This is a genomic window from Enterobacter chengduensis (assembly GCF_001984825.2).
In the GTDB taxonomy this organism is placed as follows: Bacteria; Pseudomonadota; Gammaproteobacteria; order Enterobacterales; family Enterobacteriaceae; genus Enterobacter; species Enterobacter chengduensis.
Genome location: NZ_CP043318.1, coordinates 2,105,818 through 2,218,023 on the forward strand (window position 1 = coordinate 2,105,818; position 112,206 = coordinate 2,218,023).

The window sequence follows — 112,206 nt, forward strand, 5'->3', positions numbered from 1 at the left end:
CGGGTTAAGCCCGTTCTGCATCGTCTGGTTTCCGTGCTGGATAAGCCGGGCATCACCCCCGACGGCTTAACCCTGACCGGGTTTGCCGTTGGCGTGCTGGCGCTGCCGTTTCTGGCCCTCGGCTGGTATCCGGCGGCGCTGGTCGCCATCGTTCTGAACCGCCTGCTGGACGGTCTGGACGGCGCGCTGGCGCGCCGCAGAGGATTAACAGATGCGGGAGGGTTTCTCGATATTGCGTTCGATTTTCTGTTCTACGCCCTCGTGCCGTTTGGCTTTGCGCTCGCCGCGCCCGCAGAAAACGCGCTGGCGGCCGCCTGGCTGCTGTTTGCGTTTATTGGGACCGGCAGCAGCTTTCTGGCCTTTGCGGCGCTGGCGGCGAAGCACGACATCGACAACCCCGGCTATGCGCACAAGTCGTTTTACTATATCGGCGGGTTAACGGAGGGAACGGAGACTATCGCGCTGTTCGTGCTGTGCTGCCTCTTCCCGGCGCACTTTACGCTGTTCGCGTGGGTATTCGGCGCGCTGTGCTGGCTGACCACCACAACGCGCGTCTGGAGCGGCTACGTGACGCTGAGGTCACTCAATTCTTAGCGCTATCTGGCCCGCGTTCACCGGTGGTCACCGGGTTTTGCGGGTGGCTGCTCCATTCGTACCAGCCGCCGTCATAGACGGCGACGTTTTTCCAGCCCATCGCCCGGGCGTACATAAAGGTTTCGGACGCCCGCCAGCCGGTGCCGCAGTAAAACGCGACCTGCTGTTCCGGCAGGATATGCCACGTTTTCCACATGGCGGCGATGTCGTCAGCGCTGCGCATGGTGCCATCCGGGTTATGGAAATCCTCCATGTGGGTGGCATCGCTGCCCGCGTGACCCCAGCGGGCACCGGCAATCTCACCTTTTGGCTTGATGTAGCTGTAGCCGCTGGTTTCGCCGATGAACTCCGGCCACGAACGAATGCTGACCAGGGAGGCATCCTGGCGGTGCAGCATGCCGCGCGCCTGGTCCATATCGACCATCAGCTGCGGCTGGCCGGGGATCGGCGCGCCGAACTCGGGCGCAGGCGTCACGTTCGCGGGCGTGCCGCGCTCAACCGGCAGACCGGCATCTGACCACGCCTTCCAGCCGCCGTCGAGAATACGCACGTCCTTCACGCCCGCATACAGCATAATCTGCGCCACGCGCGCGGCGGCGTAGACGTCGCGGCCATACAAGATGACGGTGGTATCGTGGCGGATCCCGTGCTTCGCCAGCATTGTTTTCAGCCTGTCGTCGGAGACTTTATTCCACAGCGGCTCGCTTTCCACCTCGTTGGTATCGATATAGCCCGCGCCGGGAATGTGGCTCAGCAGGTAAAGCTTCGGCGCGCCCCAGGCGGCTTCAATCACTTTCCAGTCACCCGCAGGCGCGGCGGTCACGGTTTTACCCTGCTGGAGGCGCTGGATCCACTGCGGGTAAACCAGCTGTTCAAAATGGGGCAGGCGCTGAAGGCGGTCGGGCGTCTGCAGCGCGCCGCTGAGCAGCGAAACGTGGCGGAAACCGGCTTTCTTCAGGCGGGCTTTCACCGCCAGGTTATCGGTCTCGTCGCCGTAGAGCGCGATGGCCGCTGCGGGCGTCAGCTGATGCTGTTTTGCCCAGCGCGCAATCTGCTCGTCGCTCATTGCGCTAAGCCAGCTGGCCGCAAGGTTAAGGGCGGCGGGTTCATGCCCGGAGGGGCCGCTCAGGGTCTGCGGCCAGCCGTTGTAGAAGGCGCTGGCGCGGGTGTCGACGGGCGTGCCGTGCTGCGCCTGAAGCTGGGACAGCGTCATCGCGTTGGGCATATCAGCCGCTAGAGAGGAAAAAGAGGCGAGGCCGCAGAGCAGGGCCAGCGCGGTCAGTTGAGAAACACGTTTCATCGAATAGCCTGACGTCAGTAAAAGAGGGGGGCATTGTCGTCTCTCCCGAAACGGAAAACATTGCGTTAGCACATTATTGCCAGCGAGAAATCTCAATCAGCTCGCCGCCGGGCGGAATATCGTCCTCATCGTGCGTGACCAGCACCACCGGGATATTGCGCGCGCGCAGGGTGTCAAATACCCAGGCGCGAAACGTCGTGCGCAACGCTTTATCGAGGCGGCTGAACGGTTCATCCAGCAGCAGCGCCTGCGGCTCGGCGAGCAGGGCGCGCAGCAGGCTGACCCGGGCGCGCTCTCCGCCGGAAAGGGTGGCCGGATCGCTGGCGTAATGTCCGCTCAGCCCGGCGGAATCCAGCGCCTGCTCGACCGCTTCGCGCCGCGCGCGTCCGGCGATGCGCTCGGGCAAGGCCAGCAGCAAATTCTGCCCGACGCTAAAAGCGTCAAACAGCAGCGCGTCCTGAAAGAGAATGCCCAGCCCGCGGGATGCAACGGGAAGACCGTCGCAGCGCCGCGCGTCGAGCCACAGTTCGCCCCGCGCCTGAAAGTCGTCTGACAGCGCGCCGACCATCCAGGCAAAAAGGGTCGATTTGCCGCTGCCGGATGGCCCCATCAGGGTAACGATCTCCCCGCGGGGAACGCAAAAACTGACCCCGCGGAAAAGCGGTTCGATGGTGAGATTGTTGACCTTCAGCATTAACGTAACCCTTGTCGGTAGCGGCCCACGAGCCGGGATAGCAGGGCGGCAAGACCAAATACCGTGCCCGTGACCAGCAGCAATCCCAGCGCCCGGTTCGCGAGAATGGGGATACTGCCCCCGCTGCTGAGCGCGACGGTTTCGGTGGTCAGCGTGGCGAACCGCCCCGCGCCCAGCCACAGCGTCGGCATGTATTGCGCCATGCTGACGGAAAAGCCTGTGGCAAAGGCCAGCAGCGCAGGGCGCACCAGCAGAGGGCATTTCAGCAGTAAGAATATTTTTTCCCGTCGCCAGCCGAGCGTTCTGGCGGTAAGGATAAGCCGGGGATCGACCCTTTGCCAGGCGGGCTGGAGCACCAAAAGCGTCCACGGGAATACCCAAAGCAGGTGGCTCCAGAGCACGGCGGCATAGTGCCCGTCGACGACCAGGCGCAACGCAATCGCGTACTGGCCGGTCACGAGCGGCAGCGCCGGAAGGGCGAGCGGTGACCACACCCACAGCGCCCCGCGCTGCGGGCCCCATTCCAGCCAGAGCAGGCCGACGGCCAGAGCAATCAGGCCTGAAAGCAGGCCGAAGGAAAGGCTGGTCCCCACCGGGCCAACGTCATCCCGCTGCGCCAGCATCAGCAGCACCGCGGCGCAAAGTATCCCGCACGCGGGCAGAAAGTCGCCCAGTGCCCGCTCTGGCAGAACGAGCGGCGTCCGGGGACGCGTTCCGCTCAGATCGAGAAACGTGCGGCGCCATGCCTTCCAGAGGCCGTATCCGAGGAGGGCTAGCGCGGCCAGCAGCAGAAGGAGAAGCAGGCACAGCAGCGTCCCTTTTGCCTGCTGCTGCGCGTCGCCCTGGCTCAGCCACTGCCAGGCCAGCACGGCCAGGGTCGGCGGGTTGCCGGGGCCAAGAACGAGCGCCACGTCCACGACCGACAGCGACCAGGCCAGCACCGCCAGCATCACCGCGCCGAGTACCGGCGCGATCGCCGGAAGGAGGAGCCAGTTAAGCGCCTGAAAACGCCCGTAGCCGAAGGTTTGCAGAACGATCTTCTGCTGCGCGAGCCGTTGTTCCGGCAGCACGGCGTAAATGGCCCACAGAACAAACGCGCTCTCTTTGACCGCGAGCGTCAGGCCCAATCCGATGCCGTAGCGGTCAAATGGAGGCGAGCAGACGGTGCAGATCTGATAAAACAGGCCGCCTTCGGCAAACAGCAGCAGCGCGGCGGTGGCGAACGCCACGTGGGGGATCGCCAGCAGCCACGGCAGGCGCGTACTGAGACGCCGCCAGCGTTTGCCAGGCCAGAAAAGGGCCACGAGAGAAAGGGCGATAAACAACGCCCCCAGCGTGGCGATAAGCGTTGAAACCAGCGTGGCGATGGCGGCCTGAGGCAATTGTGGGTCGTTCAGCAGCCACTGCCAGTTAACGACAGAAAACGCCGGGGCAAGCAGCATGGCGCTGGCGGGCAGGAGCGGCAGATAAATGACCGCCATCGCCAGCCAGACGAGCCAGCTTAGCGGGTGCCGTAGCGACGCAGCCATTCCTGCTCCAGCGCGTTCACCCAGGCGGACTGCGGCTCGGCAAGCACCTTCGGCAGCCCCTGAGGCGTGTGGGCCAGCAGCCGTTTGGCTTCACCTTCGGGCAGCGTTTTCGCATCCAGCACGCTCGGATCGCCCCAGATGGCCGGGTCGGCCTTGCGGATCTGCGCCTGCGGCGACAGCAGGAAATTAGCGACCACCTTTGCCCCCGCGCTCGCGCCGGCATTTGCCGGGATCGCCACAAAATGGACGTTGCCGAGCATTCCGCTCTGGAAACCAAAGCTGTAGCTGTCGGCGGGCAGTTCGCCGCTCGCCACTTTCTGCTGGGCATGCGCCGGGTTAAAGGTCAGCGACAGGTTCAGGCTGCCGCTGGCAAGCAGGCTATCCATGCGCGCTGGAGAAGGCGGGAAATCTTTTCCTTCACGCCACAGCAGCGGGTGCAGTTTATCGAGGTAGGCCCAGAGCGGCGAGGTCACCTGGGCAAAGGTGTCATCGGGGGCTTTTTTCAGCGCCTGTGGATGCGCGGTAAGCGTCATCAGCAGCTGCTCAAGGAACGCGGTACCGGTAAAATCGGGCGGGCGAGGGTAGCTCACTTTGCCCGGGTGCTGCTGCGCGTAAGCCAGCAGCGCCTGAGGATCCTCCGGCGGCGTCGGCATGCTGGCTTTGCGGGCGATAAAGGTCAGCTGCGCGCCGCCCCACGGCGATTCCGCGCCGTCTGTGGGAAGCGCAAAATCCTCCGTGACGGGCTTGCGGGTATCGACATAGCGCCAGTTTGGCAACGTCTGCGCCCAACCGGTTTGCAGCAGGTTCGCCTCTTTCAGCGTGCGGAAGTTTTCGCCGTTGACCCACAGCAGGTCAACCGAGCCGTTGGTCTTGCGCCCCGCGGCGGCTTCGGTCTGGATCCGTTTTACCGCATCGGCAGCATCCGCCAGCGGGACGATTTTGAGGGTTATGGCATAGTGCGTTTGCATCTCACCGCTCACCCACGCCAGATAGCGGTTGACCGCCGGATCGCCGCCCCAGGCGTTAAGCCAGACGGTCTGGCCTTTGGCCTGTTGCTGAATGGCCTGCCAGCCGTCGGCGGCATAGAGAGGGGCGGCCAGCAGCAGCCCGGTCAGAAACGTGCAGAAACGCACACGGCGCATAATGCCTCACTTTTTGAACGAAGAGGTGTAACGGGAAAACAGCCAGCGCGTAGCCAGCGGCAATAACCCCAGTAGTGTAAAGGCGAATACAATGCCCGGCGACACAATATCGTGCAGCGATGCCAATTTCCCCAGCTCGCGCCCGGCGTTGAGAAAGACCACCGTCGCGGGCAGCATGGCGACCTGGCTGACCCACCAGTAGCGGTAAATGCGAATGCGGGTCAGGCCCATCAGCAAATTGACCAGGAAAAACGGGAACAGCGGCATCAGGCGCAGGGCAAAAAGATAGCCCGCGCCGTCACGCGCCATACCGGCATTCACCGTTTTCATCTGCTGAGCAAACCGCCGCTGGACAACGTCGCGCAGCAGGTAGCGGCTGGCGAGCATCGCCAGCGTGGCCCCGAACGTGGAGGCAAACGACACCAGCAGGGTGCCTTCCCACAGGCTAAATAACGCCCCGCCAAGCAGGGTGAGGATCGCCGCGCCGGGGATCGACAGGGCGGAAACCGCCACATAGAGCGCAAAAAAGATCAGCGCGCTTTGCAGGGGTTTCTGGTCAACGTGGGAGAGGAGCGCCTGCTGGTGCGTTTTAATCCCTTCCAGGGAGAGCGTGCCCGGGGGAAGCATGACAAACATAAGAATAAATGCGCCCAGAAGGGCGCACAGGAAGATCGTTTTTGGAATGTTCACGCGTCATTACAGCTTGAATTTAGCCCACACCGGCGCGTGGTCAGACGGTTTTTCCATGCTGCGGATGTCGTAGTCGATCCCGGTTTCGACGCAGCGCTCGGCCAGCGGCGAGCTGGCCAGCAGCAGGTCGATACGCAGGCCGCGGTTGTCGTCAAAGCCTTTTGAGCGGTAGTCAAACCAGGAGAAGCGGTCCTGCGTTTCCGGGTTGGCATTGCGGAACGTATCCACCAGGCCCCAGCCCAGCAGGCGCTCCATCCACTCACGCTCTTCCGGCAGGAAGGAGCATTTGCCGGTGCGCAGCCAGCGCTTGCGGTTTTCTTCGCCGATACCGATATCGAGATCCGTCGGGCTGATGTTCACATCACCCATGATCAGCACCGGATTGTCTTTGTTGAGCTCGGTGGTCAGATAGTCCTGCAGATCCTGATAAAACTTGGCCTTAGCCGGGAATTTGGTTGGATGGTCGCGGCTTTCGCCCTGGGGAAAGTAACCATTGATCACGGTAATGTTCCCAAGCGGGGAAGGCAGCTCCGCCATGATGATGCGGCGCTGTGCTTCTTCACCGTCGCCCGGGAAGCCGCGACGCACGGAAACCGGCGTCTCTTTGGTCAGCAGCGCGACGCCATAGTGACCTTTCTGGCCGTGATAAAAGACGTTGTAACCGAGTTTTGCCACCTCTTCGAGGGGGAACATGTCGTCGTGAACCTTCGTCTCCTGCAGACCAATCACGTCTGGCTGATGTTGCTCAACGATAGCTTCAAGCTGGTGGGGGCGGGCACGCAGGCCGTTGATATTAAAAGAGACAAATTTCATAGTCGCTGCCAGTGCAAGGTGAATAGTGCAAGGATGGTAGCAGAATTTGCGTCATCTGTTACCGGGTATGGCCAATAACTGCAACAGATCATGCCGGTGGTGCAATATTTGCACCATTCTGACGCGCTTCGCCCCCAAACGGAGCATAAATGGACGATAAATTTCGCGAGCGATCACAATTCCAGAATTATATTTGGCCTCTGCATACTCTTTCTGATTTTCATGCGGCAAAGCGCCGCTTGCCGTAAAAATATTCACTTTTTATGCACTAACAGTGAATAACTCCATATTGTAACTTATTGATATTCTGTTACCTCAACCCGTTTATGCATTTTTATCGCTGGCTGGCACGAAGTCTGCAATCTACATTCACAGTGCAAACACTCAATTATTTAACATTCAAATAACTTTTTATTTACCGGATGAGGTCGCTATGTCTCTGTCAATTACGCGTGAAAATTTCGATGAATGGATGATGCCGGTTTACGCTCCGGCGGCTTTTATTCCGGTTCGTGGGGAAGGCTCGCGCCTGTGGGATCTGCAGGGTAAAGAGTATATCGACTTTGCCGGTGGGATTGCGGTTAACGCGCTGGGCCATGCGCACCCGGCGCTGCGTCAGGCCCTGAATGACCAGGCGGCGAAGTTCTGGCATACCGGAAACGGCTTTACCAACGAGCCCGCGCTGCGCCTGGCGAAAAAGCTGATCGACGCGACGTTTGCGGAGAAGGTCTTTTTCTGTAACTCCGGGGCGGAAGCGAACGAAGCGGCGCTGAAGCTGGCGCGCAAATATGCCCACGATAAATTTGGTACCCACAAGAGCGGTATCGTGGCGTTTAAGAATGCCTTCCATGGGCGCACGCTGTTTACCGTCAGCGCGGGCGGTCAGCCCTCCTACTCGCAGGACTTCGCCCCGCTGCCGCCGGATATTCGCCACGGCGTTTATAACGATCTGCAGTCCGCCAGCGAGCTGATTAACGACACCACCTGCGCGGTGATCGTCGAGCCGATGCAGGGCGAGGGCGGCGTGCTTCCGGCGCAAAAAGCCTTCCTGCAGGGGCTGCGCGAGCTGTGCGATCGTCACAACGCGGTGCTGATTTTCGACGAAGTGCAGACCGGCGTGGGCCGCACCGGCGAGCTGTATGCCTATATGCACTACGGCGTCACGCCGGACGTGCTTTCCACCGCCAAAGCGCTGGGCGGCGGCTTCCCGATTGGCGCCACGCTGACCACCGATAAATTCGCCAGCGTGATGACCGTGGGCACCCACGGCACCACCTACGGCGGCAACCCGCTGGCGACCGCCGTGGCCGGACAGGTGCTCGACATCATCAACACCCCTGAGGTGCTGAAGGGCGTTAAGCAGCGTCACGAGTGGTTTGTTGAGCGCCTGAACGCCATCAACGGCAAGACCGGACTGTTTAAAGAAATTCGCGGCCTGGGGCTGTTAATCGGCTGCGAACTCACCCCTGAATTTGCCGGAAAAGCGAAACTGATCTCACAGGAAGCGGCAAAAGTGGGCGTCATGGTGCTGATTGCCGGCGCCAACGTGGTGCGTTTTGCGCCCGCGCTGATCGTCAGCGAGGAAGAGGTGCAAACCGGTCTGGACCGTTTTGCGCTGGCGTGTGAAAAGGTGAAGTCCGGGGTGTCATCATGATGGTCATCCGTCCCGTTGAGCGCGGCGATCTCGCCGGGCTCATGCAGCTTGCCGGTAAGACGGGAGGCGGGCTGACCTCGCTTCCTGCCGATGAAAAAACGCTGTCGGCGCGCATTGAGCGCGCCCTGCAAACCTGGCAGGGGACGTTGCCAAAAAGCGAACAGGGCTATGTGTTCGTGCTGGAAGACACCGACACGGGAACCGTGGCCGGGATCTGCGCCATCGAAGTGGCCGTCGGGCTTAACGACCCGTGGTACAACTACCGCGTCGGCACCATGGTTCACGCCTCGAAAGAGCTGAACGTCTATAACGCGCTGCCCACGCTGTTTCTCTGTAATGACCACACGGGCGCCAGCGAGCTGTGCACGCTGTTCCTCGACCCGGCGTGGCGCAAAGAGGGCAACGGCTATCTGCTCTCCAAATCGCGCTTTATGTTTATGGCCGCCTTCCGCGATCGCTTCAACGAAAAAGTGGTCGCCGAGATGCGCGGCGTGATCGACGACACCGGCTACTCGCCGTTCTGGGAGAGCCTGGGCGAGCGCTTCTTCTCGATGGAGTTCAGCCGGGCGGACTATCTCTGCGGCACCGGGCAGAAAGCCTTTATCGCCGAACTGATGCCGAAGCATCCTATCTATACCCATTTCCTCAGCCCGGAAGCGCAGGCGGTGATTGGCGAAGTCCATCCGCAAACCGCGCCTGCCCGCGCGGTGCTGGAGAAAGAAGGCTTCCGCTACCGCAACTATGTCGACATCTTCGACGGCGGGCCGACGCTTGAGTGCGATATCGACCGCGTTCGCGCCATCCGTAAAAGCCGTCTGGTTGAGGTCTCTGAAGGCCAGCCCGCGCCGGGCGACTGGCCCGCGTGTCTGGTGTCGAACGAAAATTACGCCAACTTCCGCGCCATGCTGGTGCGGACCAACCCGAAATGTGAACGTCTGGTGCTGACGGCTGCAGAACTGGATGCCCTGAAATGTAACGCCGGCGACACGGTTCGCCTGGTGCGTCTCTGCCCTGAGGAGAAAACAGCATGACATTATGGATTAACGGTGACTGGGTCACGGGCGAAGGCGAAGAGCGCGTAAAGCGCAATCCGGTTGGAAAAGAGGTGCTCTGGAAGGGGCATGACGCCAGCGCCATGCAGGTAGAACAAGCCTGCCGCGCCGCTCGCCGCGCGTTTCCGGCGTGGGCAAAACAGCCTTTCGCCGCGCGTCAGGCCATTGTTGAAAAGTTTGCCGGACTGCTGGAGGCCAGCAAGGCCGAGCTGACGCGCATCATCGCGTCTGAAACCAGCAAGCCGCGCTGGGAAGCCACAACCGAAGTGACGGCGATGATCAACAAAATCGCCATTTCGGTGAAGGCGTACCACACCCGCACCGGCGAACAGCACACCGAGATGCCGGACGGTGCGGCCACGCTGCGCCACCGTCCGCACGGCGTGCTGGCGGTATTTGGCCCGTATAACTTCCCGGGGCATTTGCCGAATGGCCACATCGTGCCCGCGCTGCTGGCGGGCAATACCGTCATCTTCAAACCGAGCGAGCTCACGCCATTAACCGGCGAGGCGGTGGTGAAGCTGTGGGAACAGGCTGGCCTGCCGCCGGGCGTGCTGAACCTGGTGCAGGGCGGGCGCGAAACCGGCCAGGCGCTGAGCGCCCTGACCGATATCGACGGCCTGCTGTTTACCGGCAGCGCCGGGACGGGCTACCAGCTGCACCGCCAGCTGGCGGGACAGCCGGAGAAAATTCTGGCGCTGGAGATGGGCGGCAACAACCCGCTGATTGTGGAAGATCCTGATGATATCGACGCCGCGGTGCACCTGACGATTCAGTCCGCCTTTATCACCGCCGGACAGCGCTGCACCTGCGCCCGCCGCCTGCTGGTGAAACGGGGCGCGCAGGGAGATGCCTTCCTGAAGCGTCTGGTCGAGGTGAGCGCGCGCCTGGTGCCAGCCGCGTGGGATGCCGACCCGCAGCCGTTTATCGGCGGGCTGATTTCCGAACAGGCCGCGCAGAACGTGCTGAAGGCCTGGCAGGACCACGTTGCGCGCGGCGCGAAAACCCTGCTTGAGCCGAAGCCGGTTCAGCCGGGTACCTCGCTGCTGACGCCGGGCATCGTGGAGATGAGCGGGGCGAACAGCGTGCCGGACGAAGAGGTCTTTGGCCCGTTGCTGTGCGTCTGGCGCTATGACGATTTTGATGCGGCGATTGCGATGGCCAATAACACCCGCTACGGCCTGTCGAGCGGGCTGATTTCGCCGCAGCGCGAGAAGTTTGAACAACTGCTGCTGGAAGCGCGCGCCGGGATCGTCAACTGGAACAAGCCGCTGACCGGCGCCGCGAGCACCGCGCCGTTTGGCGGCGTGGGCGCGTCGGGCAACCATCGCGCCAGCGCGTGGTATGCCGCCGATTACTGCGCATGGCCGATGGCGAGCCTGGAAACCCCGGCGCTGACGCTGCCGGAGACGCTTAATCCGGGGCTGGATTTCACCGGAGGGGATCGTCATGAAAGCGCGTGAGGTCAATTTTGACGGGCTGGTGGGGCTGACCCACCACTATGCCGGTCTCTCTTTTGGTAATGAAGCCTCGACGAAGCACCGCTTTCAGGTCTCTAATCCGAAGCTGGCGGCGAAGCAGGGGCTGCTGAAGATGAAGGCGCTGGCGGATGCCGGTTTCCCGCAGGCGGTGATCCCGCCGCAGGAGCGTCCGAACGTTACGGTGCTGCGTCAGCTCGGCTTTAGCGGCACCGATGAGCAGGTGGTTGAAAAAGCGGGCACGCAGACGCCGCACCTGCTCTCGGCGGCAAGCTCGGCCTCCTCAATGTGGGTGGCAAACGCCGCGACCGTCGCGCCGTCAGCCGATACGCTGGATGGCAAAGTCCACCTGACGGTGGCGAACCTGAACAATAAATTCCACCGCGCCACCGAAGCGGAAACGACCGAGCGCGTGCTGCGCGCTATTTTCAACCATGACGCCCACTTTGCGGTGCATTCGGCCCTGCCGCAGGTGGCGATGTTTGGTGACGAAGGCGCGGCCAACCATAACCGCCTGGGGGGCGATTATGGCGACCCGGGGCTGCAGCTGTTTATCTACGGACGAGAAGAGGGGGGCCACGCCGCGCCAGCCCGCTATCCTGCGCGTCAGACGCTCGCAGCCAGCCAGGCGGTTGCCCGCCTCAACCAGGTTAACCCTTCCCAGGTGGTTTTTGCCCAGCAGAACCCGCATGTGATCGACCAGGGGGTATTCCATAACGACGTCATTGCCGTCTCCAATCGCCAGGTGCTGTTCTGCCACGAGCAGGCGTTTGCCCACCAGGAGAAGCTGCTCGCCACGCTGCACGAGCGCGTGCGCGGCTTTACCCCAGTTCAGGTGCCAACGGAGGCGGTGAGCGTGCAGGACGCGGTCGAAACGTATCTGTTCAATAGCCAGCTGCTCAGCCGCGACGACGGCAGCATGATGCTGGTCCTGCCGCAGGAGTCCCGGGATCATCAGGGCGTCTGGCGCTACCTGACGGAGCTGGTGAAGGCCGATAACCCGATTGACGAACTGCGCGTGTTTGATCTGCGTGAAAGCATGGCCAACGGCGGGGGGCCCGCCTGCTTACGTCTGCGCGTGGTCCTGACCCAGGACGAGGTGCAGGCGGTGAATCCGGCGGTCATGATGAACGATACCCTCTTCGCGCGGCTGAATGACTGGGTCGATCGCTACTATCGCGATCGTCTGACGCAGGCCGATCTGGTTGACCCGCAGCTTCTGCGTGAAGGTCGCGAGGCGCTGGACGCGTTATCGACAATCCTGCAGCTGGGATCGGTTTATCCGTTCCAGCGCTAAAGGAGTGGATATGGAAAACTTACTGGCGCTAACCCTGGCCGATGAGACGCCGGAACAGACAGAGGGGCAGGGCCCCTCCTTTCGCTGGCGGTGGCTGGGGCGCGGGGTGCTTGAGCTGACGCCGAACGCAAAAAGCGATCTCTCGCTGCTGCTTTCAACGGGTATTCACGGCAATGAAACGGCTCCCGTCGAGATTGTCGATCTGCTGCTGCGCGCGCTCTTTCGCAATGAAATTGCCCTGACGTGCCGCGTGCTGGTGGTGCTCGGCAATCCGCCTGCGCTCGCGCAAAACAAACGCTACTTGGTCAGCGACCTTAACCGCATGTTCGGCGGGCGCTGGGCGCAGTTTCCGCAAAGTGACGAAACGGCGCGGGCCGCGTGGCTGGAGAACGTGGTGTCCGCGTTTTTTGCCGCTGCGGGGCCCGCGCGCTGGCATCTGGATCTGCATACGGCCATTCGCGCGTCCTACCATGTCCGCTTCGGCGTTATGCCGCAGCGCAATCAGCCGTGGGAGGAAGATTTCCTGAGCTGGCTGGGCGACGCCGGGCTGGAGGCGCTGGTGTTTCACCAGTCGCCGGGCGGAACCTTTACCCACTTTACCTGTGAGAACTTCGGCGCGCTGGCCTGTACGCTGGAGCTGGGAAAAGCGCTGCCGTTTGGCCAAAACGATCTCACCCGCTTTGCGCCAACGCATCTTGCCCTGCGGGCGCTGCTGGGCGGAACCGCTCCCGAGCACGCGCATCAGTCCGTCGAGCGGTATCGGGTCGTACAGCAGATCACGCGGCGCAGCGACGCCTTCCTGCTGCATATGGCCGCGCATACCCTGAACTTCACGCCGTTCCGCAAAGGGGCGCTGCTGGCGGAGGATGGTGATGAACGTTATGAGGTGCAGAAAACCACCGAATATGTTTTATTCCCTAACCCCACCGTGGCGTTTGGCCTGCGTGCCGGGCTGATGCTGGAAAAAATAACCTGAACCGTTCCCCTCTCATCATCCGGGAGGGGACGCTAAATATTTTTCTTAACGATTAAAGCGCGCTCGCGTATTTTGCAGAATATTCCTGGTGAATTGCTTTATTATTCACCTTCACTTCGCTATACTTCTGCTAAATTACTTTAAGATCATCGTATTGAATATTTTTGGTTGCAACTCTCCACGTTTTATCCTTATTTCCTCCACATTTGGCGAAAATTTGTTTTTTATACTTTCATTGTTTTACCGTTGCTCTGACTAATTGACGATAAACCCCGTAAAGTTAATCTCGTCAACACGGCATAGCGCCGAAGAATAACTGAAAGAAAGGAAATAAATTATGCGTAAGTTTACTGCACTGTTTGTTGCTTCTACCCTGGCTCTGGGCGCTACCAGTATGGCGTTCGCCGCAGATACTGCGACCACCGCTGCCGCGCCTGCTGAAGGCAAAATGATGATGCATCATAAAGGCCCGGGTATGCATAACGAGATGATGATGTTTAAGGATCTCAACCTGACGGATGCGCAGAAACAGCAGATCCGCGACATCCGGAAAGGCGAGCGCGACCAGATGAAACGCCCTCCGCTGGAAGAGCGTCGTGCGATGCATGACATCATCGCCAGCGACACCTTCGACAAGGCGAAAGCCGAAGCGCAGATCGACAAAATGGCCGAGCAGCACAAAGCCCGCATGCTGGCTCACATGGAAACCCAGAACAAGATCTACAACATTCTGACCCCGGAACAGAAAAAACAATTTAATGCGAATTTTGAGAAGCGTCTGACAGAACGTCCGGCGATGGCAGGTAAAATGCCAGCACCAACCGAATAATCGGTTCACACTCTTAAGACCGCCGGGATCCTGTCCACAAAAGCGCAAACGCTGTGGGCAGGACCGGCGGTTTTTCTTTTCTGCCCTCTTGTCTGCCGCCGCCAGCGCGGTATGCTCCTGTAGTCGCATCAGAGAACGTGTGTAGAGTCATGGCGTTAGAATTTTTATTAACGTTTCGCTAAGGCCTGCCCGCTCTGCTGCCGATACTGTGTCTGTGAATACCTAACGATAACAAACAAGACAGCAACGATAGCAATATCTTTGCCCTGGCACGGGTTGTGCCATTCAGGAGTGGTGATGGAGTTCTTTGATATCCGTAAGATGCCGGTCAGCCTCTGGCGCAATGGTGCGGGTGAAACGCGTGAGATTTGCTGCTTCCCGCCCGCTACGCGGGATTTTCAGTGGCGTGCCAGTATCGCAACTATCGCCAGCAACGGCGAATTCTCCGCCTTTCCCGGCGTCGATCGGGTGATTACCTTGCTGGAAGGGGGGGAGGTGACGCTGGATGCCGGTCAGGCGTTCTTTCATACCCTGAAGCATCATCAGCCCTACAGTTTTACCGGCGATTTACCGGTGAAAGCGCTGCTTTCCGGTGGGCGTATGGCGATGGACTTTAACATCATGACCCGGCGCGACTGCTGCCAGGCAAAGGTGCGGGTTGCTGACCGAACTTTTACCACCCTTGGATCGCGCGGGGGCGTGGTGTTTGTGTTAAGCGGGGCCTGGCAGCTGGGCGATAAACTGCTGACGGCCGATCAGGGTGCCAGCTGGCAGGAGGGGACCCACACGCTGCGTCTGCTCGAGTCTCAGGGCACCTTATTGTTCAGCGAAATCACGTGGCTGCCAGGTCATTGAGCACAACGATCTCAAACTTACCGGCTAGCACCGGTTTACAGAGAATTTTGTAGCCATCGTGGTCAAATCCGGCGGGCGTGCGCAGCAGGGTTGCCGCGTCGTTGATGTTGTCGACAGCGCCCAGCCAGAGCCAGTTGTTGACGATGTGATACTGGGTCATCGTCTCACCCACTTCTTTTAGCGCAACGGCACCTTCCCAGGGCCAGCAGTTCACGCTGATGGCCGCCAGACCGGCGAGGAGCCGGGCGTGGTGCGCCTCAACGCTCTCTTTTCCGCAGCAGGCACCGGCGCAGCGCTTCAGCGCGGAGCGGAAACAGGCACGCCCGCGCGTGGTGCCCTCTAATCCCAAAAGGCTATAGCAAAGCTGCAGCTCGTCCGCCAGGGTCTGCAGCGCCTGAAGTGCGGCACGTTTATTGGCGAACAGCCCATAGAGATTCGGGGCATGTGAAAAATCGACCTCGCGCGCGTAGACGACCTGCGGCTTGCCGTCGTCGATCTGCAGGGAGCAGAGCTGGCGGTTGCGGCGCAGGCGCTTGTTGAACAGCGGTTGCTGCTCTTTAATCAAACGCGCTTCAAGCAACAGCGCGCCCATTTCTCCCGCCGTCTGGAACCAGGTAATACGTCGCGACTGGCGCAGCATGGCGGCCTCGTCCGGCGTGCGAAGATGGGATAACACCCGGCTGCGAATGTTCACGCTTTTGCCGATATAGAGCGGCAGGGTGTCGCTTTCGCCGTGAAAAATGTACACGCCAGGCTGTTTAGGCAGCGCCTCAAGCCAGGGGCGAAGGTGCTCGGGATATTCATAGATAGCCGCCGCTTCAAATTCAAGACGCGGGGCGGATTGACGCCTGCTCACATATCACTCCGTATACTGTTCAGACATACAGTGTAGCAGGAGTGTGGTGGTTAAAAAAGAGCCGGGTGGCGGCACGCCTTACCCGGCCTACGAAAACGGGTTACCGTTTTGCGTTTATTTCCAGAAATCGTCAAACACCGTAATCGGCGTGTGGCGCTTGTGCTCGGTTTTCAGATACCAGCCTTCGATGATTTTCGCGATACCTTCATCCAGTTTTTTACCTTCCAGATAATCATCAATGTTGTCATAGGTGACGCCAAGGGCCGCTTCATCAGGTAGAGAAGGGCGATCGTCTTCAAGGTCCGCTGTCGGCGCTTTCTTATACAGATGCTCCGGGCAGCCCAGCGCGGCAAGCAGCTGCTTACCCTGACGCTTGTTCAGGCGGAAGATCGGGTTAATGTCGGTGCCGCCGTCGCCATATTTGGTGAAGAAACCGGTGATCGCTTCTGCCGCATGGTCAGTGCCGACGACGACGCCTTTAGTCATCCCGGCGATGCTGTACTGCGCTTTCATGCGCTCGCGGGCTTTCTCGTTGCCGCGAACAAAATCGCTCAGTTCAATGCCCGCTTCGCGAAGCGCCTGCTCGCTGGCCAGCACCGAGCCCTTAATATTAACGGTAAGCACGCGGTCAGGCTGAATGAAGGCAATCGCATCCTGACAATCCTGCTCGTCCGCCTGTACGCCGTAAGGAAGACGCACGGCGATAAACTGCAGCGTCTCATCGCCCGTCTCTTCGCGAAGCTCTGAAATTGCCATCTGGCAGAGTTTACCGGTCAGGGTAGAGTCCTGGCCGCCGCTGATGCCCAGCACCAGGGATTTCAGGAAAGCGTTCTTTTTTAAGTACGATTTTAAAAAATCCACGCTGCGGCGGATCTCTTCTTGTGCATCTACCGTGGGCTTCGCGCCCAGTGCCTGAATGATCTCTTGTTGCAGAGCCATCACGCCCTCCATATGCAGTACATAAACAGAATGTGTAGCTGTTAAAACTAACCCTTTGGGCGAGAAACGACAAGGATCACAGTTTCGAGTGCGCTAATTTGCGCCGATTTAGCAGGTTATCGTTGTTTTATTAGAATTTTCCGAAATTCGTCTGGCGGAACACGCAAAGTTGAACAATAGTACTTTTTATCCCATGCTTAGATAACACGCTGATAAACAAGAGGACGGAATATGAACAAGAACGTAGCAGGAATTCTTAGCGCAGCGGCGGTACTGACTATGCTGGCAGGGTGTACGGCTTACGATCGCACCAAGGATCAGTTTACGCAACCCGTCGTAAAAGACGTTAAAAAAGGGATGACCCGTTCGCAGGTGGCTGCGATCGCCGGCAAACCTTCTTCTGAAATAACAATGATTCATGCGAAAGGGACCTGCCAGACCTATATCCTGGGTCAACGTGATGGTAAGGCAGAAACCTACTTTGTCGCGCTGGATAATACCGGTCATGTGATGAACTCCGGTTACCAGACCTGTGCTGAATATGACACCGATCCGCAGGCACCTAAGGCGCAGTAACCCTGCTTGCCTGAGGATGTTAACTAACCGGCCTTTGGGCCGGTTTTTTTATGCATCATAAAATCTTATTTCTTTGCGCGAATTATTTGCCCGAAATGTGAAGGGAGTCAACAAGCCAGGTCAATGAGAGACAATTTGAGTCTGTTCAGAATTATCCCCCGTCTGTACCATTGCGTATACTCACTCCAACGATAAACAACAGTACGCAAGCTACCTGCCTGCCGGGACAGCGAGTCGAGTGATAGCGCGATGGCAGGTAGTCAGACAAGAGGGAAATTACGATGGAAAAGAAACATATCTACCTGTTCTGCTCAGCGGGCATGTCAACGTCGCTTCTGGTGTCCAAGATGCGTGCACAGGCTGAAAAGTATGAAGTCCCCGTGGTGATTGAAGCGTTTCCAGAGACGCTGGCGGGCGAAAAAGGCCAGACCGCCGATGTTGTTTTGCTGGGGCCGCAAATTGCCTATATGTTGCCAGAAATTCAACGACTGTTACCGAATAAACCGGTCGAAGTGATCGACTCCGGGCTGTACGGCAAGATTGATGGTTTAGGTGTTCTTAAAGCTGCTGTGGCAGCCATTAAAAAAGCTGCTAATTAATTTTTATTTTTCCCGTCAAAGAGTTATTTCACACACAATACGCCGTAACATGCGTTACGGCATTTAAGGGTATTTACCTATGAGTAAAGTCATCGCTTCACTTGAAAAGGTACTCCTTCCTTTTGCTGTTAAAATAGGAAAGCAGCCTCACGTTAACGCCATCAAAAACGGCTTTATTAAATTAATGCCGTTGACGCTGGCCGGGGCCATGTTCGTTTTAATTAACAACGTTTTTCTGAGCTTTGGTGAAGGATCCTTCTTTTATTCATTAGGCATTCGGTTAGACGCTTCAACAATTGAAACCCTTAATGGTTTTAAAGCCATCGGCGGCAACGTCTATAACGGTACGTTGGGGATTATGTCGCTGATGGCGCCTTTCTTTATTGGGATGGCGCTGGCAGAAGAGCGTAAGGTGGATCCGCTGGCCGCCGGGTTATTATCCGTCGCCGCCTTCATGACCGTGACGCCTTACAGCGTGGGGGAAGCCTATGCCGTCGGCGCCAACTGGCTGGGTGGCGCCAACATCATCTCCGGTATTGTTATCGGTCTGGTGGTCGCGGAGATGTTCACCTTTATTATTCGCCGCAACTGGGTTATCCGCCTGCCGGATAGCGTACCGGCTTCCGTTTCTCGTTCATTTTCCGCGTTGATTCCAGGCTTTATTATTCTCTCCATTATGGGGATTATCGCCTGGGCGCTCTCCCACTGGGGCACAAACTTCCACCAGATCATCATGGACTCTATCTCTACGCCGCTGGCGTCGATGGGTGGCGTGGTCGGTTGGGCGTATGTGATTTTCACCTCTCTGCTGTGGTTCTTTGGCGTGCATGGTTCACTGGCACTGGCCGCGCTGGACAGCGGGATTATGACCCCCTGGGCACTGGAAAACGTTGCGCTTTACCAGCAGTACGGCTCCGTTGACGCGGCGCTGGCGGCGGGTAAAACCTTCCATGTGTGGGCGAAGCCGATGCTTGACTCCTATATCTTCCTGGGCGGTACCGGGGCGACCTTGGGTCTGATCATCGCGGTCTTTATTGTCTCCCGTCGCGCTGACTACCGTCAGGTCGCCAAGCTGGCGCTGCCGTCAGGTATCTTCCAGATTAACGAACCGATTCTTTTCGGTCTGCCAATCATCATGAACCCGGTGATGTTCATTCCGTTCATCCTGGTACAGCCGCTGCTGGCCGCCATTACCCTGACGGCGTATTACATGGGCATCATTCCACCGGTCACCAACATTGCCCCGTGGACCATGCCGGCGGGTCTGGGCGCGTTCTTCAACACTAACGGCAGCGTTGCGGCCTTCCTGCTGGCGATATTCAACCTCGGGATTGCCACCCTGCTGTACATGCCGTTCGTGGCGATTGCCAACAAAGCCGCCACCATTATTGATGAAGAAGAGAGCGAAGAGGATATCGCCCTCTCACTGAAATTCTAAGATTGCCCGGCGCGGGGAAGCCCGCGCCAGCCATAAGGAGCTGAAAAATGTTAGATTTGGATAGTATTGTCGCAGACGACGCCGCTGAGAACGATCTCGAAGAAGTGGTGATGGGGCTTATCATCAACTCCGGACAGGCGCGCAGCCTGGCCTATGCCGCACTCAAGCAGGCCAAGCAGGGGGATTTCGCCGCCGCGAAAACCATGATGGAACAGTCCCGCACGGCGCTCAACGAAGCGCACCTGGTGCAGACAAAGCTGATTGAGAGCGATCAGGGCGAAGGCAAGATGAAGGTCAGCCTGGTGCTGGTCCACGCGCAGGATCACCTGATGACCTCGATGCTGGCGCGCGAGCTGGTGGCGGAGCTCATCGAGCTTCACGAGAAAATGCAGTAAGTCAGACTGGGTAGCAGGAGGTCAGCACGATGGAAATCAAAACCGCACTTGAACAGCAGCTGTTTAACGGCAAAAATTTTCACGTGGTCATCTACAACAAGACGGAGAGCGCCAGCGGTCTGCACCAGCATGACTACTACGAGTTCACGATTGTTCTGACCGGCCGTTACTACCAGGAGATCAACGGTAAGCGCGTTCTGCTTGAGCGGGGGGATTTTGTCTTCCTGCCGATGGGGTCTTATCACCAGAGCTTTTACGAATTTGGTGCCACCCGCATTCTGAACGTGGGCGTCAGCAGACGCTTCTTCGAGAAGCACTATCTGCCGCTGGTGCCATTCTGCTTTGTGGCCTCCCAGGTCTATCGGGTCAAAAACGAGTTTATGACCTGGATTGAAACGGTGATCGCCTCGCTTAACTTCCGCGACAATGAATTTGATGAGTTTATTGAAACGGTGACCTTCTACGTGATGAACCGGTTGCGCCATCACCGTGAAGAGCAGCAGGTGACGGACGATATCCCGCAATGGCTGCGCGGCACCGTTGAGCTGATGCACGATAAAGGCCGGTTCAGCGAAAATGCGCTGGAAAATATGGTCTCCCTGTCGGGCAAATCCCAGGAATATCTGACCCGCGCAACGCAGCGTTATTATCGTAAAACGCCCGTGCAAATTATTAATGAAATCCGCATTAATTTTGCTAAGAAACAGCTGGAAATTACTAACTATTCTGTCACCGATATCGCTTACGAGTCAGGATACAGCAGCCCCAGCCTGTTTATTAAAACCTTTAAGAAGTTAACGTCATTCACACCGAACAGTTACCGGAAAAATTTAACGGTAATTAATTAACCTTCGGCGGATTACCCGCCACGAATATTGCTTTAATGGCTTGCCCAAATAGCGGGAAGAGTACGCTATACCTTGCAGGCGATTAACCTGATACGCTAAGGGAGATATTATGCAAAAGAAATTAAAAGTCGTAACCATTGGTGGCGGCAGCAGCTATACCCCGGAATTACTCGAAGGTTTCCTGAAACGCTATCATGAATTACCGGTCAGCGAATTATGGCTGGTGGACGTTGAGGAAGGTCAGGAGAAGCTGAATATTATTTTCGACCTGTGCCAGCGCATGGTGGAAAAAGCGGGCGTGCCGCTGACCGTGCATAAAACCCTCGATCGTCGTCTGGCGCTGAAAGATGCAGATTTCGTCACCACCCAGCTGCGCGTCGGCCAGCTGAAGGCGCGCGAGCTGGACGAGCGTATTCCGTTGAGCCACGGCTATCTTGGCCAGGAGACCAACGGCGCGGGCGGCCTGTTCAAAGGCCTGCGCACCATTCCGGTGATTTTCGACATCGTTAAAGACGTGCAGGAGATCTGCCCGAACGCGTGGGTGATTAACTTCACCAACCCGGCCGGCATGGTCACTGAAGCGGTTTATCGTCATACCGGCTTCAAGCGCTTTATCGGCGTCTGTAATATTCCGATCGGCATGAAGATGTTTATCCGCGACGTGTTGGAGCTGACCGACAGCGACGATCTCTCCATCGATCTGTTCGGCCTGAACCACATGGTGTTTATTAAAGATGTCATCGTGAACGGAAAATCGCGCTTTGCCGAACTTCTCGACGGCGTGGCCTCCGGTCGCCTGACGGCGGCATCGGTGAAAAACATCTTTGACCTGCCGTTTAGCGAAGGGCTGATCCGCTCGCTGAATCTGCTGCCTTGCTCGTACCTGCTTTACTACTTCAAGCAGAAAGAGATGCTGGCCATCGAAATGGGCGAGTACTATAAGGGCGGCGCGCGCGCGCAGATCGTGCAGAAGGTCGAAAAGCAGCTGTTCGAGCTGTATAAAGATCCGAACCTGAACGTTAAACCGAAAGAGCTGGAGCAGCGCGGCGGGGCCTACTACTCCGATGCGGCGTGTGAAGTGATCAACGCCATCTATAACGACAAGCAGGCTGAGCATTATGTTAACGTGCCGCATCATGGCCATATCGACAATATCCCGGCTGACTGGGCCGTCGAGATGACCTGCATCCTGGGACGCGATGGCGCTAAGCCGCACCCGCGTATCACCCACTTCGATGACAAGGTCATGGGGCTGATCCACACCATCAAAGGCTTTGAAGTGGCGGCAAGCAACGCGGCGCTGAGCGGTGAATTCAATGACGTGCTGCTGGCGCTGAACCTTAGCCCGCTGGTGCATTCCGACCGCGATGCGGAGCAGCTGGCCAGCGAAATGATCCTGGCGCATGAAAAATGGTTGCCGAACTTTGCCGCCACGATCGAGAAGCTGAAGTTCAAACAGCACTAAGAGGACGCACAATGGAACACCTGCTGATCGTTAATGCTGATGATTTTGGCCTGTCGAAAGGTCAGAACTACGGCATTGTGGAAGCCTGTCGCCGGGGAGTTGTGACCTCTACCACGGCGCTGGTAAATGGTGAGGCGGTTGAACACGCGGCGCAGCTGAGCCGCGAAGTGCCGGAGCTGGGCGTCGGCATGCACTTTGTGCTGACGCTCGGGATGCCGCTGTCGTCAATGCCGGGCCTGACGCGGGACGGCCTGCTGGGTAAATGGATTTGGGAACTGGCGGAGCAGGGCGCTCTGCCGCTCGAAGAGATTGCCCGCGAGCTTGACTGTCAGTTCAACCGCTTCGTCGATCTGTTTGGAAAGTCGCCGACGCACATTGACAGCCATCACCACGTGCACATGATCCCGGCGATTTTCCCGCTTGTTGCCGAGTTTGCCCGACGCAAAGGCGTGGCGATGCGCGTGGATCGTGAGGTGCAAGGGTTACCGGACTGCGACGTCATAACCACGGCGGGGTTCAGCAGCGCGTTTTACGGCGAGGCGATCGACGAAGCGCTGTTCCTGAAGGTGCTGGATGATTCCGCCGCGCGAGGGGAACGGTCGCTGGAGGTGATGGCGCACCCTGCGTTTGTCGACAACATCGTGCGTAAAAGCGCCTACTGCTGGCCGCGACTGGCGGAGCTGGACGTGCTGACGTCGCCGTCGCTGAAATACGCGATTGCCGAGCGCGGGTATCGGTTGGGGACGTTCGGGGATCTTTGAGAAATTCCCCCTCTCCCCAAAGGGGCGAGGGGACTGTGCGGTGCGGTCTGTAATGCCAGCACAGGTCTGCATTTCTCCCTCTCCCTTTCAGGGAGAGGGCCGGGGTGAGGGTATTTTTTACGCCGGGATCTGATCGATCTTGCTACTGCGTGACCAGACGCGGTGCGCGGCGAGCAACTCAAACAGCTTCGTCATGAATGCATCGTCAACGCTGTCGCCCTCGACGATGCCGTCCTCACCCTTATCGGCCACCTTCAGCTGCGCCTTAAACTGACGCGCGTCGCCGGACAGCGCGATCGGTTTCAGGTGCTTATAGGCTTCCAGCAGGTAATAGACGGCGTCACCGTTGTTCAACAGGCTGGCAATATCCCCGCACGGCACAATCACCGCATCGACGGTCAGCGAAGGCGCACCGGCAAACGTCGCGGCCACCGGCAGCACGGAGCCGTCATCGGCGGTCACTTCCCCCATGCGGGAATAGAGCAGTTTGGCATGCACGCCCTGAGTTTTAAGCGCCTGCATAATCCCCAGCACGTCGCTGGCGCGGGTGCTGTCGTTCAGCAGAATGGCGACTACGCGACCTTTAATCGAGCCGCCAGGCACCGCATACAGGCTCAGCGACGGATCTTTCTTCACGCCGTTTACCTCTTTCGGCGGCGCAAGGTTACGTTGATCATCGGTCAGCGTAATGCCCAGATTATCCGCGACGCTCTGGGCAAGCTGGATATCGATATGCGCCAGCTGATCGACCACGCGCTCGCGAATGTAGGTGCGCACCACTTTACTCAGCTCAAAGCTGAACCCGCCGATGATGTGCTGTTGCTCAATCGGCGTCTGGCTGTTCCAGAACAGGCGAGGCTGGGCGTAATATTCGCCGAACGAGGGGCTGCGCTCGCGAATTTTATTGCCATCGACGCGCTCCTGATACGATTCGAATCCACCGCGTTTTGGTCCGGGAGGCGTTTCGCGCGGCCAGTTATCGTTGATGGAGTTCGGCTCATAGTTCGCCGGGTTGGTGTCAATATCCTGACGGTGCATGCCGTCGCGCTGGAAATTGTGGTACGGGCAGGTTGGGCGGTTGATCGGAATTTCGTGGAAGTTCGGTCCACCAAGACGGCTGATCTGCGTATCGGTATACGAGAACAAACGTCCCTGCAAGAGCGGATCGTTGGTGAAATCCAGGCCCGGTACGATATGCCCCGGGTGAAACGCGACCTGTTCGTTTTCGGCAAAGAAATTATCCGGGTTGCGGTTAAGCACCATTTTGCCCACCAGCTGAACCGGCACCAGCTCTTCCGGAATCAGCTTCGTCGGGTCAAGCAGGTCGAAATCGAACTTAAATTCGTCCTCTTCCGGAATGAGCTGCAGGCCCAGTTCGTATTCCGGGAAGTCGCCCGCTTCAATGGACTCCCACAGTTCGCGGCGATGGAAGTCCGGATCGCGGCCGGTCAGCTTCTGCGCTTCATCCCATACCAGCGAGGCTTTACCCGCCACCGGCTTCCAGTGGAAGCGGACAAACGTGGCTTTACCCTCGGCGTTGATCAAGCGGAAGGTATGAATGCCAAACCCTTCCATGGTGCGATAGCTGCGCGGAATGCCGCGGTCAGACATCGCCCACATCACGTTGTGTAAGGTTTCAGGCTGCAGGGAGACGTAGTCCCAGAAAGTGTCGTGCGCACTTTGTCCCTGCGGTATCGCCCAGTGGGGCTCCGGTTTTACCGCATGGACAAAGTCAGGGAATTTATGCGCATCCTGAATGAAGAACACCGGGGTGTTATTGCCCACCAGATCGAAAATACCCTCTTCGGTATAAAACTTGGTGGCAAAGCCGCGGATATCTCGTACGGTATCCGCCGAGCCCGCGCCGCCCTGTACGGTCGAGAAGCGCACAAACACCGGGGTGATTTTTTTCGGGTCGGAGAGGAAATCCGCTTTGGTGATCGCTTTCAGGCTCTTGTAGGGCTGGAAGTAGCCATGCGCAGCCGAGCCGCGCGCGTGAACGATACGCTCAGGGATCCGCTCGTGGTCGAAGTGGGTAATTTTTTCCCGCAGGATAAAGTCTTCCAGCAGGGTGGGGCCACGGCTCCCGGCGCGCAGGGAGTTTTGATCGTCGGCGATGCGCACGCCCTGGTTGGTGGTCAGCGCATGGCCTTCCCCCCCTTTACGATGAGGGTCAAGGGATTTCAGTTTTTCGTTCTTCGCATCGGGTGATTTGAAGCTCCCCGGTGCGGTAGGCTGTTCGCCGGGTGCAGAAGGGCCGGGTGAAGGTTGATGAGATCCGTCAGCAGGCGCGAGTGAGTCCATTCCCGGTTGCGATTCTTCAGCGCCATGAATGGGCGATCGATCGGTTTTATCTTTGTTCGACATTGCACGCTTCTCCTTTATCCATTGCTAAAAACCCTATTAAGGATAGAACATTGTCGTGAGAAGGTTCGCGAACTAAGAGTTTTCACATAACGCTATTGGCAAAAGACGCTATCTCACCCACTCGGGGCGCGACGGAAGGCTGCAGGATCGGCTATCATAGAGTTTTCCTGCTTCAAGAATTTGCTTTAGTGAACCAGTCGCTTATGAAACCTCTTCGTCAACAAAACCGCCAGGTTATTAGCTATGTGCCCCGCGTTGAGCCCGCGCCGCCAGACCATGCCCTGAAAGTGGAGGGTTTTCGCGATGTGTGGCTGTTACGGGGGAAATACGTGGCCTTTGTGCTGATCGGCGAGCATTTCCGTCGCTCTCCTGCCTTTACGGTACCGGAGTCCGCGCAGCGGTGGGCGATGCAGATTCGCCAGGATGAAGAGGTTGAAGAATAACAGCCATAAAAAAACCGCCGGTCAGGCGGTTTTTTTATTTCTACGGTAATTAACGGTGCGCCAGCTCGGCGTCGTCTTCACTTTCCAGGATTGCCTTGTCGGTCTGCTTCAGCCACTGGCTGGTCAGCGTACCGGCGGTCATGGAGCCGCTCACGTTCAGCGCTGTACGGCCCATGTCGATCAGCGGCTCAACGGAGATCAGCAGCGCGACCAGCGTCACCGGCAGACCCAGCGCAGGCAGCACAATCAGCGCGGCGAAGGTAGCACCACCACCGACGCCGGCAACGCCTGCGGAACTGATGGTCACAATCCCAACCAGGGTCGCGATCCAGACCGGATCCAGCGGGTTGATGCCAACGGTCGGGGCAACCATCACCGCCAGCATCGCCGGGTAGAGACCCGCACAGCCGTTCTGGCCGATGGTGGCACCGAAGGACGCAGAGAAGCTGGCGATGGATTCCGGCACGCCCAGACGACGGGTTTGCGCTTCAACGTTCAGCGGAATAGACGCGGCGCTGGAGCGGCTGGTGAAGGCAAAGGTCAGTACCGGCCAGACTTTACGGAAATATTTCAGCGGGCTGACGCCGTTCACGCCCAGCAGGATGCCGTGCACCACGAACATAATGCCCAGGCCCAGATAAGAGGCGACAACGAAGCTGCCCAGCTTAATGATGTCCTGCAGGTTAGAGCCGGCAACCACTTTGGTCATCAGCGCCAGCACGCCGTAAGGGGTGAGCTGCATGACCAGGCGCACCAGCTTCATCACCCAGCTTTGCAGCGTGTCAATCGCGGTCAGTACGCGTTCGCCTTTTGGCGCATCGTCCTTCAGCAGCTTCAGCGCCGCTACGCCCAGGAACGCGGCGAAAATCACCACGCTGATGATGGAGGTTGGGCTCGCACCGGTCAGGTCAGCAAACGGGTTCTTCGGAATGAAGGAGAGCACCATCTGCGGCACGGTCAGATCGGCCACTTTACCCACGTAGTTGGTCTGAATCGCGGTCAGACGCGCTGTTTCAGCGGTACCCTGCACCAGACCTTCTGCGGTCAGGCCAAACAGGTTGGTCACCAGCACACCCACCAGCGCGGCAATCAGCGTGGTGAACAGCAGCGTACCAATGGTCAGGAAGCTGATTTTTCCCAGCTGGGTCGCGTTGTGCAGGCGGGCAACGGCGCTCAGAATTGAGGCGAACACCAGCGGCATAACGATCATCTGCAGCAGCTGAACATAGCCGTTACCGACAATGTTGAACCACTGAATGGAATCTTTCAGAACTGGATTATCGGAGCCATAAATTGCCTGTAATGCCAGACCAAATACGACACCCATGGCCAGACCAACCAGCACCTTTTTCGCCAGGCTCCACTGTTTGTGGCGCGCCTGCGCGAGAAGCAATAGCAATACAGCGAACACAACGACGTTCGCGATGAGTGGAAAATTCATCCCCGTTCTCCTGATTTATTATTGGCTCGGCTTTTACCGATCCTGTTGGCGGAAGGTTAGCAGAAGTGTGATGTCGCGCTTATATCCAAATGGAATGGGTTATGACAAATGGGATAGTTTTGTCTGTTTACTGTTCAATCTGGTGATGAATAAAGCGATTGAACTGAAATTGCAGCGAATTAATCATCTGGGAAGACCAGCGGACTGCACTGTTTTCGGGCAGGGTTTGCGGCATCCAGACGGCGTAAGCAAACAGCGCCATGCACAGCACGCGCTCAAGCTGGTTCCCTTTCTGCGGGGCCAGGATGGGAAAACGGAAGCGCCAGCGGCAGGGCCACAGCAGCGGTACGCCCGCAGGCGTCAGCATATCGGCCAGGATATGGCTTAAATAGCCCAGCACCATCCCCTGGATGGCGTCGGCGGGGACGATCCAGCTTTCGGGCACTTTTAAATAGAAAAGCGTCAGCAGGCCAAACACGGCCAGCAGGCTGTGCGTAAACCCCCGGTGGCCGAACGCGCGGGCGATGGGTTTTGACACCCACTTCAGACGCTGTCCGAGGAAGGATTTAGGGTGGTCAATGTCGGGCAGCAGGCAGGTCAAAACGGCGGAAGGGACAACATGCCACCAGTCCCCCTGTGCCAGCACGGGGGTGAGTTCAGCGTTTTTGGCAAATACTGCGCACGCGATAGAAAAAAGCAGGTGGCCTTCCGCCGTCATGATAAAACCCACAAAACTGTCAATTCATACAGTATAGGGTTTTTATACAGTAGGCGGAAGAGGTGACGGTGTAACTGTTTGTCACAAACCGGAGAAGGGCGTTAACCGCCCTTGAGTGCCTGCGCCGTCAGTTCTGCCAGCGAATTCAGCTTCACATCGGCAAGCGCAAACCGGGGATCGTGACGGCCTTCTTCCGCAGGCACCACAATGGAGCGCATCCGCGCGGCTTTAGAGGCCACCATGCCGTTAACAGAATCCTCCAGCGCAACGCAGTTGAGGGGATCGAGTCCCAGCTTTGCGGCACAGTCCAGGTAGACCTGCGGATGGGGCTTGCTGTAAGGCAGCTTCTCCGCGGACGCCAGGGCGTCGAAACTGTCGCGCAGTTCAAACATCGTGAGCACTTTTTCCAGCATATGCAGCGGCGACGCCGAGGCCAGTCCCACCGTCAGCCCCTGTGCCTTGCACAGCGCCACGGCCTCGCGCACGCCGGGCAGCAGTGGTCTGTTCTCTTCCACTAAAGAGATGGCGCGGCTGATAATGCGCGCGGTCACCTCATCGCGGTCGGGACCCACCCACGGCTGTTGGGCAAACCAAAGGTCAACCACCATATCGATGCGCAGGCCCAGCGTATCGGGGAGTTCATTACGGCGGCTGATATCCACGCCCAGGCTGGCCATAACGTCCAGTTCGGCGCGATCCCACAGCGGTTCGGAATCGATCAGTAATCCATCCATGTCAAAAATTGCGGCAAGAATTTTGCGCGGTGTCGACATCACAACGTCTCCTTTTCCAGGGGGTTCGACAGACGATACGTGCTAAGCACACTCTGCAATTTAGCATATTGCCTTTAAAGAGCGGGCGAAATTGATGACCAGCAGGTAGACTTAGGCACAAATAACGCGTCTTTATGAAGAGGAACTGATGACGTATCAACAAGCTGGACGCATTGCGGTCTTAAAACGTATTGCTGGCTGGGTAATTTTTATTCCTGCCGTCATTTCTACGCTGATTTCCGTGCTCAAATTTATGTACGATCACAGCGAAAAACAGCCGGGCATCAATGCGGTAATGCTTGATTTCGCGCATGTCATGATTGAGATGATGCGTTTTAATACGCCATTTTTGAATGTCTTCTGGTTTAACTCACCCACCCCGGATTTTCATCAACAGCTGAATATCGGCTTTTGGGTGATATACGCCCTGATCTTTGTCGCGCTGGCCTTGCAGGCCTCTGGCGCGAGAATGAGCCGCCAGACGCGCTTTTTACGCGAGGGGGTTGAGGATCAGTTGATTCTGGAGCAGGCCAAAGGCCCGGAGGGCATGAGCCGGGAGCAGATTGAATCCCGCATTGTTGTGCCGCGCCACACCATTTTCCTGCAGATTTTCCCGCTGTATGTCCTTCCCGTGATTATCATTGTGGCGGGATACTTTTTCTTCTCACTGCTCGGTTTTCTTTAACCGATACGGGGGGCGGCAAGGCCACCCGTTCGCGTCTCAGGCGGCAAGCATGCGCTCAAGCGCCCGCTGGGCGTTAACCAGGTGTTCTCCGCCAAAAAGAATGGCACGGTTCATCAGCGTATAAAGCTGATACACCGGCTGGCGGTCGAGGAAGCCGGGCGGCAGAGGGGAGACAGACTGATATCCGTCGTAAATTTGCGGCGGCTGCTCAGGATGCAGCGGCAGCATGGCCAGGTCGCACTCTCTGTCACCCCAGTAGCAGGCCGGGTCGAAGATGTAAGGGCCGTTGGGACCCAGCGCGCAGTTATCGGACCACAAATCGCCGTGAAGCAGAGACGCCTGAGGCTGGTGGGATGCCAGACGCTGTTGAACGTGCTCGACAATCGCATCAATATTGCCAAATTCCAGCCCTTTCTCGGCGGCAAGCTCTAGCTGCCAGCCAATGCGCTGCTCGGCAAAAAATGTCGACCAGCGGCGCTGCCAGGCGTTAGGCTGTGGCGTGGTGGAGAGATCGTTGTCAAAATCGAGACCAAACTGCGGCTGGTCACTCCATTGATGCAGGCGCGCGAGCTGTTGGCCGAGGATAAAGGCGTTATGGGCATCCAGCGGGCGGGCGGGGAGATATTCCATGACCAGGAAACTGTAGTCGCGGTCGCTCCCCACGGCCAGAACCTGCGGAACCGTCACCGTTTTACTGCGCGATAAGAGCTCCAGCTGGTCGGCTTCGGCGGTGAATATCGCAAGCAGCTCGCGCTCGTCGCATTTAACGAAGAGATCGCGTCCTGCGTAGCGCAAATGCCACGCGGCGTGGATCTCACCGCCCGGCAGTTCGTTACGCAGTTCAATTTCACCTTCGCCAAGTTGCTCACGTAAAAGATGACTGATAGCCTGCCACATGTTGTCTCTCCCATGTTGTCTGCCAGATCATAAAGTTAGCGCATAACAGCGGTAAAAAAATACGAACTAACGCACACCTGAGCGGTTTACATTCATGCTGCGCACTTATTGTTCTTTTTTCCGCCAGTTCTCCCAGGTATCCACGTCAATGTCGGCAGGCTTGTCGGTCACGCTCTCCACCAGGCTGGCGGCCAGCGCATGAACCTCTTCCTGGCTCAGGGCGCTGATGAGACCAAATGCCAGCGTGCCTAAATCATGAATATTGCCCTCGTCATCCGTCAGCGTGAGGAGAAAATTAGCCCGGGTGAAGGCATTATTGAGCTCGTTGAGCTCGGTCAGGGATGCTTCATGAAGGTTGATGGCCACGACGTAACGTGTGATGTCACCACTGCTCATAATTCACCTCATTGTTATCATGGAAGTTTTCTTAGCATAGTCGATAGTTTGCGTTTGGCGACTCGGCGAGTGCATTCCCCTTCGTAAACACGAAGGGGAACCGGCGTTAATTTCGGGACAGGTAATCGACGATTTTTTGGGTATCGGCAAGCGAACAAAGGCGCGTGCCCTGGTTGATGGTTGCGGCGCTACCCGCCGCCACGCCGTAGCGCGTCATTTCCAGCAGAGAGGCGCCCTGCGCCAGTTTTAGCGTCATCGCGCCCACCATGCTGTCGCCAGCGCCAACCGTGCTCTGGCTCTTCATCGGCGGTGGGACAACCTGAACGGACGAGGTTTCGTCGACGGCCAGCGCCCCCTGAGGCCCGAGGGAGACGACGACGCGTCGCGCTTTGCCGCTGCGTACCAGCTCCTGCGCGGCAGTGCGAACATCATCAGGCTGCGTCAGTTCGCGCTTGACCAGCGCGCTTAACTCTTTCTGGTTTGGTTTAACCAGTTCCAGATTGCCCGGCACCAGCGCCGCCTCGAGGGCCTCGCCGCTGCTGTCGACAATGCAGCGGATACCGCGCTGCTGCGCGGCCTGAATCAGCGCCGTGAAATTTTCCGTACTAACGCCGGGCGGCAGGCTGCCGCTAACCACCAGCAGCGCGCCGCTTTCTATCGTCAACACTTTCTCTTCAAGCTGACGAAACTCGTCATCGCTCAGTTTTGCGCCCGGCATGACGAAACGGTACTGCTCGCCGCTTGATTCGACGTGGACATGCAGGTTTTGCCGCGTCCAGTCTTTGGCTTCGACGGTCTCGACGGCCACCTGTTCATCTGCCAGCAGAGAGACCAGGTGCTCACCGGTGGCACCGCCCGCGGGGAAAATGGCCGTGGCTTTGCCGCCGAGGTGCGTTATGGCGCGCGCCACGTTGATACCTCCGCCGCCGGGTTCAAAGACCGGGGCGCTACAGCGCAATTTACCTTCCGGGTAAATCTGCGGCGTCAGGGTAGCGGAGTCAAGGGAAGGGGAGAGCGTCAGGGTGTAGATAGAAACCATCATTACCTCCTTTTAGCATGGGTTACTTTTAGTCTGGCACCATTTATCAGGAAGGCAATGTAAATAACAGTATGATTTTAAATATGAATACTGAATAAAATTAAGGCTGGAGATATATAAAATAAAACGCTTTTTGGGATCGTTCTTATTCAAAAAATGAAATAAGAAATCATTGCTATGTTATTTGCGGCTTTTTATAATTTGTTACCTTTCTCTGGACGCCTTGTCATTGATCCTCAAGAAAGATTCCGGGACCGTGTGGTCTCTTTTTTTGTTGTACGGACTCCTTAATAAAATGAAGCTTTTAAAGACAGTGCCCGCTGCATTGATGCTGGCGGGTGGCGTGTTTGCGGCTATGAACGCGACCGCCGATGATTCCGTTTTTACTGTCATGGACGATCCTTCCTCCGCGAAAAAACCGTTTGAAGGTAACCTGAACGCCGGGTATCTGGCACAATCCGGTAACACCAAAAGCTCTTCTCTGACGGCGGACAGTACGCTCACCTGGTACGGTAACACCACCGCCTGGTCTCTGTGGGGTAACGCCAGTAATACTTCCGCTAATGACGAACGTTCTTCCGAGAAATATGCGGTTGGCGGACGTAGCCGTTACAACATGACCGACTATGACTACCTGTTTGGGCAGGCGAGCTGGTTAACCGACCGTTACAACGGTTATCGCCAGCGTGATGTGTTCACCGCCGGTTACGGTCGCCAGTTCCTGAACGGTCCGGTACACAGCCTGCGCTTTGAATTCGGTCCGGGTGTGCGTTATGACGAGTACACCAATGGCGATACCAAAACCCAGCCGCTCGGTTACGCTTCCGGTACCTACGCCTGGCAGATGACTGACAACACCAAATTTACCCAGGGTGTTTCTGTCTTTGGTGCCGACGATACGACGCTGAACTCTGAAACGGCGCTGAACGTGGCTATCAACGAACACTTTGGTCTTAAAGTGGCCTACAACGTCACCTGGAACTCTTCCCCACCAGAATCTGCGCCGGATCACACCGATCGCAGAACCACGGTTTCACTGGGTTATAGAATGTAATAAAGGCGGGCCGACGATAATGTCGGCCCGTTTAGTGTCTGGGGTCTTGTGGCGTCCCTTCTGCTGACCCGTATGCGCCCCTAGCCCCAATTCATTGCCGCCCAACGGAGTAGCAGCATTGCGCCGCAGATGGCAATCAGCACCAGCACCATTTTCCAGTGTTTTACGGCAAATCGTTTTGTTGGCATAACCTAATCCTTGTTCGTTGATATCCTCAGTCTACCAAACAGGGCCGAAATATGCCCCTTCTCAGGAACGATTGGGTTATGCCAGCGCAGGTTTTAGCTCAGAACCAGTGGAATCGTTCGGCGAGAATCAACAATAAACCGGTGGCGGAAAGGATGTTCAATATCACAACCGTTCTACTGGATACGTTCATGGTATGCACCTTTGGGTTTAAAGACCTGTTCAAGAGTAGCCCAGCATCGCGAGAATGCGAGGGGCGGGAATATGCGACCTGCAAATTCATGCGAACGTGCCAGCAGATCAATCTGCCGGCAGAGGGTGCAATCTCCCTTTTGTTAGTGTTAACATTGCAAGGCTTACCGTAAATTCGACGTTGTCTGATTTTTCGGCAGGTGAATGATGACGAACCAATTTGACGATTGTTGGTCAGATGGTGTCGTAATCTATTGTCAAATCACGATTATTTTCTTTGTATATGCTCTTATGTGTGGGGCATCACTGCAAATAAGGATATAAAATGCCTGTAATTACTCTTCCTGACGGCAGTCAACGCCATTTCGACCGTCCTGTTAGCCCAATGGATGTTGCCCTGGACATTGGTCCGGGTCTCGCGAAAGCGACTATCGCTGGCCGTGTTAACGGTGAGCTGGTGGATGCGTCAGATCTGATTGAAAACGATGCGACGCTTGCAATCATCACCGCGAAAGACGAAGACGGTCTGGAGATCATTCGTCACTCCTGCGCGCACCTGTTAGGCCATGCTATCAAGCAGCTGTGGCCAAACACCAAAATGGCGATCGGTCCGGTTATCGACAATGGTTTCTACTACGACGTTGACCTTGACCACACCCTGACTCAGGAAGATATCGACGCGCTCGAAAAACGCATGCACGAGCTCGCCGAAACCAACTATGACGTCATCAAGAAGAAAGTCAGCTGGCACGAAGCGCGTGAAACCTTCGTGAAGCGCGGCGAGAGCTACAAGGTCTCTATTCTTGACGAAAACATTTCGCATGATGACAAGCCTGGCTTGTACCATCACGAAGAATACGTCGACATGTGCCGTGGACCGCACGTGCCGAACATGCGCTTCTGTCATCACTTTAAGCTGATGAAGATCGCGGGCGCCTACTGGCGTGGCGACAGCAACAACAAAATGTTGCAGCGTATTTATGGTACCGCGTGGGCCGATAAAAAAGCCCTGAACGCGTACCTGCTGCGCCTGGAAGAGGCGGCGAAGCGTGACCACCGTAAAATCGGTAAGCAGCTTGACCTGTATCACATGCAGGAAGAAGCGCCGGGTATGGTGTTCTGGCATAACGACGGCTGGACCATCTTCCGTGAACTGGAAACTTTCGTACGCTCCAAGCTGAAAGAGTACCAGTATCAGGAAGTGAAAGGCCCGTTCATGATGGACCGTGTGCTGTGGGAAAAAACCGGCCACTGGGACAACTACAAAGATGCGATGTTTACCACCTCGTCTGAGAACCGTGAATACTGCATCAAGCCAATGAACTGCCCGGGCCACGTTCAGATCTTCAACCAGGGTCTGAAATCCTACCGCGACCTGCCGCTGCGTATGGCGGAGTTCGGTAGCTGCCACCGTAATGAGCCATCAGGTGCGCTGCACGGTCTGATGCGTGTACGTGGCTTTACGCAGGATGATGCGCATATCTTCTGTACTGAAGATCAGGTTCGTGACGAAGTTAACGCCTGTATTCGTATGGTCTACGATATGTACAGCACCTTTGGCTTCGAGAAGATCGTGGTCAAACTCTCAACGCGTCCGGAAAAACGTATCGGTAGCGATGAGACATGGGATCGCGCGGAAGCGGATCTCGCCGTGGCGCTGGAAGAGAACGGCATTCCGTTCGAATACCAGCTGGGCGAGGGCGCATTCTACGGTCCGAAAATTGAATTTACCCTGTATGACTGCCTCGATCGCGCATGGCAGTGCGGTACTGTACAGCTGGACTTCTCCCTGCCGCAGCGTTTAAGCGCCTCTTATGTTGGCGAAGACAACGAGCGTCAGGTACCGGTTATGATTCACCGTGCGATTCTCGGTTCCCTGGAGCGCTTCATCGGCATCCTGACCGAAGAGTTCGCTGGCTTCTTCCCAACCTGGCTTGCGCCAGTGCAGGTGGTGGTGATGAACATTACCGATTCTCAGGCAGATTACGTTAAAGAATTGACGCAGAAACTACAAAATGCGGGCATTCGCGTAAAAGCAGACTTGAGAAATGAGAAGATTGGCTTTAAAATCCGCGAGCACACTTTACGTCGTGTCCCGTATATGTTGGTCTGTGGTGATAAAGAGGTGGAAGCAGGCAAAGTTGCCGTTCGCACCCGCCGTGGTAAAGACCTGGGCAGCTTGGACGTAAGTGAAGTGATTGAGAAGCTGCAACAAGAGATTCGCAGCCGCAGTCTTCAACAACTGGAGGAATAAGGTATTAAAGGCGGAAAACGAGTTCAAACGGCACGTCCGAATCGTATCAATGGCGAGATTCGCGCCCAGGAAGTTCGCTTAACAGGTCTGGAAGGCGAGCAGCTGGGGATTGTGAGTCTGAGAGAAGCAATCGAAAAGGCTGAAGAAGCTGGAGTAGATTTAGTTGAAATCAGCCCTAACGCCGAACCGCCAGTTTGTCGTATCATGGACTACGGCAAGTTCCTTTATGAAAAGAGTAAGTCTTCTAAGGAACAGAAGAAAAAGCAAAAAGTTATCCAGGTTAAGGAAATCAAGTTCCGTCCTGGTACCGACGATGGCGATTATCAGGTAAAACTCCGCAGCCTGATTCGCTTTCTGGAAGATGGCGATAAGGCCAAGATCACACTGCGTTTCCGCGGTCGTGAGATGGCCCACCAACAGATCGGTATGGAAGTGCTTAACCGCGTCCGTGACGATCTGAGTGAACTGGCAGTAGTCGAATCCTTCCCTACGAAGATCGAAGGCCGCCAGATGATCATGGTGCTCGCTCCTAAGAAGAAACAGTAGGCCTTCAAGTAGCATTTCCTGTGGAGCCTTTGTGCTTCACAGGTTTTGTTCGCCTGGGTTTCGTTTATTTAACAATGCGAAGTGGAAGTTATTAAAATGCCAAAAATTAAGACCGTACGCGGTGCTGCTAAGCGCTTCAAAAAAACCGGTAAAGGTGGTTTTAAGCACAAGCACGCTAACCTGCGTCACATTCTGACTAAGAAAGCTACCAAGCGTAAACGTCACCTGCGTCCAAAAGCCATGGTTTCTAAAGGCGATCTGGGCCTGGTTATCGCGTGCCTGCCGTACGCATAAGTCGTTTCGTTTAACTTTTTTAACTTAGAATAGATACAGGAGAGCACACATGGCTCGCGTAAAACGTGGTGTAATTGCACGTGCACGTCACAAGAAAATTTTGAAACAAGCTAAAGGCTACTACGGTGCGCGTTCACGCGTTTACCGCGTTGCCTTCCAGGCTGTTATCAAAGCAGGCCAGTACGCTTACCGTGACCGTCGTCAGCGTAAGCGTCAGTTCCGTCAACTGTGGATTGCGCGTATCAACGCAGCAGCACGTCAGAACGGTATTTCTTACAGCAAATTCATCAACGGCCTGAAAAAAGCCTCTGTTGAAATCGACCGTAAGATCCTGGCTGACATCGCAGTATTCGACAAAGTAGCGTTCACCGCTCTGGTCGAAAAAGCGAAAGCAGCACTGGCATAAGCCAGTTGAGAGAGGGAGCCTTGCTCCCTCTTTTCATTTAACACCATCCGAACATTGACTTTTACCCGTCCAGGCTTTTCAATAAGGTCTTAACGGTTTTTACCAGACAAGGTAACGCAAGCATGAATGCTGCTATTTTCCGCTTCTTCTTTTACTTTAGCACCTGATTTCAGGAGGCTAGCGCGTGAAAGATGAAACGAAAAACAGCGCCAGATAAGCCTCCCGATGGAGGCTTTTTTTGTGCCTGAATTTGAGAGAATAACTCCACCAAATCGGTGTCTGCACCGACATAATGAGGAAAATCATGTCACATCTCGCAGAGCTGGTTGCCAGTGCAACAGCCGCCATTAATCAGGCCTCAGATGTTGCCGCGTTAGACAATGTCCGCGTCGAATATCTTGGGAAGAAAGGGCACTTGACCCTTCAGATGACAACCCTGCGTGAGCTGCCGCCAGAAGAGCGCCCGGCAGCGGGTGCGGTGATTAACGAAGCCAAAGAGCAGGTACAGCAGGCGCTGAACGCGCGCAAAGCCGAGCTGGAAAGCGCGGTGCTGAATGCGCGTCTGGCCGCAGAGACAATCGACGTTTCCCTGCCGGGTCGCCGTATTGAAAACGGTGGTCTGCATCCGGTTACCCGCACCATCGACCGCATTGAAAGTTTCTTCGGTGAGCTCGGCTTTACCGTGGCGACTGGCCCGGAAATCGAAGATGATTACCATAACTTCGACGCCCTGAACATTCCTGGCCATCATCCGGCACGCGCTGACCACGACACTTTCTGGTTCGACGCTACGCGTCTTCTGCGTACTCAGACCTCCGGCGTTCAGATCCGTACCATGAAGGACCAGGAGCCACCCATCCGCATTATCGCGCCGGGCCGCGTCTATCGTAACGACTACGATCAGACCCATACCCCAATGTTCCACCAGATGGAAGGTCTGATTGTTGATAAAAACATCAGCTTCACCAACCTGAAGGGCACGCTGCACGATTTCCTGAACAACTTCTTTGAGGAAGATCTGCAGGTTCGTTTCCGTCCGTCCTACTTCCCGTTCACCGAACCGTCTGCGGAAGTTGACGTGATGGGCAAAAACGGCAAATGGCTGGAAGTGCTGGGCTGCGGCATGGTGCATCCAAACGTGCTGCGCAACGTGGGGATCGATCCGGAAGTTTACTCCGGCTTTGCCTTCGGCATGGGCATGGAGCGTCTGACCATGCTGCGCTACGGCGTAACCGACTTACGTGCGTTCTTCGAAAACGATCTGCGTTTCCTCAAACAGTTTAAATAAGGGCAGGACAGAACAATGAAATTCAGTGAACTGTGGTTACGCGAATGGGTGAACACCACGCTGGACAGCGACGCGCTGTCTAACCAGATCACCATGGCGGGTCTGGAAGTGGACGGCGTTGAGCCGGTTTCCGGTGCCTTCAACGGCGTGGTCGTCGGCGAAGTGGTCGAGTGCGGCCAGCACCCTAACGCCGACAAACTGCGCGTGACAAAAGTGAACGTGGGCGGTGAGCGCCTGCTGGATATCGTCTGCGGTGCGCCAAACTGCCGTCAGGGGCTGAAGGTGGCCGTGGCGACCGTCGGTGCAGTGCTGCCGGGCGATTTCAAAATCAAAGCGGCTAAGCTGCGCGGTGAGCCGTCGGAAGGCATGCTGTGCTCCTTCTCCGAGCTGGGTATTTCCGACGATCACAACGGCATCATTGAGCTGCCGCTGGATGCGCCGATCGGTACCGATATCCGTGAATACCTCAAGCTTGACGACAACACCATCGAAATCAGCGTCACGCCAAACCGTGCTGACTGCTTAGGCATCATCGGCGTGGCGCGCGACGTGGCCGTGCTGAACCAGACCGAGCTGAACGCGCCGGAGATCGTACCGGTAGAAGCGACCATCAGTGACGTGCTGCCTATTCAGGTTGACGCTGCGGATGCCTGCCCGCGCTACCTCGGCCGCGTGGTAAAAGGCATCAACGTGAAAGCGCCAACGCCGCTGTGGATGAAAGAGAAGCTGCGCCGCTGCGGCATCCGCTCTATCGACGCCGTGGTTGACGTGACCAACTACGTTCTGCTGGAGCTGGGCCAGCCAATGCACGCGTTCGATAAAGATCGTATCGACGGCGGCATCGTTGTGCGCATGGCGAAAGAGGGGGAAACCCTGGTTCTGCTGGACGGCAGCGAAGCGAAGCTGAACGCCGATACCCTGGTGATTGCTGACCACAGCAAAGCGCTGGCGATGGGCGGTATCTTCGGCGGCGAGCACTCGGGCGTGAATGATGAGACGCAAAACGTCCTGCTGGAGTGCGCGTTCTTCAGCCCGCTCTCCATCACCGGTCGCGCGCGCCGTCACGGCCTGCACACCGATGCGTCTCACCGCTACGAGCGCGGCGTAGACCCGGCGCTACAGTACAACGCGATGGAGCGTGCAACCCGCCTGCTGATCGACATCTGCGGTGGCGAAGCGGGCCCGGTTATTGACGTTACCCACGAAGCGACCCTGCCGAAGCGCGCGACCATTACCCTGCGCCGCAGCAAGCTGGACCGCCTGATTGGTCACCACGTTGCCGATGCCCAGGTGACCGACATTCTGACGCGTCTGGGCTGCGAAGTGACCGAAGGCCAGGACGAGTGGAAAGCCGTTGCGCCATCCTGGCGTTTCGACATGGAAATTGAAGAAGACCTGGTGGAAGAAGTGGCCCGCGTTTACGGCTACAACAACATCCCTGACGAGCCAGTCCAGGCCGGTCTGGTGATGGGCAAACACCGTGAAGCCGACCTGTCCCTGAAGCGTGTGAAAACCATGCTAAACGACAAAGGCTACCAGGAAGTGATCACCTACAGCTTTGTTGATCCTAAGCTGCAGCAGCTGATCCATCCGGGCCAGGAGGCGCTGATCCTGCCAAGCCCAATTTCCAGCGAAATGTCCGCGATGCGTCTGTCCCTGTGGACGGGGCTGCTGGGCACAGTTGTTTACAACCAGAATCGTCAGCAAAACCGCGTGCGAATTTTCGAAAGCGGTTTGCGCTTTGTACCGGATAATCAGGCAAATTTAGGCATCCGTCAGGATCTCATGCTGGCTGGCGCCATCAGCGGAAACCGCTATGAAGAGCACTGGGACCTGGCAAAAGGCACGGTTGATTTCTACGATATGAAGGGCGACCTGGAAGCGATTCTGGATCTGACCGGTAAATTATCCGAAATTGAATTCCGCGCAGAAGCCATTCCGGCTCTGCATCCGGGCCAGAGTGCAGCCATCTATTTAGACGGCAAACGCGTTGGTTTCATTGGGGTTGTTCACCCTGAGCTGGAGCGTAAGCTGGACCTGAACGGCCGTACCATCGTGTTCGAGCTGGAATGGAGCCCGGTAGCAGACCGCGTGATTCCTCAGGCTCAGGACGTCTCCCGCTTCCCTGCAAACCGCCGTGATATCGCGGTTGTGGTCGCGGAAAACGTGCCTGCAGCAGATATTTTGGCCGAATGTAAGAAAGTTGGCGTAAATCAGGTAGTTGGCGTAAACTTATTTGACGTGTACCGCGGCAAGGGCGTAGCTGAAGGTTTCAAGAGCCTCGCTATTAGCCTTATCCTTCAGGATACCAGCCGTACACTCGAAGAAGAGGAGATTGCCGCTACCGTCGCCAAATGTGTAGAGGCATTAAAAGAGCGATTCCAGGCATCATTGAGGGATTGAACCTATGGCGCTTACAAAAGCTGAAATGTCAGAATATCTGTTTGATAAGCTTGGGCTTAGCAAACGGGATGCCAAAGAGCTGGTAGAGCTGTTTTTCGAAGAGATCCGTCGTGCTCTGGAAAATGGTGAGCAGGTAAAACTCTCCGGTTTTGGCAATTTTGATTTGCGAGACAAAAACCAACGTCCGGGCCGCAACCCGAAGACGGGGGAAGATATTCCCATTACAGCCCGCCGCGTGGTGACCTTCAGACCCGGCCAGAAGTTAAAAAGCCGCGTCGAAAACGCAACGCCCAAAGCAGAGTAATATGAACTAACCAAAAAGGCCGCCCACGCGGCCTTTTTTCTTTGCGCTCTCCGGCAAACCCGCCGTAAAATCAATGATATCTCACGCTACTATAGCCTTACTCATGCTTGATTATGCCCATCTACAGTACCGTTCCGATCGGCGTCGCCTGCTTTTGCTGGTGCTGTTACTTATTGCCGCCGCGGCCGTGAGCCTCTGCGCCGGAGACAGATGGATTGGGCCTGAAAGCTGGTGGGGGCCTGACGGGCAGCTCTTCGTCTGGCAAATTCGCCTCCCGCGCACCGTCGCGGTGGTACTGGTCGGTGCCGCGCTGGCGCTGTGCGGCACCATTATGCAGGCGTTGTTTGAAAACCCTCTGGCAGAGCCCGGCCTGCTCGGCGTGTCGAACGGTGCAGGCGTGGGGCTGATTGCGGCGGTGATGCTGGGCGGGGGAGAACTTTCCGGATGGAGCATTAGCCTGAGCGCCATTCTCGGCGCACTGCTGATCACCGCGATCCTGCTTCGCTTCGCCAGACGACACCTGTCGACCAGCCGCCTGCTGCTTGCCGGCGTGGCGCTGGGGATTATCTGCAGCGCGCTGATGACCTGGGCGGTCTACTTCTCTACCGCCTTTGACCTGCGTCAGCTGATGTACTGGATGATGGGCGGCTTTGGGGGCGTTGACTGGCACCAGGGCTGGCTGATGGCGCTGCTGGTACCGGCCATCGTATGGGCGGCCCTGCAGGCGCAGCCGCTGAATATGCTCGCGCTGGGTGAAACCTCTGCCCGCCAGCTCGGCATGCCGATTGGGTTCTGGCGTAACGTGCTGGTGATCGTCATTGGCTGGCTGGTCGGCGTCAGCGTGGCGCTGGCGGGCGCGATCGGCTTTATCGGGCTGGTTATACCCCACATGCTGCGCCTGTGTGGCCTCACGGACCATCGAACCCTGCTTCCGGCCTCTGCGGTGGCCGGAGCCGTCACGCTGCTGGTGGCCGATATCATCGCCCGGCTTGCCCTGACGGCCGCGGAGCTGCCGATTGGCGTGGTTACCGCCACGCTGGGCGCGCCGGTGTTTATCTGGCTACTATTAAAGTCCGGACGTTAAAAAACGACCTGTAAAACAACCAGAGGGAATGCTATGCAGTCAGATATCCTGAATACCGAAGTGACCACCATTGACGGCGAGAAAACTACGCTGGAAGGCTACAGAGGCAAGGTGTTGCTTATCGTCAACGTGGCATCCAAATGCGGCCTGACGCCGCAGTACGAGCAGCTGGAAAATATTCAGAAGGCCTGGGAGAAAGACGGTTTCACCGTGCTGGGCTTCCCGTGCAACCAGTTCCTCGGCCAGGAGCCGGGCAGCGAAGAGGAGATCAAAACCTTCTGCAGCACTACCTATGGCGTGACGTTCCCGATGTTCAGCAAAATTGACGTCAACGGCGAGGACCGCCATCCCCTGTATGCGAAGCTGATCGCTGCCGCTCCTAAGGCCGTTGCGCCGGAAGACAGCGGTTTTTATGAACGTATGGCCAGCAAAGGTCGCGCGCCGCTTTACCCGGACGATATCCTGTGGAATTTTGAGAAATTCCTGATTGGTCGCGACGGTCAGGTCGTTCAGCGTTTTTCGCCGGATATGACGCCTGAAGATCCGATCGTCATGGAGTCGATCAAGCTGGCGCTGGCAAAATAATGTCATTGCTGATGCAGCTCACGGACGTTGCCGAGAGGGGACGTCTGGAGCCGATAACCGGTACCGTCAATGCGGGAGAGATCCTGCATCTTGTCGGGCCAAACGGTGCAGGGAAGAGCACGCTGCTGGCGCGGATGGCGGGCATGACCGACGGAGAAGGGCAGATAACGCTGCTGGAGCATACGCTTGCCGACTGGTCACCGGTCTCTCTGGCGCATCGGCGCAGCTACCTCGTACAGCAGCAGGTGCCGCCCTTTGCGATGCCGGTCTGGCACTATCTGATGCTGCATCTGCATGACAAACAGCAGACGGCGCTGCTGACGGACGTGGCGGCGGCCCTTGGGCTGCAAGATAAACTCTCCCGGCATGCCAGCCAGCTTTCCGGCGGAGAGTGGCAGCGGGTGCGCCTGGCGGCCGTCATCGTTCAGATCCACCCGGCAGGGAATCCTCACGGGCGGATGCTGCTTCTCGATGAGCCCATGAGCGGTCTGGACGTGGCGCAGCAGGCGGCTCTGGATAAGCTGCTAAGCGCCCTGAGCCAAAAGGGCATCGCCGTGGTGATGAGCAGTCATGACCTCAACCATACCCTGCGTCATGCCCACCGGGTGTGGCTGCTTTCGCAGGGTAACATGATCGCCAGCGGTGCGCGCGACCGGGTCCTTACCCCACCCAACCTTGCCCGCGCGTACAACATGTCGTTCCGCAGGCTGGATATAGAGGGCCATAAGATGCTGATTTCTACCGGGCAGACGTAACCGTTTCTTGCCTGTAGGCACAATTGCACGCTAAATTACGAAAAGAACAAAAAAAGCAGAGGATTCGTCTGGAAATGCGATTCTGGTTTCTCCTGATGACAGCACTTTTTCTTACGGGATGCAGCAGCCATCGTGCCCCGCCGCCTAACCCACGGCTTTCAGATTCGATCACCGTCATTGCTAGCCTGAACGATCAGCTGAGCAACTGGCGCGGCACGCCTTATCGCTACGGCGGCATGAGTCGCGGCGGCGTGGATTGCTCCGGCTTCGTTCTGATGACGTTTCGCGACAAGTTTGATTTACAGCTTCCGCGCGAAACGCGCAAGCAGGCGGAAATTGGCACTGAAATTGATAAAGACGATCTTCTGCCCGGAGACCTGGTTTTCTTCAAAACCGGCTCGGGTGAAAGCGGTCTCCACGTTGGCATATATGATACAGACAATCAGTTCATTCATGCCTCGACCAGTCGCGGGGTGATGCGCTCTTCTCTTGATAATGTTTACTGGCGTAAAAACTTCTGGCAGGCGCGACGTATATAGTCTTTGTCGGATACTTCTCTTATGGCGGCATGGTGAGTAATAAATCATGCCGTTTTTCTCAAATAAGATGCTTAAAGTTAAATTTACCTACAATTAGCGAATCCTGCATGTGTCTGTTTTATCTAAAACTGGCTATTATTTTGCAATCAGGATAAAATTATTTTAGATTCAGGGATAAATCTGAAAATTAATACGGAACTAATGAAATTAATCTTATTAAAATCAAGACAGTGGAATTGTGTCGGCAATTGCTCCAGGATGTCCTCTCTCATCTTTAATGCGGGGCAAGTGCAATGATTATTACGCTAGATAATGCTTACCAGTCTGAACTGCTGCTTCTGCCTGCTCGTAATAGCGCAGGTGAGCTTAAAGGTTTAGAAATTCTGGTTAACTTTACTGGCGTCGGCAGCGATGTGCGGATCCCCACTGAGCTTGTTATCCCTCGGCTTTCAGCGGCCGAAGAGTTAGCGTTGTTTAACGAAAAACTGCAATTGCTTGATACCTGTAAACTGTTTTTTATTCAGCATCAGTTAATTGCGTGGATCAATATTACGCCTACAATTGTTGAATTTTTATTAACTAATGGAAACGCTGTTTCAATCCTTGAACGTTATCCGTTTCTTGAGTTTACTGTTAATGAGAATTATCCAGGGTTAAATAACGGAAAGGACGATCTGCAGCTGGCGAGAATGGCGATCCATTTCCCGCTGGTTTTGGCTAACTTTGGCGCTGGCGCCGCGTCGCTCAAAGCGGTCTATGATGGATTATTTAAACGGGTTATTCTCGACAAAGGCTTCATCCAGCAGCGGGCTTCGGAGCTCTCTTTCGAGCCGTTTATGCGCGCTATTCTCTGGCAAATCACGCCTCACTGCCAGTCTGTGATCGTCTCAGGCATTGATGACCACGGCCTGCTGCAACGCGTGTTGCCCTTCAATTTTGGCGCTATGCAGGGCGCGCTCTGGCCTGCGGTCGCCGCGGAGCACGTCACGACGCTGGTTCAGCAGCGATAACCCTTGCTTTCGCCCGTGTTTAAGTCAGAGGAAACCCTCTACACTAAAAGCAGGAGGACTTATGACCCTGTCTTTTACTGCTTGCTGGCACGATGAGTTGCCGGAATTTTACACCGCACTCAAACCCACACCGTTACACCATTCACGCCTTATCTGGCATAACGATCGGCTGGCAGAAGAACTGGCCATTCCACCTGAGCTGTTTCAGCGCTCAGATAGCGCTGGCGTCTGGGGAGGCGAAACGCTTCTCGCCGGTATGCAACCCCTGGCTCAGGTCTATAGCGGACACCAGTTTGGCGTCTGGGCGGGACAGCTGGGCGACGGCCGGGGGATCCTGCTCGGTGAACAACAGCTGCCCAACGGGGAGACGGTTGACTGGCACCTGAAAGGCGCGGGCCTGACGCCCTATTCGCGAATGGGGGACGGGCGTGCGGTACTGCGGTCAACGATTCGCGAGTGTCTGGGCTGTGAAGCGATGCATGCGCTAGGGATCCCCACCACCCGCGCGCTCTCGATCGTCACCAGCGAGACGCCGGTTATGCGTGAATCCGTGGAAAAGGGCGCAATGCTGATGCGTATCGCACAGAGCCACCTGCGCTTTGGTCATTTCGAGCACTTTTACTATCGCCGCGAGCCGGAAAAGGTGCGCCAGCTGGCGGACTTTGCCATTCGTCACCACTGGGTGCATGTGCAGGATGAGGCGGATAAATACATTCTCTGGTTCAGGGATGTGGTTGCCCGCACCGCAACCCTGATTGCCCGCTGGCAAACGGTCGGCTTTGCCCATGGCGTCATGAATACGGACAACATGTCGCTTCTCGGGCTGACCTTTGATTACGGTCCGTTTGGCTTCCTGGACGATTATCAGCCTGGGTATATCTGCAACCACTCCGACTATCAGGGACGTTACAGCTTTGACAATCAGCCCGCGGTGGGCCTGTGGAACCTGCAGCGGCTTGCGCAAACCCTGTCGCCGTTTATCGACGTTGATGCTCTCAACGATGCGCTCGACAGCTATCAGGACATCTTGCTGCGAGAATATGGCACGCTGATGCGCAACAAGCTGGGGCTGATGACGCAGGAGAAAGGCGATAACGACCTTCTCAACGGTCTGTTTGCCCTGATGGCGCGCGAGGGCAGCGATTATACCCGTACCTTCCGGATGCTGGGCCAGACGGAGCAGCACAGCGCCGCCTCGCCGCTGCGCGATGAGTTTATTGACCGACAGGCGTTTGACGACTGGTTTGCATCCTACCGCGCGCGGCTGCAGCAGGAGCAGGTGGACGACGCGACCCGTCAGGCGAGTATGAATGCAGCGAATCCCGCGATGGTGTTGCGCAACTGGCTGGCGCAGCGGGCGATTGAGCAGGCAGAGCAGGGCGAGTACGGCGAGCTGCACCGTCTGCACGTGGCGTTGCGCACGCCGTTTGCCGACCGGGATGATGACTACGTCAGCCGCCCGCCCGACTGGGGCAAGCGGCTGGAGGTGAGTTGCTCAAGCTAGGGCGCGAGAAACACCTGCGGCGCGTCGTGAGCCGGATGGCTGCCGACGAGGACCTGCGCGCCGTACCAGCGGGCCAGCGCATCGGCCTGCAAAACGGTTTCCGGTTCTCCCTGGGAGACGATGCTGCCGCCATGCAGCAGCAGGATGCGGTCCGCCCACAGCGCCGCCAGATTCAGGTCGTGCAGCACCGCGCAAACGTGCAGATGTCCCCGGCGGGTCAGGGATTTCAGCAGGCGCAGCAGATGCTGCTGGTGATAGAGATCCAGCGCGGACGTGGGTTCATCAAGGAACAGCCAGCCGCGCGGGGCGCCCTCGCACCAGAGCTGGGCCAGCGCGCGGGCGAGCTGGACGCGCTGCTGCTCGCCGCCGGAGAGGGCGGCAAACTGCCTGCCCGCCAGCGGTAAGCAGCCTGTGATGGCCATGACCTCCTCAATCACCGACGCTTCAGGCGTGCGGGTCCAGGGCGCGCGGCCCATACCGACGACCGCCTCAACCGGCCAGTCAAATCCGAGCTGGGTATTCTGGCGCATCACCGCCCGGTAGCGTGCGAGTCTGTCCGGCTGCCAGTCTGCAAGCGGCGTACTCGCCAGGCTGCACCGTCCGCCCGCAGGTTTAAGATAGCCGGTAAGCAGCCGCATTAGCGTTGATTTTCCGGCGCCGTTAGGGCCAATCAGCGCCACCAGTTCGCCCTGAGATAAGGTCAGCGACACGTCGTTAATCAGCGTGCGTTGCCCGGCGCGAAAAACAAGATTTTCTGCACAATAGCGTTCAGCCATGCGCGCCTCCGCGACGAAAGATAAGCCACAGGAACCACGGCGCGCCGAGAAGGCTGGTCAATAAGCCGACCGGCATTTCCGCCGGGGCGACCAGGCTGCGCGCCAGCGTATCGGCCACCAGCAGAAGCAGCGCGCCGGCCAGCACCGAACCGGGGAGCACCGCCCGGTGGTCGGCGCCCAGCCACATGCGCACCAGGTGCGGTACCACCAGGCCGACAAAGCCGATCACGCCGCTGACCGCAACGGCGGCGGCCACCAGCAGGGCGCTGCACAGCAGCAGGATCCGCTGCACGGCGGCAACCTCCACGCCGAGGTAGTGCGCCTCTTCGTCGCCCAGCTGCAGCAGGTTGAGGGCACCTGCCAGACGCCAGATAACCAGCACGGTGGGAACCATCAGCGACGCGACGGCCAGCAGCGTTGACCACTGCGCCTGGCCGAGGCTGCCCATTCCCCAGAGCGAAAGCTGGCGAAGCTGGGCATCGTTGCTGAGCCATGACAGCACGCCGACGGCCGCGCCGCACAGCGCGTTGATGGCAATGCCCACCAGCAGCAGGCGCGACAGGGACGCGTCACGCTGCCGGCTGAGCAGGAAAATCACGAAGGTGGCGGCCAGCGCGCCGAGAAACGCCGCCAGCATCGGGGCATACAGCATCACCAGCGCAGGCAGCGAGAGCGGGAGCACCACCCACAGCGCAACCGCAAGCGCCGCGCCGCTGCTGATGCCGAGCAGGCCAGGGTCCGCCAGCGGGTTGCGAAACAGCCCCTGCATCACGCAGCCCGCCAGCGCCAGCGAACCGCCGATCGCCAGCGCCAGCAGCACGCGAGGCAGACGGATCGTCAGCCAGATCTGACGCAGCGCTTCGTCGGTGCCGTTCCACAGCAGGCTTACCGGCAGACGCAGCGCGCCAATACCGCTGGCCGTCAGCGTCATGACGACCAGCAGCGCGGCCAGCATCCACAGTGACAATGCGGCTCGCCGGGACATCAGGGCAGCTGCTCCGCTTTGGCCCGCAGCTGCCGGATGGCTTCCGGCGTTCGCACGCTGAAGCCCAGCAGCGCCATGTCGTCAATCGCCAGCACCTGCTTATTCCGTCCCGCCGGAGTTTGCGCCAGGCCGGGCAGCGTCCACAGATTCGCTTCACCGCCCAGGGCGTTGAGGCCGTCCTGAGAAATCACCACCAGATCGGGGCGGCTGGCGATCGTGCCCTCCTGAGACAGCGGCTGATAGCGGGTAAACCCCTGCATCGCGTTCTGCAGCCCCGCCGCACGAATGGCCGCGTCCGCGCCGGTCTGTTGTCCGGCCGCCATGGCGGTCATTCCGCCGTGGTTGAGAATAAACAGCACCCGTTTATTTAGCGGTGACGCGGGCAGCTCCGTGAGCGACTGACGCAGCGCGCTGCGCAGGGCTTCCCCCTTGGCCTCGCGGTGCGTCGCTTCAGCGACGATCCGCAACTTTTCGTCAATGACGCTCAGGTCGTTACGGGCAGGCACCGCGATAACCCTGACGTGGCTTTGCTCAACCTGCTTAAGCGCCAGAGAGGGCTGCGCCTGGGCGCTGGCCAATACCAGCGTAGGGCGCATGGACAAGATCCCTTCCGCGTTGAGCTGGCGCAGATAGCCCACGTCCGGCAGCGCGGTCGCCGCCTGCGGCCACCGGCTGGTGCTGTCGCGGGCCACCAGCGAAGACGCCGCGCCGAGGGCGTAGACAATCTCGGTGACGTCGCCGCCGAGGGTCACGATTTTCTCCTGCGGCGCGGCAAACGCCATCAGGGGCAGGGCGCTGAGCAGGGCAAGCCACCGTTTCATGCGGCCAGCCCTTTCGCCGTTAAGGCGTCAATCTGGCTGCGCCACTGGCTCTGCTCCGGTTCGCCTTCGGTACGCTGTCCGTACAGCTGGGCGATTTGCGTTCCGTCGGCGGCAAACAGCTCCAGGCTGGTCACGTGCCCGTCAGCCGTCGGCTTGCGCGTGACCCAGCTTTCCGCAATGGATCCTTCAAGCAAATGCAGGGTAAAGGTCGGGTTAAAGATGTTCAGCCAGCCTTTCATCGGCACCAGCTTTTCCACCGCGCCGGTGAAGATCTGCACGCAGCCGCGGTTGCCGACGAAGACCATGATCTCGTTTCCCTCCCGGCGCGTCGTTTCCAGAAGCTGCGCCAGCGCGGTATTCTCTACCCGGCAGGCCAGATCGTCACCCACCAGGCGAAACGCCTGCTGGCGGCTGAGGTTATGGCGCTTGAGCAGGCTGAAGAACTGGTGCACGTCGGTCATGGCGCGCCACTCTTTGTCCACGAGAGCGGCTTGTGCATTTTCCTCGTGAGCAGGCGCATCGGGCACCTTCAGCGCCAGCGGCGGGTTATCGGCAAAGATGAAGCGGGTCAGCACGTCGCCCCAAGCGGAAACGTCGGTGTTGTCCGTGGCGTAGACCTTGAGCAGGGCATCGCCCTGGTGGTCGAAGAACTGAATGCTCTGCCGCTCGCCGCGGGCGGTGGCTTCACTGATGTGAAACGCGCTCGCCCACTGGTTGAGGAACAGGCGCAGATCCAGCGCGCGCGGGTTCAGCACCAGCCCGGCGTGGCCGTTCAGGTGCTGGTTGGTAAAGCTCCCGACCTGCTCGTGCACGGCGTAGTCGTTGCGGCAGATGCATTTGGTTTCGCCCACCGCCTCCAGCGCGCCTAAAATCTCGCGGATCTCACCGCGCAGTCGCCAGGCGTCGTGGCCCACGCGGGCAAAGGCCAGCTCTGCTTCACTGATGTTCATTAACCCTGCGACGTCGCGCGCGTACTGACCGGGATTGGCCTCTTTTAGCTCAAGCCAGCGCGTGTAGTGATTCATTATCTTATCCTTCTGCATAGTTGGCCCAACGGGCGTTACCACTGATAGCTTACGAAAATCTTGCCGTTACGGCCGTCCTGCGGAATGCCCTGCGGCGACCAGTATTCCTTGTCAAAGGCGTTGCCGAGTACCAGCGTGGTGGTCACGCCTTTTAGCTGCTCCTGGCCTTTGTAGCTCACGTAAAAATCATTCACCGCATAGCCCGGCTGCTTGCTGTAGCTGCTGCTGATATGCGTTGAGCGATCGACAAAGGTGCCAATCCAGCCGACGGAAAAACCGCTTTGCGCTACCGGAATGTCCAGCCTGCTGGTGACGGTATCCGGGTTGATGCTGGAGATGTACTCGCCCGTATCGGTATCTTTCCCGCGCGTGCGGTTATAGGCCAGGTCGAGGTTGAAGAGGTCGGCCGAGTATTTTGCCATCACGTCCCAGCCCCAGATTTTGGCGTTCGGGACGTTATAGGACATGGTGGTCGCGGCGGCAAAATCGACGGTGGTGGAGATATAGTCCCTGGCTTTGGTATCGAAGTAGCTGGCTTTAAGCTCCAGCGCATCGTTGGCAAGCAGCAGATCGTCAAATCGCAGGCCAAAACCAAACTCCTGCGTTTCGTTGGTTTCCGGGCGCAGGTTCGGGTTCGGCACCCAGTAGTTGGTATAGAACCGGCCAATGGAGAAGTGTTTGGCGTCGTTGTACATCTCGCCCATGGTCGGCGCGCGGAAGGCCTGCGCGTAAGAGCCAAACAGCATCAGCCAGTCGGTCGGGCTGACGGTCAACCCGGCGCGGGATGACCACTTATCGGCATCCACGTCGTCGTAGCCATTGCTGCTGCCGCGGTAATTGTCATACCGCGTGCCGCCCAGCAGGGTAACGGGCAGATCGCGAAGGGTGATTTCATCCTGCAGCCAGCCGGAGCTGAAGTCGATCTTCGCCTCCGGGAAGCCGGTGGTTGTCCCGCCCGGATGCTGCTCCTGACGAGAGTATTCCCCGCCGTAGGTCAGAAGGTGTGCTGCAAAGGTGTCGCTGAACAGGCGGGTGCGGTTTTCCATCTTGCCGCCTTGGGTGGTCTGCTTGCGGAACTCACCGCTCCCGTCGATATTCTGGGCATTAATGCGCGCTTCGGACCAGTAGACCTTCGCGTCGGCGTTCAGCCAGTCGTTCCCTGCCGGGGCGATGCGGTAGCCAAGCTGCGCATCGCGCTGGATGGTAGAGCGGTCGGTCATCGGGTTACTGCTGTCCGCCCCGCTGGTTTGCGGGTTTTTCGGTTCCCGTGCGGCGTTGTTGTAATAGCGCAGAGAGCCGCTCAGGGTCTGGGCCGGGTCGATTTTCCAGCTGCCTTTCGCCAGCATATTATTGATGGATTCGTCGTTAGGCGCGGTTCCACCGTCGCTCTGGCGAATATCACCCCGATCGCGGCTGGACCAGGAGACCAGGCCGTCCAGCGTCTCGGTTCGGCCATAGGCGCTGGCGCCCATCCCGAGGCTGCTATCGCCGGTAGCACCCGTACCAAACACGCGGTAACCGCTGTTTTTACCCGGTTCCAGCAGGTCTTTGGCGTCAACGGTGTCATAAGAAATCACGCCGCCCAGCGCGCCGCTGCCGTACAGCAGGGCCGACGGGCCGCGAACCACTTCGATACGCTTAATCAGGGCCGGATCGAGGAACGTGCTGTTCAGGTGGCCGGTATCGGTGCCCTGACGCACGCCGTCAACCAGCACCAGCACGCCGCGACGGTCATAGCCGCGCAGGTTCACGTCCTGCCCGTTGGTGCGCCCGGTACCGTCCAGCGTCAGGCCGGGGACGTTACGCAGCAGGTCGGCCGCCGAGCTGGCGGTCTGTTTCTCCGGCGCGCTGGCGTCAATCACGCTCACCATCATGGGGGCTTCAAAGGCGCTGCGGGCGTTGCCCGTGGCGGTGACGGTAATATCGTCCGTGGCGGCAACTGCCGCAGTCGGCAGGGCGCTGACGATCGCCAGCGCCAGAATTGACGGGCGTAAAGACGCGGAAGGCAGGTGTGGCATAGCAACTCTCCATAAAGAATCGAAAGCGCTGGCTGCCTGGGGATAACCTGGGTGGCTGGCGAATGTTTTGGTTTATTTTGTGAGGATCAGTTTTCCGGCATTCGTCTGGCGCAGCAGGTAGTGCTGGCCGTGATGCACGATGATGACCCGGCCCTCATCGCCGAGCAGGCTTTTGCTGTCAATCCGACGCTCGGTAGGGGCTGGTGCTGTGTCTGTTTTTACTGGCGTTGCCGCGCTGTTATCCGTACGTGACATAATGTTTATAAATAACAATCAATGTAACAATGATAATCATTATCAATAAACTGCAAATTCACGGCAAGCGTTTTTGTGAAAAAAGGGTGAGGGGATCAAATTTTGGGGGAAGGTGCGGGCTGGTGCCCTCATCCCGCCCCTCTCCCACAGGGAGAGGGAGAAGGGCACGAACCGTAGGTCGGGCAAGCGCAGCGCCACCCGACGAGGGGTTAGAAGCGTGTATCGACCGCAGACGCCAGCTTATCCAACAGCAGCTCGCTGTCTTCCCAGCTCAGGCACGGATCGGTGATTGACTGGCCGTACACCATCTGCTGTCCGGCAACGATTTTCTGCGTGCCTTCTTTGATAAAGCTTTCCGCCATAATCCCGGCAACGGCGGTCGACCCGCTGCGGATCTGCTGGCAGATCTCATCGCAGACGTCCAGCTGGCGGCGATGCTGCTTCTGGCAGTTGCCGTGGCTGAAGTCCACCACCAGATGTTCCGGCAGGTCGAACTCGGCCAGCGTTTCACAGGCCGCCGCAATATCCTGTGCATGGTAATTGGGTTTCTTGCCGCCGCGCATAATGATGTGCCCGTACGGGTTACCGCTGGTCTGGTAGATGGTCATCTGGCCGCTTTTATCCGGCGACAGGAACATGTGGCTCGCACGGGCAGCGCGGATGGCATCAACCGCGATGCGGGTGTTGCCATCGGTGCCGTTTTTAAAGCCGACCGGACAGGAGAGGGCGGAGGCCATCTCGCGGTGGATCTGGCTTTCGGTGGTGCGCGCGCCAATCGCGCCCCAGCTGATGAGATCGGCAATAAACTGCCCGGTCACCATATCGAGAAACTCGGTCGCCGTCGGCACGCCCAGCTCGTTGACCTGCAAAAGCAGCTTGCGCGCCAGCTCGATACCGTGGTTAACGCGGTAGCTGCCGTTGAGATCGGGATCGGAAATTAGCCCTTTCCAGCCCACCACGGTACGCGGTTTTTCAAAGTAGGTGCGCATCACAATCTCAAGGCGATGCTGATATTTATCCCGCAGGCCCTGAAGCCGTTTGGCATAATCCATCGCGGCATCCAGATCGTGGATGGAGCAAGGCCCAATCACCACCAGAAGACGCTTGTCTTCGCCATTGAGGATTTTTTCAATGCGGCGGCGGGAAGCCGTCACGTGTTCCGCGACGGCGGCGGAAACAGGATGCCGCTGGGCCAGTTCAGCCGGCGTGACCAGGCTGTCAATGCGCGCAGTGCGGAGTTCATCGGTTTTATTCATGGAATGTCTCAGAAAATTTTTGCTTCATCGGCAGACTACCGGGAAGTGATGGGCATCACCTTAAACCAATCCCTGCTGATTTCAAGTCGGGGCGACACCGCCCCGTGGTTGCCGATGATGATACCTGAATCTGAGTTAATGTACTAGCATATTAGTACATGCGGCGATTAAGCCCCATGATGTCGAGAATTTTGGTGGCAATTTCTTCTACCGAATAGTTGGTGCTGTTCAGCCACGGGATCTGGTTTTTACGGTACAGCGCTTCCACTTCCGAGACCTCCATCCGGCACTGGCGCATGGAGGCGTAGCGGCTGTTCTCGCGGCGCTCTTCGCGGATGGCCGCTAGGCGCTCCGGGTTGATCGTCAGGCCAAACAGCTTGTGCTGCAGCGGCTTAAGGGCGGCGGGCAGCACCAGGTTATCCATGTCGTCAGCGATAAACGGGTAGTTGGCGGCGCGAATGCCAAACTGCATCGCCAGGTAGAGGCTGGTCGGGGTTTTGCCGCAGCGCGAAACGCCAAGCAGGATCACCTGCGCCTGGTCGAGATTACGCAGCGAGATACCGTCGTCGTGGGCAAGGGTGTAGTCAATGGCGGCGATACGCGCGTCGTACTTGGTCAGGTTACCGGGGTTCAGGCCGTGGGTACGGTGGGCGATGGGGGTCGGGTCGAGCTTCAGCTCGCTCTGCAGCGGCGCCACCAGCGCCTGCACGATATCCTGACAGAAGCCTTCGCTTTGCAGGATGATGGTGCGGATCTCGGGGATCACGATGGAGTAAAACACCAGCGGGCGAACGCCGGTCTGCTGGTAGATGGCGTCGATCTGGTCCTTCACCGCTCTGGCGCGGCTCTCATTTTCGACAAACGGCAGCGTAATGCTGTTGATCGATACGGGAAACTGCGACATCACCGCGTGGCCCAGCACCTCGGCGGTGATCGCCGTACCATCAGAAATATAAAAAACGTGACGATCGACAGCATTATCCATTTTACCCACCCTGAATATCATACGTAATTGTCTGAAAGCATAAATTAAAAAAGTAATTTACACAGCAAAGAAGTTATCTGAATTATGAATGAAACGCTGTTTTTGATTTTACTGAAAAGTGGATTTCATTTTTCAAATAGCGACTTTATTTTTGTGGTTAACGGCTGAATATAGAGGAATCATTGGGTTAATCGCTGGTGGGAAAGTATCCGAAAAGTTGAAATTTTAAATTGCTTACACGATTCACCGTTTTTTTAGCGGAAATAAATATGCCAGTATAAATACGTAGTCAGGTGTTACTTACTCCGATCAAATATCACAAAAGGATTGTTTCGATGTCCAACAATGGCTCGTCACCGCTGGTGCTTTGGTATAACCAACTCGGCATGAATGATGTAGACAGAGTTGGGGGCAAAAATGCCTCCCTGGGTGAAATGATTACAAATCTGTCGGGTATGGGTGTCTCCGTACCGAACGGGTTTGCCACCACCGCCGATGCCTTTAACCTGTTTTTAGACCAGAGCGGTGTTAACCAGCGCATTTACGACCTGCTGGATAAGACGGATATTGATGACGTTACCGAGCTTGCCAAAGCCGGGGCGCAGATCCGCCAGTGGATCATCGACACACCTTTCCAGCCGGAACTGGAAAAAGCCATTCACGACGCGTACAACCAGCTCTCCGCTGACGATGCGCAGGCCTCCTTTGCCGTGCGCTCTTCTGCCACCGCAGAAGATATGCCGGACGCCTCGTTTGCCGGGCAGCAGGAAACCTTCCTCAACGTCCAGGGTTACGACGCGGTGCTGGTGGCGGTGAAGCACGTATTTGCTTCCCTGTTCAACGACCGTGCTATTTCCTATCGCGTGCACCAGGGCTATGACCATCGCGGCGTGGCGCTCTCCGCTGGCGTGCAGCGCATGGTGCGCTCCGACGTGGGCTCATCCGGCGTGATGTTCTCCATTGATACCGAGTCCGGCTTCGACCAGGTGGTGTTTATCACCTCCGCATGGGGTCTGGGTGAGATGGTGGTGCAGGGCGCGGTCAACCCTGACGAATTCTACGTTCACAAGCCGACGCTGGCCGCGGGCCGTCCGGCGGTGGTGCGCCGCACCATGGGCTCGAAAAAAATCCGCATGATCTATGCCCCAACCCAGGAGCATGGCAAGCAGGTTAAGATTGAAGATGTTCCGCAGGAGCAGCGCGACCGCTTCTCGCTGACCGACGCCGAAGTGCAGGAGCTGGCGAAGCAGGCGGTGCAGATTGAAAAACACTACGGCCGTCCGATGGATATCGAATGGGCGAAGGACGGTAACACCGGCAAGCTGTTTATCGTCCAGGCGCGTCCTGAAACCGTCCGCTCGCGCGGCCAGGTGATGGAGCGCTATACGCTGCACGCCCAGGGCAAAATCGTCGCGGAAGGCCGCGCCATCGGTCACCGCATCGGTGCCGGTCCGGTCAAAGTGATCCACGACATCAGCGAGATGAACCGCATTGAGCCAGGCGACGTGCTGGTAACCGACATGACCGACCCGGACTGGGAACCGATCATGAAGAAAGCGGCGGCTATCGTGACCAACCGCGGCGGACGTACCTGCCACGCGGCGATCATCGCCCGCGAGCTGGGTATTCCTGCGGTCGTCGGCTGCGGTGACGCTACCGAACGCATGAAGGACGGGCAGAACGTAACCGTCTCCTGTGCCGAAGGCGATACCGGCTACGTGTACGCCGATATCCTGGACTTCAGCGTGAAGAGCTCCAGCGTGGATACCATGCCGGACCTGCCGCTGAAGATCATGATGAACGTCGGCAACCCGGACCGCGCGTTCGACTTCGCCTGCCTGCCGAACGAAGGCGTAGGCCTGGCGCGCCTGGAATTTATCATCAACCGTATGATCGGCGTCCACCCGCGCGCGCTGCTGGAGTTTGACGATCAGGATCCGAAGCTGCAGAACGAAATCCGCGAGATGATGAAAGGCTACGACTCGCCGAAAGAGTTCTACGTTGGCCGTCTGACCGAAGGGATCGCCACGCTGGGCGCCGCCTTCTACCCGAAACGCGTGATCGTGCGCCTGTCTGACTTTAAGTCCAACGAATACGCCAACTTGGTGGGCGGCGAGCGCTACGAGCCGGAAGAAGAGAACCCGATGCTGGGCTTCCGCGGGGCCGGACGCTACGTGTCCGACAGCTTCCGCGACTGCTTCGCGCTGGAGTGCGAGGCGGTGAAGCGCGTGCGCAACGACATGGGGCTGACCAACGTCGAAATCATGATCCCGTTCGTGCGTACCGTGGATCAGGCGAAAGCGGTAGTGGACGAGCTGGCGCGTCAGGGGCTCAAGCGCGGCGAGAACGGGCTGAAGATCATCATGATGTGTGAAATCCCGTCCAACGCCCTGCTGGCCGAGCAGTTCCTGGAGCACTTCGACGGCTTCTCTATTGGCTCAAACGACATGACGCAGCTGACGCTGGGTCTGGACCGCGACTCCGGCGTGGTTTCCGAGCTGTTCGATGAGCGCAACGAGGCGGTAAAAGCGCTGCTCTCGATGTCCATCCGCGCGGCGAAAAAGCAGGGTAAATACGTCGGGATTTGCGGTCAGGGTCCATCCGACCATGAAGACTTTGCCGCCTGGCTGATGGAAGAGGGGATTGATAGCCTGTCCCTGAACCCGGACACCGTGGTGCAGACCTGGCTGAGCCTGGCGGAACTGAACAAGTAACGCCACGCTGACCGGAAAAGGCGAGGATATTATTCCTCGCCTTTTTTATTTCCGTCCGAATATGCTCCCCATCACAAATAAAACAAAAAACCAAATATCATAATTTGTCTGTCAATTTAGACAATTGTTAGCGCGCAAACCGTTGCTAATACTTGGGCCTTACTGCGCATTTCCTTTAAGAATTTGCGCAACTGGTTGAAATACGTTTTAACCTGATAAAAAGGCAAATAACAATGACACTCTCCTCTGTACTGCGTACCAAAGATAAAATAGGTTATGGTTTAGGCGATATGGCCAGCGCGCTGGTCTGGCAAACGGCCACGTTATTTCTTGCTTATTTCTATACGGACGTTTTCGGTTTACCTGCGGCCATTATGGGTACCATGTTTTTAGTGGTGCGCGTGGTGGATGCGTTTGTCGACCCGTGCATTGGCGCGCTGGTTGACCGCACCCGGACGCGACACGGGCGCTTTCGTCCCTGGCTGCTGTGGTTTGCCATCCCGTTTGGCGTGAGCTGCCTGATTACCTTCTACGTGCCGGACGTCGGGCCGACGGCAAAAATTGTCTATGCCTGCCTGACCTATGCTCTCTTGAGCCTGATCTACTCCGCAATTAACGTGCCTTACTGCGCCATGCCGGGCGCGCTGACGCTGGATCCGCGTGAGCGTCACTCCCTGCAGTCGTGGCGCTTTGGCCTGTCGTTTATCGGTGGGTTGATTGTGACGGTGATTGCCCTGCCGCTGGTCTCGTTGCTGGGCCAGGGCAACGTGCAGAAAGGCTATTTCTATGCCATGAGCCTGATGGGGCTGCTGGGCATTGTGCTGTTCTTCTGCTGCTTCCTGATGACCCGCGAGCGTTATTCTCCGCGCAACGATACCTCCGGCTCCATGCTTACCGATTTAAAACTGCTGAGCCGCAACAGCCAGTGGCGCATTGTGTTTCTGTTTAATATTTTGCTGTTAACCGCGGTGGTGACGCGCGGCTCCGCCACGATGTATTACGTGAACTACGTGCTGCTGCGTCCGGATCTGGTTTTTGCCTTTATTGTTTCCGGCATGGTGGCCTCCTTAAGCGGTGCATTATTATCCGAACGCCTGCTGGGGAAATTTGACCGCGTCCGCGCCTACCAGTGGACGATTATTTCCTTCGTAATCTTCGGCGCGCTGATTTTCTTCCTGCCGCCTTCGCAGGTGTGGCTCATCTTTGGGCTCAACATCGTCTTTAGCTTTATTCAAAACCTCACCACGCCGCTGCAGTGGACCATGTTCTCCGATGTGGTCGACTACGAAGAGCACCGCAGCGGTCGTCGCCTGGACGGCCTGGTCTTCTCCACCGCGCTGTTTGCCATCAAGTTTGGCCTGGCGCTGGGCGGGGCGGTGGTCGGCTGGGTGCTGGGCATGGTGGATTACGCCCCGGGCCAGGCCAGCCAGGCGCCGCACGTGCTCACGACCATCAACGCGCTGTTTACCCTTATCCCCTGCGCGTTGTTCCTCTGCATGGTCGCGCTGCTTGCTATCTACAAACTCAACAGCCGGCTGGTGGATTCCATCGCCCGGGAGCTGGCCAGCAAGCGTGACGTCAGACCCGACGCGGGGCCGCTCAGCCCGGCAACCCCTTCCGCACTACAGGAGTAAAACATGACGGCTATCTATAAGGACGCGGGACGTCCCGTGCACGAGCGCGTTGCCGATTTACTGGCGCGCATGACCCCGGAAGAGAAGTTCGCCCAGATGCATGCATACTGGCTGATCCTCGATGAAAACGGTCATCACCGCGAGCGAAGCGATCTGAGCGACGAATTCGCCGGCGTAAGCGAGCAGGCGTCGCTGAGCGAACGGCTGAAGCTGGGCGTCGGGCAGATCACCCGCCCGCTGGGCACCCACATCGTTGACGCGAAAACCGGCGTGCGCGCCGCCAACCGCCTGCAGCGCATGATGATGGAAGAGACGCGTCTCGGCATCCCGGCGCTGTTCCACGAAGAGTGCCTGGTGGGGCTGCTGTGCAAAGACGCCACGCTGTTTCCTTCGTCGCTGAACTACGGCTCCACCTGGGATCCTGAACTGGTACAGCGGGCGGCAGAGCAGATTGGCAAAGAGGCGCGCTCCGTGGGCTGCCAGCAGGGGCTGGCGCCGGTGCTGGACGTCTCCCGCGACGTGCGCTGGGGGCGCACCGAAGAGACCTTTGGGGAAGATCCCTGGCTGGTGGGCGTAATGGCGACCGCCTACGTGAAGGGGTTACAGGGCGATAGGCGCGACCTGCTGGCGACGCTCAAGCACTACGTGGGCCACTCGTTCAGCGAAGGGGCGCGCAACCATGCCCCGGTCCACCTGGGGTTCAGCGAGCTGAACGACACCTTCCTGCTGCCGTTTGAAATGGCGGTCAAGCTGGCCAATGCCGGTTCGGTGATGCCTGCTTACCACGACATCGACAATCAGCCGGGGCACAGCGACAGCTTCCTGCTGACCACCGTGTTGCGCGAACGGTGGGGATTCGACGGGATTATTGTGGCGGACTACGGCGGCGTCAGCCTGCTGCACCAGCACCACGGGATTTCCCACGATGCGGCCGAATCCGCCGCGCTGGCGTTCAACGCCGGGCTTGACGTCGAGCTGCCGAAAGACGACTGCGCGCGCCGTCTGGCGGACGCGGTTGAGCGCGGGCTGATCGCTATGACCAAAGTGGATGAGATCGTGGCGCGCGTGCTGACCGAAAAATTCCGCCTGGGGCTGTTTGAAAAGCCGTATGCCGATGAAAACGGTATCGATCTGCAAAATGACGCCACCCGGCAGGTCGCGCGGGAGGTGGCGACGAAATCGGTCACGCTGCTGGAAAACAACGGCATTCTGCCGCTCGGCGGTAAGCCCCGCATGGCGCTGGTGGGCCCGACCGCAGACGATCCGCTGGCCCTGCTCAGCGGCTACAGCTTCCCGGTGCATCTGATCATCAGCGATATGGTGGAGGAGACTTCGCAGGTGACGACTCCGCGCGCGGCGCTGGAGCAGTATCTCGGCGCGTCGCAGATCCGCTATGCCAAAGGGTGCCACATCATCGAAAAACGGATGGCGGGCGCGCCGGTCTTCCCGGGCGACAGCGGCGGCAAGCCGATGCAGCAGTCACCGGTATCGCAAAGTACCGCCCTGATTCCCGAGGCGGTAAACGCCGCGCAGGAGAGTGACGTGGTGGTGGCCTGCGTGGGCGATCTCGCCGGGCTGTTCCAGAGCGGGACCGTGGGAGAAGGTTCCGACACCGACTCCCTGAACCTGCCGGGCGTACAGCAAAGGCTGCTGGAGGCGCTGGTGGCGACGGGTAAACCGGTGATTGTCGTGATGACCGGGGGGCGTCCTTACAACCTGCAGGGGCTGGAGGACAAGGTCGCGGCGCTGCTGATGGCATGGGCGCCGGGGCAGGAAGGCGGCTGGGCGATTGCGGACGTGCTAACCGGACGGGCGGAGCCGCAGGGGCGCCTGGTGGTGAGCGTGCCGAAAAGCGCCGGGGCAATGCCGTATTACTACAACCACAAGCTCAAAAGCGGCGGTACGCCTTTTGCGTTCCACTTCGGTGCCCGCTACCCGTTTGGCTTCGGCCTCGGCTGGACGACGTTTCGCTGGGGGGCTGCCCGCCTTGCCGAAAGCCGCGTGCCGGTCGACGGCGAGGTGACGCTGAGCGTGGATATCACCAACACCGGGGAGCGCAGCGGCAGCGAGGTGGTGCAGGTTTACGTCAGGGATAAGGTCGCCACCCAGGTGCGGCCGCTTCAGGAGCTGAAGGCCTTCCAGCGCGTTACGCTCTCGCCGGGCGAAACCGCCACGCTCACCTTTACGCTGCCGGTTGAGATGTTCAACTTCACCCGCCGGGACGGGAAACGCATCGTTGAGCCGGGCGAGTTTGAGCTCCAGGTTGGCGCATCGTCGGCGGATATCCGCGAGGCGGTGACGGTCAACGTGACGGGGGAGACGCGGGTGCTGCCCGCGGAGTGGCGGATGCTGAGTACCTGTGAGGCTACGCGCGCGTAGTCAGGATAAAAAAAAGCCCATCGTGGGAGATGGGCAAAGACTACACACAGCAATTCGTTGTTTCACTCAGGGGATTTCCATGCTTATAAATCAAGGTGTTGATCTATAACCGTGAGCTAATAGTAGGCATTGTAATTTTTAGCGTCGATCGGATTCGTCTCATTAGTTAAAGAGACGTAAAGATTTCCTGAGGATAAGAGCAGATTAAGTGCAGGAATAGCGGGTCTGACCAGTGTGCAACGAATAAATACTTTAGCAGCGTTTAAGTATTATGGGGAAGGATGTAGGCCGGGTAAGCGTTAGCGCCACCCGGCAACAAAACTTAATGCGTATTCTTCTCTTCCAGCTCTTCCAGCTCTTCCAGTTCGCTCAAAATCACGTCCGGATCCGTTCCCGGAGGCGGAATTTCATGCACCCAGGCAGAGAACAGACGCCAGGTGACGGCGAGCAGCACCGGGCCAATGAACAGGCCGATCATGCCAAAGGCAATCAGGCCGCCAATCACCCCGGAGAGGATCAGAATCAGCGGCAGGTCTGCACCCATGCGGATGAGGATTGGGCGAATGACGTTATCCATGGTGCCGACCACGCAGCTCCAGACCAGCAGCACCGTTCCCCACGTGGTATCTCCCGTCCAGTACAGCCAGATAATGCTGGGAACCAGCACCAGCAGCGGCCCCAGCTGCGCAAGGCAGGTCATCAACATCACAACGGTAAACACGGTGGCGTACGGCACGCCGGAAATCGCCAGACCGATCCCGCCCAGCACCGCCTGCACCAGCGCGGTCACCACCACGCCCAGCGCCACCGCGCGCACGGCCTGCGCGGCCAGCAGTACCGCCGCGTCACCGCGCTTGCCCGCCAGGCGGGTGGCAAAGTGGCGAACGCCTAACGCCACCTGCTCGCCGCGCCAGTAGAGCAGGGCGCTGAAGAGCAGCATCAGGGTACAGTGCATCATAAAGCGGCCAATATGCGCGGCCTGACCCACAAACCAGGTTGTGGTAGTGCCAATATACGGCCGCACTTTCGCCATCAGCGCGCTGCCGCCCATCTCCAGCAGGCTATGCCAGCCGCTGTAGAGTTTGGCGCCCACTACAGGGATGCTGTTAAGCCAGGCGAGATCCGGCAGCGTGAGATCGCCACTGGTCACGGCGCGGATCACCGGGCCGCTGGAGTCAACGAGACTGTTTACCAGCAGGGCAATCGGGATGATAAACAGCAGGAACAGCAGGAGCGTCATAACCAGCACGGCGAGCCCGCGGCGGCCAAAAAGCAGCTTCTGCAAACGCAGCAGCAAAGGCCAGGTGGCAACCACAACGGTTCCGGCCCAGGCAAAGCCGAGAATAAACGGTTGTACGATCCACAAGCAGGCAATAATCATGAGGGCCAGGAACAGCACCGACAGCAAAATTTGCGCAACATCCCTGGGCTGGCGAACATTGACCATAAATGAAACTTTCCTTAAAAGAACGCCAGTACGACTGGCGGGAACGGAAACCGCGTCTCTTTAATCATTAATGATCTCAGCGGTTTTTGACAGGCGGATTTTGCCTGTAATTCTACGAAGCACATAAGAAAAAAATGTGATAAAACTTTCCGGACACAACGCAAACGATTTCACATTACTCTAATTAGGGTCGACGGTCATGATCCCACAGATTTCTCAGGCACCTGGCGTCGTTCAGCTGGTGCTTAATTTTTTGCAGGCACTGGAGCAACAGGGTTTTACAGGTGATACCGCCACGAAATATGCCGACAGGCTGACGATGGCCACCGACAACAGTATTTACCAGCTTCTTCCCGATGCCGTGGTTTTCCCTCGCTCAACGGCCGACGTGGCGCTCATCGCCCGGCTGGCCACGCAGGAGCGCTTTGCCTCGCTGGTCTTTACGCCGCGCGGCGGCGGCACCGGGACCAACGGTCAGGCGCTGAACCAGGGCATTATTGTTGATATGTCGCGCTACATGAACCGCATCATTGAGATCAATCCTGAAGAGGGGTGGGTGCGGGTCGAAGCGGGCGTCATCAAAGATCGGCTTAACCAGTACCTTAAGCCTTACGGCTACTTTTTTGCCCCGGAGCTTTCTACCAGTAACCGCGCGACCCTGGGCGGGATGATCAACACCGATGCCTCCGGCCAGGGCTCGCTGGTCTACGGCAAAACCTCCGATCACGTGCTGGGCGTGCGTGCGGTGCTGCTGGGCGGCGATATCCTCGATACCCAGCCGATGCCGGTTGAACTGGCGGAAACGCTGGGCAAAGATAACACGTCCATTGGGCGTATCTATCGTACCGTGCTGGAACGCTGCCGCGACAACCGCCAGCTTATTCTTGATAAATTCCCCAAGCTGAACCGCTTCCTGACCGGGTACGACCTGCGTCACGTCTTTAACGACGACCTGACCCAGTTTGATTTAACCCGCGTACTGACCGGCTCCGAAGGGACGCTGGCGTTTATCACCGAGGCGCGGCTGGATATCACCCGCCTGCCGAAGGTGCGTCGTCTGGTGAACGTCAAATATGACTCCTTCGACTCCGCGCTGCGCAATGCGCCGTTTATGGTGGAAGCGAAAGCGCTGTCGGTTGAGACGGTCGATTCCAAAGTGCTCAACCTGGCCCGGGAAGATATTGTCTGGCATTCCGTTAGCGATCTCATTACCGACGTGCCGGATAAAGAGATGCTCGGCCTCAATATCGTGGAATTTGCCGGCGATGATGGGGAGCTGATAGAGAGCCAGGTCGCCACGCTCTGCCAGCGGCTGGATGAGCTGATTGCGCAGGGCGAAGGCGGCGTGATCGGCTGGCAGCTCTGTAACGATCTGGCCGGGATCGAGCGTATCTACGCCATGCGCAAAAAAGCCGTCGGCCTGCTCGGGAATGCGAAAGGCGCAGCGAAGCCAATTCCCTTTGCCGAAGACACCTGCGTGCCTCCTGAGCATCTGGCGGATTATATCGTTGAGTTTCGCGCCCTGCTGGACAGCCACGGACTGAGCTACGGCATGTTCGGCCACGTCGATGCCGGGGTGCTGCACGTGCGTCCGGCGCTGGACATGTGCGACCCGCAGCAGGAGATCCTGATGAAGCAGATCTCCGACGACGTGGTGGCCTTAACCGCCAAATACGGCGGCCTGCTGTGGGGCGAGCACGGGAAAGGGTTCCGCGCGGAATACAGCCCGGCCTTCTTCGGCGAACGGCTCTACGCGGAGCTGCGCAAGGTGAAGGCGGCTTTCGACCCGCATAACCGCCTCAACCCGGGGAAAATCTGCCCGCCAGAGGGTGTGGATGCCCCAATGCTGCAGGTGGATGCCGTCAAGCGCGGCACCTACGACAGGCAGATCCCGATCGCGGTGCGCTCCTCCTGGCGCGGCGCGATGGAGTGTAACGGCAACGGCCTGTGCTTTAACTTCGACGTGAAAAGCCCGATGTGCCCGTCGATGAAAATCACCAGCAACCGTATTCATTCGCCGAAAGGGCGGGCGACGCTGGTGCGCGAGTGGCTGCGTCTGCTGGCCGACCGGGGCGTTGATCCGCTCAGGCTGGAGCAGCAGCTGCCGGAAAAACGGGCCAGCCTGCGCGGGCTTATCGAACGCACGCGCAACAGCTGGCATGCCAACAAGGGCGAGTATGATTTCTCCCATGAGGTGAAGGAGGCGATGTCCGGCTGTCTGGCCTGTAAAGCCTGCTCCACCCAGTGCCCGATTAAAATCGACGTGCCGGAGTTTCGCTCGCGCTTCCTGCAGCTCTACCACACGCGCTATCTGCGCCCGGTGCGCGACCATCTGGTAGCGACGGTGGAAAGCTACGCCCCGCTGATGGCGCGCGCGCCTAAAACCTTCAACTTCTTTATCAACCAGCCGCTGGTGCGCAAGCTCTCCGAAAAGCACATCGGCATGGTCGATCTGCCGCTGCTGTCGGTGCCGTCGCTGCAGCGCCAGCTTGTCGGGCACCGCTCGGCGAACATGACCCTGGAGCAGCTTGAAGCGCTCACCCCTGAGCAAAAAGCGAAGGTGGTGCTGGTGGTGCAGGATCCGTTTACCAGCTACTACGATGCGCAGGTGGTGGCGGACTTCATCCGCCTGAGCGAAAAGCTGGGGTATCAGCCGGTGGTGCTGCCGTTCTCGCCCAACGGCAAGGCGCAGCACATCAAGGGCTTCCTGACGCGTTTTGCGAAGACCGCGCAGAAAACCGCGGACTTCCTGAATCGCGTGGCGCAGCTCGGGATACCGATGGTCGGCGTCGATCCGGCGCTGGTGCTGTGCTACCGCGATGAATACAAGCAGACGCTGGGCGACAGGCGCGGCGATTTCCACGTCATGCTGGTGCACGAGTGGCTGCCGACGGCGCTGGAAGATAAGGCTGTTCAGGACGTCAGCGGTGAACCGTGGTATCTGTTTGGACACTGCACGGAAGTCACCGCGCTGCCGGGCGCACCCGCGCAGTGGGCGTCCGTCTTTGCCCGCTTCGGTGCAAAGCTGGAGAGCGTCAGCGTGGGCTGCTGCGGCATGGCCGGTACCTACGGTCACGAAGTGAAAAACCACGCCAGCTCGCTCGGCATCTACGAGCTCTCCTGGCATCAGGCGATGCAGCGTTTGCCGCGAAACCGCTGTCTGGCGACGGGCTACTCCTGCCGCAGCCAGGTGAAACGGGTAGAAGGTAACGGCGTCCGCCACCCGCTGCAGGCTTTACTGGAGATAATTGGATGATCTGGAAACGTGCCGTGACGCTGCAGGCGCTGAACGCCATGGGCGAGGGAAATATGGTGGGGCTGCTGGATATTCAGTTCACCCGCATAGGCGACGATGAGATTGAGGCCACCATGCCGGTCGACAGTCGCACCCACCAGCCGTTTGGCTTACTGCACGGCGGCGCGTCCGTCGTGCTGGCCGAAACGCTGGGCTCGGTGGCGGGATATCTCTGCACCGAAGGGGAGCAGAAGGTGGTCGGGCTTGAGGTGAATGCTAACCACATTCGCTCGGTGCGCAGCGGGCGCGTGCGCGGCGTGTGCCGCGCGCTGCACGCCGGGAGCCGCCATCAGGTGTGGCAGATAGATATTCTCGACGAGCAGGATCGCCTGTGCTGCTCGTCGCGGCTGACCACGGCGGTTGTGTAAAGTTTTCAGATGTTTTGCCTTTGGTCAAAAACTAGCCAGTGGGTTGTGATATACTGGTCAGGTTTTGTACATAAGCGAGGACATCATGGATACTGAAATAACCCCAACACAGCTGGCAATTGAATATTTACGTCGCGATAAGAGCAACCTGTCTCCGGCGCAGTACCTGAAAAAGCTGAAACAGCTTGAGCTGGAATTCACAGATTTGCTGGCGCTCTCTTCTAACGAGCTGAAAGAAGAGATCTACTTTGCCTGGCGGTTGGGCGTTCACGTCCATTGAGTACATGAGAATAAAAGGGCCGCGAGTGCGGCCTTTTTTGTGCCTGACATTCAGTATCGGGCGGGAAGCTTGTTGATTTTAATGAGCCTGCCTTCTTCTATTTCGATAAATCCGCCGGTTTTTAAATCCGCCAGAATGCGCATCACGCCGCTGCGGGAGAGCTGGGTTTTCTCCCTGATATACCTTTCCGCCGTCACGCTGAGCCGATAACCCTCATCTTCTTCCATCAGCGTGAATAGCTGCTGGCGAATCATCTCATAGGCCGTGGGCGCGCCCTGCGGCATCACGTTGTTATAAAGACGGCTATATACAAACATGAGCTGTTGAGAAAGCAGCCCCCACAGCGCCTTCTCCTGGATAATGTCATTCACCCGCTCGGCGGTGAGCGTCCCTATCAGGCACGGGCTAACGGTCTTAATATAATCATTGAAATAGATGTCGGTCAGGTTAGCGAGGCCGAACACGGCGGGGCTGCGCGCCGTAGACAGCATCATGTCATCGCTTCGTCTGTAGATGGCGATCGTCCCCTCAAGAATTAAATAGCACATACCCTGACCGTTAATTTGCAGGTCAAACCGCTCGCCGCGTGCGGCACGTTGCGTTGTGCACTCAGCCAGCAGGTGTGAAATAAGTTCTTGCGCGTAGGGAGAACCCCGTTGAGACTTTTCTGGAAGGGACATGGTCGCCGACAACCTTAAAAATAACCTGGCTAATTATAGCGCTTCTCCTGGGGACAGGCACGCAGGCTATCAATATTTTCGCGGCAGATGGTGAATCTCCAGCAGCACACCACGCTCCATGGTGATGTACTTCCCGGTCCTTAGTTCTGCCAGAATACGCATAATTCCACTGCGCGAAAGATAGGTCCGGCTCTTGATCCAGGCGGCCGCCGTCGTATTTTTCCGTATGGCGTCGGGCTCCTGCATGAGCTCAACCAGCTGGAAGCGAATGATGTCGTAGGCTGACATTTGGGATATTTGCGCACAATGCTCATACACCCGTGAGGCCGTATAAATAAGCAGCTTTGAAAAGTGTTCCCATAACTCCTGCTGTGAAACAATCTGGTTAAACGTCTCCAGCGACACGCGGGCAATTTCTGCCGTCTCCAAGGCCCGAACGTAGAGATGTTCCGAAGAAAATTGACTGCTAACGCCAAGAATAAAAGGCGCAGATTCAGAGTTCAACATGATACCGTCGCCGCGACGGTGAAGCGCCACGCTGCCCTGGAGAAGTAAAAAACACTGCCGCACATCGTCTTTATAATAATGCACGGTTTCTCCCCGACTGACGATCGTTCTTTTTGCCGCAGGTAGCACTGAGTTAATCAGCGTTTCTATATGGACAAGCGGTTTTAAACCAAGAACGGTCGAGTTGTGGTTATTCAATGACGTGGTTAAACGCGTATTCATACGATACCTCTCGGCGACTACGGGGCGAGCATTTTTTGGATCTGGTGGAGAATTATCTTAAAAATGAAGGGGGCAGGGAATGTTTCTGCAGGGTCTAAAAGTAGACCGATGAGCGCCCGACAACTAACGCGTTGAATGGAAACATAAAGACGAACGGGTCTACTAATAGACCTGAAAAATAAGGCTCCGGCGCACCCGAAAGAAATGTTGAATTTACGTTAAATTAGAGTCTACAGCTAGACCACCAAAGAGTTGTATTCATAAAAATGATTATATAAATTTTAACCAGTCAGTCAGAAAGACCTTAAAGCTTTAATTGAAAAATAGATGAATTTGCCGTGATTCATTTATCAACTTTCTGCTGCGTGAGTTTCGATAATAAATAAAGTTATCCCGTGAACAGGAAAATGAAGATGATGAAAAAGAACATTATTTTAGCGATGGTGGCGACAGGTTCCGCCTTAATGATGGGCAATGCACTTGCTGCTGCAGGAACCGTTAATTTTAACGGTAACATTCTGGATTCCGCCTGCGATGTTGCGGTTGCCTCTCAAAACCAGGTGGTGGTATTAGGTGATTACAATAAAACAGAATTTCAGGCAACAGGCTCCAGAACTGCGGCAACGAAATTCGATATTGTTCTGAAGAACTGCCCGGTCACGGTCTCCAGTGCTAAAGTCCGTTTTGACGGCACGCCTGACCTGACTAACGCCGATCTGCTGGCGATTGATACCTCCGTCGCAGGCGCGGCAACGGGCGTTGCTATCAATTTGATGACCGCCGATAAGGCAGACCTGCCGCTGCACGGCAGTAACAGCTACAGCTATGCGTTAAGCAGCAGCGCCGACAATACGCTCAATTTCTACGCGCAGTATATTTCAACGGCGGCTTCGGTGACTGCCGGTCCTGCAAACTCCGTAGCAAATTTCTCCGTTGTTTATAACTAGTCATTAAGCAGAATCCGAGTCGGTTCCACGACGTTCTGCGCGGGGGCAGCCGCTGCCCCCGTGTTTCAAGAGGTGTAACATGAATTTTATTAGCAAGACCCTGCTCATTGCTGCCGCTTTGACGGCATCGTTTTCGAACGCTTTTGCCGGGGTCATTATTGGCGGTACCCGCGTGATTTTTGACGGTGGAAAAAAGGAGGCGTCAATCAGCATTAATAATGCTGATAGCGTGCCTTACTTAATCCAGTCCTGGGTTGAAATGCCAGAGGGTAATGCTAATAAAGCGCCATTTATTGTTACGCCGCCTTTATATCGACTGGAGGGTGGTCAGCAAAATATTGAGCGTATTTTATTGTCGGGTTCGCTGCCTCAGGAAAAAGAAAGTCTCTTCTGGATGAATATTAAGGCGATACCGTCTGCCTCGAAACAGGCAAACTCGCTGCAGATTGCCGTGAAAACGCGCATCAAGCTGATTTATCGCCCGGCAGGTTTGAAAGCGTCAACACCGGAAGAACAGGCGAATAAATTAACCTGGTCGCGCAGCGGAAATAAGCTTATGGTCGCCAACCCCACGCCCTATGTTATCAACTTTAATGAAATAAGCGTCGGTAATAAAAAACTGGATGAGGTTTCGTGGGTGGCGCCGGGTGCAATGGCGGCATTTACCTTACCCGCGGGTGCCACGGGTAACCAGATTGCATTCAAAGTCATTAATGATTACGGCAGCCCCGGAATATTACATCAGGCCCGCTTTTAATTTATCAAAAGCGGCGATCCTCCTATCAGCTCAGGTTAATGATGATGGCAACAAAAACGAAAATAATGCAGCCTGCGCGTCTGGCAATCTGTATCGCCTTTGCGCTGGTTAATGCAGTGCAGACGGTTTACGCCCGGGACTCGTTCAACGCCGAACTGGTTGAACTGGACAACCCGGGCGCGGGGAAGGCTGATTTATCTGCTTTTGAATCAGGTTCGCAGGCACCAGGGAAATACCACGTTGACATCATTCTTGACGACCAGCTCATCGAGACCCGCGATATTGATTTCACCTCGGTAAAAGAAGGGGACGAGGGCGATAGCCTCCAGCCCTGTCTGAGTATTGAACAGCTTAACGGATGGGGCGTCAAAACCGCGCTTTTTCCCGACTTAGCCAGCAAGGGCGCATCCTGCGTCAACCTGAGGGCGATCCCTCACGCCAGCACCGATTTTCAGTTTGCCGCACAGCGGCTGATTATCAGCATTCCCCAGGCCGCGATTGACCTGCCGGCACGCGGGTATGTCTCGCCAGCGCTGTGGGATGAAGGAATTACCGCCGCCATGTTGAATTACAGCCTGAGTGGCGCAAACAGCCGGGCAAAACAAAACGGCAGCGAAAACAGCGACAGTCAGTATGCCAACCTGCGCCCGGGCCTCAACGTTGGCCCCTGGCGACTGCGAAATTACACCACCTGGTCGCGGGATGAGTCCGGTCAGGACAAATGGGATACCGTCTACACCTATGCACAGCGGGCCATCATTCCGCTCAGGGCGCAGCTCACCCTGGGGGATAGCTCCGCGCCAGCCGACGTGTTCGACAGTATGCCGTTTCGCGGCGGACAGCTGGCTTCGGATGACGACATGCTCCCGGATTCGCTGAAAGGCTATGCGCCCGTGGTACGGGGAATCGCGCGTACCAATGCCCAGGTGGTGGTGCGTCAAAACGGCTATCAGATCTATCAGACCTACGTGGCTCCGGGGGCTTTTGAGATCGCCGATATGTACCCCACGGGCGGGGCCGGGGATTTGGACGTCACCGTGAAAGAAGCCGACGGCAGCGAGCAGCATTTCACCCTCCCGTACGCTTCATTACCGGTTTTACAGCGCGAAGGACGGCTCAAGTATGCGCTAACAGGCGGGCAATACCGCTCATATAACGGCAGCGTGGAGAAGACGCCTTTCGGGCAAATCACGGGCATTTATGGTCTGCCCTATGGGCTCACGCTCTATGGCGGGCTGCAGGAGTCGAGTAAATATCAGTCGATCGCCACGGGACTCGGGAAAAATATGGGCGAGTTGGGCGCCATTTCTGCGGACATGACCCAGGCCTGGTCTACTCCGCAGGGCGGCGATAAGTCCAACGGTCAGTCCTGGCGCGCGCGCTACAGCAAAAACGTTGTGGGCACCGGCACCCATTTTTCGATAGCGGGCTACCGCTACTCGACCCGCGGTTACTACGGCATGCAGGAGATCCTCGATTCCTGGGGTGACAGCGCCGCGCTTCAGGATCGCCGCCGCAACCGGGCCGAGCTGACGATGAGCCAGACGCTGGGGCCCAGTCTGGGCTCGCTGACGCTGAGCGCGGCCCGCGAAGACTACTGGAATTCGGGTAAAACGATGGCGTCGTACAGCCTCGGTTACAACAACGACTGGCACAACATCAGCTACGGCATCACTTGGACCTACAGCAAAAACGGCAGTGCGGGCTCAAGTGATGGCAATAAACGCTACGACCACGACCAGCTCCTGGCCTTTAACGTCAGTATTCCTCTTGAGAAGTTTTTGCCGCAAACCTGGGCTAACTATGGCGTGAGCACCAGCAGGAATAGCGGCACCACGCACAATATCGGTCTGAACGGCGTGGCGCTGGAAAACCACGCCCTGAACTGGAACGTGCAGCAGGGATACGGCTCGGACGGCGTTGGCTACACGGGCAATATGAACGGTGATTATAAGGGCACCTACGGTGAAGTCACTGCGGGCTACAGCTATGACAAACACAGCGAGCGCCTTAACTACGGCCTGCAGGGCGGGATCCTGGCCCATCAGGACGGAATGACGCTTTCCCAGCCCCTGGGTGAGACCAATGTTCTGATTCGCGCCCCGGGCGCGCGCGGCGTAGCTATTCGTAATCAACCGGGCGTCAGAACGGATTACCGTGGGTATACGGCGGTCAGTACTCTCTCCGTTTACCGTAAAAACGACGTCACGCTTGACCCGGAAAGCCTGCCGGATGACGTTGAGCTGGATATTAATACCCGAACGGTGACGCCGACGCGTGGCGCGCTCGTTTTGGCCGACTATACGGCGAGGGTGGGGCGACGGGTGTTATTTAACTTAATGCATAACGGCCATCCTGTTCCCTTTGGCGCAATGGCAAGCCTAAAAGGCGCCGACGGCGGCGGCGTTATTGTTGGCGATAAAGGCCAGGCTTACCTCACCGGGCTGGCGAATCAGGGCACCGTCTTCGTCACCTGGGGAGCGGAAAGCGATCGGCAATGCCGCGCGCCTTACGCGCTTTCCCCTGAGTCGTCGGCGGGTGGAATGACCGAAATTAACGTTCCTTGCGTTTAGGATGTCTAAAATGCGCTTAATTTACATGATATTTCTGCTGTGGATCGCAGCAGGCTGGAGCAATGCCCGGGCAGGAACCTGTACGACAATTACGCCGCAGGAATCCACGCTGTCCATCGGCACCCTGACGGTACAGCGCGATGTCGCGGTGGGCACGGTGATATTTTCGCGCAATGCGACGGTGACGTCGTCGTATTTAACCGGCTGCACCAATCCATTAATGCTGGGATTTAGCATGCGATACCTTAATGCGACGCTGAGCGCGTATGGTAATCATGTCTATGACACCAACGTAAGCGGCATTGGCGTGCGCTTTTCTTCGGGTAATTATTTTGAAAACCCGACCAATACCTTTTCCTATAGTGCGCAGGCCAGCTATGTCGAATGGTGGGGCGGTAAAATCGAACTTATCGTTACCGGACCGGTCGCGTCAGGGGCGCTGACGCCGGGCGTGCTGGGCGTGGTGATGCTGCAGGGCAGTGACGGCGTTTACCGTGATGGCCTGACGACCACCCTGCTGGGTGGAACCATCAACGTCCTGGCCTGCACGATTACAACGCCGCAGCTGACGTTTCCGATAGGGGATATCTCCGCCGCGGTTTTTGGCTCAACGGTAGGCACCACGCCTGCGGGCGCCCAAAATACGCAGAATCTTGGGCTTAACTGCGATGCGGGAGCGAACGTCAACGTATCGCTCAGCGGTATTCAGCATCCTGACGTGGCGACGACGAGCGTGCTGGCGCTAACGGGGCAAGGCAGCACCGGCACGGCGAAAGGCGTTGGCGTTCAGCTGCTCTACAACGGTATGCCTCTTCAGCTCAATACCCGGCTGCCGTTAAAACTCGCGGCTGGTGGCCAGGAAGCGTTCCCCTTAACGGCGCGCTATTACCAGACGCAAACGACCGTAGAGCCCGGCACCGCAAATGCGTCAGCAACCTTAAATTTGACCTACCAGTAAAGGGGATGGCGATGAATATCATGCGTACGGCAGCGTTCCTCGCGGCGGTAATCAGCGGCCATGTGATTGCCGCGGACAGCGTTAACGTCAGCGTCACCGGCAATATTGTTGCCTCTCCCTGCGTATTTAATGGAGGGAATTCCCGTCTGGACGTTAATCTCGGCAATATTCAGGCGACCAATATGGTTACGCCGGGATCGCTTTCCGATCCGGTGGCCTTTGATTTGTTGTTCACCCTTTGCCCGGCGGGTACCCGCAGCGTAACGGCAACCTTTAGCGGAACGCCCGATCCGGTTGCCGGCGCTGGATATTACAAGAACAGCGGTACGGCAGAAAACGTTGCCATTGCGATGACGGCGATGGGCAGCGATGCGCTTTTGGGGACGGGATCAAGCCTCACCCAAAATATTGCCGCAGACAGAACGGCGACGTTAGCCATGCAGGCGAGGGTTAAATCGGTTGCGGGCGGTGCAACGCCGGGGACGATAAGCGCGGCTGTCGTTCTTACCCTGCAGTATAACTGATGCGCTTTTGACTAACGGAGATGATATGTATTTTATTCGCCTTATGTTAAAGGGATGTACCGTTCTGATCCTGTTGGCGTCTATTATCTGGGCCTTTAAAGAGCCGGTGATTAAAACGGCTGACTGGGATCAAGGCAATAATGCGCTTGCGAAAATTGAGTGCCATGTGATGACCGATCTGTAATTAAAAAATATTACTTCGACTCTTTATTTTAACAACGCCGTGGCATAAAAATGGTCAATATCTTAATAAGCGAGGCTGATGTCTTATTTCAGTCTGGCTTGCAGTATTTTTTTAGGGATTTTTTTTCACGTGTCGCGCAGCAGGACGTTACATTTACATTTGATTTTACAGCGGACAGCATCAGAGCGGCGGATGTCATCGTGCTTGCGCTGTGTCAGGGAGAATACTTCACCTGTTTTCCCGAGCTGCAGGCGCGGGAGCAGGGCATCATCATCGGTATTGTTGAAGAGGATACCGGCCTGGAAGCGTTGCCATCCTGCTTTCAGGATATTGTTTTCATTTCAAGAAGAGCGCCCCTGCCGCAGGTACGTCTTGTGCTCCTTAACGCCTGGCGGGTTGCCCTGTTAAATAAATATCGGCGCCCTTCGATTTCGTGTTTCGAGTGCCAGCAGAAAACATTATCACCCCAGCAGATTCGCATTATGGTTGGCTTTTATAAAGGATTGTCGGTCAACGACATAGCGAATGAGTTATGCATCAGTGATAAAACGGTTTTTACGCATAAATATATGCTGATGCACAAATTTCATTTACGAAGCGATTATGAATTAATAAAGCTGCTTAACAGAATGGCAGAGAAGAATAGCTGGGCAAATATCTTTCACCAGTATCTGAACCGATAATATCCAGGATTGATATGTTGACGCGTTTCGCTAATAGCACGGTGGCGTTTGCCCTCTGCCTTTTTTCATGCCCGGGATTTTCTGCAGGCCTTGTGGTCAACGACCGCGCCCTGCGTGACGATCTGGCATGGTTGTCCGACCGCAAGTTAATAGGCCTTGATCTCTCAACGTGGCCCCTGAGTGAGGCGGAAATCCAAAACGCGCTGTTAACGCTCCGCGCCAGCGAGGATCCCGTTAACCTGCGGGTTATTCACCGGATCCAAAAACGGTTACGGCAGCTCAAATCGTCGGGACAGGTTTCTGCTTTTGCCGCGACGGGTCGCAACCGGCTCCCGGCGGGTATGGACGCCGGGCATACCGCGGGGCAGTCGTTTAGCGCGGCTATCGGCATGAATGATAACGACTGGGATATTACCCTGAAGGGAAATGTTGAGAGACGGCAGTGGATCGCTGACGCGTCCAGCGTAAACCCAAACGGCAGCTATGCGGCGTGGCGTCTGGCCAACCAGTGGTTAAGCTTCGGCGAGATCCCGCAGTGGTGGGGCCCTGGAAATGATGCCAGTCTGATCCGCTCTGATTCAGCACGTCCGGTAGTGGGGCTGATGATGCAGCGCGATGATCCCCAGCCTTTCGAGAGCCCCTGGCTTGCAGGGTTAGGGGCCTGGCAATATCAAATTTTCACGGGACAGATCCGACAATATACGCATCCGGATCGGCCGAAGCTTTCAGGAGCCAGAGTGGCCTTTTCGCCGGGCAACGCGCTGGCGCTGGCGTTTTCCCGCGAGATCATGTGGGGGGGAAAAGGGCGCCCGGAAAACTACGCGTCCTTCCGGGATGCGTTATTCGGGCAGGATAATACCGGAAACAAGAAAAGCGATCCGGGAGACCAGCTTGGCGGCATTGATTTTCGCGTGCATTTAGCCAGCCTGCTCGCGATTCCGGTGAGCCTGTATGGCCAGGTTGTGGGTGATGATGAAGCGGGATTTTTGCCCTCCCATAACGCCTGGCTGGGCGGGATTGAAGGGCACAATGTCGCGGGAAATAGCCAGATAAACTGGGCTCTCGAAGCGGCGGATACCCGTTCGCAAATGAAAGAGACCGGGGCGATCTATTATCACTACTGCTATCGCGGCGGTTTTTATCAGCAGGGTTGGCCGCTGGCCGATGCAATGGGTGGTGACGGCACGCGGTTCGCGGCGCGCGTGGAGTGGGTATTTGAGAACGACGAGCGGCTCAGCCTGCGTGGCGTGAGGGCTCGACTGAACCGTACCTCGCAGTCGTTCAACCAGGCCTATCCCCGTAACGAGACGCTGCAAGGGATCGAGGCCTCCTGGCAGACGCCGATATCCGATAGCGTTACGGTAGCCTCAGGAGCGTGGTTCACGCAGAGCGACCGGGAGCGTAACGATACGGGTCTCCAGCTGCAGCTTTTTTTCTCCAGTGAGCCCTGATTTATCGCGAAGCTATCGTCAGTGCCGGACAGGCGACACCGCCGCCCGGCATTGTCCTTAGACATTCACAGCATTAATCAACCGCGTTTTCATCGTCTGATAAGAGGATGCGGCAAAATCCTCCGCCCAGCGCTGGTCCTCTATCGCCTCCAGCCGAACCGCGCAATACTTCGTTTCCGGCGTTTTGGAGATGGGATCGAGATTATCCTGAGTCAGCTCGTTGCAGGCGCCAATCCACCACTGGTAGGTCATATAGACGGCCCCGGCGTTGATGCGCTCGCTAATGCTGGCGCGGGTAATCACCTTGCCGCGACGCGAACGCACCCAGACCAGTTGCCCCTCCCTGATGCCCAATTTTTCCGCGTCGGCAGGATGCATTTGCACTCGCCCCGGCTCGTCGGCCAGGCTCTGCAGCGCGGCGCAGTTACCGGTCATTGAGCGGCAGGAGTAGTGCCCCACTTCACGTACCGTACAGAGCACCAGCGGGAAATCCGCATCCGGGTTTTCCGCCGGGGCGCGCCACGGGGCGGCGAAGAGTTGCCCTTTACCGGTTGGCGTGTCGAACTGATTGCCTTTGTACAGGTATGGCGTGCCGGGATGATCCAGCGTCGGGCACGGCCACTGCACGTGGCCCATCTCGCCCATTTTTTCATACGTCACGCCGTAGAAGAGCGGGCACAGCTCGCGCATCTCATCCCAGATCTGCTGGTTATCCTCGTAGTGCATCGGATAGCCCATCTCGGTGGCGAGCAGGCTAATGATGTCCCAGTCGCGCTTGACGTTGCCGCTGGCTTCAATGGCCTGGCCAAAACGCTGGAATCCCCGGTCGGCGCAGGTAAAGACGCCGCCGTGTTCACCCCAGGAGGTGGCCGGGAGCAGAACGTCCGCCACTTCTGCCGTTTTGGTCATAAAGATGTCCTGCACCACGACGAAATCGAGCGCCTCAAAGCCGCTGCGCACCAGGCCTAGATCGGCTTCGGTCTGAAGCGGATCTTCCCCCATGATGTAATAGGCCCTGATCTTGCCTTCCAGCGCCAGGTGCGGCACTTCGGTGATGCGCGTCCCGACCCGATCGTCCATTTTATTGACGTCGATTCCCCACGCGTCGGCGAACTTCTGCCTGACCGCCGGATCGGTCACCGCCTGATAGCCGGGAAACATGTTCGGCAGCACGCCCATATCGCAGGCGCCCTGGACGTTGTTTTGGCCGCGCACCGGTCCGACGCCGACGGCAGGGCGGCCGAGGTTGCCGGTCAGCAGCGCCAGGCTGGAAAGCCCTTTAACCACGTCCACAGCCTGACCAAACTGGGTCACGCCCATTCCCCACATCACGGTCGCAGAAGGGGCCGCCGCGAAGGTGCGCATCGCCTGGCGAACGTCGCGGGCGGGAATGCCGGTCAGATGTTCGACCTTCTCCGGCGCATAGTCTTTTACCGTTTGTCGGTAGGCCTCCAGCCCTTCCGTAAAGCGCGCCACGTAGTCCTTGTCGTACAGTTCTTCTTCCAGCAGCACGTAGCCAAAGGCGTTAACCAGCGCCATGTTGCTGCCGTTTTTCAGCTGCAGATGCTGGTCGGCGATACGCGCCGTTTCAATGCGTCGCGGATCGCAGACGATAATTTTTGCGCCGTTTTCACGCGCTTTCAGCACCCGGCGGGCAACGATAGGGTGGGAATCCGCGCAGTTATAGCCGAACACCAGCAGGCATTTGGAGTGTTCAATATCGTTGATTGAGTTGCTCATCGCGCCGTTGCCGAGCGTTTCCTGTAAACCGGCCACGGAAGGGCCATGGCAGACGCGCGCGCAGCAGTCCACGTTGTTGGTGTTCAGCACCGCGCGGGCAAATTTTTGCATCACATAGTTTGTTTCATTGCCGGTTCCACGGGAGGAACCGGTGGTCATGATCGACCGCGGCCCGTGCTGCGCTTTAATGCTGCCGAGCCTGTGGGCGGTGTAGCGGATAGCCTCTTCCCAGGTAACGGGGGTAAATGCCTCGCCTTTGCGGTAGCGGAGCATCGGCTGGGTCAGGCGTGGGGTGAGCAGACGGGTATCGTTAAGGAAGTCCCAGCCGTAAAATCCTTTCAGACAGAGGGTGCCCTGATTTGTGACGCCCTCTGCGGCTTCGGCTCGGATGATACGGTTATTTTCAACGACAAGGTTTAATTTACAGCCTGCACCACAGTATGGGCAGACGCTGGCGATCTTTTTCATCAATAACAGACCTGTTAAGAAATGAAGCAAAGTTGACTGAAAATTCCAGTCCCGTAAGCGGAGGTAAGCAGGAACCGTGCCAGCTTGATTTTGCTTGTTTTACAGGGCGTTGTGGAGAAGGGCGCGTGTCATCGTCAGACGGATCGTCAGTTTTGACGATGACACGTGAGGGGAAGGTGGAGAGAATGAGCTTACAGATCGTCCATCGTGTAACCCACCACGATTTCCAGCGTTTTACGAATTACATCCGCCTGTACCACGTCGTGGGTGGCTTCAAGCGTCTGGATCAGCCAGAGGATGATCGCTTTGTTGGACAGATGACCTTCTGAGGCCAGGACACAGCGTACTGCAGTAGAAAAAACAGCGGACTCTTCAGCAAAACGATCGCCTGCGTGACGGAAATACTCCGACAGGGCACTGTCCAGAAAAGCAGAATGGTATTCGGGTTGAAGCTGAATATTTTGTCTCATTTGTTCTCACCGTAGCTGTTAAATTGCAGTCAATGTATTTTTTTGGGGTCGGACGGTTTTCCACTTCCAAATAACGGCACTACATTGTCTCTGTTATCGTTGAGAGGTCCCTCTCTTTTCGTTCGTCCTTGCGCGGTTCTGCGACGTGTAAAAGCGATGCTGTTTGAGCCGATTTCGGCAATCACCACCGCAAGTGTCTCCCGCCGCTGGGGATCCTTTTCATGTTCTTTCATTACCCGCAGACGCTGCAGCAATCCTTCGGTTGTCACTGGCCCCCGCTCTTTCAGGAGTGAAAGAACGGCCTCGCCGATAAGCTGGTCGATCAGTCGGTCTGCGTCACTGCTATTCATAACCTTACCGTTCGAAGAGCAGACCAAGTAGCATGTGGTAATGCGCTTCCTCTTCCGGCCCATCGGCCTTTTCGAGGCGGCTCAGCAGTTTGGTACAGAGCGATTTGCGATTAAGGTTTCGCCCGTCGCTGAGAATTTCGACAACAACCTGGCCCAGCGTCTCCTGTTGGGTAGGAAGCGTGGCCTTCTCGAAGTACTGTGCGATAGCTGCTGCGGAATCTGAGACGTAACCTTTCTGCTGCATGTTTCGCTCCTGTAAAATTTTGTAATCACTAACGTTACAATTAAGGTATACATAATTTCTAAATCTGTACATAGAAAATGTACAGATTTTTAATATTTTTATGATATTTTTTATAAAGTCCTTATTATTCATTACATTAAAAGCTTGTCATGAAGCGGTAACGTTACAAAATATATTGTACAAAAAGGCTGGCCGCTGATAAGTTGTACACCGCAGAAAAAAGTATCAGTAACTGCCGTAAACGATTGAGATGTAAATTATTTGTCAGCCAATTAATGTGCTATAAATGATTCTTACCCACCTTTTTGGTGGTCAAAACCCTAACCCCAGGAAAAGCATGCTCACTACCATCATTTACCGCAGTCATATCTGCGAGGACGTTCCGGTGAAAGCGCTGGAATCAATGGTCGCTGCTGCAAATAGTAAAAATCGGCAATCCAATGTCACGGGGATCCTGCTGTTTAACGGCACACATTTTTTTCAATTGCTTGAAGGGCCAGTGGAACACGTGTCTGCCATTTATGATCAGATTTGCAACGACCCGCGCCACCATAACGTGGTAGAGCTGATGCGCGATCACGGGCCTGTCCGACGCTTTGGCAACGTGGGTATGGAGCTTTTTGATTTGCGCAACTTCGACAGGGATGAGGTACTGCAGCAGGTGCTGGACAAAGGCACGACGCGCTACCAGCTGACGTATAACGATCGCCCTCTGCAGTTTTTCCGCACCTTTGTCGAGGCCACGGAAAAAGCCAACTACTTTGAGCTGCCGCCGGCGGATTCATGGGATTTCGTTCCCGAAGAGACGGCCTTATCCGCGCAGCCGGAGGTGGTCGCGAAGGGGGCAGACTGCAGCTTTGCATTCCAGCCGATAGTTGACCCGTTTATGCAGCAGGTCGTCTCCTGGGAGGCGCTTATCCGCACGCCTGACGGCGACTCGCCGGGAGCCTATTTCGCGCATCGCCCCGACGTCTATGCCTCGGATTTACAAAGCAAACAGGTGGCGCTCGCCATGGCCAGCGCGCTGGGGCTGCAGAACCAGACGCTATCCCTGAACCTGCTGCCCATGACGCTGGTTAACATCCCCAACGCCGTGGATTTTCTGCTCACCGCGATTGAAGCAAACGGATTTGTACCCGAGCAAATTGTGGTGGAGTTTACCGAAAGCGAAGCCATTTCCCGTTTTGACGAATTCACCGATTCGGTCAGGCAGCTTAAAAGCGCGGGCATCAGCGTGACGATCGATCACTTTGGCGCCGGTTTTGCGGGACTCCAGCTGCTGGCCCAGTTCCAGCCGGACAGAATTAAGATTAATCGCGATCTGGTGGCAAACGTGCATAAAAGCGGCCCCCGACAGGCCATTATTCAGTCGATCATCAAATGCTGTTCCTCGCTGGAAATTCAGTTCTGCGCGGTGGGCGTAGAGAAGGCGGAAGAGTGGATGTGGCTGGAATCTGCGGGAATTTCCCAATTCCAGGGACATCTTTTTGCCAGCCCCCGGCACGGCGGCATTCCGGCGATTGCGTGGCCTGAGAAAAAGTTCGAATTTTGATAAAGCTATACACTGCCAGGTAGAGTTAGCTGTACGAATGGCAAATTTTATACAACAATGTACTAACAGGTGAGGGGGCAAGCGGTCCGTTCACCTGAGCAAAATGCGGTCTTAGTTATACAAATGGTATGTACAATCTGATAAGGTTGGTGTAGTTAGGTATGGAAGTTCTGAGCGTGAGGGAGTTAATGGCCTATTACATTATCGGCGAAGTGGCCGAACGATGCGGTATCAACCCCGTTACGCTGCGTGCCTGGCAGCGCCGTTATGGATTGTTGAAGCCGCAGCGCAGCGAAGGGGGTCATCGTCAGTTTGACGATGAAGATATCCTGCGTATTGAAGAGATCAAACGCCTGATGAAAAGCGGCGTTTCGGTCGGCAAAGTGAAAGCCTTGCTGGAAAATAAGGAAGTGTTGACGCAGGGCAACTGGGCCTCTTTCCAGGAAGAGATGATGACCGTTCTACGTTACGCCAGCCCGGCAAAGCTGCGCGCCAAAATAGCCGAGTTCCGCCGCGATCACGCGACGGATGCGCTGATTGACAATATCATCTCACCCGTCCGTCAGCGGATGAACCAGGATCAAAATACCGTTCGCCATATGGCGAGCCTGCTCGACGGCGTATTGATTGAATTCGCGATCTCCATCCTGGCGGAGTCCCGAAAAAAAGCCGGTAAAGACGCTCTCCTGATTGGCTGGGAGTGCGACGATCGCACCCACCTGTGGCTGGAAGCCGCGCGCTTATCGCAGAAAGGCTGGCACATTGACGTTCTGGCAGAACCCATTGATTCGCCGCGTCCTGAACTGTTCCCGGGCCAAAAAATCTTTGTCTGGACGGGGAAATCCCCCACGCCTCGGCAGCAGGAACAGCTCGATCACTGGCGTGAGCAGGGATTTGCTGTCACCTTTCATCACTAAGTTTAAGAGGCCTTGAGGGCCTTTTTTTGTTTTTGTTCTTTTCTGAGTAGAGGCTATCTCAAAAATAGGCATTTCCGATGCATATTTTACTTTTCTTCTCTTCGCCTCAAACCCCATAACAAAATGCATTATTAATCAATGCATTGAACAATTAAATCCATCCTGCCTGCATCCTGCCACAGGGTCTATGCTTAATAAAAGTAGTCAAAAAGGGCGGTTTAACCGAATGCCCCTGCTGACAGGGGGTTGAAGTGATAATCGTTATCACTAACATGGCGTTATGCCCTGATGGCTTATCAGATGAGGTGGACCTATGGAACTGCATTCAGAAACCTTTAATCCTGCCGATTTTGCCTGGCGCGGTTTAACGCTCACGCCAGCGGCGGCGGCACATATTCACGAGCTGGTGGCGAAAAAGCCGGAGATCCTCGGCGTGCGTTTGGGCGTCAAACAGACCGGCTGCGCAGGTTTCGGCTACGTGCTCGATACCGTCACCGAACCCGAAAAAGATGACCTCGTGTTCGAGACCGACGGCGCGAAGCTGTACGTCGCGCTGCAGGCCATGCCGTTCATAGATGGCACCGAAGTGGACTACGTCCGCGAAGGCTTAAACCAGCTGTTTAAATTTCATAACCCGAAAGCCCAGAACGAATGCGGCTGCGGCGAAAGCTTTGGGGTATAGGCGGAACTATGTCTCGGAATACTGAAGCAACGAGTGAAGTAAATACCTGGAGCGGTGGGCACCTCAACTACAAAGAGGGGTTCTTCACCCAGCTGCAGACCGATGAGCTGGCAAAAGGCATCAATGAAGACGTCGTGCGGGCGATCTCGGCGAAACGTAACGAGCCCGAGTGGATGCTTGAGTTTCGCCTGAGCGCCTTCCGCGCCTGGCTGGAGATGGAAGAGCCGCACTGGCTGAAAGCGCATTATGACAAGCTGAACTATCAGGACTACAGCTACTACTCTGCGCCGTCCTGCGGCAGCTGCGATGACGCCTGCGCCTCGCAGCCCGGCGCGGTGCAGCAAACCGGCGCGGACAACGGTTTCCTCAGCAAAGAGGTGGAAGAGGCCTTTAACCAGCTGGGCGTGCCGGTGCGCGAAGGGAAAGAGGTGGCGGTTGACGCTATTTTCGACTCTGTCTCTGTGGCAACTACCTACCGCGAGAAGCTGGCAGAGCAGGGGATCATCTTCTGCTCCTTCGGCGAAGCGATCCACGATCATCCTGAACTGGTGAGAAAGTACATCGGGACCGTGGTGCCCTCTAACGACAACTTCTTTGCGGCGCTCAACGCGGCGGTGGCCTCTGACGGCACCTTTATCTACGTGCCGAAGGGCGTGCGCTGCCCGATGGAGCTTTCCACCTATTTCCGCATTAACGCCGAAAAAACCGGCCAGTTCGAACGGACGATTCTGGTGGCGGATGAAGGCAGCTACGTCAGCTACATCGAAGGGTGCTCCGCCCCGGTCCGTGATAGCTACCAGCTGCACGCTGCGGTGGTAGAGGTCATCATCCACAAAGACGCCGAGGTGAAATACTCCACGGTGCAAAACTGGTTCCCGGGGGACGGCAATACCGGCGGTATCCTGAACTTCGTCACCAAGCGCGCGCTGTGCGAAGGCGAAAACAGCAAGATGTCGTGGACCCAGTCGGAAACCGGCTCTGCCATTACCTGGAAATACCCGAGCTGTATCCTGCGCGGGGATAACTCCATCGGCGAGTTCTACTCGGTGGCGCTCACCAGCGGCCATCAGCAGGCCGATACCGGCACCAAGATGATCCACATCGGTAAAAACACCAAATCCACCATCATCTCGAAAGGGATCTCCGCCGGCCACAGCCAGAACAGCTATCGCGGGCTGGTGAAAATCATGCCCACGGCGACCAATGCGCGAAACTTTACCCAGTGTGACTCGATGCTGATTGGGGCAGACTGCGGGGCGCATACCTTCCCGTACGTTGAGTGCCGTAACAACACGGCCCAGCTTGAGCACGAGGCGACCACGTCGCGGATTGGGGAAGATCAGCTCTTCTACTGCCTGCAGCGCGGGATCGGCGAAGAAGACGCCATCTCGATGATTGTAAACGGCTTCTGTAAGGACGTGTTCTCTGAACTGCCGCTGGAATTTGCCGTTGAAGCCCAGAAACTCCTCGCCATTAGTCTTGAACACAGCGTCGGTTAAGGAAAGCACATGTTAAGCATTAAAGATTTACAGGTCAGCGTAGAAGATAAAGCCATCCTGCGTGGCCTCAATTTTGACGTCAAGCCGGGCGAAGTTCACGCCATCATGGGGCCGAACGGTTCCGGGAAAAGCACGCTTTCTGCGACGCTGGCGGGCCGCGAAGATTACGAGGTGACCCACGGCTCGGTGGAGTTTAACGGCAAAGATCTGCTGGAGATGTCGCCGGAAGACCGCGCGGGCGAGGGCATCTTTATGGCCTTCCAGTACCCGGTTGAAATTCCGGGCGTCAGCAACCAGTTCTTCCTGCAGACGGCGCTGAACGCGGTGCGAAAATATCGCGGGCTGGAGGCGCTGGACCGCTTCGACTTCCAGGATTTAATGGAAGAGAAAATCAAGCTGCTGAAAATGCCGGAAGATTTGCTCACCCGCTCGGTGAACGTCGGTTTTTCCGGCGGCGAGAAGAAGCGTAACGACATCCTGCAGATGGCGGTTCTGGAGCCCGAGCTGTGCATTCTGGATGAGACCGACTCCGGTCTGGATATCGATGCCCTGAAGATTGTCGCTGACGGGGTAAACGCCCTGCGCGACGGCAGGCGTTCGTTCATTATCGTCACCCACTACCAGCGCATTCTGGACTACATCAAGCCGGATTACGTCCACGTGCTTTACCAGGGGCGTATTGTGAAATCCGGTGATTTCACGCTGGTTAAACAACTGGAGGAGCAGGGCTATGGCTGGCTTACCGAACAGCAGTAATGCGCTCCAGCAGTGGCACAGGCTGTTTGAAGCCCAGGGCGGTACGCGCTCTGAGCAGGCGCAGCAGCATCTGCAGCAGATGCTGCGTCTCGGCCTGCCGACGCGCAAGCACGAGAACTGGAAATACACACCGCTTGATGGCCTGCTCAACGCCGAATTCGTGACCCGTCTGGCGGAGCTTGCGCCTGCGCAGCGCGACGCGCTTGCTCTGCGCGTGGATGCGGTGCGCCTGGTGTTTGTCGACGGCGAGTACCGCCCGGATCTGAGCGACGCTCCCGAGGCGAGCGGATTTGAGGTTGAGGTCAACGACGATCGCCAGCCCCTGAGCGCCCCGGTTCAGCCCGAAGTGTTCCTGCACCTGACCGAGAGCCTGGCCCGCGGGGTGACGCACATCCGCGTGAAGCGAAACCAGCGTCCGGCAAAGCCGCTGCTGCTGATGCACGTCACCCAGGGTCTGGACGGCGACGAAATTAACACCGCGCACTATCGCCACCATCTTGAGCTGGCGGAGGGGGCAGAGGCCACGGTTATCGAACATTACGTTAGCCTCAACGAGACGCGGCACTTTACCGGGTCGCGTCTGACGATGAACGTTGCCGCTAATGCCCAACTTCACCACGTCAAACTGGCGTTTGAGAATGCCCAGAGCCACCACTTTGCCCATAACGACATTGTCCTGGGTCAGGATGCCGCCGCGTACAGCCATAGCTTCCTGCTCGGCGGAGCGGTGCTGCGCCACAATACCAGCACGCAGCTTAACGGTGAAAACACCACGCTGCGCATTAATAGCCTTGCGATGCCGGTCAAGTCAGAAGTCTGCGACACGCGCACCTGGCTGGAGCACAACAAGGGCTACTGCAACAGCCGCCAGCTGCATAAAACCATCGTCAGCGACAGAGGCCGCGCGGTGTTTAACGGCCTGATCAACGTGGCGCAGCACGCCATTAAAACCGACGGGCAGATGACCAACAACAATCTGCTGCTGGGGCGCCTGGCGGAAGTGGACACTAAGCCGCAGCTGGAGATCTACGCCGACGACGTGAAGTGCAGCCACGGCGCGACGGTGGGGCGCATCGACGACGAGCAGATGTTCTACCTGCGTTCCCGCGGTATCGACCAGCAGGCGGCGCAGAAGATGATTATTTATGCGTTTGCCGCCGAACTGACGGAAGCGCTGCACGATGGTGACTTAAAACAGCAGGTGCTGGCGCGAATCGGTCGGCGTCTGCCTGGAGGCGAAGCATGAGTTTTCCCGTCGAGAAAGTACGGGCAGATTTTCCGGTTCTGACCCGTGAAGTTAACGGTCTGCCGCTGGCCTATCTGGACAGCGCGGCCAGCGCCCAGAAGCCGAATCAGGTGGTGGATGCGGAGGCCGAATTTTATCGCCACGGCTACGCCGCCGTGCACCGCGGTATCCATACCCTGAGCGCCGAGGCGACCCAGCGGATGGAAAACGTGCGCACGCAGCTGGCCGCTTTCCTCAATGCCCGTTCGCCTGAAGAGCTGGTCTTCGTGCGCGGAACCACCGAAGGGATCAACCTGGTTGCCAACAGCTGGGGCAACGCGCAGGTCCACGCGGGGGATAACATCATCATCACCCAGATGGAGCACCACGCCAACATCGTGCCGTGGCAGATGCTCTGCGAGCGCGTGGGGGCGCAGCTTCGTGTGATCCCGATGAATGTCGACGGGACGCTGCAGCTCGAGCAGCTTGACGCGCTGCTGGATGACCGCACGCGGCTGGTGGCGGTTACCCAGGTGTCCAACGTGCTGGGAACGGAAAACCCGGTGGCAGAGATTGTTGAGAAAGCCCATCAGGCTGGCGCGAAGGTGCTGATTGACGGCGCCCAGGCGGTGATGCACCACGCCGTTGACGTCCAGGCGCTGGACTGCGATTTCTACGTGTTCTCAGGCCATAAGCTTTACGGGCCGACCGGGATTGGCGTGCTGTACGTGAAAGAAGATATCCTGCAGGCGATGCCGCCGTGGGAAGGTGGCGGGTCGATGATCGCCACCGTCAGCCTGACGGAAGGCACGACCTATGCCCGCGCACCGTGGCGTTTTGAGGCGGGGACGCCCAACACCGGCGGGATTATCGGCCTGGGCGCGGCGGTCTCTTACGTCTCTGCAATTGGCCTTGACGCCATCCAGGAGTACGAACAGCTGCTGATGCACTATGCGCTGGCGGAGCTTGCCAGCGTGCCGGATTTGACCCTTTATGGGCCTGCCGATCGTCAGGGGGTGATTGCGTTCAATCTCGGGAAGCATCACGCCTATGACGTGGGCAGTTTCCTCGATAATTACGGCGTGGCCGTGCGCACCGGTCACCACTGCGCTATGCCGCTGATGGCGTTTTACCAGGTACCGGCCATGTGCCGCGCGTCGCTGGTGATGTACAACACAACGGAAGAGGTCGACAGGCTGGTGGCGGGGCTTAAGCGCATCCACCAGCTGCTGGGCTAACGGAGAGGCATACGATGGCGGAACTGCCGGATAAAGATAAATTGCTGCGTAACTTTTCGCGTTGCGCAAACTGGGAAGAGAAGTATCTCTATATCATTGAGCTGGGGCAGCGCCTGCCGCCGCTCGGCGAAGAGGCGCATAGCCCGGCGAACAGCATTCAGGGCTGTCAGAGCCAGGTGTGGATTGTGATGGCGCAGTCGGATGACGGCACTATCGAATTACGCGGCGACAGCGATGCGGCCATTGTTAAAGGGCTTATTGCGGTCGTCTTCAGCCTTTACCAGCAGATGTCGGCGCAGGATATCGTCGCGTTTGATGTTCGGCCGTGGTTTGAAAAAATGGCCCTGACCCAGCACCTCACGCCGTCCCGTTCTCAGGGGCTGGAAGCGATGATTCGCGCCATTCGCGCCAAAGCGGCAATCCTTAGCTAGACTTACAGAACAGCATTCATTCTGTTTCGCGAGGTGGTTCCCGCCTCGCTGGTTTTTCAGCTTTCTGGCGTTCTGTCAGTGAATAAGGAATCTCAGCATGAAGCGCGCGTCTGTTATAACGCTATTACTCCTCAGTTCGCTCGGTGCCGTTAATTCGGCCTGCGCGATGGACTATCCCTTGCCGCCCGCAGGCAGTCGCCTGATTGGGCAAAATCAAACCTACACGATACAGGAAGGGGATAATAAGCTGCAGACCATCGCCCGCCGGTTTAATACGGCGGCGCAGGTGATTCTGGAAACGAACAATACGATAGCGCCGGTCAACCCCGCGCCGGGTACCGTGATTACCATCCCGTCGCAGATGCTGCTGCCGGACACGCCGCGCGAGGGCATTGTCGTTAATCTCGCAGAGCTTCGGCTTTACTACTTCCCGCCGGGTGAAAACATCGTTCAGGTCTTTCCGCTCGGCATCGGACAGCTGGGGCTGGAAACGCCGGTGACGACCACGCGCGTGAGTCAGAAAATCCCTAACCCTACCTGGACGCCCACGCCGGGCATCAGAGCACGCTCTCTCGAGCAGGGCATTAAACTGCCCCCGGTGGTTCCTGCCGGGCCAAATAACCCTCTGGGACGCTTCGCCCTGCGTTTAGGCGTGGGAAATGGGGAATATCTCATTCACGGCACCAGCGCGCCGGACAGCGTCGGCCTGCGCGTCAGCTCCGGCTGTATGCGGATGAATGCCCCGGACATTAAGGCCCTGTTCGAACAGGTGCGGGTGGGCACGCGGGTACAGATTATCAATGAACCCGTGAAGTTTTCCGTGGAGCCGGATGGTAAACGCTATATAGAGGTTCACCGCCCGCTGGCGCAGGTTGAAGGTGAAAATCCGCAGGTTTCGCCCATTACCCATTCCGCAGACTTCGCGACCTTTGTTTCTCAGTCCGGGAGCGATAGGGCGCTGATTGATAAAGCCCTGTCACGTCGTGCCGGGATCCCGGTATTGGTGTCGTCGGGCAGCGGTCCGTCGGCCAGCAATAGCGTGTTGTCGGTGCAGAACAGCCGGGTATCCGCAGCGGTCGCGGAAGAGGAAGGGGAGAAGGTGACGCAGTAGTGGTTTGACGCGGGCAAAAAAAATGGCGCACAATGTGCGCCATTTTATTAACAGGTACTATTACTTACGGTATTTAGTAGCCTGGTTGTCCAGACGCTGGTTAGCGCGAGCTGCGTCGTCTTTAGCAGCCTGAACGTCGGAACGCATTGCGTTCACGTCGTTGCTCAGCTGGTCAACTTTAGCGTTCAGAGTCTGAACGTCAGAAGACAGCTGATCGATTTTAGCGTTGCTGGAGCAACCAGCCAGCAGAGTAGAACCCAGGATTACCGCGCCCAGTACCAGTTTAGTACGATTCATTATTAATACCCTCTAGATTGAGTTAATCTCCATGTAGCGTTACAAGTATTACACAAAGTTTTTTGGGTTGAGAATATTTTTTTGATGGGAATTCACCTATTTTTGATCGTTCGCTCAAAGAAGCATCGAATCGACCCTTTTGGAGCAAAAATATAAGTAAAAAAAGGTATTTATCATCGGATTCGTCTTAGATAATTCGCAATTAAATAGAAAAACCCGATTTGCAATTTGAATGACTTTGGCTAATGCCGGGAATAAAAAAAGCGCCCATTGGGCGCTTTTTATCAAAATTAATTCGTTCGTGAATTATTACAGCACGTGAACGGATGCAGTATTGGTCGTTCCGCTTGGTACCAGCGCACCAGAAACCATAACGACAACGTCGCCTTTCTGCGCCAGGCCGCTTTCCAGCGCCAGCTCTTTACCCTGAATGTAGAAATCGTCAGTAGAAGCGATCTCTTCGACCAGGTGGGCAACGACGCCTTTGCTCAGCACCAGCTGACGCGCGGTGGTTTCGTTGGTGGTCAGGGCCAGGATAGTGGCATCCGGGAAGTATTTACGCACGGCGCGCGCAGATTTACCGCCCTGAGTCGCAACCACAATCAGCGGCGCTTCCAGTTTCTCAGCAGTTTCTACCGCACCGCGGCAGACGGCTTCGGTGATACGCAGCTTGCGGCTGTCGTTGTTGAAGTCCAGACGGCTGGTCATCACGCGGTCGGTACGCTCACAGATGGTCGCCATGATGCCGACCGCTTCCAGTGGATATTTCCCTTTAGCAGATTCGCCGGACAGCATGACCGCATCGGTACCGTCGAGGATGGCGTTAGCCACGTCGCCTGCTTCTGCGCGGGTTGGGCGTGGGTTTTTGATCATTGAGTCCAGCATCTGCGTGGCGGTGATAACCACCTTACGCGCGCGAACGCATTTCTCGATCATCATCTTCTGCGCGAAGATCACTTCTTCAACCGGGATTTCAACGCCCAGGTCGCCACGGGCTACCATGATGCCGTCAGACGCTTCGAGGATTTCGTCGAAGTTGTTCAGGCCTTCCTGGTTTTCGATTTTGGAGATGATCTGGATCTTCTCGCCGCCGTGCGCTTTCAGGTGCTCACGGATCTCAACCACGTCGGAACGCTTACGGATGAAGGACGCTGCAACGAAGTCAACGCCCTGTTCGCAACCGAAGATCAGGTCCTGTTTGTCTTTTTCAGCCAGTGCTGGCAGCGCGATAGAAACGCCCGGCAGGTTAACGCCTTTGTTTTCGCCCAGGTCGCCGTTGTTCAGCACTTTACAGATAACTTTATTGCCTTCGATAGCGGTGACTTCCATACCGATCAGACCATCGTCGACCAGCACGGTGTTGCCGACGGACAGATCGCTGGTGAAGCCTTCGTAGGTCACGGCAACGATTTCGCTGTTACCCACAACGGATTTATCCGTGGTGAAGGTGAACGTCTGGCCCGCTTTCAGAGAGACGTCGTTGCCGCCTTCCAGCTTGATGGTACGGATTTCAGGACCTTTGGTGTCCAGCAGGATGGCGGCTTTTTTACCGGTCTTGCTCATCACGTTGCGCAAGTTCTGGATGCGCTGGCCGTGTTCAGCGTAATCGCCATGGGAGAAGTTCAGACGCATCACGTTCATGCCGGCGTCCAGCATTTTGCTCAGCATCTCTTCAGATTCGGTTTTCGGGCCGATAGTACAAACAATTTTCGTCTTTTTCATGACAGTCTTAGTCTTTAAGTTGGGAAGGATATGGAAATCTCGCTCCGGGGGCGCACCGCCGCAGAGTCAAACCTGTGTTGCAAAAGAGTATATGACACGCACTAAGGATAGGAGACATCAAATGAGCGTGCAGAAGAAAGTGTGCCTGAGTGACAGCCCAACGAAGGAGAGGAGAAGTTGTACGTTGTTTTTTGTATTCCAAGCGCTGAAACCATTCACCAGGGATTTGGCGCGCATTATACGCTGATTTTAAGATAAAAGGAAAATGGAAACGGTGTTTCAGAAATAATCTGTGCAGTTTCACATAATATTGTTATCAAGGCGTTAAGCCATGATGACAACTTATGGCGGCAGGGGATTGACCTGCCGCATATTGCTTATTTTTGCAGCGCCTGACTGAGATCGGCAATCAGGTCTTTGGGATCTTCAATCCCCACTGAAAGACGGATCAGCTGCGGCACAATGCCGTTTGCCAGCCGTTGCTCCAGCGGAATCGAGGCGTGCGTCATGCTGTAGGGCTGGCTCACCAGACTTTCCACGCCGCCCAGGCTTTCCGCGAGGGTGAACAACTTCAGGCTGCGGATCACCTCCGTGGCGCGTTGCGCATCGCCTTTGACCACCACGGAAATCATCCCACCGGGGAGCGCCATCTGCGTGCGGGCAAGCTGATACTGCGGATGCGATTCCAGGCCGGGATAGAACACCTTTTCGACCAGAGGATGCCGATCCAGCCATTGCGCAATCGTCAGCGCGTTGCTGCTGTGCTTTTCTACCCGCAACGCCAGCGTGCGAATACCGCGCAGGGTCAGAAAGCTGCTGAACGGATCCAAAACGCCGCCCACCGCGTTCTGCAGATAGCCGAGCTTCTCCGCCAGCGCGGGGTTATCTCCGACAATCGCCAGCCCGGCCACCACGTCAGAGTGGCCGTTCAGGTATTTGGTGGCGGAGTGCACCACGATATCGAAACCGGACGCCAGCGGACGGTGGATCGCCGGCGACGCGAAGGTGTTATCCGCCACGCTGATGACGTTATGACGGCGGGCGATCGCCGCGATGGCCGCCAGGTCCGCCAGCTTCAGCAGCGGGTTGGTTGGCGTTTCTACCCATACCATACGGGTATCCGGGCGGATGGCGGCCTCAAGCCCCGCTAAATCGTCCGGCTTAACCCAGCTGACCTGCAGGCCGGCGCTGCGCTTGCGCACGTTTTCAATCAGGCGATACGTCCCGCCGTAAACGTCATCAATGGCGACGATATGGCTGTCTTTGTCCAGCAGCTCAAGCACCGTTGAGATGGCCGCGAGCCCGGAGGCAAAGGCGTAGCCGCGCGTGCCGCCCTCCAGTTGGGCGATGGCGGTTTCCAGCGCGTGGCGGGTCGGGTTGCCGCTGCGGGAATACTCATAGCCGGTATGCTCGCCGGGCGACGGTTGCGCAAACGTCGAAGTAGCGTAGATCGGGGGCATGACGGCGCCGTGCTGGTCGTTGAACTCGCCGCTGTGTACGCTCAGGGTGGCCAGGTTTTTCATCATCTGTTCCTTTATTGCTGAAGACGGTTGCGCCAGGCGGTCAGAACGTCGCTGCGCGTAATCAGACCGAGAAAACGGTCGTTGTCATTAATCACGGCCACCAGGCCGCGGTCGAAGATGGCGTGCAGGGCGCTTTCCGGGGCACGTTTATCAAGAAATTCGACCTGACGCGTCATGGCTGCCGTCACCGGGAGCGCGAAGCGATCGCCGTCGCCGCCGATGTGCCGCAGGAGATCCCACTCGTCGACAATGCCCACTACCTTGCCGTTCTCCAGCACCGGCAGCTGGGAGATGTCGTACAGGCGCATGCGCGCCAGGACGGTTGAGAGCGTGTCGTCCGGGGCGGCGGTGACGGTGGCACCTTCATCGTGGCGCAGGGCAATGTAGTCGGAGAGATCGCCGGCCTGAGGGCGCGTGATGAGCCCCTGCTGGCGCATCCAGTCATCGTTGAACATCTTCGAGAGATATTTATTCCCGCTGTCGCAGGCGAAGGTCACCACGCGCTTCGGCGCGGTCTGCGCCTGGCAATACTTCAGCGCGGCCGCCAGCAGCGTACCGCTCGACGAGCCCGCCAGAATGCCTTCCGTTTTCAGCAGATCGCGCGCGGTGGCGAAGGCCTCGCGGTCGGTGATGCGCCAGGCGCGACTCACCCCTTCAATGTGGGCCAGCGGAGGAATAAAGTCTTCGCCAATTCCCTCAACCAGCCAGGCGCCCGCATCGCGATAGCGCCCGGTCTCTACCTGGTCGGCCAACACCGATCCGGCCGGGTCAGCCAGCACAAACTCCGTTTGCGGAGAGTGCTCGGCGAACCACGCCTGCAGGCCGCCCAGCGTACCGCCTGAGCCGACGCCGACCACGATGGCGTCAATCTTGCCCTCAAGCTGCTCGTACAGTTCCGGCGCCGTGGTGGTGCGGTGCGCCAGCGGGTTGGCGTCGTTGTTGAACTGGTCGATGTAAAACGCGCCGGGCAGTTCGTTCGCCAGACGCCGGGCGTAATCCTGATAATAGGCAGGATGGCCCTTGTTAACGTCGGAGCGGGTCAGCACCACCTGGGCACCCAGCGCGCGCAGGTGGAAAATCTTCTCGCGGCTCATTTTGTCCGGCACCACCAGGAGCAGCGAGTAGCCCTTCTGGGCGGCGATCAGGGCCAGACCGAGGCCGGTATTCCCCGCCGTGGCCTCAATAATCGTGCCGCCAGGCTGCAGCTGGCCGGTGCGCTCCGCTTCGTTGATCATCGACAGCGCAACGCGATCCTTAATCGAACCGCCCGGATTTTGGTTTTCCAGCTTCAGAAACAGCGAGCAGGGACCGGTATCAAGCTTATGCAGCTGGATAAGCGGGGTACGGCCAATCAGTTCGGTGACGGAGTGATAAATCGTCATGATGTTTTCCCTTCTGGATGTCATGACGAGATGATAGGGCGGTGAAATTTTGGCAATAAAGAACCATTCACTGCAGTTTAGAACAGAAAGGAATATAAATGCTATTTCTGGACGTCAGGACAGCAAGACGTAAAGTTGTCTGGATGTGAGGATGGCTATATTGGCATAAAATGCTGCAAAAACGACCGTTTTTCGCGCGCGTCATCCGGCAGATATGCAGTCGGCAGATAATCATTGCTGAAATTGGTCTAAATGCTTTCCCCCCATGTAAATCCGCGTTTATTCCCCAAAGTTATAACACATTCTTTTTTGTTCATTTAAAAGCTGATAACGCCTGTTTACACTCGTTTGGACATCCATACTTCTAAACCGCCACGGCGGCACGGATAACGAATAAGAATGATTGTACTGAGCAATATTTCGAAGGTTTTTGACAACGGAAAGGTGGCACTCACTGCCGTTGATAACGTCAATTTGACGATAGCACAGGGACAGATTTACGGAATTATCGGCTACAGCGGGGCAGGTAAAAGCACGCTGATTCGTCTGCTCAACGGTCTGGAAAAACCCAGCACCGGCAGCGTCACCGTTAACGGACAGGACATTTCGGCGGCAAAGGGTGAAGCGCTGCGTCAGGCCCGCCTGAAGATCAGCATGGTGTTTCAGCACTTCAACCTGCTGTGGTCGCGCACGGTGCGCGAAAACATTGCGTTCTCTATGCAGATTGCCGGCGTGCCGAAAGCAAAAATCGCCGCCCGCGTTGCGGAGCTGGTGGAGCTGGTTGGCCTGAAGGGGCGTGAGCATGCCTATCCGTCGCAGCTGAGCGGCGGACAAAAGCAGCGCGTGGGTATTGCCCGTGCCCTGGCGAACAACCCTGACGTGCTGCTCTGCGATGAAGCCACGTCCGCGCTCGACCCGCAGACCACCGATCAGATCCTCGATCTGCTGCTGGATATCAACCGTCGTTTCAACCTGACCATCGTGCTGATCACCCACGAGATGCACGTGGTGCGCAAGATCTGCGACCGCGTGGCGGTAATGGAGAACGGTAAAGTCGTGGAGGAGGGCGACGTGCTGAGCGTCTTTACCCATCCGCAGCAGCCGATTACGCAGCAGTTTGTCCGCCAGGTAAGCCAGTACGCCGAGGAGGAAACCTTCAATACCGAACTGGCAAACGATCTGGAGGGTACGGTCATCCGACTGACCTTTACCGGGCACAGCACGCATAAGCCGATCGTGGGTGAACTGACCCTGCGCTACGGCCTGCCGTTTAACATCCTGCACGGGAAAATGACGCAAACCGCCCACGGCGTTTTCGGGCAACTCTGGGTGCACGTCGCGGCATCCGATGAACAACTGAACAATATCCTCGCCGACCTGCAGCACAGCGATATTGAAGGCGAGGTAATTAAACATGGCTGAGAATCTCTTTCCGCACCTCAAGTGGGATCAGCTCTGGGCGGCGACGCTGGAGACGCTGTACATGACCGCGCTTTCCGGCGTAGCGACCTTTGTGCTGGGCATCGTGCTGGGTTTGACGCTGTTTTTAACCGCGCGCGGCGGGCTGTTCCACAACCGCACGGTGTATAGCGTCATGTCGATCGTGGTGAACGTGTTCCGCTCAATTCCGTTCATCATTCTGATCGTTCTGCTGATCCCGTTTACCAAGACCGTTGTCGGCACCATTCTTGGCGCCAACGCGGCGCTGCCGGCGCTGATTGTCGGTGCCGCACCGTTCTACGCACGCCTGGTGGAAATCGCCCTGCGTGAAGTGGATAAAGGCGTGATAGAAGCGACGCGCTCGATGGGCGCACGGCTCAGCACGCTCGTGTTTCGGGTTTTGCTGCCGGAATCATCACCTGCACTGGTATCGGGTATTACGGTGACGCTAATTGCGCTGGTGAGCTACAGCGCCATGGCGGGGGTGATTGGCGCCGGTGGTTTGGGAAATCTGGCTTATCTGGAAGGATTCCAGCGCAACCATGGTGACGTCACGCTGGTGGCAACGGTGACCATTCTGATCATCGTTTTCATTATCCAGTTCTGCGGCGATGTCATTACTTCATTGTTAGACAAAAGATAATCTCTAAAAACATACAGGAACCCATCATGAAAAAAACGCTGACGCTGATCGCCGCCGCAACCCTGAGCGCCCTGAGCTTCGCCTCCTGGGCCGACACCCTGACCGTGGGCGCATCCAACACGCCGCACGCCGAAATTCTGGAGCAGGCAAAGCCGATTCTGGCGAAGCAGGGTATCGACCTGGAGATTAAACCGTTCCAGGACTACATTCTGCCGAACACCGCCCTGGCGGGTCGTGACATCGACGCGAACTATTTCCAGCACATTCCTTACCTGAACAGCGTGCTGAAGGATCATGCGGGCGATAAGGACTACGATTTCGTCAGCGCGGGCGCGATCCACATTGAGCCTATCGGCATCTACTCTAAAAAATACAAGTCGCTGAAGGACCTGCCGGAAGGTGGCAAGATCATCATGCGTGACGCGGTTTCTGAAGAGGGGCGCATTCTCTCCATCTTCGAGAAAGAGGGCGTGATCAAGCTGAAGCCGGGCATTGATAAAGTGACCGCGCGCATCAGCGACATCGTCGAGAACCCGAAAAAGCTGCAGTTCACGCCTAACGTGGAGGCGTCCCTGCTGCCGCAGATGTATAACAACGATGAAGGTGCCGCGGTGGTGATTAACGCCAACTACGCGATTGACGCCGGTCTGGATCCGGTTCACGACCCGATTGCGGTAGAGAGCGGTGAAAATAACCCGTACGCCAACATCATTACCGTGCATCGCGGTGACGAGAAGAAGAAAGATATCGTCGCGCTGGTGAACGTGCTGCACTCGAAAGAGATTCAGGACTGGATCCGCACCAAGTACAAAGGCGCTGTCATTCCGGTAAACAACTAATTTACTGATTTTAAAGATGAAGCCCGGCGAGTCTCTCGCCGGGCTTCTTTTTTGTATCCGGCAGGAGAATCATTTAAGCTCAACGTTTAACAGGCAATGGAGTGATGACGATGGGTAACGTGACCAAAGATGAAGCGCTGTACCAGGAGATGTGCCGGGTGGTCGGAAAGGTGGTGCTTGAGATGCGTGATTTAGGGCAGGAGCCAAAGCATATTGTCATCGCCGGCGTCCTGCGCACCGCGCTGGCGAACCAGCGCGTTAAGCGCAGTGCATTGACAACCGAGGCGATGGAAACGGTGGTTAAAGCGCTGGCCGGGTAAGGCGCCAGCGCTTCGCAAGCCGCTCAAGCGAGCAGCAGAGCAGGTAGTAGACCACGCCCGTAAAGATAAAAATGGCCGCCGGGTAGATTTGCACCCGGTTGTTGACCTGTCCTGCCACCGTGGTCAGTTCCGGCACGTTGACGATAAACGCCAGCGACGTATCCTTCAGCAGGCTGATAAAAATTCCCACCAGAGACGGCAGAATATTCCTCAGCGCCTGCGGCAGCAGCACGCGCAGGAGGATTTGCCGGGTGCTGAACCCCTGAGACAGCGCCGCCTCGTACTGCCCGGACGGCAGCGCGTTAAGCCCGGCCAGCACCGAGTGCATCACGGTTGCCGCGGTAAACCAGGCCAGCGCCAGCGTGACGGTCAGCGCCCCCGGCAGATCGCCTCCGGCCATCAGCGGCAGGAGATACCACATCCAGAAAATCACGAAGATGAGCGGGATCCCGCGAATCAGCTCAGCCCACATAAAGAGGGCCTTTCGCACAAGCCCGGTAAAGCGCCAGGCCAGACACGCGAGCACTATCCCGCCGGGCAGCGCGATGACGGCGGCCCCGGCCGCCATCATTAACGAGAGCAATACGCCTCCCGGTTCACCGGCCGCCGCGCGCCCCCACAGCAGATAATCGAGGTTATCGGTGATGACGTTAAGTCCGGCAATCATGTTTTTCACTCCCTGAGGTGGCGACGTTTGGACGCTGACGTTTCGCCTGAGGTCCAGTGCGAACCAGCACCATCCCCATGACCAGGCCGGTCAGCAGGTAGAGAGCGGTACCGACGGTAAAGGCCTCCAGCGCGTGCGCGTTATAGCTCTCAATCTGCCTGACCTGATAGGTCAGCTCGGCAAAGCCAATTCCGCTGGCGAGCGAGGAGAGCTTCATCAGATTGAGGTACTGCCCCACAACCGGCTGCCAGGCGTTGGCCAGGCCCTGCGGCAGCAGGATGTAACGAAACAGACGCCACGCGGAGAATCCCTGGGCCAGCGCCGCCTCCCGCTGTCCGGCAGGCACGGAGCGTAACCCCGATTCCACCTCTTCGATTAAAAACGCCGAGGTAAACACGCCCAGGCCCCAGGCAGAACATAAAAATTCGGGCGTAAACCACCAGACGTCACCGGGCAAAATGGACCAGCTGTGATCCGCGTTGACCGCGTCGCGAAACGCCTGCGGCAGCCCGTTCCAGGCGGCAAAATACCAGAACAGAAGTTGCACCAGCAGCGGCGTATTGCGAAACAGCGACACCCAGCCGCTGACGACCGCGTTCCCGAGTCGTCCGCCGGAAAGGCGCAGAAGCATAAAGAGCAGGGCGAGCAGGCTGGCCAGCATTATCCCGGCAAGCGTGACCCACAGGGTGGTGAGAAATCCGGAGAGGATCCACTGCAGAGGCTGTCCGGTCAGTACCCCCTGCCAGTCGAGCGCGGGCATTACGGATGCTCCTGATGCAGCGGGTCGAGCACCTTTTGCAGGAACCGCTGCGCGCGCGGATGCGATGGCTGACTGAAAAACTGCGCCGGTGGCGCGGTTTCCAGAATTTGCCCGCCGTCGATAAAGACAATCCGGTCGGCAATTTCCCGGGCAAACTGCATCTCGTGGGTCACGACAATCATGGTGATCCCGCTGTGGGCGAGGGCTTTCATTACGTACAGCACTTCACCAATCATCTCCGGATCCAGCGCGGAGGTGGGTTCATCGAACAGAATAATTTGCGGTGAAGAGGCGAGGGCGCGGGCAATCGCCACGCGCTGCTGTTGTCCACCGGAAAGCTCTGCCGGGAAATGGTGGGCTTTTTCCAGCATCCCGACCTTCTCCAGCAGGGCCAGCGCGCGCTCGTGGGCGGGCTGCGGCTTCCAGCCGTGAACGTGCTCCAGGGCCAGGGTGATGTTCTGGCTGGCGGTGAGATGGGCGTAAAGATTGAACTGCTGGAATACAAACCCCACGCGGCTGCGCAGCTGGCGCAGCCCGGTCCCGGAAAGCGTTCCGGTTGGCTTGTTGTCGACCAGGATCTCCCCGCCGCTCAGGGTTTCAAGCTGGTTGATAAGGCGGATCAGGGTGGATTTTCCGGATCCTGACGGGCCGAGGATGGCAACCACTTCACCCGGCGTGATGGTGAGATTAATGTCGTTTAAAACCTGATGGTCGCCGTAGCGTTTCTCCACATGACGAAACTCCACGCTGGCCTGTTCCAGATGTGAAAAATCCGCGGCACCGGCCGCGGAGTGTGAAAATAAACCTGAGAGCATATTATCTGGCTTCTATTTTAAAGGCGCGAGGCTGGGGGGCTGGGGTGCCTGGACCAAACCAGACGTCGTATATTTTGGCCGCCTGACCGCTCTTCTCGAGATTAATCAGCTCGTCGTTGACGGCCTTCAGCAGCGCGGTTTCCCCTTTTTTCACCCCCACGCCAATCTCTTCTTTACTGAGCAGGTCGGGCAGGATTTTGAAGTTCGCTTTGTCCGGCGCCTGCGCCAGCAGACCCGCCAGAATGGTGCTGTCCTGGGTGATAGCCTGTACGTTACCGTTGCGCAGTGCCGTCAGCGCCAGCGGAATATCGTCATATGAGAGCACGCGTGACTGCGGGAAACGCTGGTGCAGCGACTGTTCGCCCGTCGTGCCTTTGACCGCGCCAATGCGCGCCCGGCTATAGTCATCAAGCTTATCCGGTGATTTCGCCGGCACCAGGAACTGCTGGCCGGTCACAAAGTAAGGCGTTGAGAAATCAATCACCTGTGCGCGTTCCGGGGTGATGGTGATATCCGCCACGATCAGATCGGCTTTCCCGGACTGCAGAAGAGGAATACGGTTGGCCGGATTGGTGGCAACCAGCTCAAGCTTCACGCCGAGCGATTTGGCCAGCGCCCTGGCAAAGTCCACGTCGTAACCCACGATTTCATGCGTTTTAGCATCAATCGAGCCAAACGGCGGGTTGGCGTCAAAGGTGGCCACTTTCACTACCCCTGCGGCCTTGATATCCGCCAGCCGATCGGCCTGCGCCTGTGCTGAAAGCAGGCTGCCCGCCGCCAGCAATCCCAGAACCAGTGCCCGTTTGTTAAACCCTTTCATTTTTGCTGCCATAGTCATACGCCATCCCGTTGTTTTTGTTTTTCCCCGCTACGCTCCCATAAGGGAAAGCTATCGCCAAATAAGAAATCGTTCTTTGCTATGAGAAAAAAAGCATTAGTGAACAAGGTGTTAATGAAGAGTAAAAAGGGACAGGGCGCTATTTGCAGATCCTGCACATCGACAGTGGATTTTGGTATTTCCCCCGCGCGACGTTTGGGTGTTTAACTGAGGTCAGATACGGCGAGAGAGGGTAAGACGATGAAAAAATGGATCAGCACGTTACGGCGGTTTTTTGCGAGCCGACCAGTGAATGCGGAGAACAGCGCGCAACGTGTTCTTGAGTCAATCCTGCCCGTCGCCAGCCTGTATGGCGTGGACGTTGCGAACATTGACCCGGAGTGGTTCCATGATAAAACGTCACGCTGAACTGCGCCGCACGCGCGAAATGTACTGGAATGAGCTGTGCGTGACGTATGTAAAGCCACAATGAGCGGAAAAGTACCCGGTGAATCATTCGGTTAATTAACCCGTTGTTTGTTACCTATAGGTCCTTTCATTAATGGAGATAATAATGAAACGGACCACGTTAACAACGGCGCTTTCAGCCCCTGCGCTACTTCTCGCAATGCATGCGGCACACGCTGGGCCACAGGCTCATGTTGTCTGCGGCTACTCCCATACGCTTGGCGATGATGCCATCATGATGTTTGGCAGGCCCAATGAGGCCATGCTGCATGACTTCTTCGGCAATACGCGCACCGATGCCGGCTCGTCCCGGGAAACCCTGCGCAAGCGGGAAGACACCACCTGCGATAACAAAGCGGATAGCTCGGCATACTGGGCACCTTCGCTGCGGCTGCCTGACGGCACGATCGTAAAACCTGCGTATCAGAAAACCTACTATCAGGCTTCGAATGTGGAATCCTGGCCGCTGCAGCCTTTCCCGGCGGGGCTCTCGCTGCTGGCGGGAGATCACCACGGCTCTGCGCCCAATCCGCACATCACTTTCCTGTGTGCTAACGGCAAAGGTTACACAACCAAAACGGGGGAGGTTTGCGGGTTACGAAAGGCGGGAGACGCCGTGCAGTTTAATATCGGTATTCAGTTCCCCAACTGCTGGGATGGCGTGAATCTCAAACCCGCTCACGGCATTGCCAACGCGACATACGATACGAAAGGGCAATGCCCGACGGCGTTTCCGGTAAAAATTCCAACCGTGAACATGAACATCGCCTATGTGCTTCCGACCATCACTTCTCTCGATACCGGCAAAGCCGAGCTTTCCCTCGACCCGATTATGCATGGCAACGAGCGCGAAGAGCGCTGGGGAAGTCTTTACACCGCTCATGCTGATTTTATGAACGGCTGGACGGATGAGGGCGCGCGCTTTATGACCGAGCTCTGTATGAATCGCGGACTGGACTGTGGCACGACCGTGCCCTATGCCTATTCAAAAGCGCAGGCAAACGTCTGGCTAAGCAGCCTTGAGCCGGGGCTCTCCCAACCTCAGCCGCAGGTATTGCTGGTGCAGGATAACTGGCAGAACGGAGGCCGAACCCAAAACAGTGAGACCCTCTCGCTGGTGAAGTTTACGATCCCGCCGCTGCCCGCGGGGCAGGATCCTTCTCTGTTTAAATATCGCGTTCGCATTTACGGCGGTAAGGTAGAAACTGACGGGGCCGATCAGATCTTCTTCTATCCGGCCAGCAGCGACTGGGACCCTGCAACGGTGAGCTGGACTGACCGCCCGGCGTGTAGCTATAAATCCGATGCCGTGCTGTATCTCAATCATTCCAAAGAGTACAGAATGGTGGATGTCGACAAGGCCGTGCGCAAGGCGCTGGCTGAAGGGAAAACCGAAATCTCGTGGTATATCGGCGGCGACCGCCAGGGAAACCATTACCAGTTTGAACCGGCTTCTTCGGCCCAAAGCCTGGTATTGATGTTAACGGGGTTTAAAAAGACGCCTGAACTGTAGCGCTCCGTTGAGTGCCAAAAAAAAGCACCGGCTGACCGGTGCTTTTTTTATCAGATCTTGCAGGCATCACCGCAGTCATCGTCGGCGACAATCGCCTGCGCTTTCTTGTCTGCATCATCCAGACGTTCCGCATTACGTTCTTCGGCTTCATCCAGACCGCTAAAGACTAAGTTATCGAGATCAATTTCCATGTGGCACCTGCTCTGTTCAGTTTTTGATACTGGCACAGTATAGGGTAAAAAAAGCCAGCAATGAACCTCGCAGCACATAAGGATAATCCCTGCCATACTCAGTGCTTTATCGCTGAGGAGAGCACATGATTACCCTCTGTAAAACCTGCGGAACCGCCTACGATGCCCAGCCGGACAGATGTCCCATTTGCGAAGATGAACGCCAGTATGTTCCCGCCACGGGCCAGGCGTGGACCGATCTCGACGCGCTCACCGCCACGCATAGCAACAAATGGCAGCAGCTGGAGCCGCGGCTGTTCGCGATTAAAACGGTCCCTGCTTTTGCGATTAACCAGCGGGCGCTGCTTCTGCAAACGCCCCACGGCAATATTCTCTGGGACTGCATCGCCAACCTCGATCCCGCAACTAAAACGCTCATCGCCGCCCTCGGCGGCATCAGCGCGATAGCAATTTCACATCCTCACTACTACACCACGATGCAGGCGTGGGCTGCGGCGTTTGATGCGCCGGTGTACCTGCACGCCAGCGACAGAGAGTGGGTCATGCGCGACAGTCCGGCCATTCACTTCTGGGAGGGGGATGCGCTGGAGATTTTCCCGTCGGTCACCCTGCTGCGTCTGGGCGGGCATTTTGCCGGTGGAACGGTGCTGCACTGGCAGGAGGAGGGCGGAGTATTGCTGGTGGGCGATATTTTGCAGGTCACGCCGGGTAAAGACGCCGTGTCGTTTATGTGGAGCTACCCGAACTATCTCCCGCTACCGGCCCGCGCCGTGGCGTCGGTCGTGCGTCATCTGGAAGGCAGAACGTTTCAACGTCTTTACGGCGCGTTCGAAGGGCAAAACATCCTCGCCAGCGCGGACGAGATTGTCCAGCGGTCGGGCCAGAAATATATTGCTTGTCTGAAGTGAAGCGCGGTGGGTAAACTTTACGAGTGTGATCTTGATCATACCTAAACTAAAACAGATAAAAGAGACATTGCTATGCAACATATCATTGAAGGTTTTCTCAGCTTTCAAAAAGAGATTTTCCCGCAACGTAAAGAGCTCTTCCGCAGTTTAGCGTCCAGCCAGAATCCCAAAGCGCTGTTCATCTCATGCTCCGACAGCCGTCTGGTCCCGGAACTGGTCACCCAGCAAGAGCCGGGACAACTCTTTGTCATTCGTAATGCTGGCAACATTGTGCCGCCGTTTGGGCCGGAGCCAGGCGGCGTGTCCGCTACCATCGAATACGCCGTTGTGGCGCTGGGCGTGACGGATATCGTGATTTGCGGTCACTCCAACTGCGGGGCGATGAAGGCGATTGCCGATAACGCCAACCTGGAGCCAATGCCGGCCGTGTCACACTGGCTGCGCTATTCCGACGCGGCGAAGGCCGTGGTGGAAAAGAAAACCTGGGATAAGCCGATCGATAAGGTCAACGCGATGGTGCAGGAGAACGTGTTTGCGCAGTTGAGCAACATTAAGACCCATCCGTCCGTTGCGGTGGGCCTGCGTAATAATTCCATCCGCCTGCACGGCTGGGTGTACGACATTGAAAGCGGCGAAATCCTTGCGCTGGATAAAGGCACGAAAACCTTCGTTTCGCTGTCTGAAAACCCGGAAGTGTTCTTCGAGTAATCCGCAACAGCAGGGCATGGAAGCCCTGTCAGTCCTCAATATACGGTAATCTCCGCCGCGATCCCGACGCGGGTCTTTCCGCCGCCTTCGCCATGGCTTTCGCAATTTCCGCACACTCCGCCAGCCCCTGTACGAAGGGACGATCGTGCATCAGCCACGGTATTGCGCCGAAGGCAATGCGGCCGCGTACGGCGTCAGGCGCGTTCAGGGTGTAATCTTCGCCGATGTCGGGTATCTCTTCGCCCGTGGCTTCCAGCTGTTTTCGCAGCGTTGGAAAGGGCAGATCTTTCGTTTTGAGCGGCTTTTGCCCGCGCGCGTCAATAAAAACGTCGAAACGGTAAACGGTCTCTTTTGTGGTGATAACCGTTCGATCGCTGCCAATATCCAGCGTGTAATCCTCACCGAGCGCCGCTACGCTAATGATGCCGGCTTCACGAAGCGCGAGCAGCCTGCGGATCGACTGCGGAGGGATCGCCGCGTAGTTATCGATAAATACCCGCGCCAGCCCTTGTTTGAAGCGTTTAGCGTCTCGCTCGTTGAGATGGGGGACGATCGCCTGAACCACCTCATGCAGCCGAAGCACGGTATAGCGCCAGGCCACGGTGCGGCGCTCGCGCTTATTTTTTTCCACCTCTTTCAGGTTATCTTCTGCCCAGCTAAAGGGGCCGTGCCGTTTACGATCCTCAAACCAGGCCTCGCGAATGCTGTCCGCATTTAGCGTATGCAGCGAAATTTTCTCGCACCACGTCGGGTCGGCGAGCTGCAGCTCTTTGACCATCAGGGTGAAGATGCGGTCGAGCAGGCCATCCGATCCTTTGGAAATCTCGCCTTCAGCCACGCGTTCGGTCAACACCGACAGCGGCTCATAAGGGATAGGGCAGTAAAAATCGGCTTCCGGCAGAATGCCCGTCCGGGACATCAGGACAATCTTCAGCGCCTCGCTGCCTTTATCCAGCACGAACCTATCGTCGCGGAAGGCACCGTGCTGCATCACGACCGCCATGGCCGCGTCGAGACCGCTCAGCGATGTGCCCATAATACCGACCCGGCAGGCAGGAATGCTGGCATCCATCAGGCCGGACCAGGGGCTTGGGAAGAACGTGCGCGTGGCCTCCTCCTCCTCTGGCCAGACGTGACCGGTAGCCACCACCGCCAGGTCGAAGCGTTCAGGAAAGGCGCCGTCGTTGACGGAAAGCGTGACGCCTTCTTTCGCGGGTGCGATATCGGTGACCCGGGCGGATTCATGAACATCAACCTGAAATCCCCGCTTTTTCGCCTCTTTTACGATAGACCGGAAGCTGTCGCGGAAATACTCGCCCAGCAGGAGCCGGGGCAGAAACTGCCGGTCGTGCAGGCTGGCTTTATCAACCTTAAAGCGCGCCAGATGGGCGTCGCTCTGGCCCTTGAGCCAGTCGAGATAGGTCATAAAAATGGGCGGGATTTCAATGCTCGCGATATTTGCCAGCATCAGACGCGAGTTATCGTCGTCGTTATAGGGCATGCCTACGCCCGCTTCATCAGCTTGTTCAAACACGGAGATGGAAAGCGGCTGCGGGTTGTTCAGAAGCGCGTAAAAGGTATAAATCCCTGTTGGGCCGGAACCGATAATGGCGATTTTCTTCATCGACGGTCTTCCTGTTTTTTTCCATGAGGAAAGCGTAGCAGGAGAACGGTGATAAAAATGTAGGATTAGGAAAATTCAGGATATCAGAAGAGGATTTGCACCATTTCAGGACTGAAATGGTGCGTCCGAGTGGACTCGAACCACCGACCCCCACCATGTCAAGGTGGTGCTCTAACCAACTGAGCTACGGACGCAGAATGGTGCGTTCAATTGGACTCGAACCAACGACCCCCACCATGTCAAGGTGGTGCTCTAACCAACTGAGCTATGAACGCAACGTGTTGTCGGTGACAACGGGGACGAATATTAGCGGCACAGCATCGAGGTGGCAAGAGGGAAAATGCAATTTTCTCTCTGATTTCACGCGATTGCTGTATTACCGCGCAAAGTGAAGAGAAAGTAGCCGCCGGGCGGCGGCTACTGCGTATTTAACGTGCAGCGCGTTGCAAAATGATCGTTGATGGCTGGCGCTGCAGGAAGCGCATGCGCATCATCATCATAATTGCCGCCGACGTCAGGCCGATGATAAAGCCCATCCAGAACCCGGCAGGCCCCATGCGCTCAACCACCAGATCGGTCAGGGCCAGGATATAGCCACACGGCAGACCCAACACCCAGTAGGCGATAAAGGTGATAAAGAAGATGGAGCGCGTGTCTTTATAGCCGCGAAGCACGCCGCTGCCAATGACCTGAATGGAGTCAGAAATCTGGTAAATCGCGGCCAGCAGCATCAGGTGCGAAGCCAGCGTGACCACTTCAGGATTGTCGTTGTAGAGCAGGGCAATTTGCTCGCGTAACGCAACGGTAAAGAGCGCCGTACAGACCGCCATGCAGACGCCGACGCCCAGCCCGGTCCGGGCGGCCGTTTGCGCATCCAGCGTTGAGCCCTGACCCAGGCGGAAGCCCACGCGAATCGTTACCGCCGCCGCCAGCGACATGGGCAGGACGAACATCAGAGAGCTGAAGTTGAGCGCAATCTGGTGGCCTGCGACGTTCACAATGCCCAGCGGTGACACCAGCAGGGCAACGACGGCAAACAGGGTCACCTCAAAGAACAGGGCGAGGGCAATCGGCAGCCCTAGCTGCACCAGACGCGTCATGATGTTCCAGTCCGGCGTGCTAAACCTGTTCTCGTTGCGGATATCGCGCATGGAACGGGCGCGTTTTACAAAGACGATCATCGAGAAGAACATCACCCAGTAAACGGCGGCCGTCGCCACGCCGCAGCCGACGCCGCCCAGCTCCGGCATTCCGAAATGACCGTAAATAAAGACATAGTTCACCGGAATATTAACCAGCAAACCGATAAAGCCCATCACCATCCCGGGCTTGGTTTTCGCCAGGCCTTCGCACTGGTTACGCGCCACCTGGAAGAAGAGGTAGCCCGGTGCTCCCCAGAGCAGGGCACGCAGATAGCCCACGGCTTTGTCAGCCAGGGCCGGATCGATGTTATCCATCGCGCGAATGATATGACCGGCGTTCCAGAGCACCACCATAATCAGCACGGAAACAAATCCGGCCAGCCAGAACCCCTGGCGGACCTGATGGGCAATGCGTTCGCGACGCCCCGAACCATTGAGCTGGGCGATAACCGGCGTCAGCGCGAGCAGCAGACCGTGACCGAACAGGATGGCCGGAAGCCAGATTGATGTACCAATGGCGACGGCCGCCATGTCGGTGGCGCTGTAGCCGCCGGCCATTACCGTATCCACAAATCCCATTGCGGTCTGGGCAACCTGTGCGACGATCACGGGTATCGCCAGTGCCAATAGCTGCCGCGCTTCATTCATGTACTTCTGCACGTGAACACCTTTATATTCTAGTTATTTGAGAGACTAAAAAAGCCGCCGAAACGGGCAGCAAGAAGAAAAAGCAGGGGGGTGCCAGCTATTGTAGCGGGCTTTAGCTATTTATCTAGTGAAAAAATCGCCAGAAAATGCGCTCCGCTGGCAACCTGTTTTTCCAACTGTTATTGTGGTGGGATTAAACGGTGTCACCACCGTCCGGAAAAAACAGGAGTTGTATGCATGTTTACTGGTATTGTACAGGGCACTGCTAAAGTGGTGTCCATTGATGAAAAACCTAATTTTCGTACGCATGTTGTAGAGCTGCCGGAATATATGCTTGAGGGCATCGAAACCGGCGCGTCGATTGCCCATAACGGCTGCTGCCTGACCGTCACCGAAATTAACGGTAACCAGATTAGCTTTGATTTAATGAAAGAGACGCTGCGGATCACCAACCTGGGCGAGCTGGCGGTGGGCGATACCGTCAACGTTGAACGAGCAGCGAAGTTCAGCGATGAGATTGGCGGCCATCTGATGTCGGGGCACATCATGACCACCGCTGAAGTAGCGAAAATCGTCACCTCGGAAAATAACCGTCAAATCTGGTTTAAAATGCAGGATCCGTCATTAATGAAATACATCCTCTATAAAGGATTTATTGGCATTGACGGGATTAGCCTGACGGTGGGGGAAGTGACGCCAACGCGCTTTTGCGTGCATTTAATTCCTGAAACGCTGCAGCGCACCACGCTGGGTGCGAAAAAGCTGGGGCATCGCGTGAATATCGAAATCGATCCGCAAACCCAGGCGGTGGTGGATACGGTTGAGCGCGTGCTGGCGGCAAAAGAAGCGGCAATAATAAAGAACGTAGAAGAAGAATAAAAAATAGCCCCGGTTCACCGGGGCTATTTTTTTAGCGTGCGACCCGCAGGCCGTGTTCAATTCCGCGGCTGAAAACAACCTGCCAGAGCTGAATATCCCGCGCGCGAAACGCTCCCGCGCAGGCATTCAGATAATAGCTAAACATTCGCTTAAATCGTTCAGAATAGTTGTCCGCAATCTCTGGCCAGGCCTCCTGAAAACGCGCATGCCATGCCATCAGCGTGGTGTCGTAATCCGCGCCAAAGTTATGCCAGTCTTCCATCACGAAATGGGACTCGCTGGCGTTGGCAATCTGGCGAACGGACGGTAAACAGCCATTCGGAAAGATGTATTTGTTGATCCACGGGTCAACGTTATTGTCGGTCCGCTTAGAGCCGATGGTGTGCAGCAGGAAGATGCCGTCCGGTTTTAAGTTACGATCCACGATCTCAAAATAGGTATCGTAGTTTTTCGGCCCGACGTGCTCGAACATGCCGACGGAAACGATCCGGTCAAACTGCTCGTTCAGGTCACGGTAATCCTGCAGGCGGATATCTACGTCGAGGCCCTGGCAGCGTTCCCGAGCCATTTTTTGCTGTTCCGCTGAAATCGTTACGCCGACCACGCTGACGTCATAGTGCTTCGCCATAAAATACGCCAGCCCACCCCAGCCGCAGCCGATATCCAGCACGCGCATGCCGGGCTGTAGCTGCAGTTTTTCGCCGATCAGACGCAGCTTGGCCTGCTGTGCCTCCTCAAGCGTTGACGCGTCTTTCCAGTAGGCACAGGAGTATTGCATGAAAGGGTCCAGCATCCGGCTGAACAGGTCATTGCCCAAATCGTAATGCTCTTTACCGACGATCCATGCGCGTTTTTTATTTTGCAGATTAAACAGTCGGGCAGAGGCGACGCGCAGGGTGTCTTTCAGATGGCGAGGGAGTTGATTTTCCAGACCGGCACGCAGCACGCTGGCGAAAAAGGTATCCAGGCGCTCACACTCCCACCAGCCGTCCATGTAGCTTTCGCCCAGGCCTAACGATCCCTCTCGCAATACACGTTTAAAAAAGTCGGGATGTTTAACCTGAGGATCGGATGGTGATGAACCATTGATAGTGATGCCTGCTCGACCTAACAGTTCACTGACGATCCGGGACCAGTTGTCGTCCGGAACGCTGACTTCTTCTATACACGATGAACTCATAGCTTCTCCATCACTCTGATGTGATCAGAACCTTCAAACAGCGTAGACGCTTTTTTGGTTTGTGAGAAATCTCACGGTAAAAACCGCGAGGCTAGTATCCGACGTAGAACAGAGGAAGGGAGATAACCCTTGCCGAAATGCCTTCCATGGTAAAACGGGAGCACTCCGGCTCCCGTTAACACTTAATATTTATCGTATTTAATCGAACCAAATTTAGTATAGGCCTCAAAATTTGGTGATTCAATAGAAAATTGTTAGCAACCTAATCACTGAAATGTAACATGATTTCAGGCGCAATCAGGCATGCGAGGTTTCCGCCTGCGACCGCGCATTTTGCTCGCGATGCGCAGCCGACTGCATGCGATAGCCCATCGCCGCCAGCGCAACGGTGACCAGCATCACGCTGGTGGTGGTCAGCAGCGGCGTTGCAATAAGCGCGGAGACCACCAGGCTTGCCAGGAAGCACAGACCCAGCTGCAGGGTATTTTGCAGCGCGGCCGCGCGGCCTGTCGCCTGCGGGAACGGACGTAACGCCTGTGCCACCACGATGGGGTAAATCGCCCCGTTCGCCACGGCCATCACGCAGAAGGGGATCAAAATTTCAGCCAGACCTGCGCCCGGAACAAACCCGACGGCCCAGGTGCCGATGACGCTCAGCGCATAGAGCACCAGCAGCCATGGCAGCATCTGCTGACCTTCCCATTTTTGCAGCGCCGCGCGGCAGCCGTACCCGCCTACCAGGAACGCGATGGTCTGCGGAACATAGCTCAGACCGATGGCCGCCGGGCTGTAGCCCATATCGTGCAGAATAAACGGCGAGCCGGTGAGCCACGCGAAGAAGCTGGCCGAACAGGCGGCATAGATCAGGACATTCCCGCGATACGCTTTCGCGCTCAGCAGGGAGGTGAAGGTGATCGGCTTCGCGTCGGCGTGCGCCTCTTTTTTATGCGCGGGCTTGAGGCCGAACGCCGGCAGCATCAGCACCAGGGTGATGGCAAACAGCGTGGCAAAGATCGCCTGCCAGTCGAAATGCGCGAGGATCCAGCTGCCCAGCAGGGGAGCGAGGGCAGGGGAAAGTCCCACCAGCGGCATAATCGTCGCGAAAATACGGTTTGTACGGTTAGCCGGATAGTAGTCGGTGACCAGCGCCTGCCAGGTCACCGCCGCGGCACAGACGCCCACGGCCTGAATGAAGCGCAGCACCAGCAGCCAGGTAGCGTCACGCACCCACAGCATCCCCAGGCAGCCGACGGCAAAAATGGCCAGACCCAGCAGCAGGACCGGTTTACGGCCAAAGCGATCCGAGAGCGGTCCCCACAGCAGCTGGGCGAAAGCAAAACCGGCGAGGAATAAGCTCAGGCTGGCGCTGATGGCCGCAGCAGGGGTTTGCAGATCTTCCTGCATCGCGGCAAACGCCGGCAGGTACATGTCGGTGGCCAAAAAGCCCAGCACGCTTAAGCCGCCGAGCCAGACTAAAAATCCTTTCCTGGGTTGCATTCTTCTATTCTCCTGAGGAGGCAGGTGTACGTTGGCGCAGAGTGTAGGGAGTGCAAAGCGGCTTGTGAAACGCTAATATTTGGCGGGTGCATTCAAATTTTTTGCAGGCAGAAAATGTGGTCAGATTATTCTCTTGAAGTGGTCGATGCTGTCGCGCGCAACGGCAGCTTTAGCGGTGCGGCGCAGGAGCTGCACCGCGTCCCTTCGGCAATCAGCTACACGGTGCGTCAGCTGGAGGAGTGGCTGGCGGTTCCGCTGTTTGAACGGCGGCATCGCGACGTGGAATTGACGCCCGCAGGCGCGTGGTTTTTGAAGGAAGGGCGTTCTGTTATCAAAAAAATGCAGATCACCCGCGAGCAGTGCCAGCAGATCGCCAACGGCTGGCGGGGACATCTCTCCATCGCGGTGGATAACATCGTGAAGCCCGAGCGCACCCGGCAAATGATCGTCGATTTCTATCGCCATTTTTCTGACGTCGAGCTGCGGGTCTCCCAGGAGGTGTTCAACGGCGTATGGGACGCGCTGGCGGACGGCAGGGTGGAGATGGCGATTGGCGCCACGCAGGCGATCCCGGTCGGGGGACGTTACGCCTTCCGCGATATGGGGATGCTGAGCTGGAAATGCGTGGTGGCACGCGATCACCCGCTGGCGGCGATGGAAGGGCCACTGAGCGACGATACGTTGCGCAACTGGCCGTCGCTGGTGCTGGAGGATACCTCCCGTTCATTGCCCAAGCGTATCACCTGGCTGCTGGACAACCAGCGGCGGGTGGTGGCGCCTGACTGGGAATCGTCGGCGACGTGCCTCAGCGCCGGGCTGTGCGTCGCGATGGTGCCCGTTCATTTTGCGCGTCCGCGCATCGATACCGGAGAGTGGGTGGCGCTGACGCTTGAGAATCCGTTCCCGGATGCGGCATGTTGCCTGACCTGGCAGCAAAATGATGTCTCGCCAGCGATGGCCTGGCTGCTGGATTATCTGGGCGACAGCGAAACGCTAAACCGGGAATGGTTACGGGAGCCAGCATAGCTGGCCCCGTAAAGGGATTAGCGACGGTAGTCGCGGAACGGACCATCCGCAACGGAACGGCGTTCAATCAGGCGCGGGTGGACCTCAATGGACTGCGACTCTTCACGTTTGTTGACGATCCTGTCGAGCAGCATGTTGAAGGCCGTTTCACCCAGCGAATCTTTCGGCTGGTGAATGGTGGTCAGCGCCGGGGTAAAGAAGCGCGCGTTACGCACGTTATCATACCCGATCACGGAAATATCCTGCGGCACGCGCAGACCCAGCTCGTCGGCCGCACAGAGCGCGCCCATGGCCATGATGTCGCCCCCGCAGAAAACGGCGGTCGGACGGTGCTGCTGGGAGACAATCTGCTGCATCGCGCGGTAGCCTGACTCCGGCTCAAAGTCGCCCTGCACGATCCAGTTTTCCGGCACGGTAATCAGCGCTTCTTCCATCGCTTTCATAAAGCCGGCCAGACGGCCCGCGCCGGTGTTGCGCTCCAGCGGACCCGGGATCACGCCAATCTCGCGGTGGCCGCGTTCGATCAGATAACGGCCCGCCATATAGCCGCCTTCAAAGGCGTTGTCGATCACGGAGTCGGTGAAGTCCGCGCGCGCTTCACCCCAGTCCATCACTACCATCGGGATATGGCGATACTCTTCGAGCATCGACAGCACGGATTCCGGGTACTCGGAACACATCACCAGCAGGCCATCCACGCGCTTTTGCGCCATCATCGACAGGTAGGCGCGCTGTTTTTCAATGCTGTTCCACGCGTTGCCCAGAATCAGGGTATAGCCTTTCTGGAAGCAGTTTTTTTCTACCGCTTCAATGATCTCGGCAAAATAGGCCGCTTCACTGCTGGTCG

112 protein-coding genes, 2 tRNA genes, 1 other RNA gene and 1 other annotated feature (2 of these 116 cut by a window edge) are annotated in these 112,206 nt (G+C 57.2%); of the genes, 65 read left to right on the plus strand and 50 right to left on the minus strand.

Annotated elements, in window-relative coordinates:
* Window positions 1–594, plus strand: partial view of a CDP-alcohol phosphatidyltransferase family protein gene (locus tag FY206_RS10375; RefSeq protein WP_032639815.1) — the 3' portion only. 24 nt of this gene lie to the left of the window's left edge; the window shows 594 of its 618 coding nt (coding positions 25–618); its start codon lies off the left edge, out of view; it ends in the stop codon at window positions 592–594.
* On the opposite strand, the gene FY206_RS10380 is transcribed toward FY206_RS10375, so the two are convergent.
* From FY206_RS10380 to xthA, 6 genes are all read right to left on the minus strand, one after another.
* Window positions 584–1,894 carry a sulfurtransferase gene (locus FY206_RS10380; RefSeq protein ID WP_032639817.1) on the minus strand — a complete coding sequence of 437 codons (1,311 nt, stop codon included), beginning with the start codon at window positions 1,892–1,894 and terminating at the stop codon, window positions 584–586. The two genes, FY206_RS10375 and FY206_RS10380, sit on opposite strands and share 11 nt — an antisense overlap.
* 73 nt (window positions 1,895–1,967) lie before the next feature.
* A complete protein-coding gene (locus FY206_RS10385) occupies window positions 1,968–2,588 on the minus strand; it encodes an ATP-binding cassette domain-containing protein (protein WP_032639819.1) in 621 nt (206 codons plus the stop codon).
* Complete coding sequence (locus FY206_RS10390; protein WP_032639821.1) at window positions 2,588–4,117, minus strand: ABC transporter permease family protein; 1,530 nt, start codon at window positions 4,115–4,117, stop codon at window positions 2,588–2,590. The genes FY206_RS10385 and FY206_RS10390 overlap by 1 nt, the downstream gene beginning before the upstream one ends.
* Entirely contained in the window at window positions 4,090–5,250 is a 1,161-nt protein-coding gene (locus FY206_RS10395; protein WP_045890044.1) for an ABC transporter substrate-binding protein, read from the minus strand. Before FY206_RS10395 ends, FY206_RS10390 begins: the two co-directional genes overlap by 28 nt.
* 15 nt (window positions 5,251–5,265) lie before the next feature.
* Complete coding sequence (locus FY206_RS10400) at window positions 5,266–5,949, minus strand: TVP38/TMEM64 family protein (protein ID WP_032639825.1); 684 nt, start codon at window positions 5,947–5,949, stop codon at window positions 5,266–5,268.
* Window positions 5,950–5,955: 6 nt separating this feature from the next.
* Window positions 5,956–6,762, minus strand: a complete 807-nt coding sequence (xthA, locus tag FY206_RS10405; RefSeq protein WP_032639826.1) for an exodeoxyribonuclease III — start codon at window positions 6,760–6,762, stop codon at window positions 5,956–5,958.
* Between the two features lie 433 nt (window positions 6,763–7,195).
* Here xthA and astC point away from each other — a divergent pair, with 433 nt between their 5' ends.
* From astC to ves, 7 genes are all read left to right on the plus strand, one after another.
* Entirely contained in the window at window positions 7,196–8,416 is a 1,221-nt protein-coding gene (gene astC / locus FY206_RS10410) for a succinylornithine/acetylornithine transaminase (protein ID WP_032639828.1), read from the plus strand.
* Window positions 8,413–9,447, plus strand: a complete 1,035-nt coding sequence (gene astA, locus FY206_RS10415; protein WP_023311275.1) for an arginine N-succinyltransferase — start codon at window positions 8,413–8,415, stop codon at window positions 9,445–9,447. Before astC ends, astA begins: the two co-directional genes overlap by 4 nt.
* Window positions 9,444–10,931: a succinylglutamate-semialdehyde dehydrogenase gene (gene astD / locus FY206_RS10420; RefSeq protein WP_032639830.1), complete on the plus strand. Its 1,488-nt coding sequence runs from the start codon at window positions 9,444–9,446 to the stop codon at window positions 10,929–10,931. The genes astA and astD overlap by 4 nt, the downstream gene beginning before the upstream one ends.
* Entirely contained in the window at window positions 10,918–12,243 is a 1,326-nt protein-coding gene (gene astB, locus FY206_RS10425; RefSeq protein ID WP_032639832.1) for an N-succinylarginine dihydrolase, read from the plus strand. Before astD ends, astB begins: the two co-directional genes overlap by 14 nt.
* Window positions 12,244–12,253: 10 nt before the next feature.
* Window positions 12,254–13,219 carry a succinylglutamate desuccinylase gene (gene astE, locus FY206_RS10430; RefSeq protein WP_032639834.1) on the plus strand — a complete coding sequence of 322 codons (966 nt, stop codon included), beginning with the start codon at window positions 12,254–12,256 and terminating at the stop codon, window positions 13,217–13,219.
* 337 nt (window positions 13,220–13,556) lie between these two features.
* A complete protein-coding gene (spy, locus tag FY206_RS10435; protein ID WP_032639836.1) occupies window positions 13,557–14,048 on the plus strand; it encodes an ATP-independent periplasmic protein-refolding chaperone Spy in 492 nt (163 codons plus the stop codon).
* Window positions 14,049–14,345: 297 nt separating this feature from the next.
* A complete protein-coding gene (ves, locus tag FY206_RS10440; RefSeq protein ID WP_077064085.1) occupies window positions 14,346–14,903 on the plus strand; it encodes an environmental stress-induced protein Ves in 558 nt (185 codons plus the stop codon).
* On the opposite strand, the gene cho is transcribed toward ves, so the two are convergent.
* Together cho and nadE are read right to left on the minus strand one after the other, a co-directional pair.
* Window positions 14,881–15,759, minus strand: coding sequence for an excinuclease Cho (gene cho / locus FY206_RS10445; RefSeq protein WP_032639840.1), 879 nt, complete (start codon window positions 15,757–15,759; stop codon window positions 14,881–14,883). The genes ves and cho overlap by 23 nt on opposite strands.
* 114 nt (window positions 15,760–15,873) lie before the next feature.
* Window positions 15,874–16,698 carry an ammonia-dependent NAD(+) synthetase gene (gene nadE, locus FY206_RS10450; RefSeq protein ID WP_032639842.1) on the minus strand — a complete coding sequence of 275 codons (825 nt, stop codon included), beginning with the start codon at window positions 16,696–16,698 and terminating at the stop codon, window positions 15,874–15,876.
* Between the two features lie 231 nt (window positions 16,699–16,929).
* On the opposite strand from nadE, the gene osmE reads away from it, so the two are divergent.
* From osmE to chbG, 7 genes are all read left to right on the plus strand, one after another.
* Window positions 16,930–17,274 (plus strand): osmotically-inducible lipoprotein OsmE, encoded by a 345-nt coding sequence (gene osmE / locus FY206_RS10455; RefSeq protein ID WP_032639844.1) that lies wholly within the window; start codon window positions 16,930–16,932, stop codon window positions 17,272–17,274.
* A 281-nt stretch (window positions 17,275–17,555) separates the two neighbouring features.
* Entirely contained in the window at window positions 17,556–17,873 is a 318-nt protein-coding gene (gene chbB / locus FY206_RS10460; RefSeq protein ID WP_008500676.1) for a PTS N,N'-diacetylchitobiose transporter subunit IIB, read from the plus strand.
* Between the two features lie 79 nt (window positions 17,874–17,952).
* Window positions 17,953–19,311 carry a PTS N,N'-diacetylchitobiose transporter subunit IIC gene (gene chbC, locus FY206_RS10465; RefSeq protein WP_008500675.1) on the plus strand — a complete coding sequence of 453 codons (1,359 nt, stop codon included), beginning with the start codon at window positions 17,953–17,955 and terminating at the stop codon, window positions 19,309–19,311.
* A gap of 47 nt (window positions 19,312–19,358) precedes the next feature.
* A complete protein-coding gene (gene chbA, locus FY206_RS10470) occupies window positions 19,359–19,706 on the plus strand; it encodes a PTS N,N'-diacetylchitobiose transporter subunit IIA (protein WP_032639846.1) in 348 nt (115 codons plus the stop codon).
* Window positions 19,707–19,735: 29 nt separating this feature from the next.
* Entirely contained in the window at window positions 19,736–20,554 is an 819-nt protein-coding gene (gene chbR / locus FY206_RS10475) for a transcriptional regulator ChbR (RefSeq protein ID WP_032639848.1), read from the plus strand.
* A gap of 109 nt (window positions 20,555–20,663) precedes the next feature.
* Window positions 20,664–22,019, plus strand: a complete 1,356-nt coding sequence (locus tag FY206_RS10480) for a 6-phospho-beta-glucosidase (RefSeq protein WP_032639850.1) — start codon at window positions 20,664–20,666, stop codon at window positions 22,017–22,019.
* An 11-nt stretch (window positions 22,020–22,030) separates the two neighbouring features.
* Entirely contained in the window at window positions 22,031–22,780 is a 750-nt protein-coding gene (gene chbG / locus FY206_RS10485; protein WP_032639852.1) for a chitin disaccharide deacetylase, read from the plus strand.
* 117 nt (window positions 22,781–22,897) lie between these two features.
* Here chbG and katE read toward each other — a convergent pair whose 3' ends face one another.
* Entirely contained in the window at window positions 22,898–25,147 is a 2,250-nt protein-coding gene (gene katE / locus FY206_RS10490; RefSeq protein WP_032639854.1) for a catalase HPII, read from the minus strand.
* 188 nt (window positions 25,148–25,335) lie between these two features.
* Here katE and cedA point away from each other — a divergent pair, with 188 nt between their 5' ends.
* Entirely contained in the window at window positions 25,336–25,590 is a 255-nt protein-coding gene (cedA, locus tag FY206_RS10495; protein WP_200831646.1) for a cell division activator CedA, read from the plus strand.
* A 49-nt stretch (window positions 25,591–25,639) separates the two neighbouring features.
* On the opposite strand, the gene FY206_RS10500 is transcribed toward cedA, so the two are convergent.
* From FY206_RS10500 to hxpB, 3 genes are all read right to left on the minus strand, one after another.
* Window positions 25,640–27,031 (minus strand): L-cystine transporter, encoded by a 1,392-nt coding sequence (locus tag FY206_RS10500; RefSeq protein ID WP_032639856.1) that lies wholly within the window; start codon window positions 27,029–27,031, stop codon window positions 25,640–25,642.
* 127 nt (window positions 27,032–27,158) lie between these two features.
* Window positions 27,159–27,749, minus strand: coding sequence for a metal-dependent hydrolase (locus tag FY206_RS10505; RefSeq protein ID WP_032639858.1), 591 nt, complete (start codon window positions 27,747–27,749; stop codon window positions 27,159–27,161).
* A gap of 101 nt (window positions 27,750–27,850) precedes the next feature.
* On the minus strand, window positions 27,851–28,522 hold the full coding sequence (gene hxpB / locus FY206_RS10510) for a hexitol phosphatase HxpB (RefSeq protein ID WP_032639860.1): 672 nt from the start codon (window positions 28,520–28,522) through the stop codon (window positions 27,851–27,853).
* Window positions 28,523–28,670: 148 nt separating this feature from the next.
* Here hxpB and FY206_RS10515 point away from each other — a divergent pair, with 148 nt between their 5' ends.
* Window positions 28,671–29,207: a YniB family protein gene (locus FY206_RS10515; protein ID WP_032639862.1), complete on the plus strand. Its 537-nt coding sequence runs from the start codon at window positions 28,671–28,673 to the stop codon at window positions 29,205–29,207.
* 36 nt (window positions 29,208–29,243) lie between these two features.
* Here FY206_RS10515 and FY206_RS10520 read toward each other — a convergent pair whose 3' ends face one another.
* The 3 genes from FY206_RS10520 to pfkB form a co-directional block, all read right to left on the minus strand.
* The gene (locus tag FY206_RS10520) at window positions 29,244–30,104 is read right to left on the minus strand and encodes a fructosamine kinase family protein (RefSeq protein WP_032639864.1); all 861 of its coding nucleotides are present in this window, start codon (window positions 30,102–30,104) and stop codon (window positions 29,244–29,246) included.
* 105 nt (window positions 30,105–30,209) lie between these two features.
* Window positions 30,210–30,500 (minus strand): type V toxin-antitoxin system endoribonuclease antitoxin GhoS, encoded by a 291-nt coding sequence (gene ghoS, locus FY206_RS10525; RefSeq protein ID WP_032639865.1) that lies wholly within the window; start codon window positions 30,498–30,500, stop codon window positions 30,210–30,212.
* 106 nt (window positions 30,501–30,606) lie between these two features.
* Window positions 30,607–31,539 (minus strand): 6-phosphofructokinase II, encoded by a 933-nt coding sequence (gene pfkB, locus FY206_RS10530; protein WP_032639867.1) that lies wholly within the window; start codon window positions 31,537–31,539, stop codon window positions 30,607–30,609.
* A gap of 295 nt (window positions 31,540–31,834) precedes the next feature.
* On the opposite strand from pfkB, the gene FY206_RS10535 reads away from it, so the two are divergent.
* On the plus strand, window positions 31,835–32,593 hold the full coding sequence (locus FY206_RS10535; protein WP_032639869.1) for a DUF481 domain-containing protein: 759 nt from the start codon (window positions 31,835–31,837) through the stop codon (window positions 32,591–32,593).
* A gap of 80 nt (window positions 32,594–32,673) precedes the next feature.
* Here the strand turns inward: FY206_RS10535 and yniD are convergent, their stop codons facing one another.
* Complete coding sequence (gene yniD / locus FY206_RS10540; RefSeq protein WP_100249854.1) at window positions 32,674–32,781, minus strand: small membrane protein YniD; 108 nt, start codon at window positions 32,779–32,781, stop codon at window positions 32,674–32,676.
* A gap of 98 nt (window positions 32,782–32,879) precedes the next feature.
* Complete coding sequence (gene yncL, locus FY206_RS25770; RefSeq protein WP_080283003.1) at window positions 32,880–33,062, minus strand: stress response membrane protein YncL; 183 nt, start codon at window positions 33,060–33,062, stop codon at window positions 32,880–32,882.
* A 234-nt stretch (window positions 33,063–33,296) separates the two neighbouring features.
* Between yncL and thrS the strand changes: the two genes are divergently transcribed.
* From thrS to selO, 14 genes are all read left to right on the plus strand, one after another.
* Window positions 33,297–35,225, plus strand: a complete 1,929-nt coding sequence (gene thrS / locus FY206_RS10550; RefSeq protein ID WP_032639873.1) for a threonine--tRNA ligase — start codon at window positions 33,297–33,299, stop codon at window positions 35,223–35,225.
* A gap of 3 nt (window positions 35,226–35,228) precedes the next feature.
* A complete protein-coding gene (gene infC, locus FY206_RS10555; protein ID WP_023616141.1) occupies window positions 35,229–35,771 on the plus strand; it encodes a translation initiation factor IF-3 in 543 nt (180 codons plus the stop codon).
* A 96-nt stretch (window positions 35,772–35,867) separates the two neighbouring features.
* On the plus strand, window positions 35,868–36,065 hold the full coding sequence (gene rpmI / locus FY206_RS10560) for a 50S ribosomal protein L35 (RefSeq protein ID WP_001124225.1): 198 nt from the start codon (window positions 35,868–35,870) through the stop codon (window positions 36,063–36,065).
* Between the two features lie 49 nt (window positions 36,066–36,114).
* Window positions 36,115–36,471 carry a 50S ribosomal protein L20 gene (gene rplT, locus FY206_RS10565; protein WP_000124850.1) on the plus strand — a complete coding sequence of 119 codons (357 nt, stop codon included), beginning with the start codon at window positions 36,115–36,117 and terminating at the stop codon, window positions 36,469–36,471.
* A 117-nt stretch (window positions 36,472–36,588) separates the two neighbouring features.
* Window positions 36,589–36,713: a sequence feature (Phe leader region), on the plus strand.
* Window positions 36,594–36,638 carry a pheST operon leader peptide PheM gene (pheM, locus tag FY206_RS25285; RefSeq protein ID WP_001386830.1) on the plus strand — a complete coding sequence of 15 codons (45 nt, stop codon included), beginning with the start codon at window positions 36,594–36,596 and terminating at the stop codon, window positions 36,636–36,638. (Overlaps the previous feature by 45 nt.)
* Before the next feature lie 62 nt (window positions 36,714–36,775).
* Entirely contained in the window at window positions 36,776–37,759 is a 984-nt protein-coding gene (gene pheS, locus FY206_RS10575) for a phenylalanine--tRNA ligase subunit alpha (protein WP_010426091.1), read from the plus strand.
* A 15-nt stretch (window positions 37,760–37,774) separates the two neighbouring features.
* Window positions 37,775–40,162 (plus strand): phenylalanine--tRNA ligase subunit beta, encoded by a 2,388-nt coding sequence (pheT, locus tag FY206_RS10580; protein ID WP_032639875.1) that lies wholly within the window; start codon window positions 37,775–37,777, stop codon window positions 40,160–40,162.
* A 4-nt stretch (window positions 40,163–40,166) separates the two neighbouring features.
* The gene (gene ihfA, locus FY206_RS10585) at window positions 40,167–40,466 is read left to right on the plus strand and encodes an integration host factor subunit alpha (RefSeq protein ID WP_003857805.1); all 300 of its coding nucleotides are present in this window, start codon (window positions 40,167–40,169) and stop codon (window positions 40,464–40,466) included.
* Window positions 40,467–40,569: 103 nt separating this feature from the next.
* Window positions 40,570–41,550, plus strand: coding sequence for a vitamin B12 ABC transporter permease BtuC (gene btuC, locus FY206_RS10590; protein ID WP_032639877.1), 981 nt, complete (start codon window positions 40,570–40,572; stop codon window positions 41,548–41,550).
* A gap of 33 nt (window positions 41,551–41,583) precedes the next feature.
* On the plus strand, window positions 41,584–42,135 hold the full coding sequence (locus tag FY206_RS10595; RefSeq protein WP_032639879.1) for a glutathione peroxidase: 552 nt from the start codon (window positions 41,584–41,586) through the stop codon (window positions 42,133–42,135).
* Window positions 42,135–42,890 (plus strand): vitamin B12 ABC transporter ATP-binding protein BtuD, encoded by a 756-nt coding sequence (gene btuD, locus FY206_RS10600; protein ID WP_032639881.1) that lies wholly within the window; start codon window positions 42,135–42,137, stop codon window positions 42,888–42,890. The genes FY206_RS10595 and btuD overlap by 1 nt, the downstream gene beginning before the upstream one ends.
* 74 nt (window positions 42,891–42,964) lie before the next feature.
* Window positions 42,965–43,429: a C40 family peptidase gene (locus tag FY206_RS10605; protein ID WP_032639883.1), complete on the plus strand. Its 465-nt coding sequence runs from the start codon at window positions 42,965–42,967 to the stop codon at window positions 43,427–43,429.
* A 293-nt stretch (window positions 43,430–43,722) separates the two neighbouring features.
* Complete coding sequence (locus tag FY206_RS10610; RefSeq protein ID WP_032639885.1) at window positions 43,723–44,439, plus strand: EAL domain-containing protein; 717 nt, start codon at window positions 43,723–43,725, stop codon at window positions 44,437–44,439.
* Between the two features lie 61 nt (window positions 44,440–44,500).
* Window positions 44,501–45,943 (plus strand): protein adenylyltransferase SelO, encoded by a 1,443-nt coding sequence (selO, locus tag FY206_RS10615; RefSeq protein ID WP_032639886.1) that lies wholly within the window; start codon window positions 44,501–44,503, stop codon window positions 45,941–45,943.
* On the opposite strand, the gene FY206_RS10620 is transcribed toward selO, so the two are convergent.
* The 8 genes from FY206_RS10620 to ppsR all read right to left on the minus strand — a co-directional run bounded on the left by FY206_RS10620 (window position 45,940) and on the right by ppsR (window position 54,064).
* Window positions 45,940–46,719, minus strand: a complete 780-nt coding sequence (locus tag FY206_RS10620) for a heme ABC transporter ATP-binding protein (RefSeq protein ID WP_032639887.1) — start codon at window positions 46,717–46,719, stop codon at window positions 45,940–45,942. The genes selO and FY206_RS10620 overlap by 4 nt on opposite strands.
* Window positions 46,712–47,704 (minus strand): FecCD family ABC transporter permease, encoded by a 993-nt coding sequence (locus FY206_RS10625; protein ID WP_032639888.1) that lies wholly within the window; start codon window positions 47,702–47,704, stop codon window positions 46,712–46,714. Before FY206_RS10625 ends, FY206_RS10620 begins: the two co-directional genes overlap by 8 nt.
* On the minus strand, window positions 47,704–48,525 hold the full coding sequence (locus tag FY206_RS10630; protein ID WP_032639889.1) for a heme/hemin ABC transporter substrate-binding protein: 822 nt from the start codon (window positions 48,523–48,525) through the stop codon (window positions 47,704–47,706). The genes FY206_RS10625 and FY206_RS10630 overlap by 1 nt, the downstream gene beginning before the upstream one ends.
* Entirely contained in the window at window positions 48,522–49,550 is a 1,029-nt protein-coding gene (gene chuS / locus FY206_RS10635; RefSeq protein WP_032639890.1) for a hematinate-forming heme oxygenase ChuS, read from the minus strand. The genes FY206_RS10630 and chuS overlap by 4 nt, the downstream gene beginning before the upstream one ends.
* Window positions 49,551–49,585: 35 nt before the next feature.
* The gene (locus tag FY206_RS10640) at window positions 49,586–51,568 is read right to left on the minus strand and encodes a TonB-dependent hemoglobin/transferrin/lactoferrin family receptor (RefSeq protein WP_032639891.1); all 1,983 of its coding nucleotides are present in this window, start codon (window positions 51,566–51,568) and stop codon (window positions 49,586–49,588) included.
* Between the two features lie 72 nt (window positions 51,569–51,640).
* Window positions 51,641–51,823, minus strand: coding sequence for a hemin uptake protein HemP (gene hemP, locus FY206_RS10645; RefSeq protein WP_032639892.1), 183 nt, complete (start codon window positions 51,821–51,823; stop codon window positions 51,641–51,643).
* A 209-nt stretch (window positions 51,824–52,032) separates the two neighbouring features.
* Window positions 52,033–53,079: a 3-deoxy-7-phosphoheptulonate synthase AroH gene (gene aroH, locus FY206_RS10650; protein WP_032639893.1), complete on the minus strand. Its 1,047-nt coding sequence runs from the start codon at window positions 53,077–53,079 to the stop codon at window positions 52,033–52,035.
* 151 nt (window positions 53,080–53,230) lie between these two features.
* Window positions 53,231–54,064, minus strand: a complete 834-nt coding sequence (gene ppsR, locus FY206_RS10655) for a posphoenolpyruvate synthetase regulatory kinase/phosphorylase PpsR (protein WP_032639894.1) — start codon at window positions 54,062–54,064, stop codon at window positions 53,231–53,233.
* Between the two features lie 335 nt (window positions 54,065–54,399).
* Here ppsR and ppsA point away from each other — a divergent pair, with 335 nt between their 5' ends.
* The 3 genes from ppsA (at window position 54,400) to FY206_RS10670 (ending at window position 60,791) form a co-directional block, all read left to right on the plus strand.
* A complete protein-coding gene (gene ppsA, locus FY206_RS10660) occupies window positions 54,400–56,778 on the plus strand; it encodes a phosphoenolpyruvate synthase (RefSeq protein ID WP_023311316.1) in 2,379 nt (792 codons plus the stop codon).
* A 233-nt stretch (window positions 56,779–57,011) separates the two neighbouring features.
* On the plus strand, window positions 57,012–58,412 hold the full coding sequence (locus tag FY206_RS10665; protein WP_032639896.1) for an MFS transporter: 1,401 nt from the start codon (window positions 57,012–57,014) through the stop codon (window positions 58,410–58,412).
* A 3-nt stretch (window positions 58,413–58,415) separates the two neighbouring features.
* Window positions 58,416–60,791 (plus strand): glycoside hydrolase family 3 N-terminal domain-containing protein, encoded by a 2,376-nt coding sequence (locus FY206_RS10670; protein WP_032639897.1) that lies wholly within the window; start codon window positions 58,416–58,418, stop codon window positions 60,789–60,791.
* A gap of 5 nt (window positions 60,792–60,796) precedes the next feature.
* On the opposite strand, the gene rprA is transcribed toward FY206_RS10670, so the two are convergent.
* Window positions 60,797–60,904, minus strand: an RNA gene (gene rprA, locus FY206_RS10675) — antisense sRNA RprA.
* A 209-nt stretch (window positions 60,905–61,113) separates the two neighbouring features.
* Complete coding sequence (gene ydiK / locus FY206_RS10680) at window positions 61,114–62,238, minus strand: AI-2E family transporter YdiK (protein ID WP_032639899.1); 1,125 nt, start codon at window positions 62,236–62,238, stop codon at window positions 61,114–61,116.
* Window positions 62,239–62,437: 199 nt separating this feature from the next.
* On the opposite strand from ydiK, the gene ydiJ reads away from it, so the two are divergent.
* The 3 genes from ydiJ (at window position 62,438) to FY206_RS10695 (ending at window position 66,181) form a co-directional block, all read left to right on the plus strand.
* Window positions 62,438–65,494 carry a D-2-hydroxyglutarate dehydrogenase YdiJ gene (ydiJ, locus tag FY206_RS10685; protein ID WP_080500330.1) on the plus strand — a complete coding sequence of 1,019 codons (3,057 nt, stop codon included), beginning with the start codon at window positions 62,438–62,440 and terminating at the stop codon, window positions 65,492–65,494.
* Window positions 65,491–65,901, plus strand: a complete 411-nt coding sequence (gene menI / locus FY206_RS10690; RefSeq protein WP_032639904.1) for a 1,4-dihydroxy-2-naphthoyl-CoA hydrolase — start codon at window positions 65,491–65,493, stop codon at window positions 65,899–65,901. Before ydiJ ends, menI begins: the two co-directional genes overlap by 4 nt.
* A gap of 85 nt (window positions 65,902–65,986) precedes the next feature.
* Window positions 65,987–66,181: a YdiH family protein gene (locus FY206_RS10695; RefSeq protein WP_003857766.1), complete on the plus strand. Its 195-nt coding sequence runs from the start codon at window positions 65,987–65,989 to the stop codon at window positions 66,179–66,181.
* Between the two features lie 50 nt (window positions 66,182–66,231).
* Here the strand turns inward: FY206_RS10695 and FY206_RS10700 are convergent, their stop codons facing one another.
* Both FY206_RS10700 and FY206_RS10705 read right to left on the minus strand, forming a co-directional pair.
* Window positions 66,232–66,861, minus strand: a complete 630-nt coding sequence (locus FY206_RS10700; protein WP_032639907.1) for a helix-turn-helix domain-containing protein — start codon at window positions 66,859–66,861, stop codon at window positions 66,232–66,234.
* 69 nt (window positions 66,862–66,930) lie between these two features.
* Complete coding sequence (locus FY206_RS10705) at window positions 66,931–67,590, minus strand: helix-turn-helix domain-containing protein (protein WP_032639909.1); 660 nt, start codon at window positions 67,588–67,590, stop codon at window positions 66,931–66,933.
* Between the two features lie 416 nt (window positions 67,591–68,006).
* Between FY206_RS10705 and FY206_RS10710 the strand changes: the two genes are divergently transcribed.
* From FY206_RS10710 to FY206_RS10740, 8 genes are all read left to right on the plus strand, one after another.
* A complete protein-coding gene (locus tag FY206_RS10710) occupies window positions 68,007–68,537 on the plus strand; it encodes a fimbrial protein (protein ID WP_032642548.1) in 531 nt (176 codons plus the stop codon).
* Window positions 68,538–68,616: 79 nt separating this feature from the next.
* A complete protein-coding gene (locus FY206_RS10715) occupies window positions 68,617–69,294 on the plus strand; it encodes a fimbrial biogenesis chaperone (RefSeq protein ID WP_032639911.1) in 678 nt (225 codons plus the stop codon).
* Between the two features lie 65 nt (window positions 69,295–69,359).
* Window positions 69,360–71,867, plus strand: a complete 2,508-nt coding sequence (locus FY206_RS10720; protein WP_235007396.1) for a fimbria/pilus outer membrane usher protein — start codon at window positions 69,360–69,362, stop codon at window positions 71,865–71,867.
* Window positions 71,868–71,877: 10 nt separating this feature from the next.
* Window positions 71,878–72,825: a fimbrial protein gene (locus tag FY206_RS10725; RefSeq protein ID WP_032642550.1), complete on the plus strand. Its 948-nt coding sequence runs from the start codon at window positions 71,878–71,880 to the stop codon at window positions 72,823–72,825.
* 5 nt (window positions 72,826–72,830) lie between these two features.
* The gene (locus FY206_RS10730; protein WP_045890025.1) at window positions 72,831–73,349 is read left to right on the plus strand and encodes a fimbrial protein; all 519 of its coding nucleotides are present in this window, start codon (window positions 72,831–72,833) and stop codon (window positions 73,347–73,349) included.
* A gap of 25 nt (window positions 73,350–73,374) precedes the next feature.
* A complete protein-coding gene (locus FY206_RS25290; RefSeq protein WP_154231962.1) occupies window positions 73,375–73,533 on the plus strand; it encodes a hypothetical protein in 159 nt (52 codons plus the stop codon).
* 50 nt (window positions 73,534–73,583) lie between these two features.
* Window positions 73,584–74,216 carry a helix-turn-helix transcriptional regulator gene (locus tag FY206_RS10735; protein ID WP_032639915.1) on the plus strand — a complete coding sequence of 211 codons (633 nt, stop codon included), beginning with the start codon at window positions 73,584–73,586 and terminating at the stop codon, window positions 74,214–74,216.
* A 14-nt stretch (window positions 74,217–74,230) separates the two neighbouring features.
* Complete coding sequence (locus tag FY206_RS10740) at window positions 74,231–75,667, plus strand: capsule assembly Wzi family protein (protein ID WP_077064089.1); 1,437 nt, start codon at window positions 74,231–74,233, stop codon at window positions 75,665–75,667.
* A gap of 57 nt (window positions 75,668–75,724) precedes the next feature.
* On the opposite strand, the gene fdhF is transcribed toward FY206_RS10740, so the two are convergent.
* From fdhF to ycgZ, 4 genes are all read right to left on the minus strand, one after another.
* Entirely contained in the window at window positions 75,725–77,875 is a 2,151-nt protein-coding gene (gene fdhF / locus FY206_RS10745; protein ID WP_032639919.1) for a formate dehydrogenase subunit alpha, read from the minus strand.
* Between the two features lie 191 nt (window positions 77,876–78,066).
* Window positions 78,067–78,345 carry a biofilm/acid-resistance regulator YmgB/AriR gene (locus tag FY206_RS10750; protein WP_023311323.1) on the minus strand — a complete coding sequence of 93 codons (279 nt, stop codon included), beginning with the start codon at window positions 78,343–78,345 and terminating at the stop codon, window positions 78,067–78,069.
* A gap of 29 nt (window positions 78,346–78,374) precedes the next feature.
* The gene (locus tag FY206_RS10755; protein WP_032639921.1) at window positions 78,375–78,695 is read right to left on the minus strand and encodes a hypothetical protein; all 321 of its coding nucleotides are present in this window, start codon (window positions 78,693–78,695) and stop codon (window positions 78,375–78,377) included.
* Between the two features lie 4 nt (window positions 78,696–78,699).
* A complete protein-coding gene (ycgZ, locus tag FY206_RS10760; RefSeq protein ID WP_032639923.1) occupies window positions 78,700–78,939 on the minus strand; it encodes a regulatory protein YcgZ in 240 nt (79 codons plus the stop codon).
* 337 nt (window positions 78,940–79,276) lie between these two features.
* Here ycgZ and FY206_RS10765 point away from each other — a divergent pair, with 337 nt between their 5' ends.
* The 9 genes from FY206_RS10765 to ldtE all read left to right on the plus strand — a co-directional run bounded on the left by FY206_RS10765 (window position 79,277) and on the right by ldtE (window position 88,350).
* Window positions 79,277–80,491 (plus strand): diguanylate phosphodiesterase, encoded by a 1,215-nt coding sequence (locus tag FY206_RS10765; protein ID WP_032639925.1) that lies wholly within the window; start codon window positions 79,277–79,279, stop codon window positions 80,489–80,491.
* Between the two features lie 188 nt (window positions 80,492–80,679).
* The gene (locus FY206_RS10770; RefSeq protein ID WP_077064090.1) at window positions 80,680–81,408 is read left to right on the plus strand and encodes a MerR family transcriptional regulator; all 729 of its coding nucleotides are present in this window, start codon (window positions 80,680–80,682) and stop codon (window positions 81,406–81,408) included.
* Window positions 81,409–81,721: 313 nt separating this feature from the next.
* Entirely contained in the window at window positions 81,722–82,090 is a 369-nt protein-coding gene (gene sufA, locus FY206_RS10775) for a Fe-S cluster assembly scaffold SufA (protein ID WP_008500631.1), read from the plus strand.
* Window positions 82,091–82,098: 8 nt separating this feature from the next.
* On the plus strand, window positions 82,099–83,589 hold the full coding sequence (sufB, locus tag FY206_RS10780) for a Fe-S cluster assembly protein SufB (RefSeq protein WP_032639931.1): 1,491 nt from the start codon (window positions 82,099–82,101) through the stop codon (window positions 83,587–83,589).
* 9 nt (window positions 83,590–83,598) lie between these two features.
* Window positions 83,599–84,345 carry a Fe-S cluster assembly ATPase SufC gene (gene sufC, locus FY206_RS10785; RefSeq protein ID WP_032639933.1) on the plus strand — a complete coding sequence of 249 codons (747 nt, stop codon included), beginning with the start codon at window positions 83,599–83,601 and terminating at the stop codon, window positions 84,343–84,345.
* Window positions 84,320–85,591: a Fe-S cluster assembly protein SufD gene (gene sufD, locus FY206_RS10790; RefSeq protein ID WP_032639935.1), complete on the plus strand. Its 1,272-nt coding sequence runs from the start codon at window positions 84,320–84,322 to the stop codon at window positions 85,589–85,591. The genes sufC and sufD overlap by 26 nt, the downstream gene beginning before the upstream one ends.
* Window positions 85,588–86,808: a cysteine desulfurase SufS gene (sufS, locus tag FY206_RS10795; protein WP_032639937.1), complete on the plus strand. Its 1,221-nt coding sequence runs from the start codon at window positions 85,588–85,590 to the stop codon at window positions 86,806–86,808. The genes sufD and sufS overlap by 4 nt, the downstream gene beginning before the upstream one ends.
* 14 nt (window positions 86,809–86,822) lie before the next feature.
* Window positions 86,823–87,239 (plus strand): cysteine desulfuration protein SufE, encoded by a 417-nt coding sequence (sufE, locus tag FY206_RS10800; protein WP_032639939.1) that lies wholly within the window; start codon window positions 86,823–86,825, stop codon window positions 87,237–87,239.
* Window positions 87,240–87,336: 97 nt separating this feature from the next.
* On the plus strand, window positions 87,337–88,350 hold the full coding sequence (gene ldtE / locus FY206_RS10805; RefSeq protein WP_032639941.1) for a L,D-transpeptidase LdtE: 1,014 nt from the start codon (window positions 87,337–87,339) through the stop codon (window positions 88,348–88,350).
* A gap of 60 nt (window positions 88,351–88,410) precedes the next feature.
* Here ldtE and lpp read toward each other — a convergent pair whose 3' ends face one another.
* The 5 genes from lpp to FY206_RS10825 all read right to left on the minus strand — a co-directional run bounded on the left by lpp (window position 88,411) and on the right by FY206_RS10825 (window position 93,274).
* Window positions 88,411–88,647: a murein lipoprotein Lpp gene (lpp, locus tag FY206_RS10810; protein ID WP_001082307.1), complete on the minus strand. Its 237-nt coding sequence runs from the start codon at window positions 88,645–88,647 to the stop codon at window positions 88,411–88,413.
* Between the two features lie 309 nt (window positions 88,648–88,956).
* On the minus strand, window positions 88,957–90,369 hold the full coding sequence (gene pykF, locus FY206_RS10815; protein WP_032639944.1) for a pyruvate kinase PykF: 1,413 nt from the start codon (window positions 90,367–90,369) through the stop codon (window positions 88,957–88,959).
* A gap of 7 nt (window positions 90,370–90,376) precedes the next feature.
* Window positions 90,377–90,673 (minus strand): protein YnhH, encoded by a 297-nt coding sequence (gene ynhH / locus FY206_RS25810; RefSeq protein ID WP_420909240.1) that lies wholly within the window; start codon window positions 90,671–90,673, stop codon window positions 90,377–90,379.
* A gap of 73 nt (window positions 90,674–90,746) precedes the next feature.
* Window positions 90,747–91,892 (minus strand): trans-sulfuration enzyme family protein, encoded by a 1,146-nt coding sequence (locus FY206_RS10820; protein WP_032639946.1) that lies wholly within the window; start codon window positions 91,890–91,892, stop codon window positions 90,747–90,749.
* 11 nt (window positions 91,893–91,903) lie between these two features.
* Window positions 91,904–93,274, minus strand: a complete 1,371-nt coding sequence (locus tag FY206_RS10825; RefSeq protein WP_032639948.1) for a pyridoxal-phosphate dependent enzyme — start codon at window positions 93,272–93,274, stop codon at window positions 91,904–91,906.
* Between the two features lie 399 nt (window positions 93,275–93,673).
* Between FY206_RS10825 and FY206_RS10830 the strand changes: the two genes are divergently transcribed.
* The 4 genes from FY206_RS10830 (at window position 93,674) to fumD (ending at window position 96,516) form a co-directional block, all read left to right on the plus strand.
* Window positions 93,674–94,696 (plus strand): methionine ABC transporter ATP-binding protein, encoded by a 1,023-nt coding sequence (locus tag FY206_RS10830; protein WP_032639950.1) that lies wholly within the window; start codon window positions 93,674–93,676, stop codon window positions 94,694–94,696.
* Window positions 94,689–95,357 (plus strand): methionine ABC transporter permease, encoded by a 669-nt coding sequence (locus FY206_RS10835; protein ID WP_032639952.1) that lies wholly within the window; start codon window positions 94,689–94,691, stop codon window positions 95,355–95,357. Before FY206_RS10830 ends, FY206_RS10835 begins: the two co-directional genes overlap by 8 nt.
* Before the next feature lie 26 nt (window positions 95,358–95,383).
* Window positions 95,384–96,196: a MetQ/NlpA family ABC transporter substrate-binding protein gene (locus FY206_RS10840; protein ID WP_010430254.1), complete on the plus strand. Its 813-nt coding sequence runs from the start codon at window positions 95,384–95,386 to the stop codon at window positions 96,194–96,196.
* Between the two features lie 110 nt (window positions 96,197–96,306).
* On the plus strand, window positions 96,307–96,516 hold the full coding sequence (fumD, locus tag FY206_RS10845; RefSeq protein WP_023343959.1) for a fumarate hydratase FumD: 210 nt from the start codon (window positions 96,307–96,309) through the stop codon (window positions 96,514–96,516).
* Here the strand turns inward: fumD and FY206_RS10850 are convergent.
* The 4 genes from FY206_RS10850 to FY206_RS10865 are packed head-to-tail and all read right to left on the minus strand — an operon-like array spanning window position 96,497 to window position 99,590.
* On the minus strand, window positions 96,497–97,183 hold the full coding sequence (locus FY206_RS10850) for an amino acid ABC transporter permease (RefSeq protein ID WP_032639955.1): 687 nt from the start codon (window positions 97,181–97,183) through the stop codon (window positions 96,497–96,499). The two genes, fumD and FY206_RS10850, sit on opposite strands and share 20 nt — an antisense overlap.
* Entirely contained in the window at window positions 97,167–97,943 is a 777-nt protein-coding gene (locus FY206_RS10855) for an amino acid ABC transporter permease (RefSeq protein WP_032639957.1), read from the minus strand. Before FY206_RS10855 ends, FY206_RS10850 begins: the two co-directional genes overlap by 17 nt.
* Window positions 97,943–98,758 carry an amino acid ABC transporter ATP-binding protein gene (locus FY206_RS10860; RefSeq protein ID WP_032639958.1) on the minus strand — a complete coding sequence of 272 codons (816 nt, stop codon included), beginning with the start codon at window positions 98,756–98,758 and terminating at the stop codon, window positions 97,943–97,945. The genes FY206_RS10855 and FY206_RS10860 overlap by 1 nt, the downstream gene beginning before the upstream one ends.
* Window position 98,759: 1 nt before the next feature.
* Window positions 98,760–99,590 carry an ABC transporter substrate-binding protein gene (locus FY206_RS10865; RefSeq protein ID WP_167513860.1) on the minus strand — a complete coding sequence of 277 codons (831 nt, stop codon included), beginning with the start codon at window positions 99,588–99,590 and terminating at the stop codon, window positions 98,760–98,762.
* 246 nt (window positions 99,591–99,836) lie between these two features.
* On the opposite strand from FY206_RS10865, the gene FY206_RS25295 reads away from it, so the two are divergent.
* Window positions 99,837–100,004, plus strand: coding sequence for a hypothetical protein (locus FY206_RS25295; protein ID WP_032639960.1), 168 nt, complete (start codon window positions 99,837–99,839; stop codon window positions 100,002–100,004).
* A gap of 145 nt (window positions 100,005–100,149) precedes the next feature.
* Window positions 100,150–101,556, plus strand: coding sequence for a DUF1996 domain-containing protein (locus FY206_RS10870; protein WP_032639962.1), 1,407 nt, complete (start codon window positions 100,150–100,152; stop codon window positions 101,554–101,556).
* 50 nt (window positions 101,557–101,606) lie between these two features.
* On the opposite strand, the gene FY206_RS10875 is transcribed toward FY206_RS10870, so the two are convergent.
* Window positions 101,607–101,747 carry a hypothetical protein gene (locus FY206_RS10875; RefSeq protein WP_032639964.1) on the minus strand — a complete coding sequence of 47 codons (141 nt, stop codon included), beginning with the start codon at window positions 101,745–101,747 and terminating at the stop codon, window positions 101,607–101,609.
* 125 nt (window positions 101,748–101,872) lie between these two features.
* On the opposite strand from FY206_RS10875, the gene FY206_RS10880 reads away from it, so the two are divergent.
* Complete coding sequence (locus FY206_RS10880; RefSeq protein ID WP_032639967.1) at window positions 101,873–102,655, plus strand: MBL fold metallo-hydrolase; 783 nt, start codon at window positions 101,873–101,875, stop codon at window positions 102,653–102,655.
* Between the two features lie 72 nt (window positions 102,656–102,727).
* Window positions 102,728–103,363: a carbonic anhydrase gene (locus FY206_RS10885; protein ID WP_025758321.1), complete on the plus strand. Its 636-nt coding sequence runs from the start codon at window positions 102,728–102,730 to the stop codon at window positions 103,361–103,363.
* Between the two features lie 28 nt (window positions 103,364–103,391).
* Here the strand turns inward: FY206_RS10885 and FY206_RS10890 are convergent, their stop codons facing one another.
* The 4 genes from FY206_RS10890 to mdtK form a co-directional block, all read right to left on the minus strand.
* Window positions 103,392–104,987, minus strand: a complete 1,596-nt coding sequence (locus FY206_RS10890; protein WP_032639969.1) for an FAD-NAD(P)-binding protein — start codon at window positions 104,985–104,987, stop codon at window positions 103,392–103,394.
* A 117-nt stretch (window positions 104,988–105,104) separates the two neighbouring features.
* Window positions 105,105–105,181: transfer RNA gene (locus FY206_RS10895), tRNA-Val, on the minus strand.
* A 4-nt stretch (window positions 105,182–105,185) separates the two neighbouring features.
* Window positions 105,186–105,262: transfer RNA gene (locus tag FY206_RS10900), tRNA-Val, on the minus strand.
* A 153-nt stretch (window positions 105,263–105,415) separates the two neighbouring features.
* Entirely contained in the window at window positions 105,416–106,789 is a 1,374-nt protein-coding gene (mdtK, locus tag FY206_RS10905; RefSeq protein WP_032639970.1) for an MdtK family multidrug efflux MATE transporter, read from the minus strand.
* Window positions 106,790–107,014: 225 nt separating this feature from the next.
* On the opposite strand from mdtK, the gene FY206_RS10910 reads away from it, so the two are divergent.
* Window positions 107,015–107,656 (plus strand): riboflavin synthase, encoded by a 642-nt coding sequence (locus FY206_RS10910; protein ID WP_032639973.1) that lies wholly within the window; start codon window positions 107,015–107,017, stop codon window positions 107,654–107,656.
* Between the two features lie 31 nt (window positions 107,657–107,687).
* Here the strand turns inward: FY206_RS10910 and cfa are convergent, their stop codons facing one another.
* On the minus strand, window positions 107,688–108,836 hold the full coding sequence (gene cfa, locus FY206_RS10915; RefSeq protein WP_032639974.1) for a cyclopropane fatty acyl phospholipid synthase: 1,149 nt from the start codon (window positions 108,834–108,836) through the stop codon (window positions 107,688–107,690).
* Between the two features lie 297 nt (window positions 108,837–109,133).
* Window positions 109,134–110,333 (minus strand): purine nucleoside transporter PunC, encoded by a 1,200-nt coding sequence (punC, locus tag FY206_RS10920; RefSeq protein WP_032639976.1) that lies wholly within the window; start codon window positions 110,331–110,333, stop codon window positions 109,134–109,136.
* 114 nt (window positions 110,334–110,447) lie between these two features.
* Between punC and punR the strand changes: the two genes are divergently transcribed.
* Complete coding sequence (gene punR, locus FY206_RS10925) at window positions 110,448–111,359, plus strand: DNA-binding transcriptional activator PunR (protein WP_032639979.1); 912 nt, start codon at window positions 110,448–110,450, stop codon at window positions 111,357–111,359.
* 17 nt (window positions 111,360–111,376) lie between these two features.
* On the opposite strand, the gene purR is transcribed toward punR, so the two are convergent.
* Window positions 111,377–112,206, minus strand: partial view of an HTH-type transcriptional repressor PurR gene (gene purR / locus FY206_RS10930; protein WP_014883552.1) — the 3' portion only. 196 nt of this gene lie beyond the right edge of the window; 830 of the gene's 1,026 nt are visible here — the last part of the coding sequence; the start codon falls outside the window, past its right edge; its stop codon occupies window positions 111,377–111,379.

Excerpts from the sequence above, each read along its gene's own strand:
- FY206_RS10380 (WP_032639817.1), bottom strand. The coding sequence starts at position 1,894 with ATGAAACGTGTTTCTCAACTGACCGCGCTGGCCCTGCTCTGCGGCCTC.
- FY206_RS10385 (WP_032639819.1), bottom strand. The coding sequence starts at position 2,588 with ATGCTGAAGGTCAACAATCTCACCATCGAACCGCTTTTCCGCGGGGTC.
- FY206_RS10390 (WP_032639821.1), bottom strand. The coding sequence starts at position 4,117 with ATGGCTGCGTCGCTACGGCACCCGCTAAGCTGGCTCGTCTGGCTGGCG.
- xthA (WP_032639826.1), bottom strand. The coding sequence starts at position 6,762 with ATGAAATTTGTCTCTTTTAATATCAACGGCCTGCGTGCCCGCCCCCAC.
- astC (WP_032639828.1), top strand. The coding sequence starts at position 7,196 with ATGTCTCTGTCAATTACGCGTGAAAATTTCGATGAATGGATGATGCCG.
- astA (WP_023311275.1), top strand. The coding sequence starts at position 8,413 with ATGATGGTCATCCGTCCCGTTGAGCGCGGCGATCTCGCCGGGCTCATG.
- astD (WP_032639830.1), top strand. The coding sequence starts at position 9,444 with ATGACATTATGGATTAACGGTGACTGGGTCACGGGCGAAGGCGAAGAG.
- astB (WP_032639832.1), top strand. The coding sequence starts at position 10,918 with ATGAAAGCGCGTGAGGTCAATTTTGACGGGCTGGTGGGGCTGACCCAC.
- astE (WP_032639834.1), top strand. The coding sequence starts at position 12,254 with ATGGAAAACTTACTGGCGCTAACCCTGGCCGATGAGACGCCGGAACAG.
- spy (WP_032639836.1), top strand. The coding sequence starts at position 13,557 with ATGCGTAAGTTTACTGCACTGTTTGTTGCTTCTACCCTGGCTCTGGGC.
- ves (WP_077064085.1), top strand. The coding sequence starts at position 14,346 with ATGGAGTTCTTTGATATCCGTAAGATGCCGGTCAGCCTCTGGCGCAAT.
- nadE (WP_032639842.1), bottom strand. The coding sequence starts at position 16,698 with ATGGCTCTGCAACAAGAGATCATTCAGGCACTGGGCGCGAAGCCCACG.
- osmE (WP_032639844.1), top strand. The coding sequence starts at position 16,930 with ATGAACAAGAACGTAGCAGGAATTCTTAGCGCAGCGGCGGTACTGACT.
- chbB (WP_008500676.1), top strand. The coding sequence starts at position 17,556 with ATGGAAAAGAAACATATCTACCTGTTCTGCTCAGCGGGCATGTCAACG.
- chbC (WP_008500675.1), top strand. The coding sequence starts at position 17,953 with ATGAGTAAAGTCATCGCTTCACTTGAAAAGGTACTCCTTCCTTTTGCT.
- chbA (WP_032639846.1), top strand. The coding sequence starts at position 19,359 with ATGTTAGATTTGGATAGTATTGTCGCAGACGACGCCGCTGAGAACGAT.
- chbR (WP_032639848.1), top strand. The coding sequence starts at position 19,736 with ATGGAAATCAAAACCGCACTTGAACAGCAGCTGTTTAACGGCAAAAAT.
- FY206_RS10480 (WP_032639850.1), top strand. The coding sequence starts at position 20,664 with ATGCAAAAGAAATTAAAAGTCGTAACCATTGGTGGCGGCAGCAGCTAT.
- chbG (WP_032639852.1), top strand. The coding sequence starts at position 22,031 with ATGGAACACCTGCTGATCGTTAATGCTGATGATTTTGGCCTGTCGAAA.
- katE (WP_032639854.1), bottom strand. The coding sequence starts at position 25,147 with ATGTCGAACAAAGATAAAACCGATCGATCGCCCATTCATGGCGCTGAA.
- FY206_RS10500 (WP_032639856.1), bottom strand. The coding sequence starts at position 27,031 with ATGAATTTTCCACTCATCGCGAACGTCGTTGTGTTCGCTGTATTGCTA.
- FY206_RS10505 (WP_032639858.1), bottom strand. The coding sequence starts at position 27,749 with ATGACGGCGGAAGGCCACCTGCTTTTTTCTATCGCGTGCGCAGTATTT.
- hxpB (WP_032639860.1), bottom strand. The coding sequence starts at position 28,522 with ATGTCGACACCGCGCAAAATTCTTGCCGCAATTTTTGACATGGATGGA.
- FY206_RS10515 (WP_032639862.1), top strand. The coding sequence starts at position 28,671 with ATGACGTATCAACAAGCTGGACGCATTGCGGTCTTAAAACGTATTGCT.
- FY206_RS10520 (WP_032639864.1), bottom strand. The coding sequence starts at position 30,104 with ATGTGGCAGGCTATCAGTCATCTTTTACGTGAGCAACTTGGCGAAGGT.
- ghoS (WP_032639865.1), bottom strand. The coding sequence starts at position 30,500 with ATGAGCAGTGGTGACATCACACGTTACGTCGTGGCCATCAACCTTCAT.
- pfkB (WP_032639867.1), bottom strand. The coding sequence starts at position 31,539 with ATGGTTTCTATCTACACCCTGACGCTCTCCCCTTCCCTTGACTCCGCT.
- FY206_RS10535 (WP_032639869.1), top strand. The coding sequence starts at position 31,835 with ATGAAGCTTTTAAAGACAGTGCCCGCTGCATTGATGCTGGCGGGTGGC.
- yniD (WP_100249854.1), bottom strand. The coding sequence starts at position 32,781 with ATGCCAACAAAACGATTTGCCGTAAAACACTGGAAAATGGTGCTGGTG.
- yncL (WP_080283003.1), bottom strand. The coding sequence starts at position 33,062 with ATGAATTTGCAGGTCGCATATTCCCGCCCCTCGCATTCTCGCGATGCT.
- thrS (WP_032639873.1), top strand. The coding sequence starts at position 33,297 with ATGCCTGTAATTACTCTTCCTGACGGCAGTCAACGCCATTTCGACCGT.
- rpmI (WP_001124225.1), top strand. The coding sequence starts at position 35,868 with ATGCCAAAAATTAAGACCGTACGCGGTGCTGCTAAGCGCTTCAAAAAA.
- rplT (WP_000124850.1), top strand. The coding sequence starts at position 36,115 with ATGGCTCGCGTAAAACGTGGTGTAATTGCACGTGCACGTCACAAGAAA.
- pheS (WP_010426091.1), top strand. The coding sequence starts at position 36,776 with ATGTCACATCTCGCAGAGCTGGTTGCCAGTGCAACAGCCGCCATTAAT.
- pheT (WP_032639875.1), top strand. The coding sequence starts at position 37,775 with ATGAAATTCAGTGAACTGTGGTTACGCGAATGGGTGAACACCACGCTG.
- ihfA (WP_003857805.1), top strand. The coding sequence starts at position 40,167 with ATGGCGCTTACAAAAGCTGAAATGTCAGAATATCTGTTTGATAAGCTT.
- btuC (WP_032639877.1), top strand. The coding sequence starts at position 40,570 with ATGCTTGATTATGCCCATCTACAGTACCGTTCCGATCGGCGTCGCCTG.
- FY206_RS10595 (WP_032639879.1), top strand. The coding sequence starts at position 41,584 with ATGCAGTCAGATATCCTGAATACCGAAGTGACCACCATTGACGGCGAG.
- btuD (WP_032639881.1), top strand. The coding sequence starts at position 42,135 with ATGTCATTGCTGATGCAGCTCACGGACGTTGCCGAGAGGGGACGTCTG.
- FY206_RS10605 (WP_032639883.1), top strand. The coding sequence starts at position 42,965 with ATGCGATTCTGGTTTCTCCTGATGACAGCACTTTTTCTTACGGGATGC.
- FY206_RS10610 (WP_032639885.1), top strand. The coding sequence starts at position 43,723 with ATGATTATTACGCTAGATAATGCTTACCAGTCTGAACTGCTGCTTCTG.
- selO (WP_032639886.1), top strand. The coding sequence starts at position 44,501 with ATGACCCTGTCTTTTACTGCTTGCTGGCACGATGAGTTGCCGGAATTT.
- FY206_RS10620 (WP_032639887.1), bottom strand. The coding sequence starts at position 46,719 with ATGGCTGAACGCTATTGTGCAGAAAATCTTGTTTTTCGCGCCGGGCAA.
- FY206_RS10625 (WP_032639888.1), bottom strand. The coding sequence starts at position 47,704 with ATGTCCCGGCGAGCCGCATTGTCACTGTGGATGCTGGCCGCGCTGCTG.
- FY206_RS10630 (WP_032639889.1), bottom strand. The coding sequence starts at position 48,525 with ATGAAACGGTGGCTTGCCCTGCTCAGCGCCCTGCCCCTGATGGCGTTT.
- chuS (WP_032639890.1), bottom strand. The coding sequence starts at position 49,550 with ATGAATCACTACACGCGCTGGCTTGAGCTAAAAGAGGCCAATCCCGGT.
- FY206_RS10640 (WP_032639891.1), bottom strand. The coding sequence starts at position 51,568 with ATGCCACACCTGCCTTCCGCGTCTTTACGCCCGTCAATTCTGGCGCTG.
- hemP (WP_032639892.1), bottom strand. The coding sequence starts at position 51,823 with ATGTCACGTACGGATAACAGCGCGGCAACGCCAGTAAAAACAGACACA.
- aroH (WP_032639893.1), bottom strand. The coding sequence starts at position 53,079 with ATGAATAAAACCGATGAACTCCGCACTGCGCGCATTGACAGCCTGGTC.
- ppsR (WP_032639894.1), bottom strand. The coding sequence starts at position 54,064 with ATGGATAATGCTGTCGATCGTCACGTTTTTTATATTTCTGATGGTACG.
- ppsA (WP_023311316.1), top strand. The coding sequence starts at position 54,400 with ATGTCCAACAATGGCTCGTCACCGCTGGTGCTTTGGTATAACCAACTC.
- FY206_RS10665 (WP_032639896.1), top strand. The coding sequence starts at position 57,012 with ATGACACTCTCCTCTGTACTGCGTACCAAAGATAAAATAGGTTATGGT.
- FY206_RS10670 (WP_032639897.1), top strand. The coding sequence starts at position 58,416 with ATGACGGCTATCTATAAGGACGCGGGACGTCCCGTGCACGAGCGCGTT.
- ydiK (WP_032639899.1), bottom strand. The coding sequence starts at position 62,238 with ATGGTCAATGTTCGCCAGCCCAGGGATGTTGCGCAAATTTTGCTGTCG.
- ydiJ (WP_080500330.1), top strand. The coding sequence starts at position 62,438 with ATGATCCCACAGATTTCTCAGGCACCTGGCGTCGTTCAGCTGGTGCTT.
- menI (WP_032639904.1), top strand. The coding sequence starts at position 65,491 with ATGATCTGGAAACGTGCCGTGACGCTGCAGGCGCTGAACGCCATGGGC.
- FY206_RS10695 (WP_003857766.1), top strand. The coding sequence starts at position 65,987 with ATGGATACTGAAATAACCCCAACACAGCTGGCAATTGAATATTTACGT.
- FY206_RS10700 (WP_032639907.1), bottom strand. The coding sequence starts at position 66,861 with ATGTCCCTTCCAGAAAAGTCTCAACGGGGTTCTCCCTACGCGCAAGAA.
- FY206_RS10705 (WP_032639909.1), bottom strand. The coding sequence starts at position 67,590 with ATGAATACGCGTTTAACCACGTCATTGAATAACCACAACTCGACCGTT.
- FY206_RS10710 (WP_032642548.1), top strand. The coding sequence starts at position 68,007 with ATGAAAAAGAACATTATTTTAGCGATGGTGGCGACAGGTTCCGCCTTA.
- FY206_RS10715 (WP_032639911.1), top strand. The coding sequence starts at position 68,617 with ATGAATTTTATTAGCAAGACCCTGCTCATTGCTGCCGCTTTGACGGCA.
- FY206_RS10720 (WP_235007396.1), top strand. The coding sequence starts at position 69,360 with ATGCAGCCTGCGCGTCTGGCAATCTGTATCGCCTTTGCGCTGGTTAAT.
- FY206_RS10725 (WP_032642550.1), top strand. The coding sequence starts at position 71,878 with ATGCGCTTAATTTACATGATATTTCTGCTGTGGATCGCAGCAGGCTGG.
- FY206_RS10730 (WP_045890025.1), top strand. The coding sequence starts at position 72,831 with ATGGCGATGAATATCATGCGTACGGCAGCGTTCCTCGCGGCGGTAATC.
- FY206_RS25290 (WP_154231962.1), top strand. The coding sequence starts at position 73,375 with ATGTATTTTATTCGCCTTATGTTAAAGGGATGTACCGTTCTGATCCTG.
- FY206_RS10735 (WP_032639915.1), top strand. The coding sequence starts at position 73,584 with ATGGTCAATATCTTAATAAGCGAGGCTGATGTCTTATTTCAGTCTGGC.
- FY206_RS10740 (WP_077064089.1), top strand. The coding sequence starts at position 74,231 with ATGTTGACGCGTTTCGCTAATAGCACGGTGGCGTTTGCCCTCTGCCTT.
- fdhF (WP_032639919.1), bottom strand. The coding sequence starts at position 77,875 with ATGAAAAAGATCGCCAGCGTCTGCCCATACTGTGGTGCAGGCTGTAAA.
- FY206_RS10750 (WP_023311323.1), bottom strand. The coding sequence starts at position 78,345 with ATGAGACAAAATATTCAGCTTCAACCCGAATACCATTCTGCTTTTCTG.
- FY206_RS10755 (WP_032639921.1), bottom strand. The coding sequence starts at position 78,695 with ATGAATAGCAGTGACGCAGACCGACTGATCGACCAGCTTATCGGCGAG.
- ycgZ (WP_032639923.1), bottom strand. The coding sequence starts at position 78,939 with ATGCAGCAGAAAGGTTACGTCTCAGATTCCGCAGCAGCTATCGCACAG.
- FY206_RS10765 (WP_032639925.1), top strand. The coding sequence starts at position 79,277 with ATGCTCACTACCATCATTTACCGCAGTCATATCTGCGAGGACGTTCCG.
- FY206_RS10770 (WP_077064090.1), top strand. The coding sequence starts at position 80,680 with ATGGCCTATTACATTATCGGCGAAGTGGCCGAACGATGCGGTATCAAC.
- sufA (WP_008500631.1), top strand. The coding sequence starts at position 81,722 with ATGGAACTGCATTCAGAAACCTTTAATCCTGCCGATTTTGCCTGGCGC.
- sufB (WP_032639931.1), top strand. The coding sequence starts at position 82,099 with ATGTCTCGGAATACTGAAGCAACGAGTGAAGTAAATACCTGGAGCGGT.
- sufC (WP_032639933.1), top strand. The coding sequence starts at position 83,599 with ATGTTAAGCATTAAAGATTTACAGGTCAGCGTAGAAGATAAAGCCATC.
- sufD (WP_032639935.1), top strand. The coding sequence starts at position 84,320 with ATGGCTGGCTTACCGAACAGCAGTAATGCGCTCCAGCAGTGGCACAGG.
- sufS (WP_032639937.1), top strand. The coding sequence starts at position 85,588 with ATGAGTTTTCCCGTCGAGAAAGTACGGGCAGATTTTCCGGTTCTGACC.
- sufE (WP_032639939.1), top strand. The coding sequence starts at position 86,823 with ATGGCGGAACTGCCGGATAAAGATAAATTGCTGCGTAACTTTTCGCGT.
- ldtE (WP_032639941.1), top strand. The coding sequence starts at position 87,337 with ATGAAGCGCGCGTCTGTTATAACGCTATTACTCCTCAGTTCGCTCGGT.
- lpp (WP_001082307.1), bottom strand. The coding sequence starts at position 88,647 with ATGAATCGTACTAAACTGGTACTGGGCGCGGTAATCCTGGGTTCTACT.
- pykF (WP_032639944.1), bottom strand. The coding sequence starts at position 90,369 with ATGAAAAAGACGAAAATTGTTTGTACTATCGGCCCGAAAACCGAATCT.
- FY206_RS10820 (WP_032639946.1), bottom strand. The coding sequence starts at position 91,892 with ATGAAAAACCTGGCCACCCTGAGCGTACACAGCGGCGAGTTCAACGAC.
- FY206_RS10825 (WP_032639948.1), bottom strand. The coding sequence starts at position 93,274 with ATGACGATTTATCACTCCGTCACCGAACTGATTGGCCGTACCCCGCTT.
- FY206_RS10830 (WP_032639950.1), top strand. The coding sequence starts at position 93,674 with ATGATTGTACTGAGCAATATTTCGAAGGTTTTTGACAACGGAAAGGTG.
- FY206_RS10835 (WP_032639952.1), top strand. The coding sequence starts at position 94,689 with ATGGCTGAGAATCTCTTTCCGCACCTCAAGTGGGATCAGCTCTGGGCG.
- FY206_RS10840 (WP_010430254.1), top strand. The coding sequence starts at position 95,384 with ATGAAAAAAACGCTGACGCTGATCGCCGCCGCAACCCTGAGCGCCCTG.
- fumD (WP_023343959.1), top strand. The coding sequence starts at position 96,307 with ATGGGTAACGTGACCAAAGATGAAGCGCTGTACCAGGAGATGTGCCGG.
- FY206_RS10850 (WP_032639955.1), bottom strand. The coding sequence starts at position 97,183 with ATGATTGCCGGACTTAACGTCATCACCGATAACCTCGATTATCTGCTG.
- FY206_RS10855 (WP_032639957.1), bottom strand. The coding sequence starts at position 97,943 with ATGCCCGCGCTCGACTGGCAGGGGGTACTGACCGGACAGCCTCTGCAG.
- FY206_RS10860 (WP_032639958.1), bottom strand. The coding sequence starts at position 98,758 with ATGCTCTCAGGTTTATTTTCACACTCCGCGGCCGGTGCCGCGGATTTT.
- FY206_RS10865 (WP_167513860.1), bottom strand. The coding sequence starts at position 99,590 with ATGGCAGCAAAAATGAAAGGGTTTAACAAACGGGCACTGGTTCTGGGA.
- FY206_RS25295 (WP_032639960.1), top strand. The coding sequence starts at position 99,837 with ATGAAAAAATGGATCAGCACGTTACGGCGGTTTTTTGCGAGCCGACCA.
- FY206_RS10870 (WP_032639962.1), top strand. The coding sequence starts at position 100,150 with ATGAAACGGACCACGTTAACAACGGCGCTTTCAGCCCCTGCGCTACTT.
- FY206_RS10875 (WP_032639964.1), bottom strand. The coding sequence starts at position 101,747 with ATGGAAATTGATCTCGATAACTTAGTCTTTAGCGGTCTGGATGAAGCC.
- FY206_RS10880 (WP_032639967.1), top strand. The coding sequence starts at position 101,873 with ATGATTACCCTCTGTAAAACCTGCGGAACCGCCTACGATGCCCAGCCG.
- FY206_RS10885 (WP_025758321.1), top strand. The coding sequence starts at position 102,728 with ATGCAACATATCATTGAAGGTTTTCTCAGCTTTCAAAAAGAGATTTTC.
- FY206_RS10890 (WP_032639969.1), bottom strand. The coding sequence starts at position 104,987 with ATGAAGAAAATCGCCATTATCGGTTCCGGCCCAACAGGGATTTATACC.
- FY206_RS10910 (WP_032639973.1), top strand. The coding sequence starts at position 107,015 with ATGTTTACTGGTATTGTACAGGGCACTGCTAAAGTGGTGTCCATTGAT.
- cfa (WP_032639974.1), bottom strand. The coding sequence starts at position 108,836 with ATGAGTTCATCGTGTATAGAAGAAGTCAGCGTTCCGGACGACAACTGG.
- punC (WP_032639976.1), bottom strand. The coding sequence starts at position 110,333 with ATGCAACCCAGGAAAGGATTTTTAGTCTGGCTCGGCGGCTTAAGCGTG.
- punR (WP_032639979.1), top strand. The coding sequence starts at position 110,448 with ATGTGGTCAGATTATTCTCTTGAAGTGGTCGATGCTGTCGCGCGCAAC.